The sequence below is a fragment of the Mesorhizobium sp. P2_E6 genome, assembly GCF_056403835.1.
The window spans coordinates 1-115,343 of sequence record NZ_JBFUEQ010000005.1 but is presented as its reverse complement, the minus strand read 5'-3'; the positions used below and the strand labels follow the sequence as shown (position 1 = coordinate 115,343).

At 63.0% G+C, this 115,343-nt stretch carries 93 protein-coding genes and 1 tRNA gene (1 of these 94 running past the window's edge); 37 read left to right on the top strand and 57 right to left on the bottom strand.

All coding sequences use genetic code 11. The features are described 5' to 3' along the window. Positions 1-477, bottom strand: the 5' end (the start) of a protein-coding gene (locus tag AC1D08_RS13930; protein ID WP_457153453.1) for a DUF4153 domain-containing protein. It extends 1,062 nt beyond the left edge of the window; 477 of the gene's 1,539 nt are visible here — the first part of the coding sequence; its start codon is at positions 475-477; its stop codon lies beyond the left edge, outside the window. A gap of 294 nt (positions 478-771) precedes the next feature. On the opposite strand from AC1D08_RS13930, the gene AC1D08_RS13925 reads away from it, so the two are divergent. Together AC1D08_RS13925 and AC1D08_RS13920 are read left to right on the top strand one after the other, a co-directional pair. Beyond that, positions 772-1,662: an HpcH/HpaI aldolase/citrate lyase family protein gene (locus AC1D08_RS13925; protein WP_457153452.1), complete on the top strand. Its 891-nt coding sequence runs from the start codon at positions 772-774 to the stop codon at positions 1,660-1,662. A gap of 49 nt (positions 1,663-1,711) precedes the next feature. Continuing rightward, positions 1,712-1,918, top strand: a complete 207-nt coding sequence (locus AC1D08_RS13920; protein ID WP_457153451.1) for a DUF1737 domain-containing protein — start codon at positions 1,712-1,714, stop codon at positions 1,916-1,918. 244 nt (positions 1,919-2,162) lie between these two features. On the opposite strand, the gene AC1D08_RS13915 is transcribed toward AC1D08_RS13920, so the two are convergent. Continuing rightward, positions 2,163-2,585, bottom strand: a complete 423-nt coding sequence (locus AC1D08_RS13915) for a metallopeptidase family protein (RefSeq protein WP_095084388.1) — start codon at positions 2,583-2,585, stop codon at positions 2,163-2,165. 184 nt (positions 2,586-2,769) lie between these two features. Here AC1D08_RS13915 and AC1D08_RS13910 point away from each other — a divergent pair, with 184 nt between their 5' ends. The 3 genes from AC1D08_RS13910 to AC1D08_RS13900 are packed head-to-tail and all read left to right on the top strand — an operon-like array spanning position 2,770 to position 8,565. Further along, positions 2,770-3,804 (top strand): ImuA family protein, encoded by a 1,035-nt coding sequence (locus tag AC1D08_RS13910; protein WP_477423410.1) that lies wholly within the window; start codon positions 2,770-2,772, stop codon positions 3,802-3,804. Continuing rightward, the gene (locus AC1D08_RS13905; protein WP_477423408.1) at positions 3,746-5,221 is read left to right on the top strand and encodes a DUF6504 family protein; all 1,476 of its coding nucleotides are present in this window, start codon (positions 3,746-3,748) and stop codon (positions 5,219-5,221) included. The genes AC1D08_RS13910 and AC1D08_RS13905 overlap by 59 nt, the downstream gene beginning before the upstream one ends. Then, the gene (locus tag AC1D08_RS13900) at positions 5,218-8,565 is read left to right on the top strand and encodes an error-prone DNA polymerase (RefSeq protein ID WP_457151985.1); all 3,348 of its coding nucleotides are present in this window, start codon (positions 5,218-5,220) and stop codon (positions 8,563-8,565) included. Before AC1D08_RS13905 ends, AC1D08_RS13900 begins: the two co-directional genes overlap by 4 nt. A gap of 46 nt (positions 8,566-8,611) precedes the next feature. On the opposite strand, the gene AC1D08_RS13895 is transcribed toward AC1D08_RS13900, so the two are convergent. The 4 genes from AC1D08_RS13895 to AC1D08_RS13880 form a co-directional block, all read right to left on the bottom strand. After that, positions 8,612-8,854 (bottom strand): Trm112 family protein, encoded by a 243-nt coding sequence (locus AC1D08_RS13895; protein WP_095083950.1) that lies wholly within the window; start codon positions 8,852-8,854, stop codon positions 8,612-8,614. A gap of 103 nt (positions 8,855-8,957) precedes the next feature. Then, positions 8,958-9,629 carry an LON peptidase substrate-binding domain-containing protein gene (locus AC1D08_RS13890; RefSeq protein ID WP_457151986.1) on the bottom strand — a complete coding sequence of 224 codons (672 nt, stop codon included), beginning with the start codon at positions 9,627-9,629 and terminating at the stop codon, positions 8,958-8,960. Between the two features lie 162 nt (positions 9,630-9,791). Beyond that, on the bottom strand, positions 9,792-10,793 hold the full coding sequence (trxA, locus tag AC1D08_RS13885) for a thioredoxin (RefSeq protein WP_457151987.1): 1,002 nt from the start codon (positions 10,791-10,793) through the stop codon (positions 9,792-9,794). A 77-nt stretch (positions 10,794-10,870) separates the two neighbouring features. After that, positions 10,871-11,368: a prolyl-tRNA synthetase associated domain-containing protein gene (locus AC1D08_RS13880; protein WP_457151988.1), complete on the bottom strand. Its 498-nt coding sequence runs from the start codon at positions 11,366-11,368 to the stop codon at positions 10,871-10,873. 184 nt (positions 11,369-11,552) lie between these two features. On the opposite strand from AC1D08_RS13880, the gene AC1D08_RS13875 reads away from it, so the two are divergent. Then, positions 11,553-11,627 (top strand) — tRNA-Gly (locus AC1D08_RS13875). Between the two features lie 91 nt (positions 11,628-11,718). Here the strand turns inward: AC1D08_RS13875 and AC1D08_RS13870 are convergent. Continuing rightward, entirely contained in the window at positions 11,719-12,399 is a 681-nt protein-coding gene (locus AC1D08_RS13870; RefSeq protein WP_457151989.1) for a redoxin domain-containing protein, read from the bottom strand. Positions 12,400-12,416: 17 nt separating this feature from the next. Further along, on the bottom strand, positions 12,417-15,716 hold the full coding sequence (locus AC1D08_RS13865; RefSeq protein ID WP_477423405.1) for an adenylate/guanylate cyclase domain-containing protein: 3,300 nt from the start codon (positions 15,714-15,716) through the stop codon (positions 12,417-12,419). Between the two features lie 240 nt (positions 15,717-15,956). Between AC1D08_RS13865 and AC1D08_RS13860 the strand changes: the two genes are divergently transcribed. Further along, a complete protein-coding gene (locus AC1D08_RS13860) occupies positions 15,957-17,726 on the top strand; it encodes an adenylate/guanylate cyclase domain-containing protein (protein WP_477224753.1) in 1,770 nt (589 codons plus the stop codon). Between the two features lie 14 nt (positions 17,727-17,740). Here AC1D08_RS13860 and AC1D08_RS13855 read toward each other — a convergent pair whose 3' ends face one another. The 3 genes from AC1D08_RS13855 to AC1D08_RS13845 all read right to left on the bottom strand — a co-directional run bounded on the left by AC1D08_RS13855 (position 17,741) and on the right by AC1D08_RS13845 (position 20,663). Beyond that, entirely contained in the window at positions 17,741-19,126 is a 1,386-nt protein-coding gene (locus AC1D08_RS13855; protein ID WP_477423403.1) for a hypothetical protein, read from the bottom strand. Between the two features lie 119 nt (positions 19,127-19,245). After that, positions 19,246-19,764: a GNAT family N-acetyltransferase gene (locus tag AC1D08_RS13850; RefSeq protein WP_457154896.1), complete on the bottom strand. Its 519-nt coding sequence runs from the start codon at positions 19,762-19,764 to the stop codon at positions 19,246-19,248. 74 nt (positions 19,765-19,838) lie between these two features. Beyond that, positions 19,839-20,663 (bottom strand): hypothetical protein, encoded by an 825-nt coding sequence (locus AC1D08_RS13845; RefSeq protein ID WP_477423401.1) that lies wholly within the window; start codon positions 20,661-20,663, stop codon positions 19,839-19,841. A gap of 204 nt (positions 20,664-20,867) precedes the next feature. On the opposite strand from AC1D08_RS13845, the gene AC1D08_RS13840 reads away from it, so the two are divergent. Further along, entirely contained in the window at positions 20,868-22,283 is a 1,416-nt protein-coding gene (locus tag AC1D08_RS13840) for a DUF5939 domain-containing protein (RefSeq protein WP_477411696.1), read from the top strand. A 251-nt stretch (positions 22,284-22,534) separates the two neighbouring features. On the opposite strand, the gene AC1D08_RS13835 is transcribed toward AC1D08_RS13840, so the two are convergent. The 8 genes from AC1D08_RS13835 to AC1D08_RS13800 all read right to left on the bottom strand — a co-directional run bounded on the left by AC1D08_RS13835 (position 22,535) and on the right by AC1D08_RS13800 (position 33,572). After that, positions 22,535-23,014, bottom strand: a complete 480-nt coding sequence (locus AC1D08_RS13835) for a class I SAM-dependent methyltransferase (protein WP_184872685.1) — start codon at positions 23,012-23,014, stop codon at positions 22,535-22,537. A gap of 211 nt (positions 23,015-23,225) precedes the next feature. Next, the gene (locus AC1D08_RS13830; protein ID WP_477423399.1) at positions 23,226-24,407 is read right to left on the bottom strand and encodes an ABC transporter permease; all 1,182 of its coding nucleotides are present in this window, start codon (positions 24,405-24,407) and stop codon (positions 23,226-23,228) included. Beyond that, positions 24,404-25,402, bottom strand: coding sequence for an ABC transporter permease (locus AC1D08_RS13825; protein WP_457155012.1), 999 nt, complete (start codon positions 25,400-25,402; stop codon positions 24,404-24,406). The genes AC1D08_RS13830 and AC1D08_RS13825 overlap by 4 nt, the downstream gene beginning before the upstream one ends. Before the next feature lie 2 nt (positions 25,403-25,404). Beyond that, entirely contained in the window at positions 25,405-27,249 is a 1,845-nt protein-coding gene (locus tag AC1D08_RS13820) for an ABC transporter substrate-binding protein (RefSeq protein WP_477225550.1), read from the bottom strand. 50 nt (positions 27,250-27,299) lie between these two features. Then, on the bottom strand, positions 27,300-29,195 hold the full coding sequence (locus tag AC1D08_RS13815) for an ABC transporter ATP-binding protein (RefSeq protein ID WP_457154712.1): 1,896 nt from the start codon (positions 29,193-29,195) through the stop codon (positions 27,300-27,302). Between the two features lie 177 nt (positions 29,196-29,372). Further along, positions 29,373-30,701: an adenylate/guanylate cyclase domain-containing protein gene (locus AC1D08_RS13810; RefSeq protein ID WP_477305448.1), complete on the bottom strand. Its 1,329-nt coding sequence runs from the start codon at positions 30,699-30,701 to the stop codon at positions 29,373-29,375. Positions 30,702-30,964: 263 nt separating this feature from the next. Then, complete coding sequence (locus AC1D08_RS13805) at positions 30,965-32,308, bottom strand: nucleotide sugar dehydrogenase (RefSeq protein WP_477423397.1); 1,344 nt, start codon at positions 32,306-32,308, stop codon at positions 30,965-30,967. An 85-nt stretch (positions 32,309-32,393) separates the two neighbouring features. Next, the gene (locus AC1D08_RS13800) at positions 32,394-33,572 is read right to left on the bottom strand and encodes a DUF3095 domain-containing protein (protein WP_477224761.1); all 1,179 of its coding nucleotides are present in this window, start codon (positions 33,570-33,572) and stop codon (positions 32,394-32,396) included. Between the two features lie 74 nt (positions 33,573-33,646). Here AC1D08_RS13800 and AC1D08_RS13795 point away from each other — a divergent pair, with 74 nt between their 5' ends. Together AC1D08_RS13795 and AC1D08_RS13790 are read left to right on the top strand one after the other, a co-directional pair. Continuing rightward, entirely contained in the window at positions 33,647-34,735 is a 1,089-nt protein-coding gene (locus AC1D08_RS13795) for a glycosyltransferase family 4 protein (RefSeq protein ID WP_477423395.1), read from the top strand. Continuing rightward, positions 34,732-35,496 (top strand): polysaccharide deacetylase family protein, encoded by a 765-nt coding sequence (locus AC1D08_RS13790; protein WP_457154173.1) that lies wholly within the window; start codon positions 34,732-34,734, stop codon positions 35,494-35,496. Before AC1D08_RS13795 ends, AC1D08_RS13790 begins: the two co-directional genes overlap by 4 nt. A gap of 1 nt (position 35,497) precedes the next feature. Here the strand turns inward: AC1D08_RS13790 and AC1D08_RS13785 are convergent, their stop codons facing one another. From AC1D08_RS13785 to AC1D08_RS13770, 4 genes are all read right to left on the bottom strand, one after another. Continuing rightward, complete coding sequence (locus tag AC1D08_RS13785; RefSeq protein ID WP_457154172.1) at positions 35,498-36,352, bottom strand: MBL fold metallo-hydrolase; 855 nt, start codon at positions 36,350-36,352, stop codon at positions 35,498-35,500. 129 nt (positions 36,353-36,481) lie between these two features. Next, positions 36,482-36,931, bottom strand: a complete 450-nt coding sequence (locus AC1D08_RS13780) for a cyclic nucleotide-binding domain-containing protein (RefSeq protein ID WP_095083929.1) — start codon at positions 36,929-36,931, stop codon at positions 36,482-36,484. Positions 36,932-37,113: 182 nt separating this feature from the next. After that, positions 37,114-39,828 (bottom strand): ABC transporter transmembrane domain-containing protein, encoded by a 2,715-nt coding sequence (locus AC1D08_RS13775; RefSeq protein WP_477343641.1) that lies wholly within the window; start codon positions 39,826-39,828, stop codon positions 37,114-37,116. A 16-nt stretch (positions 39,829-39,844) separates the two neighbouring features. Next, on the bottom strand, positions 39,845-40,102 hold the full coding sequence (locus tag AC1D08_RS13770; protein WP_095083927.1) for a hypothetical protein: 258 nt from the start codon (positions 40,100-40,102) through the stop codon (positions 39,845-39,847). An 80-nt stretch (positions 40,103-40,182) separates the two neighbouring features. Between AC1D08_RS13770 and AC1D08_RS13765 the strand changes: the two genes are divergently transcribed. Next, entirely contained in the window at positions 40,183-40,857 is a 675-nt protein-coding gene (locus AC1D08_RS13765; RefSeq protein WP_477224765.1) for a class I SAM-dependent methyltransferase, read from the top strand. Between the two features lie 81 nt (positions 40,858-40,938). Here the strand turns inward: AC1D08_RS13765 and AC1D08_RS13760 are convergent, their stop codons facing one another. The 4 genes from AC1D08_RS13760 to AC1D08_RS13745 all read right to left on the bottom strand — a co-directional run bounded on the left by AC1D08_RS13760 (position 40,939) and on the right by AC1D08_RS13745 (position 46,767). Continuing rightward, positions 40,939-42,120, bottom strand: a complete 1,182-nt coding sequence (locus tag AC1D08_RS13760) for a glycosyltransferase family protein (RefSeq protein WP_477224766.1) — start codon at positions 42,118-42,120, stop codon at positions 40,939-40,941. Beyond that, positions 42,117-43,361 (bottom strand): glycosyltransferase family 4 protein, encoded by a 1,245-nt coding sequence (locus tag AC1D08_RS13755; protein ID WP_477423393.1) that lies wholly within the window; start codon positions 43,359-43,361, stop codon positions 42,117-42,119. Before AC1D08_RS13755 ends, AC1D08_RS13760 begins: the two co-directional genes overlap by 4 nt. Position 43,362: 1 nt before the next feature. Beyond that, entirely contained in the window at positions 43,363-44,577 is a 1,215-nt protein-coding gene (locus tag AC1D08_RS13750) for a glycosyltransferase family protein (RefSeq protein ID WP_477224767.1), read from the bottom strand. 567 nt (positions 44,578-45,144) lie between these two features. Continuing rightward, positions 45,145-46,767 carry a DUF1963 domain-containing protein gene (locus tag AC1D08_RS13745; protein ID WP_477423391.1) on the bottom strand — a complete coding sequence of 541 codons (1,623 nt, stop codon included), beginning with the start codon at positions 46,765-46,767 and terminating at the stop codon, positions 45,145-45,147. Between the two features lie 428 nt (positions 46,768-47,195). Here AC1D08_RS13745 and AC1D08_RS13740 point away from each other — a divergent pair, with 428 nt between their 5' ends. The 4 genes from AC1D08_RS13740 (at position 47,196) to AC1D08_RS13725 (ending at position 51,635) form a co-directional block, all read left to right on the top strand. Then, complete coding sequence (locus AC1D08_RS13740) at positions 47,196-49,073, top strand: TPR end-of-group domain-containing protein (protein WP_457154521.1); 1,878 nt, start codon at positions 47,196-47,198, stop codon at positions 49,071-49,073. A 138-nt stretch (positions 49,074-49,211) separates the two neighbouring features. Further along, on the top strand, positions 49,212-50,543 hold the full coding sequence (locus AC1D08_RS13735) for a gluzincin family metallopeptidase (protein WP_477423389.1): 1,332 nt from the start codon (positions 49,212-49,214) through the stop codon (positions 50,541-50,543). Between the two features lie 27 nt (positions 50,544-50,570). Beyond that, complete coding sequence (locus AC1D08_RS13730; RefSeq protein WP_457155366.1) at positions 50,571-51,167, top strand: hypothetical protein; 597 nt, start codon at positions 50,571-50,573, stop codon at positions 51,165-51,167. 126 nt (positions 51,168-51,293) lie between these two features. Then, a complete protein-coding gene (locus AC1D08_RS13725) occupies positions 51,294-51,635 on the top strand; it encodes a hypothetical protein (protein WP_457155367.1) in 342 nt (113 codons plus the stop codon). Between the two features lie 69 nt (positions 51,636-51,704). On the opposite strand, the gene AC1D08_RS13720 is transcribed toward AC1D08_RS13725, so the two are convergent. Both AC1D08_RS13720 and AC1D08_RS13715 read right to left on the bottom strand, forming a co-directional pair. After that, positions 51,705-51,833: a hypothetical protein gene (locus tag AC1D08_RS13720; RefSeq protein ID WP_477392557.1), complete on the bottom strand. Its 129-nt coding sequence runs from the start codon at positions 51,831-51,833 to the stop codon at positions 51,705-51,707. A 28-nt stretch (positions 51,834-51,861) separates the two neighbouring features. Then, on the bottom strand, positions 51,862-52,650 hold the full coding sequence (locus AC1D08_RS13715; RefSeq protein WP_457154620.1) for a SapC family protein: 789 nt from the start codon (positions 52,648-52,650) through the stop codon (positions 51,862-51,864). A gap of 280 nt (positions 52,651-52,930) precedes the next feature. Here AC1D08_RS13715 and AC1D08_RS13710 point away from each other — a divergent pair, with 280 nt between their 5' ends. Together AC1D08_RS13710 and AC1D08_RS13705 are read left to right on the top strand one after the other, a co-directional pair. Next, complete coding sequence (locus AC1D08_RS13710) at positions 52,931-53,206, top strand: DUF6916 family protein (protein ID WP_457154619.1); 276 nt, start codon at positions 52,931-52,933, stop codon at positions 53,204-53,206. A gap of 46 nt (positions 53,207-53,252) precedes the next feature. Further along, positions 53,253-53,831, top strand: a complete 579-nt coding sequence (locus tag AC1D08_RS13705; protein WP_457154618.1) for a 2OG-Fe(II) oxygenase — start codon at positions 53,253-53,255, stop codon at positions 53,829-53,831. 308 nt (positions 53,832-54,139) lie between these two features. On the opposite strand, the gene AC1D08_RS13700 is transcribed toward AC1D08_RS13705, so the two are convergent. From AC1D08_RS13700 to AC1D08_RS13680, 5 genes are all read right to left on the bottom strand, one after another. Then, positions 54,140-54,658: a GNAT family N-acetyltransferase gene (locus AC1D08_RS13700; protein ID WP_457154617.1), complete on the bottom strand. Its 519-nt coding sequence runs from the start codon at positions 54,656-54,658 to the stop codon at positions 54,140-54,142. A gap of 7 nt (positions 54,659-54,665) precedes the next feature. Continuing rightward, entirely contained in the window at positions 54,666-55,184 is a 519-nt protein-coding gene (locus AC1D08_RS13695; RefSeq protein ID WP_457154616.1) for a phage tail protein, read from the bottom strand. 12 nt (positions 55,185-55,196) lie between these two features. Then, the gene (locus AC1D08_RS13690; RefSeq protein WP_477423386.1) at positions 55,197-55,700 is read right to left on the bottom strand and encodes a phage tail protein; all 504 of its coding nucleotides are present in this window, start codon (positions 55,698-55,700) and stop codon (positions 55,197-55,199) included. Positions 55,701-55,712: 12 nt separating this feature from the next. Then, positions 55,713-56,213 (bottom strand): phage tail protein, encoded by a 501-nt coding sequence (locus AC1D08_RS13685; RefSeq protein ID WP_457150723.1) that lies wholly within the window; start codon positions 56,211-56,213, stop codon positions 55,713-55,715. Positions 56,214-56,463: 250 nt separating this feature from the next. Further along, complete coding sequence (locus tag AC1D08_RS13680; protein ID WP_477423384.1) at positions 56,464-71,514, bottom strand: hypothetical protein; 15,051 nt, start codon at positions 71,512-71,514, stop codon at positions 56,464-56,466. A 318-nt stretch (positions 71,515-71,832) separates the two neighbouring features. Here AC1D08_RS13680 and AC1D08_RS13675 point away from each other — a divergent pair, with 318 nt between their 5' ends. From AC1D08_RS13675 to AC1D08_RS13665, 3 genes are all read left to right on the top strand, one after another. Further along, the gene (locus tag AC1D08_RS13675) at positions 71,833-72,366 is read left to right on the top strand and encodes an invasion associated locus B family protein (protein ID WP_457150725.1); all 534 of its coding nucleotides are present in this window, start codon (positions 71,833-71,835) and stop codon (positions 72,364-72,366) included. A gap of 119 nt (positions 72,367-72,485) precedes the next feature. Next, positions 72,486-73,730 (top strand): M24 family metallopeptidase, encoded by a 1,245-nt coding sequence (locus AC1D08_RS13670; RefSeq protein WP_457150726.1) that lies wholly within the window; start codon positions 72,486-72,488, stop codon positions 73,728-73,730. A gap of 122 nt (positions 73,731-73,852) precedes the next feature. Further along, positions 73,853-75,643: an NAD(P)-binding domain-containing protein gene (locus tag AC1D08_RS13665; protein ID WP_457150727.1), complete on the top strand. Its 1,791-nt coding sequence runs from the start codon at positions 73,853-73,855 to the stop codon at positions 75,641-75,643. A gap of 38 nt (positions 75,644-75,681) precedes the next feature. Here AC1D08_RS13665 and AC1D08_RS13660 read toward each other — a convergent pair whose 3' ends face one another. Continuing rightward, the gene (locus tag AC1D08_RS13660; RefSeq protein WP_457150728.1) at positions 75,682-76,917 is read right to left on the bottom strand and encodes an amidohydrolase/deacetylase family metallohydrolase; all 1,236 of its coding nucleotides are present in this window, start codon (positions 76,915-76,917) and stop codon (positions 75,682-75,684) included. Between the two features lie 39 nt (positions 76,918-76,956). Beyond that, on the bottom strand, positions 76,957-77,358 hold the full coding sequence (locus AC1D08_RS13655) for a RidA family protein (protein ID WP_457150729.1): 402 nt from the start codon (positions 77,356-77,358) through the stop codon (positions 76,957-76,959). A gap of 184 nt (positions 77,359-77,542) precedes the next feature. Between AC1D08_RS13655 and AC1D08_RS13650 the strand changes: the two genes are divergently transcribed. Further along, positions 77,543-78,031 carry a hypothetical protein gene (locus AC1D08_RS13650; RefSeq protein ID WP_477423382.1) on the top strand — a complete coding sequence of 163 codons (489 nt, stop codon included), beginning with the start codon at positions 77,543-77,545 and terminating at the stop codon, positions 78,029-78,031. Between the two features lie 28 nt (positions 78,032-78,059). Here the strand turns inward: AC1D08_RS13650 and AC1D08_RS13645 are convergent, their stop codons facing one another. Then, entirely contained in the window at positions 78,060-78,695 is a 636-nt protein-coding gene (locus AC1D08_RS13645; RefSeq protein ID WP_477423380.1) for a methyltransferase family protein, read from the bottom strand. Between the two features lie 269 nt (positions 78,696-78,964). Here AC1D08_RS13645 and AC1D08_RS13640 point away from each other — a divergent pair, with 269 nt between their 5' ends. The 4 genes from AC1D08_RS13640 to AC1D08_RS13625 all read left to right on the top strand — a co-directional run bounded on the left by AC1D08_RS13640 (position 78,965) and on the right by AC1D08_RS13625 (position 82,378). Next, positions 78,965-79,222 (top strand): hypothetical protein, encoded by a 258-nt coding sequence (locus AC1D08_RS13640; RefSeq protein WP_457150732.1) that lies wholly within the window; start codon positions 78,965-78,967, stop codon positions 79,220-79,222. Between the two features lie 32 nt (positions 79,223-79,254). Further along, a complete protein-coding gene (locus tag AC1D08_RS13635; RefSeq protein ID WP_477423378.1) occupies positions 79,255-80,052 on the top strand; it encodes a COG4705 family protein in 798 nt (265 codons plus the stop codon). Positions 80,053-80,333: 281 nt separating this feature from the next. Continuing rightward, positions 80,334-81,011 (top strand): winged helix-turn-helix domain-containing protein, encoded by a 678-nt coding sequence (locus AC1D08_RS13630; RefSeq protein ID WP_477280631.1) that lies wholly within the window; start codon positions 80,334-80,336, stop codon positions 81,009-81,011. Beyond that, positions 81,008-82,378: a sensor histidine kinase gene (locus AC1D08_RS13625; protein ID WP_457153067.1), complete on the top strand. Its 1,371-nt coding sequence runs from the start codon at positions 81,008-81,010 to the stop codon at positions 82,376-82,378. Before AC1D08_RS13630 ends, AC1D08_RS13625 begins: the two co-directional genes overlap by 4 nt. A 48-nt stretch (positions 82,379-82,426) precedes the next feature. Here AC1D08_RS13625 and AC1D08_RS13620 read toward each other — a convergent pair whose 3' ends face one another. Beyond that, positions 82,427-82,855: an Lrp/AsnC family transcriptional regulator gene (locus AC1D08_RS13620; protein ID WP_457153068.1), complete on the bottom strand. Its 429-nt coding sequence runs from the start codon at positions 82,853-82,855 to the stop codon at positions 82,427-82,429. A gap of 181 nt (positions 82,856-83,036) precedes the next feature. Here AC1D08_RS13620 and AC1D08_RS13615 point away from each other — a divergent pair, with 181 nt between their 5' ends. After that, complete coding sequence (locus AC1D08_RS13615; RefSeq protein ID WP_457153069.1) at positions 83,037-84,140, top strand: saccharopine dehydrogenase family protein; 1,104 nt, start codon at positions 83,037-83,039, stop codon at positions 84,138-84,140. Positions 84,141-84,313: 173 nt separating this feature from the next. Here the strand turns inward: AC1D08_RS13615 and lpdA are convergent, their stop codons facing one another. The 4 genes from lpdA to AC1D08_RS13595 all read right to left on the bottom strand — a co-directional run bounded on the left by lpdA (position 84,314) and on the right by AC1D08_RS13595 (position 89,525). Further along, the gene (gene lpdA, locus AC1D08_RS13610) at positions 84,314-85,705 is read right to left on the bottom strand and encodes a dihydrolipoyl dehydrogenase (RefSeq protein WP_457153070.1); all 1,392 of its coding nucleotides are present in this window, start codon (positions 85,703-85,705) and stop codon (positions 84,314-84,316) included. Positions 85,706-85,952: 247 nt separating this feature from the next. Further along, the gene (locus AC1D08_RS13605) at positions 85,953-87,275 is read right to left on the bottom strand and encodes a dihydrolipoamide acetyltransferase family protein (protein WP_457153071.1); all 1,323 of its coding nucleotides are present in this window, start codon (positions 87,273-87,275) and stop codon (positions 85,953-85,955) included. A gap of 1 nt (position 87,276) precedes the next feature. Beyond that, complete coding sequence (locus AC1D08_RS13600; RefSeq protein ID WP_457153072.1) at positions 87,277-88,290, bottom strand: alpha-ketoacid dehydrogenase subunit beta; 1,014 nt, start codon at positions 88,288-88,290, stop codon at positions 87,277-87,279. A gap of 2 nt (positions 88,291-88,292) precedes the next feature. Continuing rightward, positions 88,293-89,525 (bottom strand): thiamine pyrophosphate-dependent enzyme, encoded by a 1,233-nt coding sequence (locus AC1D08_RS13595; RefSeq protein WP_477423375.1) that lies wholly within the window; start codon positions 89,523-89,525, stop codon positions 88,293-88,295. A 514-nt stretch (positions 89,526-90,039) separates the two neighbouring features. Here AC1D08_RS13595 and holA point away from each other — a divergent pair. Then, entirely contained in the window at positions 90,040-91,083 is a 1,044-nt protein-coding gene (gene holA, locus AC1D08_RS13590; RefSeq protein ID WP_477423373.1) for a DNA polymerase III subunit delta, read from the top strand. 292 nt (positions 91,084-91,375) lie between these two features. On the opposite strand, the gene AC1D08_RS13585 is transcribed toward holA, so the two are convergent. The 5 genes from AC1D08_RS13585 to mnmE all read right to left on the bottom strand — a co-directional run bounded on the left by AC1D08_RS13585 (position 91,376) and on the right by mnmE (position 97,443). Next, entirely contained in the window at positions 91,376-92,263 is an 888-nt protein-coding gene (locus tag AC1D08_RS13585; RefSeq protein ID WP_477224796.1) for a ParB/RepB/Spo0J family partition protein, read from the bottom strand. Positions 92,264-92,329: 66 nt separating this feature from the next. After that, the gene (locus AC1D08_RS13580; RefSeq protein ID WP_095084379.1) at positions 92,330-93,130 is read right to left on the bottom strand and encodes a ParA family protein; all 801 of its coding nucleotides are present in this window, start codon (positions 93,128-93,130) and stop codon (positions 92,330-92,332) included. Positions 93,131-93,172: 42 nt separating this feature from the next. Next, positions 93,173-93,805 carry a 16S rRNA (guanine(527)-N(7))-methyltransferase RsmG gene (gene rsmG, locus AC1D08_RS13575; protein ID WP_457152310.1) on the bottom strand — a complete coding sequence of 211 codons (633 nt, stop codon included), beginning with the start codon at positions 93,803-93,805 and terminating at the stop codon, positions 93,173-93,175. Further along, positions 93,802-95,682, bottom strand: a complete 1,881-nt coding sequence (gene mnmG / locus AC1D08_RS13570) for a tRNA uridine-5-carboxymethylaminomethyl(34) synthesis enzyme MnmG (RefSeq protein WP_457152311.1) — start codon at positions 95,680-95,682, stop codon at positions 93,802-93,804. The genes rsmG and mnmG overlap by 4 nt, the downstream gene beginning before the upstream one ends. Positions 95,683-96,111: 429 nt before the next feature. Beyond that, complete coding sequence (mnmE, locus tag AC1D08_RS13565; protein ID WP_477224798.1) at positions 96,112-97,443, bottom strand: tRNA uridine-5-carboxymethylaminomethyl(34) synthesis GTPase MnmE; 1,332 nt, start codon at positions 97,441-97,443, stop codon at positions 96,112-96,114. Between the two features lie 62 nt (positions 97,444-97,505). Between mnmE and AC1D08_RS13560 the strand changes: the two genes are divergently transcribed. Further along, the gene (locus AC1D08_RS13560; protein ID WP_457152313.1) at positions 97,506-99,524 is read left to right on the top strand and encodes a thioredoxin domain-containing protein; all 2,019 of its coding nucleotides are present in this window, start codon (positions 97,506-97,508) and stop codon (positions 99,522-99,524) included. 157 nt (positions 99,525-99,681) lie between these two features. Here the strand turns inward: AC1D08_RS13560 and rho are convergent, their stop codons facing one another. The 3 genes from rho to hemE form a co-directional block, all read right to left on the bottom strand. Beyond that, positions 99,682-100,947 carry a transcription termination factor Rho gene (gene rho, locus AC1D08_RS13555; RefSeq protein WP_095083886.1) on the bottom strand — a complete coding sequence of 422 codons (1,266 nt, stop codon included), beginning with the start codon at positions 100,945-100,947 and terminating at the stop codon, positions 99,682-99,684. A gap of 164 nt (positions 100,948-101,111) precedes the next feature. Beyond that, a complete protein-coding gene (hemJ, locus tag AC1D08_RS13550; protein WP_477224800.1) occupies positions 101,112-101,657 on the bottom strand; it encodes a protoporphyrinogen oxidase HemJ in 546 nt (181 codons plus the stop codon). Continuing rightward, positions 101,657-102,688, bottom strand: coding sequence for a uroporphyrinogen decarboxylase (gene hemE, locus AC1D08_RS13545; protein WP_477224801.1), 1,032 nt, complete (start codon positions 102,686-102,688; stop codon positions 101,657-101,659). The genes hemJ and hemE overlap by 1 nt, the downstream gene beginning before the upstream one ends. Positions 102,689-103,092: 404 nt before the next feature. On the opposite strand from hemE, the gene AC1D08_RS13540 reads away from it, so the two are divergent. The 5 genes from AC1D08_RS13540 (at position 103,093) to dnaQ (ending at position 107,030) form a co-directional block, all read left to right on the top strand. Further along, on the top strand, positions 103,093-103,914 hold the full coding sequence (locus tag AC1D08_RS13540; protein WP_095083883.1) for a pyruvate, water dikinase regulatory protein: 822 nt from the start codon (positions 103,093-103,095) through the stop codon (positions 103,912-103,914). A 299-nt stretch (positions 103,915-104,213) separates the two neighbouring features. Beyond that, the gene (locus AC1D08_RS13535) at positions 104,214-104,813 is read left to right on the top strand and encodes a Maf-like protein (RefSeq protein ID WP_457152998.1); all 600 of its coding nucleotides are present in this window, start codon (positions 104,214-104,216) and stop codon (positions 104,811-104,813) included. Beyond that, positions 104,806-105,648: a shikimate dehydrogenase gene (locus AC1D08_RS13530; RefSeq protein WP_457152997.1), complete on the top strand. Its 843-nt coding sequence runs from the start codon at positions 104,806-104,808 to the stop codon at positions 105,646-105,648. The genes AC1D08_RS13535 and AC1D08_RS13530 overlap by 8 nt, the downstream gene beginning before the upstream one ends. Further along, the gene (coaE, locus tag AC1D08_RS13525) at positions 105,645-106,250 is read left to right on the top strand and encodes a dephospho-CoA kinase (protein ID WP_457152996.1); all 606 of its coding nucleotides are present in this window, start codon (positions 105,645-105,647) and stop codon (positions 106,248-106,250) included. The genes AC1D08_RS13530 and coaE overlap by 4 nt, the downstream gene beginning before the upstream one ends. Positions 106,251-106,325: 75 nt before the next feature. Then, entirely contained in the window at positions 106,326-107,030 is a 705-nt protein-coding gene (gene dnaQ / locus AC1D08_RS13520; RefSeq protein WP_457152995.1) for a DNA polymerase III subunit epsilon, read from the top strand. Between the two features lie 87 nt (positions 107,031-107,117). On the opposite strand, the gene secB is transcribed toward dnaQ, so the two are convergent. Both secB and AC1D08_RS13510 read right to left on the bottom strand, forming a co-directional pair. Next, on the bottom strand, positions 107,118-107,618 hold the full coding sequence (secB, locus tag AC1D08_RS13515) for a protein-export chaperone SecB (RefSeq protein WP_095083878.1): 501 nt from the start codon (positions 107,616-107,618) through the stop codon (positions 107,118-107,120). A 194-nt stretch (positions 107,619-107,812) separates the two neighbouring features. Next, positions 107,813-108,313: an FxsA family protein gene (locus AC1D08_RS13510; protein ID WP_477392601.1), complete on the bottom strand. Its 501-nt coding sequence runs from the start codon at positions 108,311-108,313 to the stop codon at positions 107,813-107,815. 199 nt (positions 108,314-108,512) lie between these two features. Here AC1D08_RS13510 and AC1D08_RS13505 point away from each other — a divergent pair, with 199 nt between their 5' ends. Genes AC1D08_RS13505 through AC1D08_RS13490 form a run of 4 tightly spaced genes read left to right on the top strand, consistent with a single transcriptional unit; the run spans position 108,513 to position 111,273 of the window. Further along, positions 108,513-109,220, top strand: coding sequence for a Tim44/TimA family putative adaptor protein (locus tag AC1D08_RS13505; RefSeq protein ID WP_184872745.1), 708 nt, complete (start codon positions 108,513-108,515; stop codon positions 109,218-109,220). 25 nt (positions 109,221-109,245) lie between these two features. Beyond that, the gene (gene mltA / locus AC1D08_RS13500; RefSeq protein WP_457152992.1) at positions 109,246-110,352 is read left to right on the top strand and encodes a murein transglycosylase A; all 1,107 of its coding nucleotides are present in this window, start codon (positions 109,246-109,248) and stop codon (positions 110,350-110,352) included. After that, positions 110,349-110,894 (top strand): Smr/MutS family protein, encoded by a 546-nt coding sequence (locus tag AC1D08_RS13495; protein ID WP_457152991.1) that lies wholly within the window; start codon positions 110,349-110,351, stop codon positions 110,892-110,894. Before mltA ends, AC1D08_RS13495 begins: the two co-directional genes overlap by 4 nt. A 10-nt stretch (positions 110,895-110,904) precedes the next feature. Continuing rightward, the gene (locus AC1D08_RS13490) at positions 110,905-111,273 is read left to right on the top strand and encodes a helix-turn-helix domain-containing protein (protein ID WP_457152990.1); all 369 of its coding nucleotides are present in this window, start codon (positions 110,905-110,907) and stop codon (positions 111,271-111,273) included. Between the two features lie 79 nt (positions 111,274-111,352). Here the strand turns inward: AC1D08_RS13490 and AC1D08_RS13485 are convergent, their stop codons facing one another. From AC1D08_RS13485 to AC1D08_RS13465, 5 genes are all read right to left on the bottom strand, one after another. Next, positions 111,353-111,589 carry a hypothetical protein gene (locus tag AC1D08_RS13485; RefSeq protein WP_184872749.1) on the bottom strand — a complete coding sequence of 79 codons (237 nt, stop codon included), beginning with the start codon at positions 111,587-111,589 and terminating at the stop codon, positions 111,353-111,355. 335 nt (positions 111,590-111,924) lie between these two features. Then, on the bottom strand, positions 111,925-112,542 hold the full coding sequence (locus AC1D08_RS13480) for a transglutaminase-like cysteine peptidase (protein WP_457151071.1): 618 nt from the start codon (positions 112,540-112,542) through the stop codon (positions 111,925-111,927). Between the two features lie 197 nt (positions 112,543-112,739). Continuing rightward, the gene (locus tag AC1D08_RS13475) at positions 112,740-114,017 is read right to left on the bottom strand and encodes a polyhydroxyalkanoate depolymerase (RefSeq protein WP_457151070.1); all 1,278 of its coding nucleotides are present in this window, start codon (positions 114,015-114,017) and stop codon (positions 112,740-112,742) included. Between the two features lie 314 nt (positions 114,018-114,331). Further along, on the bottom strand, positions 114,332-114,691 hold the full coding sequence (locus AC1D08_RS13470) for a septal ring lytic transglycosylase RlpA family protein (protein WP_457151069.1): 360 nt from the start codon (positions 114,689-114,691) through the stop codon (positions 114,332-114,334). A gap of 170 nt (positions 114,692-114,861) precedes the next feature. Continuing rightward, on the bottom strand, positions 114,862-115,050 hold the full coding sequence (locus tag AC1D08_RS13465) for a hypothetical protein (protein ID WP_477423369.1): 189 nt from the start codon (positions 115,048-115,050) through the stop codon (positions 114,862-114,864). Positions 115,051-115,343 lie beyond the last annotated feature (293 nt).

Below are 115,343 nucleotides of genomic sequence, written 5' to 3'. Positions count from 1 at the left end.
GCCCAGCGTCAGCGGCATGACCCAGACGGCGATCGCTGCCAGCCGGACGCGGCGCCGGCCGAAGCGACGCGCCGTCCTGCGCCAGCGGATGAAGTCGTTGGCGAACCGGAACGGCGCCGCCAGCCCGAACAGTGCGATCTGGCAGGCAATGCGAGCGATGCGATGGCGCAGCCGCCCGCTCAGCGAGAGCGCGAAGACGACCAGGGCCGCAAGCGCGATCGATACCGACAGAGCGCTGACATTTTCGGCGAGCGGCAGCAGCGCGACAAGCAGCGCGGTGGGCTTGATCCACAGCCTGCCGTCGCTGAAGGCGGCGGGATGCACGGCCACCACGGCGGCGGCAATCAGGATGGCGAACAGGAAAACCGTGATGCCGGCTGGCTGGCCGTAGAAGAGAAAATCCGCCAGCGCGACCAGCAGCACGGCAACACCGAGGCGCGCGCAATAACTCGGCGCGGCAGAGACGAACGCTGTCATGACCTGGCCCTCCTGACGGCTTCCAGCCGGATGGTCGGCGGGCACTTGCGGGCGAAAGGGATGAGGATCGCCACCGGATTCGCGCGCGGCGGATCGACCAGCCACCAGCCCTCGCTGCGCAGCCGGTAAGGAAGGGACCAACGGGGTTTTGCTCGGTTTTGCATGCCGCCTGTCTCGCAGGCCGGCAGGGAGACGGCGGGGCGGATCGGAGGAGGTTTTCCGCATGCGTATGCAGTTTTCGTGCAGGGCTGGAGACGACTTGCCTCGACCATCCACAGACGGCATAGATCAGCCATGGAAACCTATCGTCCGCGCCGCTCGGTGCTTTACATCCCCGCCTCCAACGACAGGGCGCTGGCCAAGATCGCGCAGCTTGCCTGCGATGCCGTCATCATCGACCTCGAAGATGGCGTCGCTCCGGCCGACAAGATCGCCGTGCGTGAAAAGCTGGCCGACATCTTCGCCAACCGCCCGGTTGCCAACCACCTTGGCCGCCGCTGCGAGATGGTGGTGCGCGTCAATGCGCTGGCCAGCGAATGGGGCGCCGACGACCTGCTGGCTGTCGCTAGCTGCGAGCCCGACGGCATCCTGTTGCCCAAGGTCGACACGCCGCGCGACCTGCTCGAGGCGGGCGATGTGCTCGACGACAATTTTGCTCCCGACAGCGTGAAACTGTGGGCGATGATCGAGACGCCCAAGGCGCTGCTCAACATCGGCGCCATTGCCGAACTTGGCCGCGATCCGGCTTCGCGCTTGGCTTGTTTCGTTGCCGGAACGAACGACCTGCTCAACGGCACCGGCGTGTCGGCGACTCCTGACCGGCGCTACCTCGTGCCGTGGCTGATGCAGATGGTGCTGGCCGCGCGCGCCGGCCGCCTCGACATTCTCGACGGCGTCTCCAACGATTTTCGCGACCTCGACGCCTTCGCCCATGAATGCACGGAAGCGGCGGCCATGGGGTTCGACGGCAAGAGCCTCATCCATCCGGCCCAGATCGAAGCGGCGAACCTGGCCTTCGCGCCGTCCGCTGAAGCCGTGGCCGAGGCACGCGTGGTGAAGGATGCCTTTGCGCTTCCGGAAAATGCCGGCAAGGGCGTGATTGCGCTGAATGGAAAAATGGTCGAGAGGCTGCACTTGGCGCAAGCTGAAAAACTGCTGGCGAAGGCGGCGGCCATCGGCGCATGATATCGCCTGATGCTCGCGGGCTAAGGGCACTCACGACAGGAATTGACGGATGAAACTCTACCGCTTTCTCACTGGCCCTGACGATGCCAGCTTCTGCCACAAGGTGACTGCGGCGCTGAACAAGGGCTGGCACCTGTTCGGCTCGCCGACCTATGCCTTCGACAAGGAGGCCAAGACGATGCGCTGCGGCCAGGCCGTGGTCAAGGATATCGACGGTCAGGAATATGGGCCGGATACCAAGCTGAGTGATTGGTAGGCTTGGCGATTGGTATAGTCCCACGCTGGCGGGACAGCGCCCCCTTTGTCCTGCCGGACATCTCCCCCTCAAGGGGGGAGATCGGATGTCGTGGACGGCTTTCGCTAATTTTCAGCGTGGAAGAAAAGGAGCGGAGGTTGAAACTGCCAATCTCCCCACTTGAGGGGAGATGGCCGGCAGGCCAGAGGGGGCGCGAAGGAATGAGACGCCAGTTCCTTACCGCTGTGCGCAAGCCTCTGACGTTCTACTCAGCCGCCTCTTCGATCTTCTCCATATCATCGTCCGAGAGGCCGAAATGGTGGCCGATCTCGTGGATCAGCACGTGGGTGACGATGTCGCCCAGCGTTTCCTCGTTTTCGGCCCAGTAGTCGAGGATGGCGCGGCGGTAGAGCGTGATACGATTCGGGCCTTCGCCGGTCTGCGGATTCCAGCGCTCGGCGATGCCGCGTCCCTCGAACAGGCCGAGCAGGTCGAAGGGCGTTTCCAGCGACAGATCGTCCATGATCTCGTCGGTCGGGAACTCGGCGATCTGGATGACGATCTCGCCAGTCAGCTTGCGAAAATCCTCCGGCAGATGGGCGTAAGCCTCCAGCGCCAGGAACTCCATTTCCTCCATCGACGGCGAAAGCTCGTCGTGCCAGCTGCGGGTCTTGTAGATGCGGGCCATGCTGTGTCCTTTGATCCCGGCATATAGGCTTTCGCGCCGCAATCGGCAAATGGCGGGGGCGGCCCACGCCTCCGACAAGCCCCGGGGCAGGAATAAATTCCCCATGACTCCGCTTGACTCTTCCAGCACCCTCTGGAATCTATAGGAACATAACAGGAACAATTGTGAGTGAAAGCTGACCGTCATGGCGATGACCGCCGTGGCGCGGGAGACTGTTTTTGCCCTGCGCCGCCAGATCGCGAAGATCGAGGGAACGCTGCCCGAGCGCCTGCAGGCGCCGGCCGCCGCGGCTCCCGATGTTCGCGTCGACGCCGGCCCCAGCATCGATGTGACGATTGTCCGCCGAGGCGTTGCCACGGCGCTGCCGGATGCGTTCCTGTCCACCGGCGTCGAGCGGCTCGATGCCGCCCTGAGCGGCGGCCTGCCGAAAGCCGCCTTGAGCGAAATCCATGGCATTGAAACCCGCGATGCCGGAGCCGTCGCCGGCTTCGCTCTGTCGCTCGCAAGCCTGATCCTCAAGCAGACGCAAGGGTTGCCGGTGCTCTGGATCGGCACATCGGAGATTTTTCGCGAGGCCGGCTTTCCCTATGCCAGGGGGCTTCATGCCTCGTTCGGCATCGAACCCGAGCAATTGCTGTTTTCCGAGGCGCCAAAACTTGTCGATGCGCTGTGGGTCGCCGAGGAGGCCGCCCGGATGACGGCGCTCGCCGCCGTCATCCTCGAGATCCGCGGCAATCCGCAGCGGCTCGACCTGACCGCGACGCGCCGGCTGCATGCCCGGGCACAGAGTGCCGGCCGGCCGGTGTTCCTGCTGCGGCAGGCTGCCGAGCCCGAACCGACGGCCGCACCCGTTCGTCTCATCGTCGCGTCGGCACCGGCGGTGCCGCGCGACACCATCGTCGGGCCGCTCGCCGGCTCGATCGGCCGCCCGGCCTTCACCCTCACCATCGGCAAGAGCCGCACGGCCCTGCCTGGACAATTCACACTGGAGTGGAACCCCGATGAACGCGCATTCGATGAAAGATGGGGCGACGAAAGAAGGGGCGAGGAAAGAGCAAAGAATCCTGTCGCTGTGGTTTCCCTATCTCGCGGTCGAAAGGATCCTGCGGCAGCGTCTGGGGCGGTCCTGGCGTTCCCGGCCGTCGGATCACCTGCCGCTGGTGATCAGCCACCGCAAGGGCAACGCGCAGCGTATCTCGGCCCTCGACGAGCGGGCTGAGGCGCTGCACCTGAAGCGCGACATGGGCATCGCCGATGCGCGCGCCATGCATCCGTCGATCGACATCGTCGAGGCCGATCCGCAAGCCGATCGCCGCCTGCTCGAAGGCCTTGCCGACTGGTGCGACCGCTACACCCCGCTGGTGGCGCTGGACGCAACGGACGGCCTGTTTCTCGACGTCACCGGCTGCACCCATCTTTTCGGCGGCGAACGCGCCATGCTGGACGACATCCTGTCGCGCTTCTTCCATCAGGGTTTCGATGTCCGCGCCGGGCTTGCCGCGACACCGGGCGCGGCCTGGGCGGCGGCACGCTTTGCCAGTGACCGCATCGTCGCAGGCGGCGAGGAGGAGGCGCTGCTCGCACCCTTGCCGCTGGCAGCCCTGCGCATCGAGCCCGCGACCCGCACCAGCCTGGAAAGCGTCGGCCTGCGCACGGCGGGCGCCGTCATGGCGGCACCGCGCGCGCCGCTTGCCCGCCGCTTCGGCGCCTCGCTGCTTTTGCGCCTCGACCAGGCGCTTGGCCGTCTCGACGAAGCGGTGTCGCCGCGCCTTCCCGTCGCGCCGCTTTCGGTCGAACGTCACCTCAGCGAGCCCGTCACCCTGACCGAGGACATCGAGCGGCTGGTGGGCATGCTGGCGGCGGCATTGAAGACCGACCTCGAGCGCCGTGGCGAGGGCGCCAGGATGCTGGCGCTGCTTTTGTTTCGCGTCGACGGCGCCGTCAGCCGCATCGCCATTGGCACCTCGCGGCCGATGCGCGAACCCCCGCTGATCCAGAAATTGTTCCATGAAAGGCTGGCCGCGCTCGAGCAGGATATCGATGCCGGCTATGGCTTCGATCTCGTCCGGCTCTCGGTGCTGTCGGCCACCGCCTTCGACATGCAGCAGGCCGACCTTGCCGGCGAAGTGACCGATGACGGCGCCGACATCGCGCTGTTCGCCGACCGTATCCGCGCCCGGCTCGGCGAGGGCGCGGTCCTGCAACCGGTCACTGTGGAAAGCCATCTGCCGGAGCGCGCCGTCGCCACGATCCCCTTCACCGAGGCCCCGCGCCGGACCACGCCGCCGAAGAAGCCGGACCGGATGCAGGCGCCGATGACCATCTTCCCGCCGGAACGGCCGATCCGGCTGTTCCGCTCGCCCGAGCCCATCGAGGTGCCGGCCACCGAAATGCCGGAGGGCCCGCCGCTGAACTTCCGCTGGCGGCGTGCGCTCTACAGGGTGACGCGTGCCGAGGGACCGGAACGCATCGCGGCGGAATGGTGGCGCGAGGCCGCGAGCGACGAGGCGGCATCGACACGCGACTATTTTCGCATCGAGGATGCCGACGGCCGCCGCTACTGGCTCTACCGGCAAGGCCTCTATGGCGGCTCCCAGGTGCCGCCACGCTGGTTCCTGCATGGGGTCTTCGCATGAATGCGCTGACCGTCATTCCCTATGCAGAATTCGGCATCCAGTCGAATTTCTCCTTCCTGCGCGGCGCCTCCAAGCCGGAGGAACTGGTGGTCGCCGCCAAGCTTTTCGGCTTTTCCGCGATCGGACTTGCCGACCGCAACACGGTGGCCGGCGTGGTGCGCGCCTGGCAACAGGCCAAGGTCGAGACGCTCTCCTACCATCCCGGCTGCCGGCTGGTTTTCGGTGACGGCACCCCGGACATTCTCGCCTATCCGCAGGACCGCAAGGGCTGGGGGCATCTCTGCCGCATGCTGACGCAAGCCAATCTGCGCGACGAGAACGAGAAGGGCGCCGCTCTTCTCCAGCGCAGCGACTTGCTCGAATGGGGGGACCTGATGTCACTGGCGGTCCTGCCCGATCTGACGGCGGGGGCGGAAGACAGTCTCGCCTTGCTTCGCCAGCTCAAGGATCGTTTCGGAAGAAATCTCCGTCTGGCCGTTTCGCCGGACTATGCGGGCAATGACCGTTTCCGGATCGAGCAGGCAGCGGCGTCTGCCGAGAATGCCGGCATCCCGCTGATGGCGACCAACGACGTTCTCTATCACACGACTGAGCGGCGCCCGCTGCAGGACGTGCTGACCGCGATCCGCCTCAACACACCCGTCGCCGAGGTCGGGCTGCAGCTGGCCGCCAATGCCGAGCGCCATCTGAAGCCGCCGATGGAGATGGCGCGCCTGTTCCGCAGGCATCCGCAGGCGCTGGCCGAGACCTTGCGCTTTGCGCAGGAGCTGACCTTCTCGCTCAGCGACCTCCAGTACAACTACCCCGACGAGCCGACGGAGTCCGGTCTCGGGCCGCAGGCCGAGCTGGAACGGCTGGCGCGGGAGGGGGCAGCCAATCGTTATCCGGCGGGGGTGCCTGCGTCCGTGATCAAGCGCATAGAGGAAGAGCTCGCTCTGATAGAGCGCCTCAACTACGCCCGCTATTTCCTGACGGTCTACGACATCGTCAAGTTCGCACGCGGCCAGGACATCCTCTGCCAGGGGCGCGGTTCGGCCGCCAATTCGATCGTCTGTTTCTGCATCGGCATCACCGAAGTCGGGCCGGACAGGATCGACACGCTGTTCGAGCGCTTCATTTCCGAGGAGAGGAACGAGCCGCCCGACATCGACGTCGACTTCGAGCATGAGAAACGCGAGACCGTCATCCAGTACATCTATACGAAATACAGCGCCAAGCGCACCGCACTCGCCGCCGCCGTCATCAGCTATCGCGGCCGCTCGGCCTTGCGCGAAGTGGCGAAGGCCATGGGCCTCTCGGAGGATATCAGAAGCGCATTGTCGAGCACGATCTGGGGCTGGTCGACCTCCGAACTTGGCGAGAAGGAGGCGCACGCTGGCGGCATCAACCGCGCCGACCCGCTGGCAAGACTGGTGATTGAGCGCTCCAACGAGATCATGGGCTTTCCCCGCCATTTGTCGCAGCATGTCGGCGGCTTCGTCATCACCAGGGACCGGCTCGACGAGATCGTGCCCATCGTCAAGACGGCGATGGACGAGCGCAAGATGGTCGAATGGGACAAGGACGATCTCGACGCGGTGAAGATCCTGAAAGTGGATGTGCTGGCGCTCGGCATGCTGACCTGCCTACAGCGTGCCTTCGCCCTGCTTAGGGATCACTATCCAAACGCGCGAGATAAATATGGCCAACCCTATGTGCTGGCCACCCTGCCGCCGGAGGATAAGCAGGTCTACGACATGATCTGCCGCGCCGACACGCTCGGCGTTTTCCAGATCGAATCCCGCGCCCAGATGTCGATGCTGCCGCGTCTCCAGCCACGGGATTTCTATGACCTTGTCATCGAGGTGGCGATCGTGCGGCCGGGTCCGATCCAGGGCGACATGGTTCACCCTTACCTGCGCCGACGGCAAGGCAAGGAAAAGGCCGAGTATCAAAAGCCGGAGCTGGAGGCGATCCTCAGCAAGACACTTGGTGTGCCCCTGTTTCAGGAACAGGCCATGAAGATCGCCATCGTCGCGGGTGGTTTCAAGCCGGGGGAGGCCGACGAACTGCGCCGCGCCATGGCCACCTTCAAGCGCACCGGCACCATCGGCAATTACCGCCAGCGCATGATCGACGGCATGATTGGTAAGGGCTACACGAAGGACTTCGCCGAGCGCTGTTTCAAGCAGATCGAGGGTTTTGGCGAATACGGCTTTCCCGAAAGCCACGCCGCGTCCTTCGCCCTGCTCGTCTATGCCTCCTGCTGGTTCAAGACCTTCTACCCCGACGTGTTCTGCGCCGCGATCCTGAATTCGCAGCCGATGGGGTTTTACCAGCCGGCCCAGCTCGTCCGCGACGCGCGCGACCATGGCGTCGACATCCGCGACGTCGACGTCAATTTCTCGGTCTGGGACTCCACTCTGGAGAAAGCATCTTTCGATCCGGACCGCATCCTCCCACGCCATGCCGAAATGCGTGGTGTCATCAAGACAAATCATGCGCTGCGGCTCGGCTTCCGCCAGATCAAGGGCCTGTCGGAGGAGCGCATGGACGCTTTCGTCAAGCAGCGCGGTTCAGGCTACGAGTCGGTCAGGGATGTCTGGCTGCGCTCCGGCCTCGATGTCGACGAGATCGAAAAGCTGGCGCAGGCCGACGCCTTCCGTTCGCTTGGCCTTGATCGTCGTGAAGCACTGTGGGCGGTACGCGCGCTCGACGGCAAGAGTGCTGCCGAAAAGCTGCCGCTGTTCGACCAGCCGGCGATCCGCCTGCGCGAGCTGGAGCCGGAGACGAAGCTGCCCAAAATGCCGCTCGGCGAGCATGTCATCCATGACTACCGTTCGCTCGGCCTGTCACTGAAGGCGCATCCGGTCGCCTTCCTGCGCGAGCGGCTCGACCGGGCCGGCGTCACGCCCAATGCCGGATTGCCATCCGTGCGCGATGGCAGGCGTGTCTCGGTCGCCGGCCTCGTGCTGGTGCGGCAGCGCCCCGGCAAGGGCAACGCGATCTTCCTGACGCTGGAGGACGACAAGGCCGTCGCCAACATCATCATCTGGCAGAGAACCTTTGACCGCTACCGGCCCGTCATCATGGGCGCCAGGTTCGTCCGCGTCACCGGCAAATTGCAGTCGGAATCGGATGTCATCCATATCGTCGCCGAGAAGATCGAGGATTTGACCCCCTGGCTGACCGTGCTCCTGGAAAAGGTCAGCCAAGCCAACCTGACAGTCGCCGGCCCTGCGGAACACCCCGTCAGCGGTACGGATCGCGGCCCCGCGCCACGCAACGCGGCGATCCGACCGGACCTCGCAACGCTGTCGGAAGAGGCGGAAAGTGTCATGCCCAAGGGACGCAATTTTCAGTAGCAGAGGGGGGCGCTGTCCCGCCAGCCGCTGCCAATCTCGCCACCCCTCAAGACGGCCCACTCAAGCGTGGCGGCGACAACACATCCTCCACGGAGAGCGTCCGCGCTTCCGAAGGCAGCATGATCGGGATGCCGTCGCGCACCGGATAGGCGAGCTTGGCGACCCGGGAAACCAGTTCGCCGCGCTCCGGATCCCAGGTCAGCGGCCCCTTGGTCAGCGGGCAGGCCAGCAGCTCCAGCAGCTTGGGGTCGACATTGACCTTCTTCCCGTCACGCCCATCCGCCGCCATCGTGTCCTCTTCTCAGTGTCGGACCCAAGATGTGTCGAGATTCAGGTCAGGCCGCCAACGCAGGAAATTCGTCGTTTGCAGGCCGGCAAAACATCGACACATCTCATTGCAAGCTCGAACCAAAATCCTCATTCTCGCGCGCCAGCGCCATTTCGGTGATGGCGATAAGCGTTTCGGCCCGTGTCCTCAGATCCGCCGCCTCGAGCAGCGCCTGTTTCTCGGCCGGCCCATAGGGCGCCATCATCGACAGCGCGTTGACCAGCATGGCGTTTTCGGCCCGGCTGACGCTCTCCCAGTCGGCTTCGAGGTCATTGGCCTGCAGATAGGCGCGAAACGCCTTGAGCAGCGATGGCCGGTCGATCTCGTTCGCCGCCTGGCCCTCGTCGAGATCGGCCAGGAAGGGCGCCAGCTTGCACTGGCGAAACGGCGTCTTGACCGTCAGCTCGTGGGCGATGCGGAACCGGCAAACGCCCTGCAGCGAAATCAGATAGCGGCCGTCGCCGGTTTCAGAAAAGGCGATGATCCGCCCGGCGCAGCCGACATTGCAGAGCTCCGGCTCGCCGTCGTCGCGCAGCGCGCCATCGAGGCTGGGCTGGATGATGCCGATGAGCCGCGAGCCGGCAATGGCCTCGTCCACCATCTGCAGGTAGCGCGGCTCGAAGACGTTGAGCGGCATGCGGCCTCCCGGCAGCAAAAGCGCACCCTCGAGCGGAAAGATCGGGATCGTCGACGGCAAATTCTTGGCGAGCCGGTAATGCGCGTTTCCCGCTTGCACCTCAATCCTCCGATCGCTTCCATAGGGAAGCGGGTGTTGCTTCTATGCATATCCCTTTCGCAGAGCCGGGGCCACTTTTGCGCGACATGCATGGGTCACTGGTAATGTGGCGCGATGGCCGCCGGCCGCAAGCCTGCGCGACCAAAACAATCGCTAACCGGCTTAGGAAAACAGCAGCGACGACAATTTGCGGCGCGCCGCAAGCGTCGCCTCGTCGGTCATGCCCCAGGCCTCGAACAGTTGCAGCAATTGCGTCTTGGCGCCGTCCTCGTTCCAGGCACGGTCGGCCTTGATGATGGCCAGCAAATTGTCGGCCGCCGCCGTGCGATCGCCATTGGCGTTCTGGATCATGGCCAGATCGAAACGCGCCTGATGATCGCCCGGGTTCTCGGCCAAGCGCCGCTCGAACTCGGCCGGGTTGCCAAGCGCTGCCGCTTGCGCCGCCAGCGCCATCTTGGCGCGCAGGGCGGCCAGCGGTGGCGCATCCTTCTTGGCCTCGGGTGCCGTTGCCAGCAAGGACTCGGCGCCCTCGATGTCACCAGCCTCGAACAACAGGTCGCCCAGCCCGCCAATCGCCTCGACGGTCTCCGGCGCCTGCGCCAGGATGGCATCGTAGATATCGGCCGCCGTCTGCATATCGCCGGCCTCGCGCGCCTCGTTTGCCGCGGCCAGGGCCTCGGCCACCGGCGGCGCACCATTGCCCTTGCCGCCCACCTTGGTGATGAATTCGGCGATCTGGCTCTCAGGGATCGCGCCCATGAAGCCGTCGACCGGCTGGCCGTCCTTGAAGGCGATGACCGCCGGGATCGACTGGATGCCGAGCTGGCCGGCGATCGAGGGATGGTCGTCGATGTTCATCTTGACCAGCTTGACCCTGCCGCCCGCGGCCTTGACCGCCTTCTCCAGCTGCGGCGTCAGCTGCTTGCACGGCCCGCACCAGGGTGCCCAGAAATCGACCAGCACCGGCTGGCGGCGCGATTCCTGGATGACGTCGGCGGCAAAGGCGGCGGTCGTCGTGTCCTTGATGACATCGGTGGCCCCTGGGGCGCCGGCCGGCAGCGCCTCGCCAAGCGCGGCTTTTGCGCGCGGAGCTTCGGTTCCACCATATTGCACGGTGGTGGAATATTGGCCGCCATGGCTTCCAAACGGATTGTTGTCGCTCATCTCTTTACCCTTCCGTGGCGCGGCCGCCGGCGGCCAGGCGCTTTCAGACAATCTGACTTAGGCCATCCATGTGGCGATCACGCGGAGACTTTCAAGATAGCAGCATCGTGGCCGGTTGCCTCGACGAATCTGATCAGGTCCGCCGCTGCGACCGACGTCGTTGCCTCATTGGTCAGCGGATGCGCGTTGATCACCGCATGGTCCATCAACGCCTTGTCGAGAACGACCTTGACCCGGCCTGCAACGTCGTTGATCAGGCCGAAGACCGTGACCGCCCCCGGCGTCACGCCGAGCAGCTCCATCAGCATCTCCGGCTTGCCGAAGGACACGCGGCTGGCAGCGCCGATCAGCTGGTGGATCTGCTTCAGGTCGACGACCGCGTCCTCGCCGACGCTGACCAGGAAGAAATTGTCCTTCTTGTCCTTCAGGAACAGGTTTTTCGTGTGGCCACCGGCGATTTCGCCGCGCAACGCCTGCGAATCGGCAACCGTGAACAGCGGCGGATGGCGCCGCGTCGAGGCAGCGATCCCGAGTTCGGCAAGAAATTCCATCAGATCAGCTTCGGTCTTCGGCATCGGTTTTGTCTTCGTCCCGTTTCCTGCCAAGCCGTTTACGGCCAATGGGGCAGCCGACACAAGACCGTCATGCGACATCGCGGCGAGCGCGCCCGCCGCATAGCAAAATGCCTGACATTTCCCTGTTGCAATCGCCGCGCTCTTCAGCCATATAGGCCCGGCTTGCGGCCAAGACGCCGTGTGAGCGGGTGTAGCTCAGGGGTAGAGCACAACCTTGCCAAGGTTGGGGTCGAGCGTTCGAATCGCTTCACCCGCTCCAGTTTCCTTCAGGAAATCAAGCGACTAAGAGGCGCCCTTCGGGGCGCCTTTTGCTTACATGGCCTTGCAGCCGGCAATGTGGAGGCGCAAACCTATTGGGCGACTTCGGACACGGCTGACATCAGCTCCTGCGGGCTTGGCGCCCCAAACATGTATCGTCCTCCCTCTGGAACCTCCGTGAAGCTCCAGCGCACGATCCCCTGCCGGTCCAAAAGGAACTGACCGACCAGTTGTCCGTGCCCGGTTGCCAACATCTGCTCGTCGGCTTCGGTCAGTTCGTAATGGTCCCTCTTGTCGAGGATTTCGCCGGCCGCCAAAGGATCCAAAGGACCAGGCAACTCGCCTGGCATCTCAATCCGCATATCCTTTACCGCTGCCATCGAGACCTTGTACGGCCAGTTCGTCTCGTTTTGGGTGAATTCGAGATTGGGCAATCCAAAAGCACGATGTGAAGCGCGTTCAGGGTCGGAGGCCGCGAGCAGATTCGGCATCGGGTGGTAGCGGAAGTAGAGGCGCGCCCGTTCGATCGGCGTGTTGACCACCGTCAGGCTCTCCACGCCCTTCTCGCGAAGCTCCGGATCAAGCCGCGCCTGGGCGGCGATATGGCGCCGGCAAAACGCACAATGCAGACCTCGAAACAAGCCGACCAGCACCGGTTTTTGTCCACGGAAGTCGTCTAGCGCGATCTTGCCTTCCTGGGTAATGGCGTCGAGTACCACGTTCGGCGCGCGGTCGCCCGGTTGAAGCGGTACCAAGTCACGAGGCGCGGACATTTCAACCTCCCACCCGGCTAGTCGAGAAAAGGCAGCACCACAAGCGCTTCCGGGTCGAGCCCGTGCTGGGCGCATATACCCTGCGCCAGGGAAAAGTAGCGTTCGGCCTCGGCCAGATTGTCGATGTCGAGATTAAGCGTTGCAAGACCATCATAGCACGGAAACAGCAGTTGGGGTTCGCCCGTTTCGCGGGCTACGTCCAGGGCTTCGTGGAACAAGCCGACCGCCAGTTCCGGACGGCCGTTGCACTGGTGGATCTGCCCAAGCACGATCAACGGCACCGGCAGGTGCTCGCGCTGGTCGAGCGCCCGGTCGATCTCGATGGCCTTCTCGGCAGCGGGGACGCCCTCCGTTGGACAGCGATCCGTGAAAGTACAGCAGGCGACCGCGAGATTGGCGAGGAGGCGTGCCTGGAAACCCAGATCGCCAATATGGCGCGCCACTTCGAGACCGCGCCGACAGACCGCCATCGCCTGTGTCGGATCGATGGTCGTGTAAAGCACGCCGAGATTGGTGTAGCCGCGGCAGGCCGCCCCCAGCAGACCGGCGACTTCGGCCAATTCGATGCTACGCTCGACCTGACCCACGGCTTCCCGGTTTCGCCCAAGGCGAGCCAGCGCGACTGCCTTGGTATTGAGGGCCTCGGCGGTCACAAGAGTGGCATCACGCCCGGCCTCGGAGACATGCTCCGTTGTCAGTGTGCGCACGCAATCCAGCGCCGCGTCCGCCCATTTTGCCGCGAGCGCGTGATCCCCGCTACGGAACGCCTGCCGGCCACGCTCTTGCCACAGATGCGCCTGCTCGATCGGGGCATCCGCTCCATCGAGGAGCGCTGCCGCTTCAGCATAGCGCGATTCTGCGTTGTCGCGCTTGCCGACGTCCCAGAGCAGCCGACCGATCTTGCGCAAAACGCGCGCCGAAGCGACACGATCGGCCGACTCGCGGTATGCCTGCAACACCGCCTCGTAGTGGTGGTGCGCGATCTCGCGGCGGCCTGCCGGGCCGCTCAAATCGGCAATGCGCTCTGCAATCGCCAGTTTGAGCGGTGTTTGCCCGGTCGCGCCCAACGCAGTCAGTGCCCGCTCGTAGAAACGAAGGGCGTCGTCGTTGGCGTAGATCATGCGAGCGCGATCGCCCGCCGCCTGCAGATAGTGCGCGCCCTTCTCCCGCTCGGCGCTCTGTGCGAAATGATGACCGAGCACGGTCAAATCCTCGAGCCGTTCCGGTCTGTCGCCGCACAGTTGCTCCAAGGCAGCACCGACCCGCCCGTGGATGTCGGTCCGGCGCTGCAGAAGCAGATTCTGGTAAATCACGTCCTGCAGCAAAGTTTGCGTAAAACGGTAGCTTTGCGACGAGACCGAGCCTGATCCGGCAACTTCCTCGATGATTTCCGCATCGCAAAGCAGTTCGCAGCCGGCTTCCAGCCGGCCGGGGTCGGCTGTCACGGCTTTCAGAAGTATGGCATCGAAGCGCGGGCCGATCACCGCGGCTTCCTGGGCCAAACGGCGCACCTCCTGGGGCAGCCGGTCGACACGGGCAAGCAACATTGCCTGGATCGTGGCGGGAATGCCGGTTGCGGCTTCGCCTGCCACAGTGCGCCATTGCTGGCCCTCGCGCACCAGGACACCGCGATCGATAAGGCCGCGAACGATCTCCTCTATAAAAAGGGGGTTGCCGCCCGCGCGCTCGAGGATCTGGTCAAGAAGCGTTCCTGCGGAGTTTACCCAGCTCTCGCCGAAAAGCGCCGCCAGCAAGCTGCGTCCGTCATCGCGGCTGAGCGGCGAAAGCCTGAGCGCTGTGTGACTCACCCTACTTGAGTCGAGCTGGCCGTGGTCCGGCTCCGGACGATGCGTGACCAGCAACATCAGCCGTGTGCGTTCCAACCTGTCCATCACGAAACGCAGTGCCTCGAGCGACACGGCGTCGGCCCAGTGCAGGTCTTCGACGACGATCAACAGCGGCGACAACGCAAGCCGCCGTTCGATGATCGTGCGGACTGCGTAGAGAATTTGCCGCCGCAACTGCTCGGGCTCGACATGCTGCAAGGTGGCATCGGGGTCGCCAAGGCCAAGCACATGGTAGAGCAAGGGCATCAGCCGCTTCGCCTCCTCGCCCTGCAGGCCGAGATCGGTAAGCAAGCCTGCGAGCTTCCCCCGCATTTCGTCCCCGGTGTCGTTCTGCATCATCCCGGCAGCGCTGCGCACCACTGCGCCCAAGGCGCCAAATGATCGTTCGCCCAAAGGTGAGCACGTGGCCTGCCGCACGGCGAGGTTGCGAAAACGATCCTCGTCGCCGACGCGGGCGACGAACTCCTTCACCAGTCGCGATTTCCCGATACCGGCTTCTCCAACGAGGCGGACGAGTTGGGCCGAGCCGCCGCACGCCTGGTCAAGGCTCGCCAGCATTCTATGCAGCTCCGCATCACGGCCTATCATCGGTGCGCTGAGGCCGAGCGCCTCGAGCCCACGTGCCGCACGCGGCGCCGCGAGCGGTGCATCCAGACGATGGACGAGCACACTGCCAGCCTTGCCGCGAAGCACGACATCACCCAGCGGCTCGTATGAGAAGGCATGCCGGGTCAGCCTGTGAGTGAGCTCGCCCACCAGCACCTCACCCGGTGCGGCCAGTGATTGCAGGCGTTGCGCCGTATTCACGGTGTCGCCGGTCACCGAATAGGATTTGGCGGTGCCGATGCCCAATCCGCCAGTGACGACCGGGCCGGTGTTTATGCCGATGTGGAGCAACAGGGGCGAGCCGGAGTGGGGGGCGCTTTCGCCCAGCCGCGCCGTCCGGGCGATCATGTCGAGAGCGGCGCGAAGCGCACGTTCCGGATCGTCCTCATGCGCGACCGGCGCACCGAACAGAGCGAGCAGTGCATCGCCGATGAATTTGTCGACGAAACCACCGAAGTTTCGCACGGCCGCCGTCAATTCCTTGAACAGTTCGTTCTGCAGTGCTTGCATCACCTCGGGGTCGAGCTGCTCGCTGAGTGTCGTGAAGCCGCAAAGGTCGGCGAAGAGGACCGTCACCGTCCGGCGATCGGCGTCGGAGACGGGATGCAGCCCATCGTCGCTCTCGATGTTCGCAAGCAGCGACGGCGTTCGAGAAGGCGGCACGATGGTCCGGCTCTGTGTCGGAGCAGGCCGTTCGACAGCTTTTGCGGCCGCACCGACGCTTGCCCCGCATTTCGGACAGAACTCGAAATCAGGTGCGCAGGGGTAACCGCAACTGGCGCATGGCACGGGCTGGCGCTTGCCACACCTCGGACAGAAAGCGAATCCGCTCTCAACCTCGAAACCGCAGCCCGAGCAGTCCATCGACAAGACCTCACTAGCGGCCGCGGCGGCGTGATTTCCCTACGCACGTCACGACCAGGGTATTCACAAGGATGAACCGTTAGGCGTCGACCAGCAAGCGGCAGCGCAAATCGGCATCGAGCGATCCGTGTGGATCCCGGGCGGAGCGCTGGCGATTCGGGCGGCTGCATAGCCGTCGTTTGCGAAAGTTCCCTCGGACCCTCCGTCTTCCTGCTATTGTGGGGACGAGGAGACGGACCGATGAGCGAGAATCGCAAGCTGGCCGCAATCCTGGCCGCGGATGTCGTCGGATACAGCCGGCTCGCGAGCGCGGACGAAGATCGTACTTTGGCGAGGTTGCGGGCCCTGCGCAGCGACCTGATCGACCCAATCATCGCCGTGCACAACGGGCGGGTGATCAAGCGCACCGGGGATGGGGCGCTGGTTGAGTTCCGCAGCGTGGTGGATGCCGTGCGCTGCGCCGTTGAGGTTCAAAATGGCATGGTCGAGCGCAATGCCGGCGTGCCGCAGGACCGCCGCATCGAGTTCAGGATCGGCATCCATCTGGGGGATGTGGTCGAGGAAAGCGACGGCGACCTGATGGGCGACGGCGTCAACATCGCCTCGCGTTTGGAGGGCGTCGCGGCGCCGGGCGCCATCTGCCTGTCCGAGGATGCCTATCGCCAGGTCAAGGCGAGGCTCGACCTCTCGGTCAGCGATCTCGGCAGCACGCAGCTCAAGAACATCGCCGAGCCGATCCGGGTTTATTCGCTGCAGGTCGGCAGCGCCGGGACCAGGGCGGCCGCGACCTCGGAAACCGCGAGCCGACCGGCGACGGCAGCGCCGCCGAAGCTGTCGATCGCCGTCCTGCCGTTCGCCAACATGAGCGGTGACGCCGAACAGGACTACTTCGCCGACGGCATCTCCGAGGACATCATCACGGCGCTGTCCAAACTGTCGCAGCTCTTCGTCATCGCGCGCAATTCGTCGTTCACCTTCAAGGGCCAGAACGTCCAGGTGCAGGAGGTGGGCACGAAGCTCGGCGTGCGGCATGTGCTTGAGGGCAGCGTACGCAAGTCGGGGAACAGGGTGCGCATCACCGCGCAGCTCATCGATGCAACCTCGGGCGGCCATCTTTGGGCGGAGCGGTTCGATCGTGAGCTGACCGACATATTCGCCGTGCAGGACGACGTGACACAGCAGATCGTCGGTGCGCTGGCGCTCAATCTGACTGCGGGTGACCGTCAGCGGCTGGCGCCTGAGCACCCGCGCAACGCGGAGGCGTATGACTGTTTCCTGCGGGGCCGGGAGCTGTGGCACCGGCTGACGAAGGAGACCAACGTCGCAGCCCGTGACGTCTTGCAACGTGCCATCGACCTGGACCCGAACTTTGCCTCTGCCCACGCTTTCCTCGCCCTCACGCACGGACTCGATTACCTGAACAGGTGGAGTGCCTCGCCGCCGGAATCGATGGCGCAAGCGGAAGAGGTCGCAACGCGAGCGGTAACGCTGGATGACAGTGATCCCTGGGCGCACTGGGCGTTGGCTATAGCCAAGCTGTACACACGACGGCACGATGGGGCCATCGACGAGGCCGAGCACGCGATCGCCCTCAATCCGAACTTCGCCGAAGGGCACGTCATCCTCGGCGAGGCACTGTATTATTCGGGCAGGCCCGAGGAGGCGCTTAAGAGTTTCGCCCGAGGGAAGACCTTGAACCCGTACTTTCCCGATGTGCTTCTGCACTTCCAGGCTTTGGCCGCGTTTCATCTGGGAAGGTACGAAGAGGCCGTCGACCTCTTGCAGCAACGGCTGGCTCGCAACGCTATCACCGACGTCTCGCGTGCGCTCCTGGCCGCCTGCTACGGCCATCTCAGCCGTTTCGCCGAGGCCCGCGCGGCATGGCAGGAGGTGCTTCGCCTCAATCCCGACTATTCGCTGGAATACCGTCGCAAGGTCTTGCCCTACAAGAATCCTGCCGATTTCGAACTCGTGGTGGATGGGCTCCGCAAGGCCGGGGTCGTGCAATGACAGCTGCGGCAATGTCAGGTCGCCCTGATGCCTGCCTGGCCGATCTTGCGCCATCGGGCGTTTTCGCGAACCAGTTTCAGGTCGTCGGTCGTCTCGGCAAAGGTCCGCAATCGGTATTGCCGGAGCAAATCCGGGAAAAGCGCCCCTTCCGGCAGGCCGGCAAGCTGCTCGCGGACCGAGATCTTTTCATCGATGACCCGCATGCCCCAGGCATTTTCCCGAACCTGCAGCTCCGCAGCCAGATCGCGCTCTTCCGGCGCGTTTTCGTCTAGCGCAGCCAGCAGGATCGAGTGGAAAAGCGCTACATAGCCAATCTGTCTCAGGCCGCCCACAACCCGCACGCGCGGCAAGATGGCAAGGACGAGGAACATCAGGAACAGGTTCGGCAGCAGCACGCCGTCCAGCAGCGCCTGCCTGAGATGCGGCCGCTCGAACGGGATGGAGAGACCATGCGGCCTGTCAGGCTCGATCAACAGCCCGTTCTCGAGCACCAGCTTGCGCACGCGTTCCTCGCGGATGCCCCAGAAATAGGCCGTGCTATTGGGCAGGAATCTGCCAAATGGGCCCGATGCCGCCTCTTGCAAGGCATGGTCGAGACGCTGGCGCCTTGCCGGCTCGATGAGCAGCCTGGAAAGAAGGCTGCCGTCGTTTTCCAGATGCCGCGCCATGGCGGCTGCGGCGAGCCGATCATCGATGAAGACCGGCCGGGCCATGCCGGAACGATCCCAATCGGCGACCAGATCCTCGTTGAGGGCGGTCAGCGCATCGGCGGCGGTCCCAAATGCCTTGTCCTGGCTGGCAAGCAGCGTGCCCAGCCAACGGCTGGCATCCGTTTCATCGCCCACCACTTCGAGCGCGCGCTTGTTGAGGGAGACGGGACCGGCCACGCAGGCGCTCTTGCGGCACAGTTTGTGGCGCCCCATGCCAAACAAATTGACCTTGTCGTCGCCGACATCGAGCCATCCCGGCCCCTCCCGGCCATTCGTCTCCATGGTCATCGTCGTTCCCATGAAGCCGACGAAGGCCGACAGCCCGTTTTCGACCGCGCCGAGCCAGGCAAGCAGGAGGGCATCGAAGGTGATCCGGTCCATCAGCAGCAGGCAGTGCAGGCCGGACTGGATCACCGGTCTGCACTCGAACTCTTCGAGGGCCTTGCCGATCTCTTCAGGCTGCATGATCGCACCAAGGCGCTGATGCAGGACGACGCGCAGGATCGAGCGGGCAGCGATCGCCGGGCCCGACGCAGGCCTCGCCACCGGCCGCCACAGATGGCGGGCGTAATCGGAAACCGGCGCATTCCAGCTCTGCTCGATATCACGCACGACTTCCGGGCAGAGCAGCGACAGCACAGCTAGAATTTCCGCCGGAGGCGCAGCAGTTGGGTCAGAGACGGCGGTCATTGGTCCCGTCTAGCCGCTCGCGGTGCAAACGCCAAGGGAGACCAGACTTGCTGGACCCGGCCGGCCCACACATAGATCGTCAACTCGATCAAAACAGGCAAGTCTCCAAACAACGGATCTCAAAACCGCAGTCGGGCCATGCTGAGCAGATCGTGGTACTGCCCGTCGGTAAAACCCGCCTTCACATGCCGACCTTCGACCTCGAAGCCATGGCTTGTGTAGAGACGGACGGCCGGTTCGTTGTCGGCATAGACGGTCAATTCGACCCGCTTCAGCGCGCGCCAGTTATCGGCCACGTCAAGCAGCGCGCCAAGGATGGCAGAGCCGATGCCTTTGCCGACAAAGCCATCGTCAAGGCCGATATTGATCTCGCCGATATGCGACCGGCGTGGCGACCCCTGCACGACCAGGCTGCCATGGCCGACGACCTTGCCGTCCAGCTCCGCGACGATCCAGGTGGTTTCCTGGCCGGCCTTGGCGATCCGCCGCTCGACCTGCTCCACCATCTCGAAGGGCATCCTGAGCGTGCCCCAGCGGAAGCCCGGCATGTTGAAGATGGCGCAAAGCGCTTCCGCATCGCTTGGCCGGATGGCGCGGAGCTGCAGTTGGATCTTCTCGGAGGATGACGTGCTGGTCATGGCGTTCCCGGCGAAGGCAATAGGCCCGGCACGATGCACCGGACGTCACCTGAAAATCCAGCTATCTCTGCAAGCTATGCTGCCGATTGCGCGCTGAAATAGCGGGAGGCGGCGGAGAGTTTGAAGACGCCGCTGATGCCGATCCAGCCGAAAAGGGCAAGCCAGCACAATGTCTTGGGCGCCGTCCAGTCGATCCGATGCACCGCAGCGTCGGTGATGACGAGACCAAGGATGGAAAGCAGGCCAACCAGAAACTGCGCCAGGCCAAGCACCAGCAGTTCCTCGCGCGGCGCGCTTTTCCAGACCAGATATGCGCCGCCAGCGCCAGCGAGGAAGATGGCGCTGTAGACCTGGGCGTGGAAAGGATCGACCGGCCATGGCCAAGTGCTGCTGACCATCACGGGAAACAGCAACATGCCGACGCCATAGAGCCCAAGGATCGCCGTTTCCGCCAACATGTAGCCGCGCCATGCGGGGTTTAAGGTCACGCCTCTTGCTGAAGGACGGGCCCTGGCCCGCCACAGGAACAGCCCGGATACCGCGGCCGAGGCAAGATAGACCAAGAACCAGAGCCAGGCCGCTTTGCGCTCGAAATTGAAATAGCCGAGATTGATCAACGAAACCGCCGTCACGATGACGGTGAAGATGAAGGCCATGACGAGCACCAGCCTGCCGGGCGACCAGCGATTCCAGAACAAGAGTGCCGCCATCACCGCCATTTCGGCGGTGTAGAAGCCGCCGAGGAAGCGGGCACTGAATGGCGTGACGGGCCAGGGCCAGCGCGGCTTGACCAGTGCCGGTGCGAAAAACAGGCCGGCGCCTACGATCAGGACGATGATAACCCCTGCGGAGAAAAGGCGCAGAGCCGCGGGAAATGGCGGATTGTCGGATGTCGGCACGGGAGAAGCCCCAAAAATGAATGCCCAATGTACCATCATAGTGCCGCTTGCGGCCGGTGAAAATCTGCTGAATGGAAATTGGACTGTCACCAGTCTTGTCTATTCGAATGGCCGTACGGTCAGTTTCGCAGTAAAATGGCGACTCGGACCAGAGAGCGGTCCGGATCAACACGCCTCGGGGGCGCATTTTCCGGAGCCTGCACGATGAACGAAGCTCAGGATCTGTTCTCGCTTCTGCGGCAATCGACCGATGTCGATCCGCAGGCAATCGACGCGATCAAGCAAACCATCGCGGAGGGCCAGGACCGCGAACTTTGCCGCATCAATGCGCCAGCCTTCGCCGGCAAGCTTGGCCTCGACGAGGAACGCACCATAGGCGCCTTTCTCCACGCAGCACGGGTGGGCATCTTCGACATTTCCTGGAATGTTCTGTGCCCCGGCTGTGGCGGCGTGCTCGACACCAATGCCACGCTGAAAACCCTGCAGAAGGACGAATACACATGCGCGTTGTGCGCCGAGGGCTATCCGCCGACCCTCGACGAGATGGTCGAGGTGACATTCACCGTCAGTCCCCGCGTGCGCAGGATTGCTGCCCACAATCCACACGAACTGCCGTTGCTGGAATATTTCCGCCAAATCTACTGGGCGTCCGGCGTCGATCTGCCGGAAGAAGATTTCGCCAAAAAGATGGAAGCGTTCTTGCTGGAAGGTATCGAGCTTGCGCCCGGTGAAAAGGCGGTTCTGCCCATACGGCTTCCGCCCGAGTTCATTATCGTCTTCGAGCCAGTCACCCATTCGGCGCAGTTCATCGACGCGAAGGGCGAACCAACAAAGGAGCGCCGAAGCCTCTCCTTGGTCTTCGACCGCGACCATGTCCAGAGCCAGACGCTGGAGATGCAACCCGGCCCGATGCGCATTTCGCTGGAAAACAGGACCGACACCCGCGTGCTGCCGACGGTGTTCATTGCCGGACCGGCATTGCATGATTTGCTGAGCAAACGCCGGCCCTTCCTGACGGCCAAGCGCCTGCTCACCAACCAGACGTTCCGCAATCTCTATCGCGCGGACACGCTCGACATCGACCAGCGCCTGAAGATCACCAGCCTGACCTTCCTGTTCACCGACCTGCGCGGATCGACCGCGCTCTACGAGCGGGTGGGCGACCTTTCAGCCTTCGATCTCGTGCGCGAGCATTTCCAGGTTCTGCACGAGATCGTCGCGGCGGAGGCAGGCGCGGTGGTGAAGACGATCGGTGATGCGGTGATGGCGACCTTCGCGACGCCCGATCGTGCGATTGCCGCGGCCCTCAGGATGCGCGATGCCATGCGTGCGCTCAACGACAAGAGCGGGCGCGAAGATCTGCTGCTCAAGATCGGGGTCCATGCGGGCCCCTGCATCGCCGTGTCCATGAACGAGCGCCAGGACTATTTCGGCCAGACGGTCAACATTGCTTCGCGGGTCCAGAACCTTGCCACCGCACAGGCGATCTTCGCCACTCGTGCGGTGGTCGACGACAATCTGACAGCCGATCTGTTGCACAGGAAAGCGCTGACGCCCGTGCCCCACGAGGTCTCGCTGCGCGGCATTGAGCGCGAGATAGCAGTCTATACGATCCCCTGAATACTTGCAGCAATTCCAGGAAAAGTGTGAAACGGTTTTCCCGGGAGAGGCGCGTGGCGCTTTCCCTGGAGAATTGCGTTAAAACAAAGAGATAGAGCGGGTTCGGCGTTTCCGTGAAACGGTGAACCGCTGCACTGCATGTCGCCCAAAAGTGGCCCCGGTTTTGGGGCAACGACATGCATACAAACAAAGACTTAAAGCGCGTCGTCTGAATCCGTTCAACGCGACGCGCTTTGGGTCGTCTCGGCCCCTCACACACGCCTATAGACAAATAGACGATCGGTGGGCACCGAAGGCGGCGGCGGAAGGCGTTGCAACTGCGGGTGATGGAGCGGTATGCCGCTGACCGCGAAGCCACCGACGCGAAGCAGGCGCGCGATCAGATCGGGAAGCCAGCTAAGGGTCACCACATCGCGATCTTCATGGCCGGTTCCGAGGTCGGCATTGACAAGAGCGGCGTCGATGCCAATGAACCTGGGCGCCGTCTCGCTTATCTCGCCGAGCACGAGGTTTTCAGCGTCGGGAATTGAGCTGTCGTGTGCGGCAAGTGCGCGGTCGAACGCCACGATCCGGCGTCCGGGCAGGCGCTCGCGCAGGTGGTGGAACGTCCGGCCATTGCCGAGGCCGAGTTCGAGCACGGGGCCCTCGATCTTCGCCACCTCGACACAGACTTGATCGAGAATGTCGCGCTGTGCGGTCATCCTGCGGATGAAACTCTCGAGGCGACTCATATGAAATTGTACGTCCTGAACCAGCCCAAGAAATCGGCGACGCCCGCGATCAGGGCGGTTTGCGGCTGAAACCCGAGGGCACCTGCCAAACCCCGATCGAATTTCGCCGCGTATAGAGGCGAACGGCAAACATTGCAACAACCGGACAGGCCGCCGGCAAGGGTCATACCGGGGTGGAGCAGGCGGCACGGCGCACGGCGGAATGGCGATCTCACTTGTAGGGGTCCGCTGCGTCCCGCAAGCCATCGCCGAGGAAGTTGAACGCCATGATGACGAGAACGACGGGGAGCATCGGCAAAAGCAGCCATGGATAGAACGCGATCACGTTGACGCTGCGCGCCTCGGTGAGCAGGATGCCCCAGCTGGTTATCGGCGCCCTCAGGCCAAGCCCAAGGAAGCTCAGTGCCGTCTCGCCCAGGATCATGCTGGGTATGGAGAGCGTCGCCGTCGCGATCAGATGCGACATGAAGCCGGGAATGAGGTGCCGCCCGATGATGCGGCTGCTGTTGGCGCCCATCAATTGCGCGGCCAGAACGTAATCCTCCTCGCGCAAGGCCAGAAGTTTTGAACGCACTGCTCGCGCCAGTCCGGTCCAGTCGAGCAGCCCGAGGATGACGGTGATGCCGAAATAGATCACCGCCGGACTCCAAGTTATCGGCATGATCGCCGCCAGAGCCAGCCATAGCGGAATGCTGGGGATCGATTGCAGAACTTCGATGATGCGTTGAACGATCAGGTCGAAGATACCGCCGTGATAGCCGGCCAGTCCGCCGATGACGATGCCGAGCAGGAAGCTGAAACTGATGCCGACGAGGCCGATCGTCAGCGAAATGCGTGCGCCATAGATGATGCGCGAGAGCACATCGCGCCCCAGCCTGTCGGTGCCGGCCAGGAAGAGCTGGCCGTTTTCGGCAGGGCAGACCAAATGCCTGTCACCTTCGATCAGGCCCCAGAATAGGTAACTGTCGCCCCTGCAGAAGAAACGGAGCCGCTGAACATCGCCGTGGTTCTCAATGTAGTTCCGCTTGAGCGTGTCCATATCCAGCGTCATCTCGCGGCCATAGACGAACGGCCCGACGAACTCGCCGTTGTGGAACAGGCGCACCCGCTGCGGCGGCGCATAGATGAAGTCCATGTTGCGCGTGTGCAGATTGTAGGGCGCCAGGAACTCGCAGATCAGTATCCCGGAATAAAGCACTGCCAGGAATATGCCGGATACAAGGGCAAGCCGGTGTTTTCGGAATTTCCACCACATCAACCGCAACTGCGACGCCTGGAAGACCTTCGACTGCTCCGGCGTCATCGCCTCGACCGACTGCAGGTCAAGGGGCGCGGTGGAAACGTAGTGTTGCAGTGGAGCACCCGGAGCGGGCAGCGGCGAATGCGTGTTCATTTGGTGCTACCGCCCTGCAAACGAATTCGTGGATCAAGCAGCGCCAGCGCCAGGTCGGAAATCAGGACGCCGATGACCGTCAGGAAAGCCAGGAACATCAGGAACGACCCTGCCAGATACATGTCCTGGCTTTGCAGCGCCTTGATCAGCATCGGCCCGGTCGTTTCCAAAGACAGCACGATCGCCGTGATTTCGGCGCCGGAGATGATGGCCGGCAGGATAGAGCCGATGTCGGAAATGAAGAAATTGAGCGCCATGCGCAGCGGATATTTGACCAGCGCCTTGAAGGGATGAAGGCCTTTGGCGCGCGCGGTGACGACATATTGCTTGTGTAGCTCATCGAGCAGATTGGCGCGCAGCCGCCGGATCATGCTTGCCGTGCCCCCGGTGCCGATGATCAGGACCGGGATCCAGAGATGGGCGAGGATCGACTTCGCCTTGGCCCAGCTCATCGGCTCGCCGAGATATTGCTGGTCCATGAGATGGCCAATGGATGTGCCGAACCAGATGTTGGCGAAATACATCAGGATCAGCGCCAGCATGAAATTCGGAATGGCAAGGCCGAGAAGGCCGAAGAAAGTCAGGCCGTAGTCGCCCCAGCTGTATTGATGCGTGGCGGAGTACATGCCGATCGGAAAGGCGATGAGCCAGGTGAAGATGATCGTGACGAAGGAAACCAGCACGGTCAGCCACATTCGGTCCCCGACGACGTCGCGAACCGGCAGCTCATATTCGAAGGAATAGCCGAAATCGCCCTGCAGCATCCCGCCGACCCAGTAGAAGTAGCGAACGACCACCGGTTTGTCGAAACCATATTCCTTGCGCATCATCTCGATGCGGTCGGAATCTACCGCTTCGCCCTGAGCCCGAAGCTCGGCAACATAGCTGTCGAAATAGTCGCCTGGGGGAAGTTCGATGATCGTGAACACCAGCGCCGATATGATCAGCAGCGTTGGAACCATCACAGCGATACGCCAGACAAGATATCGAAACACGCTCAGGACTCTCCAAGCCAGAATGTATCCGGCATATAGACACCGAAATAGGAAGTCGGGTCGTAGCCGTAGAGCGCCTTGTCAGGCAGATTGCGCAGCCGCGAGGATGCCAGAACCGGCTGATGCGTTCCGTTCACCGTGCCGATCGAAAACACCTGATCGGTATAGATCGACAGCATTGAAGTCCAGATTTCGGCGCGCTCCGTGCTTTCGGTCGATGCGTTCCAGCGCGCGAGTAAAGCCATCAACTCGACCACAGGCGGAAGATCGGGCGCCTCACCCATCTTGCCATGAGACAAATAGTGAGCACCCCAGAGCGGCCATTGCAGCTGGTCATCCATGGTGGGGGCCAGCTGGTACGGGTTCATATCGGGGGTCGGCACGCCGTTGTCGATGCCCGACCACATCGACATCATGATCTGGCCGCCAACCGCGCGGCTACGGAAGATGTCGCGCTGCGAAGTCCGGATGAACAGGGCGATGCCGATCTTGCGCCAGTGATCGGTGATGAGTTCGAGCGCGTCGGTTTCCAGCGTGCTTTCGCCGGCCGTTTCCACGATGATTTGCGCCGGGCGTCCATCGGGAAGTATCCGCACCCCGTCATCGCCACGCTGCTGAAGCCCGGCCTCGTCGAGCAGGGCATTGGCCTGGTCGGGATCATGGGCGACCCAGGCTTTCGCGAATTCCGGCCGGAAGAGCGGGCTCTCCGGCAGCACCGTATCGGCACTTTCCTGCGCCAACCCGTAGAACACGGCCAAATTGATCTCGCGCCTGTCCACAGCCAGCGAAAGTGCGCGGCGCACGCGCACGTCACGGAAAAGGCCACGCCACACCAGGTCGGCACAATTCAGATTGGGCAGCAGCGCCAGCCGCGAACCCTGTGTGCGTTTCCACAGATGCATCTTCACCGGGTAGCGCTTCTCCGCATCCTTCAGGAAGGAGTAATCGGTGAAGTCAATTCCCAGGCTTTGCAGGTCGCTCTCGCCCGCACCGGTCTTGGCGGAAATGATCGTCGACGAGCTGACATTCATGACAATCCGGTCGACATAGGGCAGTTGCCGGCCATTCTCGTCTATTCGATGAAAGAACGGGTTGCGCTCGAAGACGAACTGCTCAGCCGGCGGCTTGGTCCGGTTCTGCCAGGGATCGAGCGTCGGCAGGTCCGGGTTCTCCGGGCGATACTGCCGCGACATGCGGATATGCAGGAGCGTCCATTTCCGGGCCCGGTTCTCCTTCATGAGGCCGGCGAGCCGGAACGGATCCTGGTATTTCTTGTGGAACTGCTTGAGGTAGGCGGCCGGCAGGACAAGCGATAGCGGCGCAGCAGCGGCGAGCTTGGGCAGGAAGTCGGGGTTGGGCGCATCCCAACTATAGCGGACCGTCAACGGATCGACGATCTCGAAGCGTGGCGGCTTGCCGTCCGCCAGCAGGGCCGGGGCGAGCCCGCCTTGCGAAAGCTCATCGTTGAGCCAGACATCTTCCCAGCAATAACGAAAATCCTCCGGCGTCAGCAGGCTACCGTCAGACCATTTGTGCCCTTCCCGTATCTTGAAAGTGAAGACGCGATCATCCGCCACGTCGAAACTCTCGAGGATGTCGGCTTGCATGTTGAGCTTTTCGTCATAGCCGACCAGGCGGGCATACCCGTAGATCGTCATCATCCGGATATCTTTCTGGCTGCCGATGATCGTACGCAGCGTGCCGCCATACTGGCCCGGCTGCCGGCCCATCGCAGCGAGATTCACCGCGCGTGGGCTCTTGGGCAGGCGTTCGGCGAGTGCCGGCAGCGCCCTGGCCTTCAGCTCCGGCTGAAGAAATTCCGGCTCCAGATCGCCGGCGCGCGACATGCCCGGCAGAAATGCCGAAGCCACGAGGCCAAGGATGGTGCGCCGGCTGATCAATGGCGTAGCTCGCTGACATCGGCCGAACGTCTGGCCAGCACCAAGTGGCCGCCGCCAAGATCGAGCGGCGACAGCACATCCTCTTCGCCCTCGTCGCGGAACTGCGGTCCCCATGCGCTGGTGTCGGAAGCGCCGCTGAGCTTCAGCGTCTTGAAATCCATCGGCCTGTCGAGATCGGGGAAAGGCACTGCGGCGACCAGTGAGCGCGTGTAGGGGTGGACTGGTTTCCGAAGCAGAATTTCGCGCGGCGCAAGCTCGACGATACGCCCGCCGCACATCACCGCGATGCGGTCCGCCATGTAGTCCACCACTGCCAGATTGTGGGATATGAACAGGTAGGTCAGGCCCAGCTCCTTCTGCAGGTCCTTCAGAAGGTTCAGGATCTGTGCCTGGACAGAGACATCGAGCGCCGAAACCGGCTCGTCGCAGATAAGGAGTTCAGGCCCCAGCGCCAACGCCCGCGCGATGCCGATACGCTGGCGCTGCCCGCCGGAGAAACTGTGCGGATAACGCTTGATGAAGCGCGGATCGAGCCCGATTGCCTGCATCAGGCTCTTGACCATGGCGAGCCGCGACGCGGCATTGCCACGTTGATGGATTTCGAGCGGCTCGCTCAAGATGTTCTCCACCGTCATGCGCGGTGAAAGCGACGAAACCGGATCCTGGAAGACCATTTGGATTTTCGCGCGCAGCATGCGCAGGGCGTTTCCCTCGGCTTCCAGGACCTCGATCGGTCCATCGCGGCCGTTGAAGATCACCGAGCCGCCGCTGGGGGTGACAGCCCGCATGAGGATCTTGCTGACGGTGGTTTTGCCGGAGCCGCTTTCGCCGACCAGACCCAGGCACTCACCCCGCCTGATATCGAAGCTCACGCCGTCCACGGCGCGAACGGAGGTTTGATGACCCCCGCTGAACCATCCGGACTTGCGGGTGGTGAAAGTCTTCGTGAGATCCCTGACCGACAGCAGGATGTCGTCCGGCCCCTTCGACGTCGGCGCCGTCTGCTTGCCAAGCAGGTTCTCGACATTCACCGGCACCTCGCGGAGCGCCTTTAGCCTTTCGCCAGGCTTCAGGTCGAAATGCGGAACGGCCGCCATCAGGCCCTTCAGGTAAGGGTGACCTGGCCGGCGGAATATCGCCTCGACAGGTCCCGCTTCCATGATCTCGCCATGGTAGATGACCACCACCTCGTCGGCGACATTGGCGACCACGCCGAGGTCGTGCGTGATCAGCAGCATCGCCATGTTCAGCTTGGTCTGAAGCTCGCGCAGCAACTGCAGGATTTGCGCCTGGATGGTGACGTCCAACGCTGTCGTCGGCTCGTCGGCGATCAGCAAGGCGGGCCGGCAGATAAGCGCCATGGCGATCATGGCGCGCTGACGCAATCCTCCCGAAAGTTCAAACGGATACATGTCATAGGCGCGCTTGGGATTGGGAAAACCGACAAGGCCGAGCATTTCCTCGGTCCGCGCCTTGCGCTCCGCCCGGGCCATGGGCGTATGAATCTGTAAGGATTCGCTGACCTGGTTGCCGATCGTGTGCAGTGGCGACAGCGACGTCATCGGCTCCTGGAAGATCTTGCCGATGCGGCTGCCTCTCAATGCCCGGATTTCAGGTCCGTCACGCGGCATCTGCAGGATATCCTGCGTCGTGCCGGGCCTTTCAGGATCCGAAAACAGGATACGTCCGCGAACATGGGCCGTCTTCGGCAAGATGCCCATCACGGCCTGGCTGAGAACCGATTTTCCCGAACCGGACTCGCCCACAAGCGCTGTAACCTTGCCGGGTAGGACGCGGAGATTCGCACGCCTGACGGCATGCAACGGTCCCCCGACAATGGCAAAAGAGATGCCAACATCTTCGATCCGCAGCAGGTCAAAACCCGAATTCATACCCGAATTCATTCTCACACCAGCCCCACTCTGGCGGCCTGCCTGGCGACAGGCCCAGAAAAGCGAGACTAGCGCATTGCCAGCCTAGAGCAACTTGGATTCTAAATAGTCGCCAGTTCCCTGACGGAACCGGCGACCGGACTGCAGACCAAAAGCGTTCGGATCAGATCGTGGCGGTTACTGGAGCTTCCGCCGGTCGCCCGCCGACAGCCGGGCGGCATCGCGATGAAGCAGCATGACCTGCTCGGCGTCCGATATCCGATCGTGAATCGGCTCCATCGCACCGTCTTCATCAAGCGCGAGAGCGCCCGACAGATCGGGTGAAAGCACCGTCAGCTTCTTGATGCCCGCCAGTTCCTCGTTGCCGAGCGTCAGCCAGCTGTTGGTGCCGCAATAGCTGGCGAAGTCTTTGCTGGCGAGAACGCTGTGCGGATATTTCTTGGTCAGCGTCTGGAGGCGCTGGACCTCGTTTACAGCAGAGCCGAAGACAGAGAATGTCAGCCGGTCGGTAAGGCCGACATTGCCGAACATCACATTGCCGACATGCAGGCCGATACCAAAGCCGATGTCGCTCAACCCTTGCTGCTTCCTGCGCAGATTGAGATCCATCATGCGCGCGCTGGCCTTGTGCGCCGCCGCAAGAGCAGCCTGGCAGGCGATCTCGGACTGCGAGCGGTGCCTTTCGCAAGGGTAGACGGCAATGAAGCCATCTCCAATGAAACTCATGATCTGCCCGCCTTTGCGATTGAAAGGTGCGGCAACGGCGTCAAAAAACTGGTTCAGGGTATCGATATAGATTTCGCGGCCGGAGGTTTCGGCAAGCCTTGACGACCCGCGCATATCGGCCATGACCAGTGCGGCCCGGATTGTATCACCCTCACCACGCTTGATCTGGCCGTCCAGCACGCGCCTGCCGGCGTCGCCGCCGAGATAAGTGGTCATCATGTTGTCGGCGAGCTTGGTGAGGACCGCCATCTTGGTTGCGATAGCGAGATGGTTCTGGATGCGCAGCAGCGCCGAAATCATGCTGTCGCTGAAGCCTGCGGCACTGTCGGTCGACCAAGACCCCATCATGCCCTGCGTGGTGTTGCCGCTGAAGGGATGGACGAAAGCCATGTAATCGGTGACGCCCATAAGCCTGAGTTCATCGAAAACAGGAAACTCCGACGGCACCGACGGGTCGAACCGGCGCCGCAGATGGTCGAGCTTGTTGCTGAGCAGGTGGTAATATGGGCTGGTCACGAACCTGTCGGACGGCACGCCGCCCTCGTTGCGGAAGCCTTCCACTTCGAGGCCCTGGCCGCGAAACCAGGTGAAGCCAAGCGCGTCATAAAGCGGATGAAGCATCGAAAAGCTCAGATGCACCCGCTTCAGTGGCAGGCCGGCGGCAGCCAGCCGCTCACAAAAGCCTTTTACCAATGTTTCCAGGTCGTTGCCCTCGAGCGCCGATTGGGTCAGCCAATCGGCAACCTTATCCACAAGAATGGTGGAAATTTCTGTGCTCATGCTATCTCCAAACCCGTCCAAGATGGGCCACTCCTTTGATCCGCCACAACACAGTCCGCCAACGATCCAAGGATAAGGCCCTCGAAGTCAATGAAGCCGGCTTCGGCGGAAAAAGCCGGCGAAGAATTTCCCGAATGACTGTCGTTGCAGGCAAGGAGCGGGCGTAACTGCGTTTGTCTGTTGCGCCATCATGTGGCGAGGCTGCCGGCGGAGTGCAACCACGATCCTGACATCGGTCGAAAAAATTCGCCGGCAAGACGCCGTCAGGCCTTCACCACCGTTTCCCGGGCTAGTCCGAGACGGCCAAAAACATTGCGCGTGTCGACGATCAGATGAGCGTGGTCGGCGATCGCCTGATAGTCGATCGCGTCGTGGTCGGTAGCAACGACCACAGCATCGAAATCCTTCAAGGCCGCCTCGGTCAATTCGACCGAGCGACGCCCCTTGATCGCCATATGCTCCCGTGTGCTGGGAATCTCAGCCACATGCGGATCGTGGAATTCCGCCTTGCCGCCCCATTCCTCGATGAGTTCAATGAGCCGCAATGACGGGCTTTCTCGGATGTCGGGCACATTCTTCTTATAAGCGAGCCCGATGATGAGAATGCGCGAGCGGCTGAGCGCCTTGCCGCAGCGCCGGTCCAGCGCCTTCGCCAGTTCATCGACCACATGACGGGGCATGGCCGTGTTGATCTCCGCCGCCAGTTCGATGAAGCGGGTCGGCAGTTCGTATTCGCGCGCCTTCCATGTCAGGTAGAAGGGATCGATCGGAACGCAGTGCCCGCCAAGTCCGGGGCCAGGATAGAAAGGCATGTAGCCGAAGGGCTTGCTCTTTGCCGCCTCGATCACCTCCCAGATGTCGATGCCCATCGCACCGAACACGACCTTCAACTCGTTGACCAGGGCTATGTTGACCGAGCGGAAGATGTTTTCCGTCAGCTTGACTGCCTCCGCGGTCGCCGTGGTGGAAACCGGAACGACGGTCTTGACCACACCCTGGTAGAAAGCCTGCACGAGCGTCGCCGCTTCAATGCCGTCGCCTGCCACGACCTTGGGGATCGTCGCGACTTCAAAGCTGCGGTTGCCGGGATCCTCTCGTTCGGGCGAGAAGCCGAGGAAGAAGTCTGTCTTCGACAGCAACCCGGTTTCTTCCAATATGGGCTTGATCACGTCGTCGGTGGTGCCGGGATAGGTGGTCGATTCCAGCACGATCAGCTGGCCGAGACGCAGATGCTTGGCGATGGTGGCTGCCGTGTCCCTGACGAAGGAGAGGTCCGGCTCGCGGTGTTTCGTCAGCGGTGTCGGGACGCAGATGATGATGACATCGCAGACCTCAAGTTCGGCAAAATCCGCAGTGGCCCGGAACCGTCCGCTCGCCACCTGGCCGGCAAGGGCCGTCGACGTCACCGCCTCGATGTAGGATTGGCCGGCGTTCAGGCTCTCGACCTTCCGGGCTTCGATGTCGAAGCCGGAAACCGGGAAGCCGGCGCGTGCGATCGCAACCGCCAGCGGCAAACCGACATAGCCCAGTCCGATCACGCCGACTTGCGCGGTGCGCGTCGAGATACGGCTCAGAAGACGGTCATATGTCGATTGTGAGGCGTCCAAGAATCTGCTTTCCCGTCAATTCGGACAGGCTGTCCGCTCCCATGGCCGAGGCATATTGCGGAAAAACGATTTCCGCAAGCCGTCGTCAGACCGGCACCTTCGCCTTCAGGCTTGCGGCAGCCATCGCATAGCCGCCGGCGGCGCCATCGATGAAATGAAGATGATCGCGCTGCAGCGGCGAGGCGACGAGGCATGTCATCAAGGCCGATTTCTGGCGGTGCAGGCCATAGTTGCAGATGCCCGCCTCTTCCGCCTGTTTCAGCCGGTTCTCGATCCGTTGCAACACATCCGCGTCAACGTCGATGGTCATCTTCAAGCCGTCGTCGAACTTCCGGAAATCCGAATTGCTGGCCACTTCGCGTTTGTAGACCTTCGGATCGAAACGGCCGATCGTCCAGCCAAATCGATCGGTGACAGCCGTAAGCGTCATCAGGAACACTATCCACAGCTTCGACGCCCACCGCCATCCTGCCGGCGCGGTGGCCCGCGCCTCGATATCGAGGCCGGCGGGCAGCAAACTGTAGCCCGGTCCGTTCACCGGCACCGGGTGGCCATCGCGTTCCTCCCTGCCGGCAAGGGCGATGATGTCGGAAGCCAGGAACTGAAAACCGCGCAAGTCGCGCGACGCCCCCGGTATGGCTATGATCGAGACGATTTCGCCATGGCGGGCTTCGATTGGGTTCCAGCGGCAGGAGAGGCCGGTCAGATCCGGCCGCGCGCCGGCCGGCGCAGGATCGATGCGGTAGCGCCCCGCTTTCATCTCGGCTTCCGCCCAACTGCCGCCACCTCCGGCGAACATGGCATAGAAGACCGCTTCGGAGGCCTGGAACCGCGCCACGCGAACGTCGAAGCCGTGCGCTCTTACATCCTTTATCGGCACGATCGCGGCACGCAAGGTCAGGTCCAGTTCGTCCGCCACCCATCTCTGGACAGCCGCCAGCGCGTTGCGGGTGATCTCCAGCGCCGAGCCGGGAAACGCCACGAGCGCGCCGTCGCCGCCGAAGACAAAGGGAAGATCTTGCCGGCCCAGCGCATTGAGCAGTGCCGAGATGACGCTGGCGCCGGCCATATTGACGGTCTTATAGCGCCCAGCCTCGATCGCCTTGGTCGAGCCGACGATGTCGGCGGTGGCCAGCGCCCAGCCATCGGGCAAAGGCCGATAATTGTCGATATCGGCAACGCTTTCGAACTTTGCGAAGACCGGCAAGGACGCGACAAACGGGTCGGGCGCGGCAGCTGTTTCCATAACCATCAGATAGCACATTCCACTGCTTGAAGGTGAAGTCGATCATGCTACGAAATTGACTTGCGCAGGCTTTCCGATGATAGGGTCGCGCGATGCGAATTGCCTTCTACGCGCCGCTGAAGTCGCCCAATCATCCGGTTGCCTCCGGCGACCGCCAGATGGCACGGATGCTGGTCAAGGCGCTGGAGAATGGAGGGCATAGCGTCGAACTGGCATCCGAACTGCGCTTCTATTTACGCGAGCCGGAGCCGAAAAGTTTCGATGCGCTCAAGATCGAAGCCCGAGAGGAAGCCGCACGGCTGACAAAGCTTTGGGATCGTCACGGCAAGCCCGATCTCTGGTTCTCCTATCATCCCTACTACAAGGCGCCCGACCTGATCGGGCCCGAGTTGGCATCGGCCTTTGCCGTCCCCTATGTGACCGCGGAAGCCTCCTATTCGAGGCGGCGCAACGCCGGCTTGTGGGCCGACACGCAAGCGTTGGTGGCGGCAGCCGTCGAACAGGCGGCGCTGAACATCTGCTTCACGCAAAGGGATCGCCAAGGACTGGCAAATGCGATTCCCGACGCCGCTCTCGGTATGCTTTGGCCCTTCATCGACACATCGGTATTCCGGGAAATGCCGGCACGGGGTTGTCCGACGCGCCTCGTTACCGTCGCCATGATGCGCCAGGGCGACAAGGTCGAAAGCTATCGCATGCTGGCTCAGGCGCTCGGTCCGATCCGCCATCTGCCCTGGACCATTTCGGTCGTCGGGGACGGGCCCGCCCGTGACGAGGTCAAAGCGCAATTCGCCGGCTTGCCGGCCGACCGTATCGAATGGCTTGGCGCAATCGAGCCGGCCGCCGTGCCTGATGTGCTCTACAGGGGGGGAATTTACGTCTGGCCGGGCTACGGCGAGGCCTATGGCGTTGCCTATCTTGAAGCACAGGCCGCCGGCCTTCCGGTGGTGGCTCAGGACATTGCCGGCGTGCCGGAGGTCGTGCGGGATGGCCAGACCGGGTTTCTCACCCCGCCGGGCGATGTGGCGGCGTTCGCTTCCGCCATCGAAAGGCTTCTGGCCCGTAACGACGAAAGAACCATCATGGCCGAAAAAGCCAGACGTTTCATCCTCGAAGAACGCTCCCTTGGTGCTGCTGCCGCGCGTCTGGCCGAACTTCTTTCGAGGATCCCCGTTTCATGACACCCGATCGGATCTGGCAGCCCTTGGTGGCAGAACTGGCGCGCTGGCAACGGGCGGGCCGCAAGGCAGAGTTCTGGCTGCGCGACGATGACGCCGTGGAGCCAACGCCGGCGCTTGATCGGCTGCTCGCCCTCACCGGCGAATTCGCGGTTCCCGTCACTCTGGCCGTCATTCCGGCCCTGACGGATGAGAAGCTTGCCGCCCGGCTTGACGAGGCGCAGCACGCCACGGTCGCCATCCATGGCTGGGCGCATCGAAATCATGCGCCCGGGGACCAGAAAAAGCAGGAGCTCGGCACGCATCGGCCACGCGCGGCGGTGCTGGATGATCTGGCTCGCGGGCTGTCGCACCTGACCGGCCTGCACGGCGCACGTGCCGTTCCGATGCTGGTGCCACCCTGGAACAGGATCGACGCCGGCCTGGTATCCTACCTTGGATCGATAGGATTTGCGGCATTGTCGGTCTATGGGCCGCCAAGGCCGGCTTCACTGGCGGTCATCAACAGCAATGTCGACATCATGGATTGGCATGGCAGGCGCGGCTGCCGCGATCATGGCCTGTTGGTTCAGGCGATCGTCGCGCAATTGCAGCATGCATGCGACGGCGGCGAACCGGTCGGCCTGCTCACCCACCATCTCGTCCATGATGAATCGGCCTGGCTTTTCCTCGAACGGCTGTTCACGGTCAGCGCACGGACTGAAGCCTGCGCGTGGCTTCCGATCAGGACATTGATCGAGCGCAGCGCCGGTAGGCGAAAATAGCTCAGCGCTTCTTGTGCAATGAGACTGGGAATTTGAGCGTCTGGCCATCGCGCGCGGCAAAAGCGCCGGCAAACCTTTTTCTGGCCAGTTTCTCGATCTCGTCCAGTTGCTCGTCGGTGCGTGTCGGATCGTGGTGAAACAGGGCGAGCCCCCGCGCACCGGCCGCCTCACAGAGTTTGACGCCCTGTTGCCATGTCGAGTGCCCATGACCGCGGCGGCGTTCCATTTCCTCCTCGGTGTAGGTGCAATCGTAAACGACGAGGTCGGCATCTTCGATCAGGCTGAGCACCGCCTGATCGAGTTTGTCCGGCTCATGCTCGGTGTCGGTGATCACCGCCACGACGCGGCCGCCCCATTCGACCCGGTAGCCTATGCAGCCGCCCGGATGGACAAGGCTGCCGGTTCGGACCACCACCCCTTTGCGCGGCCGAAGCACGTCTCCGGATACGAAATCGTGGTAGTCGAGGCTTGCCTTGCAGATATCCAGTGTCACCGGAAACCACGGCGGCCGTATGAACTCATCGACCATCTGCCTGGTCGTCATGCGTCCTGCAAGATGCCCGGACCAAAGCGCAATCTTGATACTCCGGTCATAGATCGGCGCAAACACCGGTAGCCCGATGATATGATCGTAATGGCAATGGGTGAAAAACAGGTCGAAATCGGTCACGCCCGACGCCCGAAGCGCCGCGCCGGCGGGCCGTAGGCCAGAGCCCGCGTCGAACAGAAGCGTATGCCTGCCGCATCGCATCTCGATGCAGATGGTGTTGCCGCCATAGCGGGAGAATTCTGGCCCCGATACCGAAATGCTGCCGCGCACCCCCCAAAACCTGACCAGGAAAACATCGTCGTCCATGCTAGCCCTTCGTACTCCCCGTCACCCATCGTAGCCAAACAACGGCTACTAGGCGAGACAGGTTTTCTCCGGGTGGCCCTCTCAGAGGCCGTGCCATCGCGACGGCGAGGATTGAAGCCGCGCCATTCGTTATTTAGCGCTTCGTGCGTCGATCAGATCCGCGGTCGTATGGCTTAGGCGGTCGGCAAGAACCCGCAATATCTCGATGGTCATTTCCGGGTACTCCCGCATAAGCCTCAGGAAATGATCCTTGCGGATTCTCAGGGCTTCCACCGGACTGGCCGCTCTGACGGTGGCTGTGCGCGAGCTGTTGCACAGTATGGCAATCTCGCCAACAATCGAATTTGGCACCATTTCGGCAATTTTTATCGGTCCGCTGTCGGAATCGACCAGAATATCCGCGCTGCCTGAAAGGATGACATAGGCGGCGTCTCCCTCGTCGCCCTGCCGGAAAAGGATCTGGCCGGCGCTGTAGCTTACCCGGTCGGATGTGAACGCAAGCAGCTTGAGCTTTGTCGACTCGATGCCGGAAAACAGGGGAATGCGTTGCAGCATTCCAACTTCATCCTTGAGCAGCATTGTCGCAAACCTCCCAAAATTCGCGTTTGCCAGACTAGAGCAACGAACGCCCGGATGGAATCAATTCTGTTTCCGGGATGGCGAAGCGAACCACGCGATGGCGAGCCCGATGTTGTTTGGTCGAGCGATGCCGCCTGACAAATTCCCACCGGCAGAATGATCCCATCTGAATGTCCATCCCTCTATGACAGCAGTTCCTTGAAGATACCGTTGCCTGCCAAAAGTGTCTCGTGTGTTCCGTCTTCCACCAATTGACCCGAGTCGAAGACGACAACGCGATCGAACATCGCCGCCATTGCCGGACTCGTCACGACCCACACTATTGCCGGCGAATGGCCGTCGCACCTGGCTGCCTCGAGCACATTTCGCAGCACCTTCTCCTGCATGCGATGGTCGAGCGCCGACAGCGGCCGGTTTAGAATGAGAAAATCGGGACGCTTGAGCAGGGCCCGGGCAACATCGAGCTTCTGTCGCTGTCCACCGGTCAGCCGCCTGCCGCCGGAGCCGACGTTGAAGTCGAGGCCGACATCCAGCAGTTCGGCATAGAGCCCAAGTTCGTCAAGAATGTCATAGACGATGGAGCGTATGCGGTCCGGCGCGTCGGGATGGCTGTTGCCCACACGCCCGAACAGGACATTGTCCATGACGGTGGCTGCGGCAATGTATTTGGCGGGATCATACCGTTCGATCGCATCTTGCAGCTCGGGCGGCAGGTTTTCATAGAAATGGTTGCGCGCGGCGACGATCTTGCTCATCAGCTCGTCGCTCAGCAGGCCGAAGCGGTGCCGGGGCTCGATATAGGCAAAGCTCAAGGTGACGATCATGGCGCGGTCGTTCTCGGAAACCGCCTCGTGGGGACGGTTCTTGAGCCGTTGCAGCAAGGTTTCGTAGGCGGGTATCTCCTCGGCGCTCATGAAGGCGAGCTGCTGGAAGAACTGGTGGTCGGCCGGCAGGTCGGCAAACAGCTCGATCGCCTGTCCGGCGATCTCCATGCCCATTTCGTAGAGCGTGCGGTCGAGGCCGGCTTCTTTCAGCACGGAAGCAAAATAGGGATTGGCAGCCAGAGCCCTGTCGGCCAGCTTGGGGCCGGCGGCAGCGCCGAAGAGCAGGTTTTCGCCGATCGTCGCTTCCTTGTTGTAGGCGCCCGGTTCGAAAGGAACCACCAGTCCGCTCAGCCCTTCCTGCTCCAGCCGGGTTCGCAGCGCCGCACGCAGTTCGACGATCCGCCTGGCAAGCTCCGTGTGACGCGTGAGGTCGGCCGAAGAGCGCAAGCCAAGATCCAGAATGTCGCGCGACAGGACAACCGCGTCGAGCACCCTGCGCACGGCTTCAAAGAGGTCGTGCGGGCCGGTAGCCCCGGCGGAAGCATAGTTGATCCAGTCGCTGTGGATATCGAGATCCGGATTACCCGACCGGCGCGCTTCGTGCATGTTCCAGCGGTGCTGGTCTGCCGCAGCGCCGTCATACGTCACCGATGTCAGCGGCGCATGCTTCAACCCGTAGAGCAGGTTATCGCGAAGGCTGGCCTGGAACAGGAAAACATCCGACGAGGCATAGGACATGCGCCGGCCGGTCACTGCTTCGGGGAGTTCAAGCAGGTCATCGGCGCCCGACATGACCCTTCCGCTGTCCGGCCAGTTCAGCCGGGCGAAAGCTTCTGCAAGCGCCTCAGCTCCACCTGTTGCGGTACTGACCAACGCCACCGTCTCACCCGGCTTGACCTGGAGGGAGATGCGGTCGAGGAGCATGGCACCGCCATCGTCCGCTATGGACAGACCGATCGCCGACAGAGGGTTGGTCATCGGACCGGGATCGTCGATCGTCAATGCCCCGATTTTCGGCTCAATGAGACCGTCGACGGTGAACTGTTCAACGACCTGCTGATATTTGACCTGGACATCCTGCCGCGCCTGATCCCAGTCGATCAGCTCCTTCATCGGTCCGGGCAGGTCCTTGTAGGCGCTGATCACGGCCACGAGCTGGCCGACGTCCAGCCGTCCCTGGATGACCAGATACCCGCCGATCATGTAGAACAGAAAGGGCGTGAGCTGCGCGAGAAAATTGTTGAGGAACTTTACCATGAATTTCCATTGGTAAAGGTCGAAGCGGATCTTGAAGATGAGCCCGAGCCGGGCAGCTATGTCGGCGCGCTCGTAGTTTGATGTATCGTGGACGTGGACCGCGCCGATGCCGTCGACAATTTCGCCAACCCGGCCCGAAAGCGCCCGCGCCGTCAACTGCCGCTCGCGCCCGAGCACGATCAGCCGCCGCCGCATTCGCGGGATGAGCACGATCTGGATCACCACGATCACGACCGCTATCATTCCGAGCCAGACGTTCTGGACCATGATGAACAGCATGGCCGTCAGCGCCTGGCCTCCGAGCAGTACCGGCTGCAGGAAGGCATCGCCGATGAAGCCGCCCAGCGGCTCCACCTCGTCCTTCACCATGGTCGCCACTTCGGCGGATTTCACCCGCTTGAAGTAAACCGGCGGAAACCGCAGCACACGATCGACCAGATCGAAGCGGATACGCCGCAGCATGCGTTCGCCGAGGCGGCCCTTGTAGGTGTTGATGTAGAGTTTGAACAGGCCGTTGATGACGACCAGCAAGAGGAACACAAGGCTCAGGGCAAACAGCGTCTCCTTGCGGTCGAGCTGAAAACCGGAGAAGAACTGGACCTCTCCAATGAACGGCAGGTTGTAGTGTAGCTTCATGAATGGCCGGGTCGCGCCGGGTTGCTCGAAGCCGCTTCCTTGGATCGGGCCGTTGACGATCAGCTTCGGCAGGTCGAAGGACATGAAATACGGGATCATCGAAAGCAAGACGATGATCAATATCCAGACCTGCTGCTTCTTGGTGTGCGTCCAGATATAGCGGGCTAGGCTGGGTTCCATATGCGACTGTGGACCTTCAGTTGGAAGGATGCAGGATGCAAGAGCACCTGCTGGCGAATGGCGGATCGGCGATTTCTTCGTCGCCAGCGACAAGCTCGAAGCTGCAGTGGACGGCGATTGTCCTGCGCTCGACTCCGTAAGGAACCTGTGAGGCGGCGCGTTCCAGCACGAGGCCCCAGTTGCGCGGCAGGCGCTGGCGGATCGGCGCCGATGGTCCGGACAGACGCAACAGGCTCTCTCCGGCACCGGGCAATGGCGAAGCGGCTTGCAGCATAATCACGTCCGCGAATCAAACGGCCTTGCGGGAGGCAAGATTGCGTTGTGTCGCCCGAAATCCCAACATACAAGACGAATATGATGGATGTTACGCAACCGCGCAATGCCGGCATGGACTGGCACGAGCAAGCCCTGGACCTCACGCGGGGAATTGCTGCCTATGTCAACAGCCCTCTCGTGGCAGGGCTGGCGCGCGTCGTCGCCAAGCATCCGGAGGCCGATATCGCCAATGCCTTCAACCACAAGCAGGTCGCCTGCAAGATGTGGGCGCGCGACAGGCTGTTCGAAAGCTTCGGCGGCCGGTTCGGCCGCATATGGGTTCTGGGTGGATGGTACGGCGTCTTGCCGGCGATGCTTCTCAACGACGCCCGCTTCGACATCGCGGCGGTCGATAGCATCGACATCGATCCCGAAGTCGCGCCGGTCGCCCGGACCCTCAACCGGGAAGCCGGCGACCGTTTCCGGGCGGTCACAGCGGATATGTACGCACTCGACTATGCGGCCGCGCGGCCCGATCTGACGGTCAATACGAGCTGCGAGCACATAGCCGATCTGGGCGCCTGGCTTGCCCTGCTTCCGCGGGGCACAAATGTACTGCTGCAATCGAACGATTATTTCAGCGAGCCGACGCACATCAACTGCGTAGCTTCACTTGCAGCCTTCGAAGCAATGGCGGCGCTGCGGGAGGTGCGGTTCTCCGGCGAACTGCCGACAAAAAATTATACGCGCTTCATGCTGATTGGAACTGTTTGATGGCATAGCGCGTAGCGCCTTCCCCTGGGGGAATTGCGTCAAAACAAAGAGATAGGGCGGTCCGTGAAACGATGAACCGCCCTAGGATCCGTGAACTTTTCCGAAACCAGGCCCCGCTTTCAGGGACCAGATTCGATACCGCTCGCGCAGGATTTGCGCCGCGTGGCGCGCACCTTCCAGGTCGAGACGATGCGCGGATGGCGTCGGTCCCACAAGCGCCTGTTCGATCGCTTGCGCCAGACCTTCAGGCGTTAGGTCCTTTTCCGTCAGCACTGTTGCAAGACCGAGGTCTTCGAGCATCAGGGCGCGAACCGTCTGTTCGGTTTCGCCGCCGGCTGCAAATGGAACGAGCAGGGAGCGACAACCCGCGCGCAGCACATCGCAGACCGTGTTGTAACCCGCCTGCGAGACTGACAGGCGGGCGCCGGTCAGCAGGCTGGCGAAATCCTCGCGGAACCGGAAGATGGACAGGCCCGGCGTGGCATCGCGTGCGATCGCGTCAAACTCGTCTTTCGGCAGGTTTGGGCCGGTGATCAAACACCATTTCCAGCCTTTGTTGGCATTGCGCGCCGCTGCTATGGTGGACCTGACAAGGCTCTTTCCGGCAGCCCCGCCGCCAACCGACACCAGAACGTCGAAGCGCTCGGAGGCCGCGGCCGATGGCGGCGCGGCAACGAGCCCTGTGTAGGTGACCTCGGCCCTGATCGCTTCAGCCAGTGGAAATGTCTTGTCGATGGTTGCGAAAGCCGGATCGCCGTGGACCATGACAAGGTCGAAATGCCTGTTGATGAGATCGACCGTTTCTTCGTTTCGGCCCGCCTTGACACGCTCCTGAAGGATATCACGCACGGACGTCGCCAGCAGCGGTCTGGGCGACGTCGCGTCGATGGCCTCGACTAGCGGCAAGAGTTCGAAACGCATCTGCCGGCGTCCAAATGGAAACGCCTCGACAATGACGATATCAGGCCTGCACTCCCGGAATGCCTGCAGCAGCATCTCCGAACGCCGTTTCTTGAAATCATCGTCGATGGGTTTGCCCTGCAGGTCGACAAGTCCGGAAAATCCTTCATCGCCGGAGGTGACAGGTGGCAGGGTGACAGATTTTACACCCGGTCCCGGAAACCCGGCAATCGGCGCTCCGCCCGTTACGACGGTGACGTCAAACACGTCATCGGCCAGAGCCGCCGCAATGCGGCTGGCGCGCGCGAGATGGCCAATGCCGAGCAGGTGTTGGACGTAGAAGAAAGCGCGCAGCCGCTTCATTCGGCGGCCCGCCACTCCCGCTCGAACAGTTCCTTGAGCTGTCCAATGCTTGCCGTATGATCGAAATCGCCGCGCACGCGCCGCTCCGCGGCATCGCCGAGGCGGGCGCGCAGCACGGGATCACGGATCAGGCGCTCCAGCGCCTGTGCCAGGGCGATTGGGTTTTCCGTCGGAACCAGCAGCCCGGTATCTTCAGGCGATAGCAGCTCCGGCACGCCGGAAATATCGGTCGACACGCAGGCAAGCCGCTGGCTGGCCGCCTCCGCCAGGACATTCGGCAGACCGTCCCGGTCGCCATTTGCGGTGATCCTGCAGGCCAGGGCGAAGATGTCGGCGCAGCGGTAGTGCTCAAGCACCTCCTCCTGCGCAAGCGCGCCTTTCCAGGAGACGCGACCATCCAGTCCGAGCTTTTGCGCCAGCGCCTTGAGCCGTCCCAGTTCCTCGCCGCCGCCGATATGCTCGAAACGCCACGCCAGATCACCAGGCAAGAGGGCAAGGGCCTCCAGCAAGGTATCGTAACCTTTCTTTTCGACGGCGCGCCCGACACTCAAGACGACAACCGGTTCGTCCGGCACCGAGCCGTCATGCTGTTTTCGCGCCTCGCCGAAACTGCCGAAGCGATCAAGGTCGAGCCCATGATAGCTCAGATGCACGGACGAATTGCCGTTGGCGAGTTTTGTCAGACGGTCAAAGCCGGTTTTCGTGCAAGTGACCGTCCAGCGCGCCGAGGAAAGCTTGCCGGCCAGATCCCAGTCCGCCGAAGTCCAGATGTCCTTGGCATGGGCCGAGCAACTCCAGGGCAGGCCGCGAAGCAGGCTGGCATAGCGCGTCACCGATGCCGGCGTGTGCGCGAAATGTGCGTGCAGCCAGCCCGCGTCTTCCGGCCATTCAGCCGCCAGCACGAGCGCTTGCCCGAAACGGCGCGCGCGATTGCGCGTAAAGTCGCGGGGGATATCGGTCGCCAGCGATCCGAGCGCGCGCCAGAAGCCCGGCCGCAGCAGATGAGCAAACAGCGAGCGAACCACGCGCAGCGGCTCTTCATGCAGATATTCCGGCAGATAGTGGACCGGCGCTTTGATCTCGTCATGCACGGGGTGGCGTTTTGCATCGGTCGGCCGCCTGAGCGCGAACAGTATCAGGTCGAACCCCGCACGCTCCAGACCGAGCAGTTCCTGCGCGATGAAGGTTTCCGACAGCCGCGGATAGCCTTTCAGAACCACGACGATCTTGCGATGTTGCAACTCAGTTCATGCCTTCAATGACCGAAAGGTGATGGCCGGCACGCCGCTCGAGCAGTTCCGCGACGATTTCGGAAATATGAGGCAGCCCTTCCAGCGTCAGATGCGGATTGCTCTGCGATGGGCGGGGCCGGTCCGGCAGCACCTTCAGTGCATCGGCAAACCGCTGGGAATCCTTGGCTTCTTCCGGCAAGAGCATCTCGATGAGGCCGAGTTCAGCTGCGCGCCGTGCGCGGATCAGCTGTTCCTCGCGGGGCTTGACGCGCGGCACGATCAGCGCCGGCTTGTCGAAAGACAGGATCTCGCAATAGGTGTTGTAGCCGCCCATCGCCACGACCGCCTTGGCGCCGGCAATCAGGTCTTCCATGCGGTTGTCGAACTCTATGATCTTGATATAGGGGATCTTGGACCCCTTCCTGACCAGCTTGTTGCGCTTGCGCGCCGGCATGTAAGGCCCAAGCACGATCAGCGCCCTATGCTGCAATTGCGGATCCTGCTGATAGGCATCGAAGACGTCGTGGATCAGTTCGGCGCCGTCACCGCCGCCACCGGTGGTGACGAGGATATAGTCGCCCTCGGGCCGGTGGCCGGGCATCTCGTTCCGCTGCAGGCTCCGTTGCAGGAAACCGACGAACTTCATCTTTGCCCCGACAGCTGGCGGCACATCCAGGCCCGTCAACGGATCGTAGAAATCCGGCGGACCATAGACCCAGACCTTGTCGTAGAACAGGCCTATCTTGCGCATTACATCCCTGCGTGCCCACTCTGCTTCGAGCAGATTCGGCGCGTCCATCACCTCTCGCAAGCCAAGCACGAGCGTGGTGCCCCGCGTCTTGAGGTAGGACAGCGTGTCCTCGATCTCACCGCGCAGGCCGAGCGGTTCCTTGTCGACGATGAAGATATCCGGCCGGTAGGTCTCGGCTGTGTGGCGGATGATCGACTGGCGCATCCTTAGCGTCTCATGCAGATCGATATGCTTTTCCAGCGAGGTGTATTCGCCGTTGCGCAACTTGATGACGCTGGGGATCTTCACGAAGTCGACACGGGCGCGGTAGTCGAAGGCGCCAGCGATGGTCGCGCCCGAAATGATAAGCACCTGAAGTCCGCGGAAATCCTCGACCAGCGAATGCGCGATCGTCCGGCAGCGCTGCAAGTGGCCGAGCCCGAACGTGTCGTGGCTGTACATGAGAATTCGAGCGTTTTGTACGTGCTGGGTCATTGCTGAACGTCTTTTAGGATTCTCGCCCTGAGGACCGTGGCGACCCCGCAGGCTTCGAAACTCGCGGGTCTACCGACCTGTTTTGAAACATGACAGCGCAATTTTCAATTCGTATTACCCGAGAGGGTCCATATGCTGAAGCCAGGAAGCCGCGTCTGCTCAGCTGCCCGCTTGCCACATGTCCAGGCGCAATGGAAGCAGAGGCGACAGCAAACGGGGTGCCAATCGCGTATCAGGGCGAAGCCAGGATTGGTCGATAGATAGCAAATTCAACGGTTTATCGCATCCGTGGCGGAGATTCCGATGGGGCAGCGTTGGCACAGATTCATATCGCCAGGTTGGGGTCGAGCGTTCGAATCGCTTCAACCGCCTCCAAATCTTCGTTATGTCTGAAAACAACAAAGGGGCGGGTAACCGGACCTCTTTTGCTGCCTGGCACTGGGGACGAGCGGGATAGTTCCCCAATCTCGACTTGCAATTGCGACCCGCAGGCCGTGATCCGATCCCGCCATTGCGATAGCCGGCGAGGATGCCAAAGCGCTCAGACGCTCCCTGACCAAACACCGGTCAGTAGGCTTCGACTGTCAGAAGTGCGTTCTCGAACCGCTTGGCCGCAAGGTCCTCGGGCGTGATCCAATATTGAAGCGGCCCCATCTCGCCAACGGTCCAATCGACCGCCATATCCGGCCCGATCTGGAGCAACAGCAGGTAGCGGTCCTTCATCTCGTCGGCTGCGACCTGGATGACTTCACCCTTGCCAAGCATCTGATGGCCACGGGGTGAGTGGCGGTGAGACAGGGCGGCTACGACTTCCCGGCCTATCAACGCCGCACCGTCCGGATCTGTCAGTCCACCCTCGGCGCCCCGGATCGCCGCGATTGAAAGCCAATGGTTCATCACCTGCGGAAGTTGGCGATGATGCGGCCGCCGCGCCGGAGAAGATGACGGCATGCCGTTGGCGCGCAAGTCTTCCAGGAAGGCAACGATCTGCTGCTTCACCTCGGCTGGAGGTGCGTCATATTCCTTCAGTCCGGCATTGACCGTCGGAAAGAAAGCGTTGAACATCTTCGAACCGAATGCCGACAGTTCGCGCTGCACCAGCCGTAGTCGCTTGGCCTCCGGATCGTCTTCGACAACATCACCAAGCGCCTTCAGCTGTGCCGTGACGTCGGCCGTCTCTTCGCGGTGACATGCTTCCACGAGCTTTCGAACGATCCGCGCAGTATGCCAATTGGCCGGAAAACCCGGATATGGCGTCCAAAGCGTGTCCTTCGGCGCCTGATGAGCGGAAAGCAGCGGATCGGGGGTAACAGGCGAACCGTAGAAGGCCTCAACCCTTTCGGCGCGAATCTTGTCCGCGACCTCGAAGGCATGACCTTCGTCCGCACGCGCCGCGACTTCGGCGTCGGTCGGCTCCTCGATCCAGGCAAATTCGACCTCGACCCGATCATAGTGGGTTCGCTTGCCCCGCAGGATTTCGTCCGTCGGATCCGATCCCAGAATCTTGGCGGTGGAGGGCATGTCGAGCGGCTGCCACTTCTGCGTCACCCGGCGCGGTTCATACCGGGTCACGAAGTGTAGCGCGTCCGACCCAAACGTGTCGGACATCGGCGCGAAGAAATAGAGGTAGCCCTTGTCGGGCAGCAGGTCGCGGCCAGGTCCCGGTGGCAGGTCCGAACAGTCGATTTGCGCCATGAAATTGAGGCGCTCGAGCAATCCCTGCCGATTGTGAACCGTCGGCCAGTCGAATTCATCCGGGACGATCGGCAGCCCGCCAAAATAGCTCATGCTGCGTTGGGGAAGACGCGGCGGAAAGACGTGCCTGATCGCGATGCGCGCCGCTTGCCCCCGTTCGATCGCTTCGCGGCCATCGACGGAAATCGGCGGGATCTTGCGCTCGACATGCGCTTTGGACTTCGCCTTGCGCTGGTCGTCGCTGTCCTTGGCTTGCTGCTGCAAGTCGGCGATCAACTTTTCCGCCGCAGTGTTGGGCCGAGGCGATGCGGCGTGGGCCGCTTCAGACGATGCCAGCGTGCGTTGACGAGCCTTGCCGACCGGCAAGGCGGGACTGTCCTGTGGTTTGCCTTTTGAAGCCGAACCGGAAAACAGCCCGGCAATGCCGCGATAGATCAGGCTGCCAACGATCAGGAGCATCGCCCCGGCCACAAGCAACGGCATCAGATTCGCCATGACGCTACCCCCATCGTCGGCTGCGTCGCCTCCTCCCGAAGCCGAATTATTGCCGTTATATGAGGCCTTGCGCAAGCAAGGGGCCGATCAGGCAGTGCAGCGGCTGAAATCAGCCAGGCTGGCCGCCCGCCTTGCGCAGCGACGCCTGGTGGACCAGCGACGTCCAGCTGTTGGTCGACGCGAGATGGCAGTAGAGCAGGCCAAGCGCCTCGGAAGCCCTGAAGCGTCCTATTCCATCGCTCCTGCCAAGCCTTCGGCCGAAAGGCCCAGCCGGCTGTAGCCTTCGACGAATTCGGGATCGTCATAGATGTCCTGGGTCACTTCCGTTCGTTCCTACTCCCGCGAACGACGTCGACGTTGGCGCCGAGGAGGTAAATCAGATAGAACTAAATCAGGCAGAACGATTGTCTGCGATTTCAGGAGACGACATGTCCGAGGAGCATGTTGAACGTCGGCTGGCGGCGATCCTGGCCGCAGATGTGGTCGGCTATAGCCGTCTTATGGAGGTTGACGAAGAGCACACTCTCAATCTCCTTCGGCAGCATCGACGGGAGTTCTTCGATCCGACCGTCACCAAGCATGGTGGGCGCATCTTTAAGGTGATGGGTGACGGCTTCCTGGTGGAGTTCGGCAGCGTGATCAATGCGGCGCGCTGCGCGGTCGAGATCCAACGCGGCATGTCCGAGCGGAATGCCGGCATCCCCGAGGACCGGCATTTCAAGTTTCGCATGGGCATCAACCTTGGCGATATCATCGTCGACGGTGATGATTTCCACGGCGACGGCGTCAATCTTGCGGTGCGGCTGCAGGGCCTCGCGATACCCGGCGGCATCGCCTGCTCGGAAGCGGTGCGCCATGCGGTCGGCAACAAGCTGGGCGTCGACTTCGCCGATCAGGGCGCCAGGACCGTCAAGAACATTGCTCAGCCGCTGCACGTCTATTTCGCCAACTGGGACCAGGGCGCCGCGCATGTCGAGACGCATGTTGCGGCCGGGAGCGTCCAGACGCTGGTGCGGTCCGACAAGCCGTCGGTGGCGATCCTACCCTTCGCCAATCTGAGCAATGATCCCGACCAGCAGTATTTCAGTGACGGCATCACTGAAGATATCATAACCGACCTCTCGAACGTCTCCGGCCTGTTCGTGCTCAGCCGCAATACGGTCTTCGCCTTCAAGGGCAGGACCGACAAGATGGAACGCATCGCCAGGGAGCTTGGCGTCGGCTACATTGTCGAGGGCAGCGTCCGCAAGGCGGGAAACCGGGTCAGGATCAATGCCGAGCTGATCGAGGGCGCCACAGACGGACACGTCTGGGCTGCCCGCTACGACCGCGACCTCACCGACATCTTCGCCGTGCAGGACGAAATCGCCAAGGCGGTCGTGGCGCAACTCAGGGTCAGGCTCCTGCCCGAGGAGAAGAAGGCTATTGAGAAGGCGCCGACGGACAATGTGGACGCCTATACGCATTATCTTCGAGGCCGCGATTACAGCCACATCGCGACCAGGGCGAACCACCTGATGGCCAGACAAAGTTATATCAGGGCCATCGAGCTTGATCCGGGATATGCCCGCGCATATGCAGGCTTGGCGGTCAGCGACGTACGCCTTCAGTCGATGTACGGCTCACCGATCCAACTGGACGACATTTTCGCGACCGCCGATAAAGCCCTGGCTCTGGACCCGAATTTGGCCGAGGCGCATTCAGCCAGAGGCTTTGCCCTGTCCCTCGCCGGCCGCCGTGCCGAGGCCGCCGCGGCGTTCGAACAGGCTCTCGCGCTCGACCCCAATTGCCACGAGGCCAACCGCTACTATGCCGAGTTCTGCGTAACCGGCGGCCAGTTCGAACTCGCCGCGACGTACTTCATGCGTGCGATGGAGATCAAACCGACCGACTACGGCGCACCGGTCATGCTGGTGAACGTCTTCCGCACTCTCGGCCAGCAGAACGACGCGGAGCTTTATGCGCGGATTGCAATGGAGAGAGCTGAAGAGGAACTCCGTCTGCATCCGGAGAACGCCAATTGTGCCTGCCTGGGCGCGATCGTGCTGGCCTTCCTTGGTGAAGGCGATAGGGCAGCGAAGTGGCTTGAGCGGGCTCTGGCGATCGACCCTAGCGATATGAACACCCAATACAACGCCGCTTGTACCTATGCGTTGCTGGGGGAGTTCGAACGCTCGATCGACCTTTTGGAGGCGTGGCTGCCGCAGGCTGGCGCCGAGATGAGACTCTGGTTCAAGAACGATTCCGATTTCGCCTCTGTTCGCAGTCATCCTCGCTACCAGAAGTTGTTCCAGCTCCTGCAGTAGCGATACGCATTGTTCTTGAGGCAATTTTATTGCCGACAATTAAGAACCGGCCTTCAGGAAGATTTACCTGACAAACCAACGCCCTCGCCATTCCACGGATATTATGTTATGTTACTAATATAACCGAGAGGTGGGGGAATGGGTACCCGGTTCAGGCTGTTCGTTCAGCCTCCGTTTGAAGACCCAACGTCAAGCCCTGAGATCATTACGGTTTCTTCGCCGCGAGGCAGCGTCGGACCTGGCCCGTCCGATGATCTTATGTATGTCGTCGAGCCGGTCGACAAGACGCGGCCCTATGGCGTCAACCACGGCCCGCTGGGCACGCCCGTCATCTCCCTGCCGCCCTGGACGCGAGCGATCCTCGATCCCGCCGTTCCCGACGAGGAAGGCAATTTCGATCACTATCAACCCTCGACGCCCGGCTTCGAAGCAGCGCACGCGTTCGGTTGCGTCCGCTTCACGCTCGACGTTTGGGAGCGTTACATCGGCCAGCCGCTCACCTGGCATTTCCGCGATCACTACGACCGTCTGGAAATCTCCATCCTGCCGGGTTGGGATAACGCCCAATACGGCTATGGCTTCCTCGAGCTCGGCAGCCAATTCGTGCAAGACGGACGTGCGCTCCCCTTCAGCCTCGACTTCGATATCATCGCGCACGAGGTTGGCCATGCATTCGTCTACAGCATCCTCGGCATACCTGACCCGGGAGCTGAGTTCCCCGAATATCTGGGCTTTCAGGAGGCCTTCTCCGACTGCGTTTCGTTGATTGCGGCCATGCATTTTCCCTCCGTGATCGAAAATGTTCTGACGGAGACACGCGGGAATCTCTACATCGCCAACCAACTCTCTCGCTTCTCGGAATTCTCGCCGCACCGCCAGATACGCGAGGCCAACAACAAACTGACGATGGCCGATTTCGCGGACGGCTGGACCGACGAGCATGCACTGTCGCAACCTCTCACGGGCGCCGTCTTCGACATTCTGGTCGATGTCTTTCACGAGAGCTTGGTGGCTCGAGGACTGATCTCGCCGGAGGCCGAAAATCTTGCCGACCTCGCCGAGATCGATCCAGCTGCCGAGCTGCCGATGCAGGAAGTCTTTGACCGCGATTTCGCTCGCAATCCGGAAGGTTTCGTCGAAGCGCTGCTAGACGCGCGGGATGTCGTGGGTACCTACCTCGCCGAGACGCTGTGGGCTCTCGCGCCGGATTTCCTGGACTACCGCGACGTGGCGAGAACGATGCTTGCGGTCGACGACAGTGTGACCGGAGGAGAACTATCGAGGATCATCTTCCGAGATTTCGACCGGAGAGGGATTTTTCGCTACCGTGCCGGGCCTCGCCTGAAGAAGCCAAACCGAAAGAGCCATTTTCACGAGGGCCGAATCGCTCTTCCACTGGACCAGGCGCGTCTGCCGGACATGAGCTATTTCGAGAAATATTGGATGTCCAGAAGTGGCGCCGAGCTTTGATCGGCATGCAGAAGATGAGGGTGATCCATGGTAACTGAAACCATCCTAAGTACATCGGCCATACATTTGTTCGGTCGAGTTCTTGAAGATTTGAAGCTTACGAAGAGGACCGATGGGGGACGGCCTCCAAGGCTTGGTGACAACAGATTCCTGCAGAACCAGATTGACGCCTCCGGTAGCCTGCTCGCAAGGATTTATGCGTTCACCTTCGAAGCACAGTTCTATGAGCTGGCCCGACCGACCATACTTCTTGTCCACGGGCCTGGCTCTATCGTTGATTATCCAGCCCCCACAGAAACCGATCTCAAGGTCATGAGCCGCGGTCCAAGCGACCCTGCCTATACCGGACTGGCATCGCAGATAGGCTCGTTCGCGCGCGGAATGCAGGTCTGGGTCTACGACAAGAGTGACCTGACAATGCGGCTGGAACTCGACACCGGAACGCTCGAGGATGTCCTGTTAAGTGCAGAGCTGGACCCGCGTTCGTTTGGGCGATCGGGTGGAGCAATGGGCAGATCCGGCGGTGCGATGGGGCGATCAGGCGGCGCGATGGGCAAGTCTGGTGGTGCGATGGGACGCTCCGGTGGTGCCATGAACCGCAACGGGCGCGGCGATTTCGACTAATGCATGTCGCTCAAAAGTGGCCTCGGTTTTTGAGACAACGACATGCATAGAAACAAAGGCTTAAAGCGCGTCGCATGAATCCGTTTCGACGCGACGTTAATTGAGGATGCCGAAGGGAGATGGGCCATGGCAAGAGTAGATATAGTACGTGTCGATACACCTGAAGGGGCTGCTGTAAGAGGCGGAGATCCGGTTACGGTCAGCGTGACAGTACACCCAGATCGTGATTGGTTTAAAGACACGGAATACTTAGTAATTGAATTTATTTATGCGGAATATTTAGACATCGCGACTGATATATCGGTATACCTAAACGATATAACAATCGAAGATTCGACAGCGATCAATTTCAAGGTTAACGCAGAAGTTGGCGCTTCAATCGGAGACTACTACGTCCAAATCAAGAATACATACTTGAAGGAAATCGTCATAAGTGGCCCTGAGGATGGAACTATCGCTGTGTCCTAAAGCTAGTCACTTCCAAAAAAGTACGTTGTGACTACCTGCAATGTCACATCGGCATCAGCGGCTCTGCCGTCACGCCGGCAAAATCTTGCCGGGGTTCATGATGCGGACGACAACCTCGGGCTTGGTGTCGGATCTCCGTATGCGCGACATGAGCGCGCTCCGTCCTTCCTGCGAGCACATATGCTTACGCTTTGTCATGGCCAGCCTCATGAGGGCTAGCGAGAAATTAGCCCGCCGGCAGCCCCGCCTTGCGCAGCGACGCCTGGTGGATCAGCGACGTCCAGCTGTTGGTCGAGGCGAGGTGGCAGTAGAGCAGGCCAAGCGCGCCTGATTTGCGCAGGTCGAGAAATGCCTCGTCGCTCAGTTTGTTGAAAGCCGGCTCATCAATCACCTGGAAGTCGGTGAGATTGAGCACCTCGCCGCCCTCGAGCGTCACCTTGCTCTGGCGCGGCGCGAACAGGCCGTGCGCGTCGATCCTTTCGATCATCACGCGGGTGGCGTTGAAATCGAGCTGGAACTGGTTGCAGAAGGCGAGCGCCTGCCTGGTCGCTTCGGTCGGCTCGGTGCCCTTGAAGAACGGCAGGATCTTTTCGTCGCGGAACGGCGCCAACAACTGGTCGACGACGCGGTCGCTTGCCCGGTCGATGCACAGCGTCAGCCGGCCGGGCGACTTGGGATCCTCGGCCAGGATGAAGGGATAGCGGCGGACATAGGCCGGGATGTAGTGCGGCCCGGTCCACTTGCCGTCGGCATCGACGAAAAGGTTCTCGTCCTTGCGCACGCCGGTGATGATCACCGGCGCCTTGGCCGGGCCGATGAAGACGATCGGGTAGGAGCGCATCGCTGCCGGCATCTCCGAGGCCACCACCGGAATGGCGTGCGCCGAGCGGGCAAAGCCGAAGTCGCTGCGCGCCGTCAGGCCAAGCGAGCCATGCCGCACCGGGTTGAGCGCCTCCGGCATCTGATAGAACAACGGCATCGTATCGCTTGCCACTTCCGTCTTCGCATCTGCCATCGTCGGTCCCTTCTCCCGCAGGCCGATCAGGCCGCGACCATCAGACCCCGAAAGCCGGGATCTGTTCTTGTTGCGCTGACCTTGGTGTGGAAACAATCCCGCGCAGGAACAAAGTACTACAGCGTCTCCTGCGCGCATAAAAGGACAGTCGGTGCTGTATTTTGGGGTTTGTGCCGACGAAATGACTTGGCGCGAGGCCGGTGCCGGCCGGAACCCTCTGGACAGCTTGCAGCGAAGCGGCGACAGTGCCGCCGGCAGCAGGCAGAGTGAGGCGAATTGCATGGCGTCGGCATCGGATTTCGAACAGGCGGTTGGGTCGGTTTTCACTGCCGAGATTGGCGGCAGGATGGTTTCCCTCGAGCTGACCGCGGTCCACCAGATTGCCGCCAGCCCGCGTCCCGGCGGCGGTTTCACGCTTTTGTTCAAAGGACCGCGCGACATCGGGCTGCCGCAGGCCATCTACCACCTTACCAGCGATGCCATCACCGACGACATCTTCATCGTCCCGGTTTCGGGCGACGCGCCCGGCTATGTCTATGAGGCTGTCTTCAACTGATTTTTGATTTTCGGCGATCCGGCCGAAGGTGGGGACAGCTGGACAGATGATCGACCATATCGAGATCGCGGGCGTGCTTGACGAAGCCGGATGCGGCGCGCTGTGCGCCGAGATCCTGACGGCCGGCGGCCGTCCGGCCGGCCTGTTGGGGCGTGACGACCAGAAGCCGGCATGGCCTGAGGTTCGCAGGACCAGGCGCGCCGAGGTCTCGCCGGCAACCGAGGCGCTGGTGAATGCCCTGTTGGCACGGCAGAAGGCGGCCCTGGAACGGCATTTCGGCCTCGCGCTTGGCAATGCTGAAAAACCCCAGTTTCTTCACTATCGGGAAGGCGATTTCTTCGTGCCGCACCAGGACGGCAACACGCCGCTGATCCACGACGAGTCGCGGTTCAGAAGGATCTCGGCGGTGATCTTTCTCAACCACCAGTCGGACGATCCTTCGCCGGCAAACTATGCTGGCGGCTCACTGGTCCTGCATGGTCCCTACAGCGGTCCGCACCTGCGCGTCGCCATGCCGGCATTGCCAGGCTCCCTCGTCGCGTTTCGTTCGGAAACAACGCACGAAGTCACCCCGGTCACCCGCAACGAGCGTTTCACCATCGTGTCGTGGTATCGCGGGGCGTGACGGTCGGCGTCGGCGTCACGGCCGCTTGAATGCAGTCGCGTTGAACCGAACTCAGGACACGCTTCAGGCGTAGGCGCTGCCCCTCGCCTGCCTGCCGGCATCCTCTCTCCGTATAGTGACGGGGAGAGGGGCGCTGTTATCGACGGTTTCGCCAACTGCCGGCGTTGCAGAAAAAGCGACAGCGTTGTGGCCAGCCTCTTTCTCCCCGTACCTATACGGGGAGAAATGTCCGGCAGGACAATGAGGGGCGGCGCGGACCAACGATCCCTTATTCAACGCGTTTACACGGGATTTTCAAGCGACGCGCTTTAGGATGGCGGACACTCCATCAGGTCGTAGACGCCCTTGTCCTCGGTGACGACGAATCCCAGCCGCGCATAAAGCCGCCTGGCCGGATTGTTCTTCTCGACATGGATCGACACCGCCTTGCCGGCGGCACTTGCTTCGTCGATGAGGTCGCTGAGCAGCGCCGCGCCGAATCCCTTGCGGCGAAACGCCGGCAGCAAGGAGATGTCGATGATGCAATACTGGTTCTGCCAACGCTCGACATAGAGGCGGCCGATGTCTGCCGCGCCAGACATCACCACCAGCCAGTCGGCTTGCGAATAATGCTTGATGTAATGTGTGTGCTGCGCCCGAAACTGCATGTCGAGAAAGGCGGTCTTCTGCGCCTCGGTCCAGGATGTTACGGCCAGTTCCTCGGCACGGGTCGAGCCATAGACCCGTGCCAGGAACGGCACATCGGCATCAGTCACTGGACGAAACGTCAGCCCGGCCCCAGCCGCCCGCGCCCAACCGGCCGAAGCCGCCACGTGAAAGTCGTTCATCGCAAAATCAGGGGCGCGACGGGTACACGCCCTGCAGCGCGATGCAGAAATAGCAGGTGAGATAGGGTTGCAAATTGTTGTGCGGCTGTCCGCCACCGGCAGGCGCGAGCGCTTCCGGCGCCAGTTGGACATTAACGGCTGGATTTGAGCCCAGGTACATCTGGTTGCCCGCCGCCACGAAGTTGCCTTGGGGCGTCTTGAAGGAGCCATCGTCTTCAGCGCCCAGCATGGTGTGCGCATGAGACGGCATCTCGCTCTCAAGCAGCGTCACGGTCTCGGAACCGCCAGTTTCACCAAGGTCATGCAACGACAGGCCGGGGCCTTGCCCCGGATGCATCGGCGCGTTGCCCTGGAGGTCCGGCAAGGCAAAATTGCTCTTGCCGTTGCCGCCATAGGTGGTGCCGAGCAGTGAGAACAAAGCGGTGTTCTGCGACAGCGGCAGCAATTGCCCGTCGCACCACGCCCAGCCATTGGGCGCGAAATTGAACGGAAAGATGCGGATTTCGGCGACGAACGGGTTGGCCATGGACGGACCTCTTTAAGTCTGCGAGGGGAATATCCCGAACAGCGAGATGATGAAATTGACACAAAGGTAGGGTTGGAAATTGTCATGCGGCTGGCTGCCGCCCGTGCTCGAGATGGCATTGGCCGCCATGGGTGACGCGTTGTCAGCCAGATTGTAGTAGGTCTGAGCCTGCGTGTTGGCCAACACCGAACTGGTCGGCAGCTGCGACGTTGCCGTCGCCGTGGACCCCAACGGCGGATGCGAATGCGCCGGAATCTGGGCGACTGTCAGCGTGACCGTTTCGACGCCGCCGGTCTCGGCCAGGATGAAGCCGTTGCCCTGATGGATCGGAAGGCGACCTTGCAGATCCGGCAGTGCGAACGTGCTCTGACCGTCGCCGCCATAGCTCGTGCCGATCAGTTGGAACAGCGTCTCGTACTCCGAGATCGGCAGAAGTTGCCCGCTGCAGAACATCCAGCCGGCCGGCGCGAAATTACCGGCAAATATACGAATTTCGCCTACATAGGGTTGTCCCATGGTTGCGCTCCCTCAATTCGGCGACGGAAAGATGCCCTGCAGGGCAATGCAGAAACTCAGCGTCAGAAACGGCTGCATGTTGATATGCGCCTGGCTGCCACCGGTATTCGAGACCGAAGCCGGCGCCATGGCCACCAGCTGAGTGGCTGTGCCGTAGGTGTTGGCAGGAGCTTTTGTGAGAATCGCGCCATTCGGATTGGCGACCCCTCCGGGATTGCTATTGGCATTGATCATGTGCGTGTGCGTGGGCAATTCCGAGATCGATAGCGTATGGGCCGGCTCGCCGCCGCGCTCGCCGAGCGTGTGACCGCTGCCGACGTGGATCGGCGTACGTCCCTGATAGTTGGGCAGCGCGAAATTCACGCGGCCGTCACCGCCGAACGTCGTTCCCAGCAGCGAAAACAGCGCCTGGTTCTGGTTGATGGGCAGCAACTGCCCATTGCAAAGCGCCCAGCCCTTGGGCGCGAACACAAAAGACATGATTCTGATTTCGGAAAGAAATGGTTCCGACATCGCCGCTCCCTCACATTTGGTCCATACTAAACAGATACTGCTAATTTACGCAACGTCATGCAAGAGGCAAATAAAAGAATTTGTTTAACTTGCCTTTTATTAAATTTCGCCGGCAAACAACCATGGGCGCCGCGCAGCACAAAACAACAGCGCTGCCAGTGACCTAATGGCCAACGCTCCTATCATGACAGGGCGCTGGCCGTCCCGATTCGGTTCCTCGGGACAGCCGACGCATGGAGGCGAACTATCCTCAGAAACCACCGGTCGGCAAACTCGGCAGCGTGACGGAACCGACGGTTCCGAACGAACCGGTCTGCGAGACCGTATCGCCATTGTTGTTGCCGCTGACGGCGCCGACGCCACCCTGGATGTTGAACGTGCCGTTCAGCTGCCGCAGTCGGATTTCGCCGAGTGTCGATGCACCCAAGGTCGTGTTGTTGCCGGAAATGTTAAGGTTGAGCGTTTCGCCGTCGCCGGCGCTGCTGTTCAGGACATCCAGAACGTGGCCGCCGGTTGTGCTGTTGTTGGTAAACACATTGTTGAGGATCGTGGCGTTCAGGACCGCTGTCGTCCCCGACGCCACCGTGCCGCCTATGTTGGTGATATCCAGTGTTGCGCCGGTGGCGTTATTGGCGTTGTTGACGGCGATGTTGCCCTGGATCAACAGATTGTTGACCATGTCTGCACCGCTCGTAAACGTATCGAAATTCGTTTCGAACTCGATGGCCGAACCGCTGTCGACGTTGCCCTCGGTTCCGACTGGCGAGGTGTCGCCGATGTGGTTGTTCTGGATGGTCCAGTTGGCATCGTTCACGCTGCCGCCGCCGACCGAGACAACCGAGATGTGAACGCCTTGCTTGGAGACGTTGTTGATCGTGTTGTCGGAAATCGCGACGGCAAGCTTTCCGAGATCGTGTGAGTCCGCCTCGACCTGGACGTCGATGGCGCGGCGGCCGTTCACGAAGCCGGCGTCGTTGCTGATGGTGTTGTTGCGGATGGAGCCGTTGATCTGCCCGCCATCGGGTGTCGCGGCGCTGCCACCGGCCGCGTCCACCTGAACCACGCCGGCCAGGGTCGTCAACCTCGCCAGATTGTGGAAGATGTTGCCGTCGGCCGCGGTCGGTCCGCCAATGGTGAAGTTGAGAATGCCGTTGGCGGAATTGGACAGATAAAGCGTGTTGTTGCCGTCGCCGCTTGTATTGTCCGCGTCGTGGAAATTGTTCTTCTGCACGATGGCGTTGACGGTGCCCGAACCCTGGTTGCTGATCTGCACGCCGTCCTGATCGATCAGGGTGAATTCGCTGCTGGTCACGTTCACCGTGCCGGAAGTCGTCCCGAACAGGTTGGCGAGGAAGCCGTCCGCGCCGGTCGCAGAAGTCGTGAACAGCGCATGGTCGACCGTGAACGAGGTGAAGTTCGTGTTGGTGTTGAAGAGAAGGACGCCGTTCGACTGCGACGACTGCCAGCCGGAAACCTTCGAGTTGTTGTCGAAGGCGTTGACGCCGGTGATGTTCTGGGCAAACCAGCCATTGCCGCCGCCAAAGCCTGCCGGATTGCCGCTCGATCCATCGGACGCCGGGTTGGACGCGCCGGGATTGGTGATGTTGACGGCCGACAGTTTGATGTTGCCGCCGCCGATGCTCTGCACACCGTCCAGGCCGGCATTGGTGATGTTCATCTGGCGCAGATTGACGTTTGACGCGTTGGTCAGCACCACGCTGTCTCCGGTGGTGTTCTGGATCGTGCCGCCGGTGCCATTGAGCACGAGGAAGCCGCCTGATGTGGCACCATCGCCGGTAACGGTCAGCCCGTTGGCGCCGGTGTTGTTGAGCACGATGCCGTTGACGGCGCCGTTGGCCGAGATACTCCGGAATGTGAGGCCGCTCGCGCCGATCGTGGTGTTGGCAACGTTAAGCGCCGTGCCCGTGGTCGAGGTTATCGTGTTGACGCTGCCCTGCACCGTCACCGTGCCGCCGCCGGTGGCGTTGAAACCGATGCCGCTGGTGGTGTTGATGGCCAGGCCGCCGCCGGTAAAGTCGACCGTCGCGCCGGTGTTGTTGGTCAGGCTGACGCCGGCAGCCGTCCCCGAGCTGATCGACTTCGACGCGCCGGAGAAGGTGATGGTGCCGGCGGCATTGCCGTCGAGGAAGATGCCGGTCTGGCCCCCCACACTGTGGCTGATGTTGCCCGACAGGGTGATGTTTTGCGCGGTCAGCGCCCGGTCCTGGATGTCGAGGCCCCGCCCGGTGCCGCTGGTGATGGTGCCGGCATAGGTGAGACCCGCGGTGCCGCCGGTGTTGGCGCCGCCGGCGCCGTCGCCGATACGGATCACGGCAGCATTGCCGCCGACCAGCGAGCCGCCGCCGAGACTGACCGTCCCGGTGCCGGTGACCGTATCCATGATGACGGCGCTGCCGCCGCCGGCGCCCTTGGTGGTCGTGGCGAAATTCACGCCCGCAGCGGCGACGATGACCGTGTCGAGATTGACGGCGATGCCGCTCGTCGTCGTGATCGAATTGCCGGCGCCGGTCACCGAGACCGTGCCACCGCCCGTGGCATTGAACCCTGTTCCGGAGGTGGTGTTGATCGCCAGCCCGCCATTGCTGAAGTTGATCGTCGCGCCAGCGTTCGTCGCCAGGTCGACCGCCGTATTGACGCCGGTGGTCAGCGTCTTGGTGCCGCCGCTGAAATTGAAGGTGCCGCCGGTGTTGCCATGGACAAAGATGCCGTTGTCGAAGCCGCCCGTGGCGGTGAGATTGCCGGCCAGCGTGATGGTGCCGCTGGTGACGCCGGAGATATCGACGATCTTGCCTGCCGCGGCGGTTTTGCTGATCGTACCATTGTAGGTGACGGTTGATGTACCACCGGCGACAAGGAAACCGACACCGCTCGGATTGGTGATCGAAGTGCCGCTGGAGAAGCTGAACGTGCCGCCCGAGCCGTTGAGGATGTCGACGCCGGCATCGCCGCCATTGAGCGTCGTGGTACCGTTGAAATTGTAGGTGCCGTCGGCATTGTCGAATTGCAGGCCTGTGCCGTTGGTCGCCGACAATATGCCGGTCTGGAAGGTAATCGCGCCGGTGGCGTGGCCGCCCGAAATGCTGACCATGGCGGCGTTGTTCGCCTGGGTGATGTTGCCGCCGTAGGTGACGGCTGCGGTGCCGCCGACGACGTTGAACGCGGTTCCGGTCGGGCTGGTGATCGAGGTGCCGCTGCCAAAGCCGAAACTACCGCCCGATCCGGTGAGGATGTCCACGCCGGCGTCGCCGCCATTCAGCGTCGTCGTGCCGTTGAACAGATAGGTGCCGTCGGCATTGTTGAACTGCAGGCCGGTGCCGTTGGTCGCCGACAGCGTGCCGGTCTGGAAGGTGATCGTTCCGGTGGTGTGGCCCGTGACCGAGACCAGCGCGGCGTTGTTGGCCTGGGTGATGTTGCCGTTGTAGGTGACGCTCGCCGAGCTTGTGTCGACATTGAACGCGGTTCCGGTCGGGCTGGTGATCGAAGTGCCGGCGCCGAAGCTGAAGGTGCCGCTCGACCCGGTGAGGATGTCGACGCCGGCATCGCCGCCATTGAGCGTGGTTGTGCCGTTGAAATTGTAGGTGCCATCCGCATTGGCGAACTGCAGGCCGGTGCCGTTGGTCGCCGAAAGCGTGCCGGTGTTGAAGGTCAGCGCGCCGGTGTGTCCGGCCGAAACGCTGACCAGGGCGGCATTGTTCGCCTGGGTGATGTTGCCGCCATAAGTGACAGCGACCGTGCCGCCGACAACATTGAACGAAGCGCCCGAAGCACCGCTCAGCGCGCCGGAGCCGAGGCCGATGGTGCCGCCGACACTGGTCAGGCTCACATTGTTGACGCCGCCGGCCGACGAGGTCGAGTCCAGCGCGATGGTGGCGACGACACCGGAGAGGTTGATCGCCTGGCCACCGGTGGCATTCACGGTCTCGGCGGCCGCGGAAGCGGTGATGCCCATCGTGCCGCCCGTGCCGGCGATACCGGTACCGGTGGTGGTGTCGATGGTCAGGCCACCGGTGAAGCTGGTCGTGCCGCCGCCCTGCGAGAGACCGATGCCGCTGGTCGTGTCGATGTTGGCGAGGCCGGTGACATTGAGCGTGCCGGATGCAACGTGGATGCCGCCGCCGGTTGTCGAGGTGTTGTTCACCGTCACTGTGTTGAAATTGAAGGTGCCGGTGTTGGTGTTGATGGCATCGATGCCGAAGCCCGTCGTGTTGGAAACGCTTGTCGCGCCGGTGACGGTGAAGGTGCCGGCAACGCCGTCGAAGGTGATGCCGCTAGCGACGCCGTTGACGACGGCGCTGACGCTGGACAACGTCATGTTGACGGTCAGCGGATCGAGATCGAAGGCCGCGCCGTTGATGGTGGTGACCACGCCGGCGCTGCTGTTCAGCGTGAAGGCAGTGGTCTTGGTGTTGGCGATGACACCGGTGCCCCCAGTGTTGGCGAGGCTGAGCGTGCCCAGATCAAAGGTGCCGCTGGTGTTGGTGAAGCTGAGGCCATTGCCCTGGATGCGCGTGCCGGGAGTGCCCATGCCGAGCGTGCCGGCACTGACGGTGCCGCCGGCGCCGTTGGAATCGAAGCGGACATTGTTGAACACGATGCCGCCGCTGCCGGCGCCGCCGGTCACTTTGTTGCCGGCAAACGACCTGATCGCGATCGAATTGTCCGTCGCATTGATGTTCTGGCCGACGAAGGACGCCGCCAGTCCGGACGCGGTCGACCTGAGCGTGTTGCCGTCGATCGAGAGGATAAGCTTGTCGGCTGTCGCCGCGCCGCTCGTCGAGAAGTCGAGTGCGTTGCCGCCGGCGGTGATGGTGTTGTTCTTGAGCACGAAATTGGAAGCAAGCGTAGCATTGACGAAAATGCCGGCGCCGCTGCCGCTGTTGATGGCCGTGACGTTCTGGACCCCGGCGGTGATGACGCCTGTGCCGCTGAATGGCAGGTTGATCGTCGCGGCCGCGCCGCTGCTGGCCAGGATCGGGTGTGAATTGTCGAGGCCGCCGGGGTTCGTGACTACCGTCGAAGCCTGGATGGTGGTGAAGTGGAAGGAGGACGGCGCGCCAAGGCCGCCGCCAACGCCGAGCGGCCCCACGTCGATGTCCGCATCGCCGGACATGAACGAGATCACCGCTTGCCCGTCCTTGAGGTCGAGCGAACTGTTGCCGATGTTGATGGTCGCCTGGTTCGTGTCGACGGTCTTGTCGATCAGCACGAAGACATTGGCGCTGGAAGCCTCCGCCTGGGCGACGCTGCCCGGATTGAGGAAGCTGCCGTCACCGGTGCCCGAAATCTCGCCGGCGGCGTCGATGTAGTAGACGCTGATCGCCGACAGGTTCGAGATGTCGCCGACGAACGTGACGTCGTCGAAATCGTAATTGCCGCTGAGCGGCAAGGTGTCGGTGGCGTGGATGACCTGGCCGCCGGTGGTCGAGATCAGCGATTCGGCCGGTCCCGCGCCGTCACCGAACACCAGCGTTGCATTGGTCGTGCTGGAGAACTGGATGCCCTGCGCGACATTGGTGATGGTCGACGTCTGGGTGCCGCCGGGGTTGACGGTGTCGCCGAGCTGGATGGTGGCCGCGCCCGTGGTCCCGGCCATGTCGATGCCGAGCGTGCCGGCAAAGCCGCCGCCGGCGACATCGAAATCGCCGGCGTTGATGCCGGTGCTGATGATCGCGCCGTTGAGATCGAGGCCGATGGCGTTTGCGCCACCGAGCCCGATGTTGAGGCTGGTGATGCTCAGCGCCGAGCCGAGCGTGCCTGCGACATCGAAGCCACGCGAGGTGATGCCTTGCAGGTTGACCGTGCCGAGGATGATGCCGCCGCCGCCGACATTGTTGAGCGAGACGCCGGTGGCGGCGCCATTGGTGGAGATGGAGCTGAAGTTGACGCTGCCCGCGCCGACCGTCGCGTTGTCGAGCTTGAGGGCGGTGCCGGTCGTCGTGGTGATGGTGTTGTTGCTGCCGTTGACGGTGACCGTGCCGGCGCCGAAGGTGCTGGCGGTGAAGCCGGTGCCGCTGGTGGTGGTGATGCCGAGGCCGCCGCCGGTGAAGGCGAGCGTTGCCGTGCCCTGTCCCGGGCCGATGCTGGGCTGCTTGACGACAGCGTCGTTGGCGCCGGTGTTGAAGGTCTTCGTCGCCCCGGAGAAGGTGATCGTGCCTTCCGACGAACCATCGACCAGGACACCGGTGCCGCCTGTGTGATTTATGGTGCTCGAAATGTTGTAAACGCCGTCGGCGTTGCCGCTGAAGACGAAGGCCGTCGACGCCGTGGTCGAAAGCACCGAACCGCTGAGGTTGAGGGTGGCGAGGTCGCCACCGCCGGCGCTCACCACGCTGCCCGCATTGACCTTGACCGAGCCGTTGTAGTTCAGCGTGCCACCGGTATTGCCGCCGACAGCGATGGCAAAGCCGCTGGTGCTTGTCGTCGCGCCGATGCTGGCGGTACCGCCATTGCCGCCGATGTTGACGGTGCCGCCCATCACGCCGTTGAAATCAATGCCGCGCGTGCCGCCGTCGATGGTCAGGCTGGACCCGGCGACATTGGCGATGTTGACCGTTGCAACCTGGCCACTGAACTGGAAGCCGGAAGTGTCGACGTCGATGTTGGTCGTTCCGGTGAAGTTGACGGACTTCCCGGAGCCGGTCGTCACGCCGGACACGGTGACGCCGATGACACCCGTATTGGTCAGGCCGCCGATGTTCACATTGCCGGCGAGGTCGACGGTGTTCAGCAACACGCCGCCACCGGCAGCGGTGGCGACCGACGAAATACTGTCGAAGGCGATGCCGCCACTGCCGACATTGGCAAAGCCCACCACCAGCCCGTCACCGCCGGAAGCGATGGTGTTGTTGGTGCCAGTTACGCTGACGCTGCTGCCGAACGCGACGAAGCCCGCCCCGCCTGTCGTCGTTATGTCGAGACCGCCATTGGTGAAATTGATCGTGCCGTTGGTGTTGGGGGCCGGAGTACCCGCCGGGAACGCGCCGAGGATGCCGAGGCTGACGGCATCGGTCGTGCCAGAGCTGATCTGCTTGCTGGCGCCGGAGAAGGTGACGGTTGCCGCCGTGCCGTTGTCGATGTTGGCCACGACGATGTTGCCGCCGGCCGTGGCGTTGCCGTCGGTCAGGTTGCCCGACAGCGTCACCGAGCCGCCGGTGAGTTCCCGGATCGAAACCGCCGCACCGGACCCGTTGCTGGCGATGGTGCCGCCATAGGAGATGACCGCATTGCCGCCGCTCGCATTGGTGGCCGAGCCGACGTTGAAGGCCGCGCCCGCACCGGTGTTGGTCAGCGTGCCGGTGCCGAGATTGAGCGAGCCGGTCAGGTTCTGCAAATTGATGCCGTTGCCGGCGGCGAAGCTGGCGCTGACCGAGGTGAAACCGCCGCTGACGGTCGCGTTGCTGATGCTGACGCCGGTGCCGTTGGTGGTGGAAACCGTGTTTGTGCCGGACAGCGCCACCGCGCCATGGTCGGCAGAGAAGCCGACGCCGCCGCTGTTCTGGATGGCGAGGCCGCCCGAGAAGGTCAGCGTGTCGGTGCTGCCGGCCAGGCGCTGCCACTCGACGCCGCCGCCGGTGGCGTTGGTGATGGAGACCGCGCCGGCGAAGGTCACCGACGCCGCGGCGAGGGTGGTATTCTGGATCTGGATGGCGTTGGACGTCGTGCCGCCGATCGTCACCGGGCCGTTGAACAGAAGCGTCGGCGACGCGGCGAGGTCGGACAGCAATATACCGTTCTGGCCGCCGCCGCTCGAATTGATGGCGCCGAACTGCGCCGAGCCGCCGGAACCGTTTTCGACCCTTGTGCCGTTGCTGAACGAGATCGCCGGCAGGCCGGTGGTCGTCACCGTGTTGCCGGCCGCGCCGAAGAACAGCGTGCCGCCGAGATCGGACACCAGGCCGGCCGCCTCGACGGTGTTGACAGTGACCACGCCCGAGAAGCCAACACGGTTGCCCGGGATGATGCTCGCCCACAAGGCACTGTTGAGCCCGGCGCTGGCGCCGGTACCGTCGATATTGAAAGTGGCCGTGCCGAGGTCGATGTTGTTACCGCCTCCCACCGCACCGCTCGCGACGACACCGATGGCGCTCGCACCGGGGAACGTTGTGCTGGTCGCCGTCTTGACCGCGACATTGGTCGTGTCGAATTTGATGTCGCCAGCCACACCGACCAGCAACAGGCCATAGCCGCCGACGCGGTTCGCCGTGGTGCCGGCGACAAAGGCGCCGCCATCGACCTGGTCGATGGCGGGGGTGGCCGCATTGGCGTCGAAAATGGCGGTCGTCAACAGGAAGCCGCCGACTTCGCCCTTGTTGCCGAGAAGCGTGATGTCGGAGAAGGCGCTGACCTTCATGGTGCCGGCGCCAGCCGTGCCGTCGACCGAAGCGATGTTGCCGCCCGTGGCCGAGAGGGTGAGGTTCGACAGCGCAACCTCGCTGTTGGCGGCCCCGTCGACGATCGACAGTGCGCCACCGTCGCCACCGGCGATCGTCGCCCGGTTGAGCACAAACTCGGTGATGGCGGTGCCATGCACGCCAATGCCGGTGCCGGTGTTGCTGATGATGACGTTGTCGATGCTGGCGCGGCCGGTGAAATCGACCGTGTTGCCACTCGCCGTCGTCAGCGTCGGCAGCACGGTGTCGACGCCGGCAGGCGCATCGATGATGCTCGACGAATTGATGTTGCTGAACTTGAAGTTGCCGCCGAGCGTGCCGCCGACACCGCCATAGGGCGCGGTGTCGATGGAGTCGCCGGCCTTGAGGCCGATCAGGATCTGGCCGTCGGCGAGATTCAGTGTGTTGTTGCCGCCGCCATTCTGCTGCGCCAGCATCATGTTGATCAAATTGCTGGTGCCGTTCTGCGACCTGTCGATCAGCGCAATGATCTTGGCGCCTGACGCTTCGGCGCCGGCGATCGAGCCTGGATTGTCGGCGGTGCCATCGCCGGTGCCGTTCGGGTCGACATAATAGATGGTGGAGCCCTGCGCTTCGGAGATATCGCCGATGAAGCCGCCGGTGGCGCCGTTGACATCCTTGAAATTGTAGGTGCCGCCGGCCGGGAAGCCGCCGGTTGAATTCAGGATGTCGACCGCCTTGACCGTCGACAGCTTGTCGGCGGCACCCTCGCCGTCGCCATAGATGAAGTTGACCGCGGTCGTGTTGCTGAACTGGAAGCCGATGCCGGGGCCAGCGCCGGGGCCGCCGATGGCGGAAGCGGTGGTGTTGGCCGGCGCGCCGGGATCGCCGAGCTGGATCGTGCCGGTGCCGGTGGTGTTGGTGAGGTTGACCGCCGTCGTGCCGGTCGAACTCGCGCTGGTCAGGTCGAAATCGCGCGCGGTGATGGTGCCGTTGACCACGGCATTGGCGAAGGTGATGCCGGTCGCGCCATTGCCGGTCATGGCGATGCCGAGGCTGGCGAAGGACAGCGTGCCCGAATTGGTGCCGGCAACGCTGACGCCGCTCTGGTTCAGGCCAACATTGGTGACGTTGGTGGCGCCGAAGGTGACGGTACCCGAATTGCCCGACAGGCTGATGCCCGTCGCGCTGCCACTGGCCGTGACCGCGCCGAACATCGCCGTACCGGCGACATTCGAAACGGCAAGCCCGGTTCCGGTTGAATTGGTGACGGAGAGCGGAGTTGTAGCGCTGAAGCTCGCGCCGGCGCCAAGCCCGCCAATCACGGCCCCGCCGCCGCCGGTCGCCGTCAGCGCCGAACCGGTGAAGCTGATCGCGCTGTTGGTCGGCGCCGTCGTGGTGCCGATGGCAAACAGATTGCCCGTGCCGGTCGACGTGACGCTGCCGCTGAAGGTCACCGAGCCGCCGGTGGTGCCGTCGATCTTGACCGCCGTGCCTGGTGCGCTTGCCGAACTGGATATGCCGGCCGAAACCGTGATCGCTGCGCTGCCGCCGGAAACGACGACGCCATCGCCGCTGCCGGAATTGGTGATGGTGCCGCCGATGCCGATCGTGCCGGTGTTGTTGGTCAGGCTGACGTCGGCGCCCGAAACCAGCGTCGTCACCAGGTTGCCGACATTGACGGTCGCGCCGCTGCCCTGCACCACGAAGCCGGGGCCGTTGCCGACAACTGTCGCGATGCTCGTCGTGCCGTTGAACGTGTAGATGCCGCTGGCGACATTGGTCAAACGGATGGCATCGCCATTGACGCGGCTGATGTCGACGGCGCCGAAGGTGACATTGCCGCCGCTGGTGTTTGCTATGACGATACCGCTGGAAACGATACCGCCCGAGCCATCCACGGTGACGCTTGCGAAGTTCACACCAGCCGCGCCGATGGTCATTCCGGTACCGCCGATGAGAATCCCCTTCTCATCCGGCCCGGCGCCGGTCGCCACGGTATTGCTGGCGCCGGTCACCGTCAGCGTACCGCCATTGATGGCGCTGAAGCCGTAACCGCCGTCGGTGGTCAGGTCGAGCCCGCCGGTGAAGTTTATCTTCCCGCCGGTGTTGCCGCTCAGGTCGATCGCGTTGGCGGCGCCGGTGCTGGCGGTGATCTTGCCGGTGAAGCTGGCGCTACCGCCGGTCATCGCGTTGATCTTCACCGCGCTTGCCGCGCCGGTCTGGTTGATCGTGCCGTTGTAGGTCAGGTTCGGCGCGGACGCATCGATGTTGACGGCGGTGCCTGAAGTGGTGCTGATCGAGCTCGCCGCGCCGAAGGTAAAGGTTCCGCTCGAACCATTGAGGACCGCGACACCCGAGCCGCTGCCGCCGGTGATGTCGAGATCGTTGAAGCTTGCTGTGCCGTCGAAATTGTTGGCCAGCACGGCGTTGACGCTGCTGCCGGTAATTGTCGTGTTGCCGGTGAAGTTGACGCTTGCGGCCGAATTGGCGAGCACGATGCCGGTCTGGCCTGGGGCCTGGATGTGCAGATTGTTGATTGTAACGGTGCCCGACGCGCCGTCGAGGACGAGACCGGTGGCGGCACCCGCGATCGTCACGCCACCGACGTTCAGGCCGTTGACCCCAGTTCCATCGATGGCAACGCCTATGCCGTTGCTGACGCTGAGGTTCTTGACGAGGTTGCCGTTGGCGAGGTCGATGGTGCTGTTGGCGGCGTTGTTGAGCGTCGCCCCGCCGAAGCCGAATGGATCGGCCTGCGTCGCGCCGGTAACGACATGGGTGCCGGTGACATTGGCGGGTGGGCCACCCAGGGTGACGGTACCGCCATTGGCGAAGGAAACGATCGACTGGCCGTTGGCCAGCGTGAAGCCATCGGCGTCGGTGTCGGTGGTCTGGACAGCCGCCGTCTTGACCAGCACGAAGATCGTGCTGGCGCTGGTGGTCAGATCATCGGCGGCGGCGGCATTGATCAAATTGCTGGCGCTGGAGCCATCGCCGAGGGGGCCGGTGCTGGTGGCGCCGACATAGATGACATTGGCGGCGTCGAACAGCTGCGGCCCGTTCAGCACCGTGTCATGGAAGGCATAAGTGCCGCTGCCCGGGTTCAGGCCGCGCATGTCGAGCGAAGCCGTCGTGCCGGTGATCGATCCGCCGCCGAACGAGAAGGTCGTGTCGGCGGTGGCTCCAGCCGCGCCATGCGTGCCCATTTGCACGCCGGTGCCGGCTGAAATGGTGCCGGTGCCGATCGTCACCGAGCCGCCGGTGGTGCCGGAAAGATCGATGCCGGTCGAACTGCCGGCGCCGGCGATGTCGAGCGAGGTGGCGGTGAAGGTCGACTGGCTGCCCGACAGGTCGAGCCCGGTCCGGCCGGTGGGCAGGCCGGTGATGTCGATGTTGCCGAAGCCGATCGTGCCGTTGGTGCCCGAAACGTCGATGCCGTTCTGGGTCGGCTGGCTGATGCTCACATCGCCGAACGTTACAGCGCCGGAATTGCCGCTGAGCAGGATGCCGTTCACACCAGCCTGGTTGATCGTCACCTGGCCGAACGTGACGGCGCCGGTATCATTTTTGAGCGAGATGCCGTCGCGGGATGGATTGGTGATGGTGACCGCGCCACCGAAACCAACCGTGGTGGAGCTGTCCCAGATGGTAATGCCGTCGAAAAGGGCGTTGGAGACCGTCGTCGCGCCGGTAACGGAGAAATTGCCGGAGGTGTGGAACAGGCCGACTCCACCCTGTCCGCCGGACTGGCTCAGCGCGTCCAGTGTGACATCGAGCTGGGTGCTGTTGGCAAGCCCGAGACTTTGGACTGTGAAGCCTGCCAGGCCGTTGCCCGAAATCGTGCCGCCAGTGATCGTCAGCTTTGCGGCGCCGATCGAATTGACGAAGACGCCATCGCCGCCATTGTCCTTCGCGTCGAGCGTCTCGAAACCATAGGTTCCTCCGCCGACGACGAACAGGCCGTGGCCGGTGTTGTTCGAGAGTGTCGTCGTGCCGGTGAAATTGTAGGCTCCGGCGCCGTCGATCGGCGGGCCGCTGCCGTCGATCTGCAGGCCGTCGCTCGTATTGCCGGTCGAGCTCAAATTGTTGGCGGTGACGCTGTTGACGCCATCGAACAGCAGACCATCGAGAGCGGCGCCCGAAACATTCAGGCCCGAAATCGTGACATTGCTGACGTTGCTGCCGTGGACACCGTTGGCGCTGCCGCCGGCGATGTTGAAATCGCGCAGCGAGCTGTTGTTGGCCAGGGTGACGACATCGCCGCTGCCGGAATCGGTCAGCGTCGCAGCACCCCCTGCATCCGAGACGACGCCTGTGTGTGTGATGTTGTCGCCGGTAATGTTGACCGGGATACCGCCGAGCGAGAAGGTCCGCCCGTTGCCGAACGAAGCCAGCGTCTGCCCGGCGCTGAGCGAGAAGCCGTTGACATCGTCGATGGCCGTGCCGCGATTGACCAGCACGAAGATCGCATCCGCGTCGGTGTTGGCATCGGCCGTCGCGATCGTGGCCAGGTCCAGCAGCGAGGAGCCGTTGCCCGAGCCGGTCGCGGAAGCGCCGACAAAGATCAGATTCTGGACGTCGAACAGTTGCGGGCCGCTGAACGTGGTCGAGCCGAACGCATAGTGGCCGAGCGTCTGGTTGAGGCCACGCGCGTCGAGCGAAGCGGTGATGCCGGCAATGGAACCGCCGCCGAAGCTGAACTCGGCATTGGCCGAATTAGCCGGCGAGCCGGCAATGCCGAAGCGCACGCCGGTGTCGACCCCGGCGATCGTACCGCCATTGGTGATGGCGATCGTTGCGCCGCCCGAGGTCGGCGACGAGAGATCGATGCCGATCGACCCAGCAGCACCGGTGCCGGTGACGTTGAGCGACAGTGCGGTGAAATTCGTACGGCTGCCGGAGAAGTCGAGGCCGGTGCCGACGCCGAGGCCGGAAATGACGATGTTGCCGGCGACCACCGCTGCATTGACGCCGGCAAACGAAATGCCGTCGCCGCCGGGGGCCGAGATGGCAACGTCGCCGAAGCGGATCGCCGCCGGCGAATTCGAAATGGCGATCGCCGGTCCGGTTGTGTTCGAGATCGTCGTCGCGCCGTTGACGGTGAAGCTGCCCGAGACCTGATCGAGCACCACGCCCGACGTGCCGCCGGACTGAGTGATCGAATCCAGCACCACATGCGCGGTGATCGGGTCGATGAAGACGGCGGTGCCGCCATTGCCCGACACGGTGCCGCCGGTGGTGGTGAAGCTGCCTGATGTCGCGGTGCCCTGCACGGTAATGCCGCGGTCGGCATTGTCCTTCGCATTGAGCGTCGCGAATGTATAGGTGCCCTTGCCGGTCGCATCGAGACCGTCGTCGCCATTGCCTTGCAGCAGCGTCGTGCCGGTGAAATTGTAGGTGCCGTCGCCCTCGATGTGCAGGCCGTCGAGGCCGTTGTTCTCAGCGGTGAAGTCCGAGCCCTTGATGCCGGTCGAGGTGCCCGTGAAGTCGGCGCCATTGCTACCGGCCCCGGTCACCGTGACATTGGTCAGCGTGGCGCCGGAGATGTTGTTGCCGAAGATGCCGTTGGCGCCGCCGGTGATGGTGATGCCGTTCAGCGTGTTGCCATTGCCCAGCGTAATGACGTTGTTGGCCGGATTGGTGCCCTGGATCGTGCCGTTGCTGCCGCCCAGGTTGAAGCTGCTGGTGCCGCCGCCGAAAAGCAGGGCGGTGACGCTGCTGCCACCGCCGATGACGGTCTGGCCATTGGTCAGCGTCACGCCGCCGGTGGTGATATTGCCGCTGCCGCCAAGCGCCACGACGAAGCCGTTGCCGGCCTTGGTCACCGCATCGTCCAGCGTCGTTGGATCGCCAATGGTGCCGAGGCCGAGCGAGTTACCGCCGTCGGCGAAGAAGAACTTGCCGAAAGCAGCGCCCGTGGCGGCATTGATGGCGAGGCGCGTCGTCGTGCCGCCGTTCACGTCCTGCGACTGGATCCTGACGCCGATATCGCCGCGCACGCGCTCGTTGACGCGTTTGCGCAGGCCTTCGCTGACCGGATAGACCGGCTCCGGCCCGCTGTCGGCCCCATTGTCGGCATTGTCAGAGCCGTGGCCGGGATTGAACGGGATGTTCAGCCGGACGCTGCCGGCGAACTGGGTGTCGTCGCGATTGTCGTTGCGGACCTCGCCGGCCAACACCAGCGAGGTGTTGCTGCCGAAGACATCGCCGATCGTATACTCGAACCCGGCCTTGGCGCCGGTGACGCTGTGGTCGTCGCCGTGCGGATCCTCGAAGTGATAGCCGCCGATATCCAGCCGCAGCGAATGCTTGTCGGGCAGGTTGATCGGCACCTGTGCGCCGACCTCGCCCTCGATGCCCCAGGCCGCGTATTGGCGATGATCAATCACCGATATCTGCTCGAGCAGCTGGTTTCCGACCATCGACAGGGTCGAGTCGGTGGAGCGGTCTTTGTAGTCGCCCTTGATCGGCAGATAGACGTTCACATGCGCGTCGAAATGCGGCGTGATCGCCTCGGCGCCGAGCGTCGCGGCGGTGAACTGGTTGCTGTTGAAGTTCTCGACGTTGAGATAGGCGTAGCCGCCGATCATCAGGTCCGGATTGACGATGCGGCGGACGCCGAGGCCGACATCCTGGCCGAAACCGTCCTTAAAATCGTGCTTGGCCCGGACATCCAGGAACAGCACCGATTCGGCCGTCTGCTTCAGCGGAATGAAGCCTTCGAGCGCGGCGTTGCCGCCATTGTTGTCAGCGCCGACGATGGCGCGCACCTGCGGCTGCCACAACCCGTTCGGGTCGGCATAGGCCGACATGCCTGAAAGGCCAAGCGCCAGCGTCGTAAGCGCCGTCGTCTTCCACAGATGCCTGGCAATTTGCGAACGGCGATAGCCGGCGCGCACGCGGAAGTCCTCCCCACGCGCCGCCATCTCACCAACTTGCCGAGATTTCTCGGTAGTTCCCATCCCAGGCGAGTCCTTCTGGGACTGCACGTCCCGCGTGTTCAAGTCTTACGCAGATTGTATTGTATAGCGAGTCTCGGCTCCTTCGATTTCTAGAGGTTTCCTCCAATTTTCTTTCGTGTGTCCGAAAGGTCACAGTACTTTTGCCGGCTTTCTTGGCGCCGGCCTAGCTTCCGAAACAGTCCCGAGTGTTGTATCAAACCCCACCGATGAAAATACCTGACGAGGAAAGAAAGAATGCGGGGCCTAAAGAAAATGTCATCAAGTTTAGCTCTTGCTAATCTAATGATCACAAGTTCAGCCGCCCTGTGGCTGGTCCTGTCGGCGGCAGGACCGGCCCTTGCCGAAGACGCCAAGCCGGCCCAGCCCAAACCGACTGATTCCAATGCAAAACCTGCCGATGCCAATCCGTGGGCGGTAAACTGCTCTAGTGGCTCGGCAACCGCCGAGCTTCAGTGCCAGGTGTCGCAGAACCTGACCGAAGCCAAGTCCGGACAGCGCGTGCTGACCGTGACCGTGCGCCGCGACAACGGCAATGGCGGCCTGGCCATGCTGCTCGCGCTGCCACATGGGCTGTTCCTGCCGTCCGGCGCCTCGTTCCAGATCGACCAGGGCCAGAAGACAGTGCTCGCCATCCAGACCAGCGACCAGAACGGCGCCTATGCCGCCACGCCGCTGTCAGCGGATATCATCAAGACCATGAAGTCGGGAACCAACCTGAACATCGGCATGGAATCGGTCACCCGCAAGCCGGTCACCATCCCGGTATCGCTCGCTGGCTTCACGGCTGCCGTCGCCAAGCTGGAATCCATCAAGTAGCGGGGGTGCTGTCGCGCCAACATCACGCAAGTCCGCACACCTCTGCCCCCATGAAACCGGGCTTGATTGTCTCTACCCGGAATGCTCCGTTGCCGCTTCGGACATCCGGAGAAGAATTCATGACGGGGTTTGTCGACCGCCTGCGCGCGACGCAACTGATGGAACGCGCCGGCCTGCAGGCGCTGGTGCTCTGCGCGCCCGAGGCATTCCACTATGCGACCGGTGCCTGGATCGGCCCGGCGGGACTGTTCCGGCGAGCCGGCGCCGGCTTCGTCGTCATCCCGGCCCGGCAAGACCTGCCGATCGGCGTCGTGGTGGCCGACTTCAACGCGACGCAGTTGCAGGCGGCATTGCCGGACGCCGTGGTCCGCAGCCACCCGATCTGGATCGAAACCGCCACGCTCGACGTCTCGACCATCGGCCATGCACTGGCGCAACGCATCGAGACCGGCCTCGCATCCTCTGGCCGGTCGCCCGACTTTTCCCGGCCAGCGACATTCGACCTGGCCAGTTCCGCCCGCGAGCTGAAGCAGATCCTGACAGGCTTCGGGCTTGACCGCGCGACCATCGGCGTCGATCTCGATTTCATTGCCGTCACCGATTTTTCGGTCCTGCAGGCGATGCTGCCGGGTTGTTCGATGGTCGACGGTTCGGCGGTTCTCGATCGGTTGCGGGCAGTAAAGTCGCAACGCGAGATCGAGCTGCTTCAGCAAGGCATCATCCTGTCGGAAGCCGGGCTGGACCGGTTGCAGGTGGACGCCATGGCCGGCATGCGCCAGGCCGATCTCGTCGCGCTCTACCGAGACGGCGTTGCCTCGGCCGCGGCCCGCCTATCGCATCCGGTTGCTACCGCCGAATACGTTACGCTGGGCGCCCGGGCCAAAGGCGCCGATGCCAAGGCAATGGCCGGCGATCCGCTGAAGTGCGACATGGTCTGCACCGTCGGCGGCTACGCCTCAGACATGTCGCGCAACTTCATTTTCGGGTCGCCATTCGCCGAACAGGCCGAGCTCCATGCCATCGCCGAGCGGGCCTTCGAGGATGGGCTGGCGGCCCTTGTTCCGGGAGCCTCGCTCGGCCATGTGCACCGCGTCGCCAGCGACAGCCTGGCGCGGCAAGGGCTACGCTCCTACCGCCGCGGCCATTTCGGCCATGGCGTCGGCCAGTCGGTCTTTTCCGAACAATGGCCGTTCATTGCCGCCGACAGCGATGTCGTCATCGAAGCCGGCATGGTGCTGGCCTTCGAAGTCCCGCTCTACATCGACGGCCTCGCCAGCTTCAATCTCGAGGATCAGTTCCTGATCACGCCGGACGGGCCGGTTGCCATGAACCGCTTGCCAAGACGGCTGGAGACGATTGGTTAGCGAGGGCGGGTTTGGTCCTGGTCGTTGCTCACTGCGGGAGTAGCGCTCCACAGCGCGATGCGCCAAGGTCGATAATTGAGTTTTCGCGCCGTGTTCGGCGCCTTTGCGGCAAGAGGGAAGAAATGCTCGACATGGCACCATCGAAACAGGCGGCCGCATGGCTCGGCTCCTTTGCCAAGGCGCTCGAAGCGGGCGATGTGGCGGCGGCAAGCAGCCTGTTCGTCGACGACTGCTACTGGCGCGATCTCCTGACCTTCACCTGGAACATCACGACCATGGAAGGACGCGGGGCGATCGCCGATATGCTCGCGTCGACGCTGGCGGCGACGAAGCCGACGGCTTGGCGGCTGACCGGCGAGGCGACCTCGGACGAGGGCACTGTCGAGGCCTGGTTCAGCTTCGAGACCGCATCGGCGCGTGGCCAGGGCGTCATGCGCCTGCGCGATGGCCGCTGCCGCACGCTGTTCACCGCAATGACCGACCTGAAAGGGTTCGAGGAGCGCAAGGGACCCGCGCGGCCGCTGGGCGTGCGCCACAAGGCCGACCCCGGCCGCGAGACCTGGACGGAGGCGCGGGCGCGCGAGACGCGCGACCTCGGCGCCGGCGAACAGCCCTATTGCCTTGTCATAGGCGGCGGTCAGGGCGGCATCATGCTGGGCGCGCGGCTCAGGCAGCTCGGCGTGCCCACCATCGTCATCGAGAAGAATGCGCGCCCCGGCGATTCCTGGCGCAACCGCTACCGCACGCTCGTGCTGCACGATCCGGTCTGGTACGATCATCTGCCCTACATTCCGTTCCCGGAAAACTGGCCGGTGTTCACGCCCAAGGACAAGATGGGCGACTGGCTGGAAATGTACACGCGCGTCATGGAGCTCAACTACTGGGTCGCCACGAAGTGCGTCAGTGCCTCCTATGACGAGGCCGAAAAGGTCTGGACCGTCGTCGTCGACCGCGTCGGCCGCCACATCACGCTGAAGCCGAAGCACATCGTGTTTGCCACCGGCGCATATGGCCCCCCGCGGCAGATCGATCTGCCGGGCGCCGATCAATTCAAGGGCGAGTTGCTGCACTCCAGCCAGTACTCCAGCGGCGAGAAATTCCGCGGCAGGAAGGTCGCCGTCATCGGCGCGGCAAGCTCGGGGCATGATGTCAGCGTCGACCTCTGGGAGAGCGGTGCGGAGGTCACCATGATCCAGCGCTCGCCGACCACAGTGGTCAAGTCGGACACGCTGATGGAAGTTGGCTTCGAGATCTTTTCGGAGAACGCGCTGGCGCGCGGCATCACCACCGAGAAGGCCGACATGATCGTCGCCTCGACGCCCTTCGCGTTGGTGCCGAAGGGCCAGCAGGCGCTCTACGAGGTGATCAAGGCGCGCGACGCGGCCTTCTACGACCGCCTGCGCGCCGCCGGCTTCGCCATCGATTTCGGCGATGACGAGACCGGTCTGCTGATGAAAGCATACCGCACCGGCTCCGGCTACTACATCGATGTCGGCGCTTCCGACCTGATCATCGACGGCGAGATCGGCGTGCGCAGCGGCGTCGCCATCAAATCGCTGACGCCGAGCGGCATCCTTTTCGAGGACGGCAGCGAGCTTGCCGCCGACGCGATCGTCGCCTGCACCGGTTTTCAGTCAATGAACGAGACGGTGGCCGCGATCGTCTCGCGCGAGGTCGCCGACAAGGTCGGCCCGTGCTGGGGGCTTGGCTCCGGCGTGAAGGGCGATCCCGGACCCTGGCAAGGCGAGTTGCGCAACATGTGGAAGCCGACTGCTCAGCAAGCGCTGTGGTTCCACGGCGGCAATCTGGCGCTGTCTCGCTTCTATTCGAAATATGTGGCGCTGCAGATCAAGGCGCGCATGGAAGGGATTGAGACGACCGTCTATGGGGCGTTCAGCAACGCCGGTCGGTGACGCCCGATCTTCCCCCACGTGGGGGAGATTGGCTCTCATCACTCGTGCCGATGCCCAAAGTGCTGCGCCGCCACCTCGACATGCGTATGCGCGGTGTGCGCCTCGAAACGCTCGGTCTCGCTGGCATCGTTGATCGCCTCGTTCGGCCACCAGGTGCCGCCGATGGCGATGCCTTCGCAGACCAGCCGCTGGTCGGCGACCAGCGACGCGCCGACCGCGTCGACAAAGGTAAAGCGACCTGGGCGCTGCCGCAGCACGGCGACGTCGCCGACGGTGCCGACCGCCAGCGTGCCGAGGTCGGGCCTGGCAATCACCTGCGCCGGGGCTTGTGTCGCCGCGCGTAGAACCTCGACCAGCGGCATGCCGAGCGCCAAAAGCTTCGACATGCAGACCAGGATGTCGAAGGCTGGCCCGTCGACGCAGTAGAGATGGACGTCGCTGCTGATCACGTCGGGCGCCAGCCCTTCCTCGAGCATGGCCCGGGCGACCGCGAAATCGAACGAGCCCATGCCATGGCCGAGGTCGAAGATGACGCCGCGCTCGCGCGCCAGCCGCATGTCCGGCCGCACCGCGCCCGAGGCGAACACCGGCGCGTTAGGGAACGGCCGGAAGCAGTGGGTGAGGATGTCGCCCTTGCGCAGGCGCGGCAGCACTTCCGAGCGGCCGGGCGGCGGCTCGTCGATATGCGCCATCAGCGGCAGGCCGGCCTGGTCGGCGGCCTCCAGCGCCAAGTCGACCGGGGCGATGCCGCTGGTGCCGCCGGCATGGCGGCCGGACCGAACTTTGACGCCGACCACGACATCGCGGTGTTCGCGCGCCGCGGCCACGACCTCGCGCGGTTCGCACAGCCTGAGATCGCTGCACTCGCCGACCGACACCGTCTGCGAGAAGCCGAAGATGCCGGCAAAGGAAATGTTGACATAGGCCAGGATGCGAACCTTCGAGCGCTCCATGACATGGCGGCGGAAGCCGAGGAAATTGCCCGCGCCCGCACTGCCCGCATCGATGAAGGTGGTGGTGCCGCTTTTGGCGGCCAGTCGGTCGGCATCGACGCCGAGCGACGTGCCGCCCCAATAGACGTGGCTGTGCAGGTCGACGAGGCCGGGAGTGACGATGCAGCCGGCGGCATCGACGATCTGCGCGGCGCGGTCGGCCGGGATATCGACATCGACCGCGGCAATGCGGCCATTGGCGATGGCGACATCGCGCGGCGCATCGAGCCTGGATGCCGGGTCGATCAGCCGTCCGCCCTTCAGCAGGAGGTCGAATTGCATTGAGGTAACCTCCGTTTCGTTGTTTTGCCGCCTCAAGACTTAGACCGGCCGGTAGGCCACCGCCTCGACTTCGATCTTGATGTCGATCATCAGCCGCGACTCGACCGTGGTGCGGGCCGGCGGGTTCTTCGGGAAATGCCTGGCATAGACCGCGTTGAAGGCGCAGAAATCGCGCGCGTCCTCAAGCCAGACCGTGGTCTTGACGACATCGTCCAGGGTGCAGCCGGCCAGCGCCAGCGCGGCCTTCACATTGGCGAGCACCTGTTCGGTCTGTTCCGTTATGCCGCCCTTGACCACGATGCCGTCGCTGCCTACGGGAACCTGGCCCGAGACATAAACGAAATCGCCGGCGCGCACGGCCGGCGACAGCGGCACATGCGACGTTCCAAAACACTGCTTCGGCAAGGGATCACCTCCTCTGATGACGTGACGGGATGCCATGGCGGCTCCCGCTTCGATCGACATCTACAGCGATCGGGGCGATCCTCATAGGGGTTCTGTTGGAAAGCAACATTTTCACAGAATCCATGTTGCTTTATTACAGAAGCGCTTGCATCGTGCGCGCCGTCACGCTGCTTTGAAGCCGCGACGATAGACGCACTTGCGAGACCGGAGACAGTGAAAAATGACCTACGACAAGAACCCGTTTCCGGCCGGCGATTCCGATCGCCATGCGCTCTGGGAAATGTTGGTGCGGCGCGACATCGACGCCTTCATCGGCCAGGACTGGTCGATGGTCGAGGATGATTTCGTGGCCTCGAGCTTCTTCGGCATGCATGCGCATTTCCTTAGCAATGCCGACGCCTGGCGGCTGCAGTTCCCGAGGCTGGAGGTCTATCGCGACGAGTGGCTGCGCCAGGCCAAGGAGACCGCGGCGACGAAATTCGCCGAACCGCTGCGCGAGGCGCTGTTTCGCGTCACCAACATGCGTGACATCGATGTCGACGGCGACCGCGCCGTGCTGCACAAGAAATTCGACGGTTCGGTCGCCAAGGCCGACGGCAGCGTCGACAGGCTGAAATGGCAGACGCTGTATTTCTGCACCAAGGTCGGCGGCAGCTGGAAGATTGCGGGCTTCGTCGGCTACATGCCGCATCCGCTTGGCAGCTCGTAGCGCTGGTTGAGCGGCGCTGCGCCGCTGATCAGTAGATCGTGACGAAGGCCGGGAACAGCAGGCCGGTCGCCCGGAAATGCTCGACCAGTTCGATGGCCGGGAAGATGGCGAGGAAATAGAGCCCGTCATAGAACGTGCGCTTCAGCGCCTGCGTCGAGAACTGCATCTGGTCATGGTCATGATACAGAAGCGGATTTGGCCAGAACCGGGGCGTGTTCTTGACATAGGCAAGGTAGGTCGGGCCGAACTTGCCAAGCAGGAATCCGGCTTCCTTGCGCGCCGTGATGTGGAAGATGAAGAAGCTGGCAAGACCAAGCGCGACGGCCGCCAGCAACGAGCCGTAGAGCAATCCGACCCCAACCGCGCCGACCGTCGAGAAAAAGTAGAGCGGGTTCTGGGTAATCGAAAATGGTCCGGTCGAGACCAGTTCCTCGTTCTTCTTGCCGCCGACATAGAGGATGCTCCACAGCCGTCCTACGACACAGACCAGTACCAGGCAGAAGCCGAACAGTTCGAGCGTCTCGTGCCCGTTCGAGCCTTCGCTGAGCGCCGGTTTTGTGAGAAACAGAAGCAGCACAGCCAGCACAGCCGCCGCCCGCACGAAGATCAGCCGCTTGCGCTGGTTGAAGGCCCGAGAAACCGGCTTTAGGGTAGCGTAGGTCATCGTGTTTCCTGAAGCCTGGCAACCGGGCGTCCGGCAACCTGGGGGCACTGGGCCACCCCATTGATGGCGGATGCAAGGCGTACGGCATTCTATCAGCGCACCGCGAGGCGTTCGTAAAGGCCTTTCGCGCGGCCCCAGCCCATTCTTACGAATTTGTAAGCCGCCGGACAGGCGAGCGTGAACTCGCTTCCCTACTGTGCTGGTGTCGGATCGGCCACCACCGGGCCGGATTCAATTGCCGCAACCGGCATCAAACAGGGAAACATCTCATGAGACGATTTGCGCTGGCCATCGCAATGGGCACCCTCGCCTTGTCCAGTCCGGTTTCCTCCGTGTTTGCCGCCACCGCGCCTTGCGAGGATACGCTGAAGACCCTTCGTGCGGCGGAGGCGGCAGCCACGCTCAGCGCCGCGGACAAGGCGAAGGTCTCGGAACTGGAAGCCAAGGGCATCGAACGCTGCAACGCCGACGACGACAAGCGCGCCGACGAGTTCTTCGCCCAGGCCATGAAGGTCATGGGCAAATAGTGCCGCGAACCACCAGCCGCAGGACGTCCGCCATGCTTTCTCCCACTACGCCAAATCTCGCAGTTCCCAGCCACAACAGGGTCCCGGAGGTCACGGTCGATTTCTGGCTGATCAAGCTGATGGCGGTGACCATGGGTGAAACGGCGGCCGACTATCTCGCCGTCAACCTCGGCCTCGGGCTGACCGTCACCTCACTGGTCATGACCGGCATCCTGATCGTCGCCCTCGTCCTGCAGTTCGCGCAGAAGCGTTACGTGCCCTGGGCCTACTGGCTGGCGGTGGTGCTGATCAGCATCGTCGGCACGCTGATTACAGACAATCTCGTCGACAATTTCGGCGTACGCCTGCAGACGACGACCATCGCCTTCTCGGTGGCGCTCGCCGCGACATTCGCCGTGTGGTACGCCAGCGAGCGAACGCTGTCGATCCACACCATCGTCACCACCAGGCGCGAGATCTTTTACTGGCTGGCGATCCTGTTCACCTTCTCGCTCGGCACCGCCGCCGGCGACCTCGTCGCCGAGAGCTTCGACATGGGCTACCTGACATCTGGCCTGTTGTTCGGTGGCGTCATCGCGCTCATCGCGCTTGCCTGGTACCTGCTTCATCTCGACGGCATCCTGGCCTTCTGGCTCGCCTATATCCTGACACGGCCGCTTGGCGCCTCCTTCGGCGATCTCTTGTCGCAGCCAGTCGAATATGGCGGCCTGGGTTTCGGCACCATTTTCACCAGCCTGATCTTCCTTGGCAGCATCATTGGTCTCGTTCTCTACATGACGCTCAAGAAAACCGCCGACGAGGCCGACGAAATCCTGCTGGAATCGGACTAGGCGAAGTCTTGTCGGGTCGCTTGCATTGACGGTCCACATACCTGGGCGATCAGCCGGAACGCCCATCGCTTCGTCATCCACGGGCGGAGCAAGGAGCGCAGCGACGCAGCGCAGACCCGAGGATCCATGCCGCGAGATTGGCCGAAGGATGCAGCGGAGCAGAATTCCGTACCGCTGCATCGATTTGGCGGCGCCGTATGGAAGCAGCCTCGCGACATCCTAGGAACGGGCCCATGCCGGTGCTAGCCTCTCACCGAAATCGGCCACAAACCGGAACAGCCATGCGACTTCTGCTTGTCGAGGACGACCACAGGACGGCCGATTACATCGTCCGAGGATTAACCGAGGCCGGCCATGTCTGTGACCTGCTGCGCAACGGCCACGATGCGCTTTTCGCGGCGACTAGCGGCAGCTATGACGTGATCATAGCCGATCGCATGATCCCTGATCTCGACGGCCTGTCGATGATCAAGGCGGTACGCGCAGCAGGCGTGCGCACACCGGCGATCTTCCTCACCTCGGTCGGCGGCGTCGACGACCGCGTCGAGGGGCTCGAGGCCGGCGGCGACGACTATCTCGTCAAGCCCTTCGCCTTTTCCGAGCTTCTCGCCCGCATCAACGCGCTTGGCCGCCGGCCGGCCGCGCAGGAGCAGAAGACCGTTTTGCGGGTTGCCGACCTCGAAATGGACCTGATCATGCGCCGCGTCACGCGTCAGGGCCAGCCGATCGACCTGCAGCCAAGGGAGTTCAGCCTGCTGGAGGTGCTGATGCGCGGCGAAGGACGCGTGATCACCCGCACCATGCTTCTGGAGCGCGTCTGGGATTTTCACTTCGACCCCAAGACCAGCGTCGTCGAAACCCATATCAGCCGGCTGCGGGCCAAGATCGACAAGCCTTTCGAAACCCAGCTTATCCACACCGTCCGCAACACCGGCTACAGTCTGCACGCAGCGCCATGACCGGAGCATGGCCCCGCCTGCTGCGCAGCACGCCATTCCGGCTCGCCCTGACGTTCGCCTTCCTTTTCATGCTCGCCTTCGTGCTGTCGGGCGCCATCGTCTACCAGATGATGAGCGCCGATCTTGCCGAGCAACTCGACGACACCATCAAGGAAACCTACGCGGTCATCGCGGCGACCTATGCCGACAAGGATCTCAAGGAGCTTGTCGAGACCATCGAAAGCCACTCCATGCGCAGCCCGAAGAAGGAACAGCTGTTTTCGCTGACCGACGCAGCCGGGATTTGCTTGGCCGGCAATTTCACGGCAGCTGGACTTCCCGACGGCTTCTCGATGTTCAACGCCGAAATGCCCGGCGTGCCGCCCGGCGCTGAATACCGTGCCTATTCCGGCTCGATTGGCGGCAACAATCTGACGGTCGCCTTCAGCCTGTCCGAGACCGAGGAACTGGAAACGATCATGCTGATGAGCTTCGGCTGGGCGACGCTGATCATCACCGGGCTGGCGGTCGCCGGCGGCGCGCTGCTCGCCTCGCGCGTCCAGCGCCGGCTCGACGGCATCGCCGCCACCATGGTGGACGTCTCGCATGGACGGCTGGATACCCGCATCCCGCTGACCGGCAAGGACGACGACATCGACATCGTCTCCCGCCAGGTCAATGCGGCGCTCGACCGGCTGTCGGCTTTGGTCGAAGGCATGAAACAGGTCAGCGCCGACATCGCCCACGACCTGAAGACGCCGCTCAACCGCCTGCAGATGATCCTGGAAGGCGCCGCCGCCGGGGCCGCGCAGGGCCGGGAGGTCTCCGACGATCTGGCCGAGGCGCGCGCCGAGGGTCACCAGATCAACGAGACCTTCGATGCGCTGCTGCGCATCGCCCAGATCGAGGCCGGCGCCCGCAGGGCGCGCTTTACCGATGTCGCACTCGGCGAAATCCTGCAAACCATCGCCGAGATCTACACCGACGTGGCCGAGGACGACGGCAAGGTGCTGTCGTCGACCAAACTGAACGAAACCGCGAACCGGATCCATGGCGATCGCGAATTGCTGACGCAGATGTTCGCCAATCTGGTGGAGAATGCGCTCCGCCATTGCCCGCCCGGCACAACCATCAAGCTGTCGGTGACGCGCCAGGGCGATCGCGTTGTCGCCAGCGTCGCCGACAATGGACCCGGCATTCCTCCGGACGAGCGCGAGAAAGTGTTCCAGCGGCTCTACCGGCTTGACCACAGCCGGTCCACGCCGGGCAGCGGCCTCGGCCTTAGCCTTGTCAGGGCCATCGCAGACCTGCATGGCGCATCGATCGCCCTTGAGGATTGCCGGCCGGGCCTCGCCGTGGTGGTGAGCGTTCCGCTGGCATTTGGTTAGCCGGCGATCCGGCTTGGGTCCTGAAAGTCCCGGCTCCACCGAGTCAGATCAGCGGTCGATGCGGGTCGACAGGATGATCGACGACAAGGTTCGCTCGACCCCGTCCATGGCGCCGATCTGGTCGAGCAGCATATCGAGGTCCCGGATCGATGGCGCGTCGACGGTGACGATCATGTCGAAATTGCCGCTGACCGAATGCAGTGTCCTCACCGGCGCCAGCGCCTGCAGGCCGCGCACCACCTTGTCGGCGAGCTTCGGCGTCACGGTGAGCAGCACATGCGCCCGCACCAGCCCCTGCTCGTAGTCCGGCGCCAGCCGGACGCCGTAGCCGGTGATGATGCCGCGCTGCTCCAGCCGTTCGATCCGGCTCTGCACCGTCGTGCGCGAGACACCGAGCTTGCGCGCAAGTTCGGCGGTCGAGGCACGCGCATTGTCGCGCAGCAGGGAGAGCAGGGCCTGTTCGGCTTCACTGAGCATTTCGACGATTCCCTCCGGCATAATGCACAATCAGAGTTTCGTTTCGAACAATTCCACGCTTCCTTTCGACGAGCAAGCTGCGATTCTGATGCATATCTCCCAGAAGTGCACAGCGCTTTTGGGACAAACGACATGCATAAAACAATGTGCTCAGGTTCAGCTTTTGGGTGAGGGACGTTTCATGAAGAAAATTGTTGTTGTCGGCGCCGGCAAGATCGGTTCGACCATTGCCGAAATGCTCGCCGCCACCGGTGACTACCACGTCACCCTCGTCGACCGCTCGGCGGCACAGCTCGCTTCGGCCGAACTGCCGGGCACGGTTGCCACGCTGGAACTCGACATCGAGGCATCGGGCGCGCTCGAGGCGGCCTTGGCCGGCAAGTTCGCGGTGCTCAGCGCCGCCCCCTTCCACCTGACCACGCGCATCGCCGAGGCAGCGGCAAACGCCGGCGTGCACTATCTCGACCTCACCGAGGACGTCGTCAGCACCAGGCGGGTCAAGCAGCTGGCGCTTTCGGGCAAGAGCGCCTTCATCCCGCAATGCGGACTGGCGCCGGGCTTCATCTCGATCGTCGCCAACGATCTCGCCAGCCGCTTCGATTCGCTGGAAAGCGTGCGCATGCGCGTCGGCGCGCTGCCGCAGTATCCGTCGAATGCCCTGAACTACAATCTGACCTGGAGCACCGACGGCGTCATCAACGAATATTGCGAGCCTTGCGAGGCGATCGTCGAGGGCGAGCTGATCGAAGTGCCGCCGCTGGAGGAGCGCGAGGAGTTCTCGCTCGACGGCGTCACCTACGAGGCGTTCAACACCTCGGGCGGGCTGGGCACGCTGGCCGAGACGCTGAAAGGCAAGGTGCGCACGCTGAACTACCGCACCATCCGCTACCCCGGCCATGCCGCGATCATGAAGGCGCTGCTCAACGACCTTGGCCTGCGCCACCGCCGCGACGTGCTGAAGGACATTTTTGAAAGCTCCCTGCCGGCGACGCTGCAGGACGTGGTCATCGTGTTCGTCACCGTCTCGGGCCGCAAGAACGGCCGCCTGCTCCAGGAAACCTACGCCAACAAGATCTATTCCAAGCGCGTCGGCGACGTGGTGCGCAGCGCCATCCAGATCACCACCGCCTCCGGCATCTGCGCCGTGCTCGACATGCTGGCCGACGGGACCTTGCCCGCGACCGGTTTCGTCAAGCAGGAAGACATCGCGCTCGACGCCTTCCTCGCCAACCGTTTTGGCCGCGCCTATGCGCAGCACGAAATGGTGAGCCGGCTCGCAAGCTGAGATTTCGGGCCGTTCTTGCCTTCTCCCCTTTCGGGAGAAGGTGGATCGGCGCGCAGCGCCGAGACGGTTGAGGGGTGTTGGACGGAGAGCTGTCGGTGCCACGCCGGAGCACCCCCTCATCCGTCGCCTTCGGCGACACCTTCTCCCACAAGGGGAGAAGGGAAAGCCACCATTCAAATATGCAGCGCGTGCCCCAGCGCCTTGAGCGCCGCTTCCTGGAACCCTTCGCCTTGCGTCGGATGGGCATGGATGGTGCCGGCGATATCCTCCAGCCTTGCGCCCATTTCAAGCGCCAGCCCAAAGGCTGCCGCCAGTTCCGACGCGCCCTGGCCGACTGCCTGGATGCCGAGCACCAGATGATTGTCGGCGCGGGCAACGACACGGACGAAACCGTCTTCGCCGAGTTTCGTCATCGCCCGGCCGTTGGCGGCAAACGGGAACATGCCGATCTTGATCTCGCCGCCCGCCGCCTTGGCCTCCTCCGGCGACAGGCCGGCCGTCACCAGCTCGGGATCGGTGAAGCAGACGGCGGGAATTGAGCGCTTGTCCCAGCTGCGCTTGTGGCCGGCAAGGATCTCGGCGACCATCTCGCCTTGCGCCATCGCCCGGTGTGCCAGCATCGGCTCGCCGGTGACGTCGCCGATGGCGAAGATGCCACGCATCGAGGTGCGGCACTGGTCGTCGATGCGGATGAACTTTCCCGCCATGTCGAGGTCGATCTGGTCGAGCCCCCAACCTTCGGTCACGGGCTTTCGGCCGACGGTGACCAGGATTTTGTCGGCGGCAATCTTGGCGCTCTTGCCGTCCGATGTCTCGACCAGCAGCGCGCCGCCCTTGTTCCCCTTGGCCTTCGCGCCTGTCATCACCTCGATGCCGAGCGCGGCGAGCCGCTTGACCACCGGCCGCGTCAACTCGGCATCGTACTGCGCCAGCACGCGCGGCAAGGCCTCGACCACGGTCACCTCAGCGCCCATCTTGGCGAAGGCGATGCCGAGTTCGAGCCCGATATAGCCACCACCGACGACGGCGAGCTTCTTCGGGACTTCGCTTAGGGCCAGCGCCTCGGTGGACGAAATCACCGTGTCGCCGAACGGCAGGAACGGCAGCTCGACCGGCGCCGAACCAGTGGCGATGACGATCGTCTCGGCGCGGATCACCTGCACTCCGGTCTCGGTCTCGACGGCGACGGTCTTGCCGTCGCGGAACGTCGCCCAGCCCTGCACGGTCTTCACCCCAGCCTTCTTGAGCAGACCGGCGACACCACTGTTGAGCCGGCTGACGATGCCGTCCTTCCAGGCGACGGTCCTGGCAAGATCGAGCACGGGAGCGGTGACCGAGATGCCGAGCGGGCTGTTGCCGCCCGCCATGTGCGACACCTTCTCGAACTCCTCCGCCGCATGGATAAGTGCCTTGGAGGGGATGCAGCCGACATTGAGGCAAGTGCCGCCCGGCTTGCCGGCCTCGACGATCACCGTATCGACGCCGAGCTGGCCGGCACGGATGGCGCAGACATAGCCACCAGGACCGGCGCCGATGACGAGCAGCTTGCAGGAGATTTCTTTCATCGTGGCATCCTAACTCGTTGTCGCGCTGGATCGGAAAGAACACTCCGTCGAGATCCTTCGCGCCCCCCTCTGTCCTGCCGGACATCTCCCCCACGAGGGGAGGAGATTGGCTGCATCGGCGCTCCGCTCACTCCTCAAGCGGCGAAAATTGGCGAAAGCCGGTGTGACGTCCGATCTCCCCCCTCGTGGGGGAGATGCCTGGCAAGGCAGAGGGGGGCGCTGTCCCGCCGGCATCTCGATCGTTCCTTCAATCCACAAAAATCAGCGCCGGCGTTTCCAGCAACGACTTGATGCGCTGGATGAAGACGGCGGCGTCCCAGCCGTCAATGACGCGGTGGTCGAAGCTGGAGGACAGGTTCATCATCTTGCGCGGCATGAACTGGGTGCCGTCCCAGACCGGCCGCACCATCATCTTGTTGACGCCGATGATCGCCACTTCCGGATGGTTGATGACAGGCGTCGTCGCCACGCCGCCCATGGCACCGAGCGAGGTGATGGTGATGGTCGAGCCGGACAGCTCGTCGCGTGTCGCGGTGCCGGACTTGGCCGCCTCGGCAAGCCTGATCACCTCGGCGCCGCACTCCCAGATGTCGCGCGCCTCGGCATGCTTGACCACCGGAACGACCAGCCCCGACGGCGTCTGCGCGGCGATGCCGATATGGATGCCACCATGCTGGTGGATGATGCCGGCCTCGTCGTCGAACAGCGAATTGAGATTGGGCTGGTCTGCTATCGCCTTGACCATCGCCCGCATCAGGAACGGCAGCAACGTCAGCTTCGGTCGCTCCCCCTTGGCCACGCGCTTTTCCTTGTTCAGCGCTGCGCGCAATTCTTCCAGCGCGGTGACGTCGATCTCCTCGACATAGGTGATGTGCGGGATGCGCGATTTGGACAGCGTCATCTTCTCGGCGATCTTGCGCCGCAGCCCCACCACCTTGATGTCCTCGACGGTATCGTTGCGGGCGAGGCCTGATGTTTTCACAACTTGGGGTCCGCGCGCCAAAAAAGCTTCGATGTCCTCATGACCGATGCGGCCGGCCGGGCCGCTTCCCGAAACCTGCCGCAGATCGATCCCCGCCTCCTTTGCCCGCAGGCGGACCGCGGGCGACGCCAGCGGCTTTTCGCCCTCCTGACGCGGTGCGCCGGAGACGGAAGGCTGCCGCGGGCTTTTCGAGACGGCGGGCGCAGGTTTCACGTCTGTCCCGCTCGCCTTTGGCGGCGCCTTCGCGGCTGGCGCGGCGGTCTCGGGCTTCGGGGTCGGCAGCTTCGCCGGCGGCTCAGCGGCCACCACTTCAACCTCACCGCCCTGCGGCTTCACATTGCCCTCGCCTGCCACCTTCAACCGCACGATCGGCGAGCCGATCGCCACCGTGTCGCCGATCTCGGCGCCCAGCCAAAGGATTTCGCCATCGACCGGCGACGGAATCTCGACCGTCGCCTTGTCGGTCATCACCGCGGCAAGCACGGTGTCCTCGCGCACGATATCGCCGATCTTGACGTGCCATTCGACGAGCTCTGCCTCGGCGACGCCTTCGCCGACATCGGGCAACTTGATGATGTGTTCGCCCATCCTAAGCTCCCATGGTTTCCAGCAGCGCCCGGCCGACGCGCGCCGGACCGGGGAAATAGTCCCACTCCTGGGCATGCGGGTAGGGCGTGTCCCAGCCGGCGACCCGCGCCACCGGCGCCTCCAGATGGTAGAAGCAGTTTTCCTGCACCAGCGCCGACAGCTCGGCACCGAAACCGGAGGTCAGCGTCGCCTCATGCACGATGACGCAGCGCCCGGTCTTCTTGACCGAAGCGACGATGGCGTCGAGGTCGAGCGGCAAGAGGGTCCGAAGATCGATGATCTCGGCATCGATGCCGGTTTCCTCGACGGCGGCCTGCGCGACATAGACCATGGTGCCGTAGGCCAGCACCGTGACCGCCGAGCCCGGCCGGCGGATCGCCGCCTTGCCGAGCGGCACCGTGTAGTGGCCGTCGGCGACCTCGCCGAGCGCATGCTTCGACCACGGCGTCACCGGCCGGTCGTGGTGGCCGTCGAACGGCCCGTTGTAGAGCCGCTTCGGCTCGAGGAAGATCACCGGATCGGGATCCTCGATTGCCGCGATGAGCAAGCCCTTGGCATCATGCGGGTTGGACGGCACCACGGTCTTCAGCCCCGACACATGGGTGAACAGCGCTTCGGGGCTCTGGCTGTGCGTCTGGCCGCCAAAGATGCCGCCGCCGGTTGGCATGCGCACCACGATCGGGCAGGTGAAATCGCCGTTCGAGCGGTAGCGTAGCCGCGCCGCTTCCTGGGTCAACTGGTCGTAGGCCGGATACATGTAGTCGGCAAACTGAATTTCCACGCATGGCTTCAGCCCGTAGGCGGCCATGCCGATGGCCGAGCCGACAATGCCGGATTCGTTGATCGGCGCATCGAAGCAGCGGCTGTTGCCGTACTTGGCCTGCAGGCCTTGCGTGCAGCGGAAGACACCGCCGAAGAAGCCGACATCCTCGCCGAACACGACGACTTTGTCGTCGCGCCCCATCGACACATCCATGGCGTCGCGGATCGCCTCGATCATGGTCCGTCTTGGCATGGTCAGACCCCCGCCTGCTGGCGCTGGCGCCGCAGATGCGGCGGCATCTCGGCATAGAGCCCCTCGAACATGTCGCGCGTCGACGGCTTGCCGCCGGCATGCAGCGTGCCGTGGCTCTCGGCTTCTTTCTGCGCCGCGATCACCGTGTCGAGGATTTCCGCCTCGGCCTGCGCATGCCGCTCGTCCGACCAGACGCCGAGCTGGATGAGGTGGTTCTTCAGCCGCACGATGGGGTCGCCAAGCGGCCAGGCGTCGGATTCGGTCTTTGGCCGGTAGGCCGAGGGATCGTCCGAGCTGGAATGCGCGCCGGCGCGGTAGGTGACATATTCGACCAGCGTCGGCCCGAGATTGCTGCGCGCCCGCTCGGCCGCCCATTTGGCCACCGCATGGACGGCGAGATAATCATTGCCGTCGACGCGCAGCGACGGAATGCCGAAGCCGAGGCCGCGGGCAGCGAAGGTGCCTGAGCCGCCACGCGCAATGCCCTGGAAGGTCGAGATCGCCCATTGGTTGTTGACAACATTGAGCACCACGGGCGCCTTGTAGGTGGAGGCGAACACCAGCGCCGAATGGAAGTCGGATTCTGCCGTCGAGCCGTCGCCGATCCAGGCGGCGGCGATCTTCGAATCGTTCGAGATCGCCGAGGCCATCGCCCAGCCGACCGCCTGGATATACTGGGTCGCCAGATTTCCGGAGATCGAGAAGAAACCGTGCTCCTTCGACGAATACATGATCGGCAATTGGCGGCCCTTCAGCGGGTCGGCCTCGTTGGAGTAGATCTGGTTCATCATCGTGACCATCGGATAGCCGTCGGCGATGAGCAGCCCTGCCTGCCGATAGGTCGGAAAATTCATGTCGCCGGGGGCAAGTGCCTTGCGGAAGGCGCAGGCCACCGCCTCCTCGCCCAGATGCTGCATGTAGAACGACGTCTTGCCCTGGCGTTGCGCCATCTGCATGCGCGCGTCGAAGGTTCGCAGCGTCATCATGTCGCGTAGGCCGGCCAGAAGCTCGTCGCTGGAAAGCAGGCCGGCCCAGGGGCCGACTGCTTCGCCATTGCGGTTCAGCACCCGGATGATCGAGAAGGCGTAATCGCGGATGGTGCGCGGATCGACATCGATGTCGGGGCGCGGCACTGTGCCGGCCTTGGGGATGGGCACGTTGGAAAAGTCGGGGGTTCCGCCCGGCCGCACTTCCGGTTCCGGAACGTGAAAACGCAACATCCCAGCATCGGCCATGACCTTTGTCCTCCAACGTTGCCTGGCCCCAAATTTCCCTGGCCCAAACTTCCCCGGCCAAGGATATTTGCATATCTGCGCCACCAGACCAGTGCGAATTCGACGGGGCAGGCCTTTCGGGCCTCGATCCAAGATCCAGCCTCCCCGGCACAACATGAAGATATCTCCGCGAAATTTCTTGTCGATATTGGGCGGCGGCGCGCAATTTGGGGCAAGGTTGCCGGAGGTTTGCCGGAAGATAAGGTGATTGGGCGGATCAAGCGACTGGTGCTGCGGCAGGAGCCGCCAATCTCCCCCCTCGTGGGGGAGATGCCCGGCAGGTCAGAGCGGGGCGTGAAGGATCACCACTTTGGTGTGTTAGAAACAGGCGAAAACAGGCCTTGGGGCAAATCGCAGCCGACAGAGAGGTCGGCGGGACAGCGCCCCCCTCTGTCCTATCGGACATCTCCCCACAAGGGAGGAGATCGCGCTCTCCACCGTTCACTCCGCCCCGGCATCATGCTAACCACCCCCCATGGCACAGAAGAAAGCTTTCGAGGTCGATTCCTGGCTGGCCCGTCCGGACCAGCGCATCTCGATCGTCCTGCTTTACGGCCCCGATCGCGGGCTCGTCGCCGAGCGCGCCAAGGCCTTTGCCGAGAAGACCGGCCTGCCGCTCGACGATCCGTTCTCCGTGGTCAGGCTCGACGGCTCCGAGGTTGACCGCGACGAGGGCCGGCTGCTCGACGAGGCGCGCACCGTGCCGATGTTTTCCGACCGGCGCCTCTTGTGGGTGCGCAACGCCAGCGGCCAGAAGGCGCTGGCCGACGACGTCAAGGCTTTGACTGCCGAGCCGCCACGCGACGCCATCATCTTGATCGAGGCCGGCGATCTCAAGAAGGGCGTCGGGCTGCGTGCTTTGGTCGAGGCGGCGGACAATGCCATGGCGCTGCCCTGCTATGCCGACGAGGCCCGCGACATCGATGCCGTCATCGACGACGAATTGCGCAAGGCCGGCATGTCGATGACGCTGGAGGCAAGACAGGCGCTGCGCCGAAATCTCGGCGGCGACCGGCTGGCCTCGCGCGGCGAGATCGAAAAGCTGATTCTCTACGCCCATGGCCAGAAGGAGATCGGGCTGGAAGAGGTCAGGGCGATGTCGGGCGACGTCTCAGGCGCCTCTTTCGATGACGCCGTCGACGCACTGCTCGAAGGTAAGGTCGGCGACTTCGACACCGCCTTCACCCGCCATTGCCAATCCGGCGGCCAGCCATTCCTGGTGCTGTCATCGGCGATGCGGCAGTTGCAGGCGATCCAGGCCATGCGCGGCCAGATGGAGTCTGCCGGCCGCAACGCCGCCTCGGTCGTTGCCGCCGCCCGCCCGCCGGTTTTTTTCTCGCGGCGCAAGCTGGTGGAGAAGGCGCTGGAGCGCTGGAGCAGCGAAGCCCTCGGTCGCGCGCTGACCCGGCTGCAGACCGCTGTGCTGCAGACGCGGCGGCGCCCGGATCTCTCCGTCGCTCTGGCGCGGCAGGCACTGCTTGGCATTGCGGTGGAAAGCAGCCGGCTGGCGCAGCGGTAGTTTTGGGACTGACGGCTCAGCCGTCGAGGTCAGCGCCACCCCTCATTGCCCTGCCGGGCATTTTTTCTCGTAGAACGGGGAGAAAGGGGCTGGCTGCAACGCTGGCGCTTTCCTGCGACGTTGGCGATTGTCGAAACCGCTGATGACAGCGTCCCTCCCCCCGTTTACGGGGAGAGGATGCCGGCAGGCAGGTGAGGGGCGGTGCTGGCGTGCCAAGCACTTGGAATGACAAGCGGATTCGAGTTAAGTAGGCTCTCGGGAATCAGCCGCCACCAGGATATTCGCCGGCTAACTACCGCTCCTGCTTCAGCCTGCGGCACAGCTCGTCGAGCTGCTCCAGCGACCGATACGCGACACGAAGCGTGCCGCCTTTGCTCTTGTGGTCGATCGACACAATCATCCCGGTCGTATCGGTCAACAGCTTTTCCAGCGCCAGCGTGTCGGCGTCCTTCTGTTCAGGACTTGCCGCCGGCTTGGCTTCCTTTGCCTTGCTGCCGGCCGGCATCTGCGCCAGCGCCTCGGCCTGGCGCACCGAAAGCCCTTCTTCGACGATGCGCTTGGCAAGCCCGGCCGGATCCTCCGCCGTCACCAGCGTGCGGGCGTGGCCCGCCGACAGCGCGCCGTCGACCAGCATGTCGCGGATCACATCCGGCAGTTTCAAGAGCCTGAGCGTGTTGGCGACATGGCTGCGGCTCTTGCCGATCACCTGGCCGAGATCGGCCTGGGTGTAGCCATGATCGTCGATCAGCTGCTGGTACCCAAGCGCTTCCTCGACCGCGTTGAGGTCGGTGCGCTGGACGTTCTCGATGATCGCCAGTTCCAGCGCGGTGCGGTCGTTGACCTCGCGGATGATGACCGGGATCTCGTTCAGCCCGGCGCGTTGCGCCGCACGCCAGCGCCGCTCGCCGGCAATAATCTCGTAGCGGCCGGCCTGTGTCGGCGACGGCCGCGCCACCACCGGCTGTACGACGCCATGCTCGCGGATCGAGTGGGCGAGGTCGGTGAGTTCGGCCTCGCCGAAATGCCGTCGCGGATTCTTCGGATTTGGGGTCAGGAACTCGATCGGCACCTTGCCGTCGGCGCTCATCCCAGGCTTTTCGGGTGCCGCAGGACGATCGATCTCGCCGATCAACGCTGCCAGTCCCCGCCCCAGTCTTTTTCTCGAAAGGTCTTCGCTCATAACACTTCCAGTTACATTCCAGATCGTTTCGGTATCGAATCGGCTCTTAATTAAGCATTTGGCTAATCAAGCGGCGCGCAATTTGCGCTCACGGCGGATCACTTCCGACGCAAGCTGCAGATAGGCCTGGCTGCCTGAGCATTTCAGATCGTACAGGATCGCCGGCTTGCCGTAGGACGGCGCCTCGGACACCCGCACATTGCGCGGAATGATGGTCTCGTAGACCTTGTCGCCCATATGCGCCCGCACATCCTGCACCACCTGGTTGGCGAGATTGTTGCGGCCATCGTACATGGTCAGCACAATGCCCTGGATGGTGAGATCCGGATTGATCGAACGACGCACCTGCTCGACGGTTTCCAGCAACTGGCTCAAGCCTTCGAGCGCGAAGAATTCGCACTGCAGCGGCACCAGCACAGAATCGGCCGCGGCCATCGAGTTCAGCGTCAAAAGATTGAGCGAAGGCGGGCAGTCGATCAGCACATAGCCGAAACCGGCCGAACGGTCGGCCGAGGCACGCAAGGCGTTGCGCAGCCGTAGCACCCGGTCTGGCGCCGAGGCGATTTCCATCTCGATGCCGAGCAGGTCGAGGGTCGACGGCACGATCGACAGGCCGGGCACCGCCGTCGGGATCGCCGCGGCTTCCAGATCCAGTTCGCCTGTCAGCACGTCATAGGACGAGACCGTCCGATCCTTGCGGTCGATGCCGAGGCCGGTGCTGGCATTGCCTTGCGGATCGAGGTCGACGATCAGCACCTTTTCACCGATCGCCGCGAGCGCAGTAGCCAGATTAATGGCGGTGGTCGTCTTGCCGACGCCGCCCTTCTGGTTGGCTACGGTGATGATTCGGGGGCCATTCTTCATCATGGATCTATGCCAGAAATTCATTTTTGGGTCGCCTGGAGCAAATCAGACAGGTCGAAGATTCGACAGTTCGAGGATGACGCCATGTGGGTCGGTAACGCTTGGATGTTCTACCAGATCGAAGGCCCATCGGTGAACGCTTTCTTGCACTTCGGCGCGGTAATCCCGGCCTTTGTGGAACAGGCCACGCGCGCCTGAGGTCAGCCAAGGCGCCGACAGGTCCAGCAAGGTGGAAAGTGAGGCCAAGGCACGCGCCGTGACGATCTGCGGCGCCGGGACCAGCGCATGACTGTCTTCAATGCGGCGCGCCACCACCCGCGCCGGCAGACCGAACTGGCCGATGACTGTCTGCAGGAACGACGCCTTTTTGCGATTGCTTTCAACCAGATCGATGCTCGCCCCATCGCGCTCGGCAAGCAGGAAGGCCATGACAAGACCCGGGAATCCGCCACCCGAACCAATATCGACCCAGCGATTCGCGGTCGGCTCGATACGCCTGAGCTGCGCGCTGTCCAGGATGTGACGCTGCCAGACATCGCCTGTCGTCGACTGCGCAACCAGGTTGATGCTGCGGTTCCATTTCTGAAACATCTGTTCGAACGTCACCAGGCGGTCGAATGTTTCACGTGAAACCGGACCGGCCGCGTCCTGCAGGCTCTTCCAGGAGAAAGAGTTCACGCAACGTCCCTCTCAGGCCTCTGCGCATTCTCCTCATGGCGCACATGCGCGACGATGATCGCCAGCGCGGCCGGCGTCATGCCTTCCATGCGCTGGGCATCGGCGATGGAGCGCGGCCGCCGCGCCTGCATCTTCTGCTTCAGCTCGTTGGACAGCCCGGGCACTCCGGCGAAATCGACCGTCTCCGGGATCAGCCGGCTCTCTTCATGCCTGATCTGCGCCACATCCGTCTTCTGCCGGTCCAGATAGACCGAATATTTCGCTTCCGTTTCGAGGCGCTCGGCCGTTTTGGCATCAACCGTCGCGAACTTCGGCTCGACGCCGGCCAGCCAACCGATGTCGACACCGGGATAGGCAAGCAGTTCATAGCCGGAGCGGCGCACGCCATCCCGGTTGATCTCGAGCCCATGCCGCGCCGCCTCGTTCGGGGTCATGGTCAGCGACAACGCCAGCTGACGCGCTTCGTCGAGCTGCTGCATCATATCGCCGTAGCGCTGCATCCGCTGCGCCGAGGCGATCCCCAGCTTCGCAGCGAGGGGCGTCAGCCGCTCATCGGCATTGTCGGCGCGCAGCGACAGCCGGAACTCGGCCCGCGAGGTGAACATCCGGTACGGCTCGCTGATGCCGCGGCTGGTCAGATCGTCGACCATCACGCCGATATAGGCCTCGGTCCGGCTGAGCACGATCTGCTCGCTGCCGGCAGCACAACGCGCCGCATTGAGGCCGGCGAGCAGGCCTTGCCCCGCTGCTTCCTCATATCCGGTGGTGCCGTTGATCTGCCCGGCGAGAAAGAGACCACTGACGCGCCTGGCCTCTAGGCCCGTAGTCAGCTCGCGCGGATCGACATGATCATACTCGATGGCATAGCCAGGCTGCAGCATGACGGCTCGCTCCAGCCCTGGGATGGTTTTCAGGATGTCCAGTTGCACATCCTGCGGCAACGACGTCGAGATACCATTGGGATAGACAGTGTCGTCGTCGAGCCCTTCCGGCTCGAGAAAAATCTGGTGCCCGTCCCGGTCGCCGAACTTGACGATCTTGTCCTCGATCGACGGGCAGTAGCGCGGCCCGACACCTTCGATCGACCCGGAATACATTGCCGAGCGGCCAAGATTGGCGCGGATCAAATCATGCGTCGCCGCAGTCGTGCGGGTGATGCCGCACTCGATCTGCGGTGTTTCGATGCGATCGGTCATCAGCGAGAACGGCACCGGATCCTCATCCGCCGCCTGGCGATCCAGCGACGCCCAATCGATGGTCTTCCCGTTCAGCCGTGGAGGCGTGCCGGTCTTCAGCCGGCCGAGCTGGAAGCCGACGCGGCTCATGGTCGCCGACAGGCCGATGCTCGCCTGCTCGTTCATGCGGCCGGCGACGATCTTCTTGTCGCCGATGTGGATGAGGCCACGCAGGAAGGTCCCGGTCGTCAAAACGACGGCGCCACAGGCGAGCCGCAGGCCGTTGGCCAGCAGAACAGCCGCAATCCGCCCATCGACGATCTCGAAGTCGAGAACCTCACCCTCGATCACGTCGAGATCGTTCTGGAGCCGAATCGCTTCTTGCATGGCAAGGCGATAGAGTTTGCGATCCGCTTGAGTGCGTGGCCCGCGCACCGCTGGCCCCTTGCGACGGTTGAGCAGACGGAACTGAATGCCGGCGGCATCAGCCACCCGACCCATCAACCCGTCCATGGCATCGATCTCGCGAACCAGATGGCCCTTGCCAAGCCCACCGATGGCTGGGTTGCACGACATCACGCCGATCGTGTCGAAGCGCAGTGTCACCAGCGCGGTGCTGGCGCCGGCGCGCGCCGCTGCGCTCGCCGCCTCGCAACCCGCATGGCCGCCGCCCACCACAACCACATCATAGTGATCGGTCATTTCCAAACGTCCTAGAATAGAAAAAGATTGAGCGACACATGTCCCCGCAAGGCGATGCTGTCAAGGAAACTCCGCGGCTCGTTTCACGTGAAACAACCCTGTGGCGAGTCTTCGCCATGTTTCACGTGAATCCGCGCTCCGATCAGAAGGGGCAATCACAGCTTGGCTCTGCCCCTCACCTGCCTGCCGGCGTCCTCTCCCCTTATAATGACGGGGAGAGGGCGCGGTCATCAGCGGCCAGCCTCTTTCTCCCCGTCACTATACGGGAGTTGAGGAGTTGTCCGCGTAGCGGACGAAAAGCCAACTGCTTGGCTTTTCGAACAACGAGCGCCCCGTAGGGCAATGAGGGGCAGGGCTAGCGTCCGCACCTGTGTTTCACGTGAATCAAGGAGGTCGCCACAGCGATGCGCTGCCAATGTTTCACGTGAGTCATTTCCCAATGCAGAACTGCGCGAAAATCACGTCCAGCATGTCCTCAACGTCGATGGCGCCGACGATTCGGCCGAGCCGATCCGCGGCGAGCCGCAACTCCTCGGCCCTCAACTCCTGCCCGATGACCCGGCCGTCAACTGCCCGGTGTAGGTGGCGGTTTGCTTCGCCCAGCAAATCGACATGCCGCAAGCGCGACGGCAGAATATCGCCGGCGCTGCCAGCAGCACGCGCTGCGCGCCGACCGATTTCCGCCAACAACGCGTCAACGCCGGCCCCATCGACGACCGAGATCACGAAATCGTAGTGCCTGTCCGCACTGGCAGCCGCTTTGCTATCCAAAAGGTCTCGCTTGGTGCCGACCTGCAAGGCCGGAACCGCCGACGGGATCGAAGCCACCGCCTGCGGCTCCGCAACGTCCTGCAACAGAAGCAACAGATCGGCTCGATCGGCCTTGGCCCTTGCCTTCTCGATGCCGATCGCCTCGACCTTTCCTGCCGCCTCGCGCAGCCCGGCGGTGTCGGTCAACCTGACGCGCAGCCCCTCCAGATCTAGCACCACCTCAAGCAGGTCGCGGGTCGTGCCAGGCTCATCCGTTACAATAGCTGCATCGCGCCGCGCCAAGGCGTTGAACAGACTCGACTTGCCGGCATTGGGCGCACCGAGAATCACGACCTCGAACCCATCGCGGATGATTTCGGCGGCGCGAAATCCCGCAACGTGCCGGTCGATCTCGTCGACCATCCCCCGGACATCGGACCAGACCGTATCCGAAACGGAACCAGGCACATCATCCTCTTCGGCAAAGTCGATCTCGGCCTCGATCATGGCGCGGGCGTGGATCAGCCGGCGGCGCCAATTCAAATAGAGCTCGCTTTGCGCGCCCTCCGCGTTCTTGACCGCAAACCGTCGCTGCGCCTCGGTCTCGGCGTTGACGAGATCGGCCAGCGCCTCGGTTTTGACTAGGTCGACCTTGCCATTGAGGAAGGCGCGACGGGTGAATTCGCCGGGATCAGCATGCCTGACACCGTCGAAGCCGGTGATCGTCTCCAGCATCCTGGCCACCACCGCGCGCCCACCATGAACGTGGAACTCCGCCACATCCTCGCCTGTAAAGCTTGCCGGGCCGGGAAAAAAGACAATCAGGCCGCTGTCGAGCACGGCACCATCAGGCGCTCGGAACTTGCGCAAAACCGCCGCCCGGTCCTTAGCTATGCTGCCCGCGATCGTTTCGACTACGAATCGAGTCTGCGGGCCGGAAATGCGGATGACGGCGACGCCGGCAGGAAGCCGGCCGCTCGACAGCGCGACAATCGAATCCCTTGAAATCATTTGCCCGCTCTACCGCACTGCCCTAGCTTTGCCCGTTCAATCGCATCGCCGAGTGCCTCATCGTGACATTGCCCCCGCAAAACCTGCTTGCCGAAGAAGCCAGCCCCTATCTGCAGCAGCACAGCGGCAACCCCGTCCATTGGCGGGCCTGGTCGCCGGCTTCGCTTGAAGAGGCGAGGGCGCTGGACAGGCCGATCCTGCTCTCGGTCGGCTATGCCGCATGCCACTGGTGCCACGTCATGGCGCATGAAAGCTTCGAGAATGACGACGTCGCCGCCGTCATGAACCGTCTGTTCGTCAATATCAAGGTCGACCGTGAGGAACGGCCGGACATCGACCAGATCTACATGGCCGCCCTGTCCTCAATGGGCGAACAGGGCGGCTGGCCTCTGACCATGTTCCTGACGCCGGACGGCAAGCCGTTCTGGGGCGGTACCTATTTTCCGCGCGAGCCGCGTTACGGCCGCCCGGGCTTCATCCAGGTGATGCAATCGGTGGACAAGGCCTGGCGGGAGAAAAGGGCGAGTCTGAACCAGAGCGCCGACGGCCTGACGATGCATGTCGAGGCCCGGCTCGCCGGTTCGCATGCCAAAACAGTGCTTGATCGCGACACGCTCGAAGGCCTCGCCAGGGGCATCGACGGCATGATCGACCGCGATCTCGGCGGCTTGCGCGGCGCGCCGAAATTCCCCAATGCGCCATTCATGCTCACGCTTTGGCTGTCCTGGCTGCGCGATGGCAATTCCACGCATCGTGATGATGTCCTGCTCAGCCTCGACCGGATGCTGAGCGGCGGCATCTACGACCATGTCGGCGGCGGGCTGAGCCGCTATTCGACCGATGCCGAATGGCTTGTGCCGCATTTCGAAAAGATGCTCTACGACAATGCCCAGCTCGTCCACTTCTGCAACTGGGCCTATGCGGCAAGCGGCAATGATTTGTTCCGGATACGAATCGAAGACACGGTCGGCTGGCTGTTGCGTGAAATGCGCGTCGCCGGCGGCGCCTTCGCAGCCAGCCTCGACGCCGACAGCGATGGCGAGGAGGGACTGTTCTACACCTGGAGCAAGGTAGAGATCGAAGCTGCACTTGGCGACGATTCCACTTTGTTTTTCAAATACTTCACGCTCGCCAGCCCGCATGGCTGGGAAGGCAAGCCGGTCGTCCATCAAACCAGCTCCCAGCAAGCCCAAAGTGTGGTCGATCGCGATCAACTCGTGCCGCTCAAGGCGAAACTTCTCGCCACAAGGGAAGGGCGGGTCCGGCCGGGCCTCGACGCAAAGACCCTCACCGACTGGAACGGCCTGATGATTGCAGCCCTGGCCGAGGCTGGCCGGTCGCTGGCGCGGCGCGACTGGATCGACGCGGCGGCAAAGGCCTTTGCCCATATCAACACCGCCAGCCGCGACAACCGCTTGCCGCACTCGATGCTGGGCGCGAGGAAATTGTTTCCCGCGCTGTCCAGCGACTATGCCGCCATGGCCAATGCGGCGATCGCGCTGTTCGAAGCCACCGGCGACTGGAGTTATGTCGAGCAGGCCAGCCGGTTCATCGAGCAGCTGGATCTCTGGCACGCCGATGCCGACAGCACCGGCTACTATCTCACCGCTTCCGACAGCACCGACGTGCCGATCCGCATCCGGGGCGACGTCGACGAGGCCATTCCTTCCGCGACCGGACAGATCATCGAAGCGCTGGTTCGGCTCGCCTCCGTCACCGGCGATCTCGACCTGCAGGAAAAAGCCTGGAAGGTCGCCGAGCATGCCGCCGGCCGCGCTGCGCAGCAGGCCTATGGCCAGGCAGGCGTCGTCAACGCCTGTGCGCTGGCGATCGAGCCGCTTAAGCTGGTGCTAATTGATGATCCGTCCAATCCCAAACTTGTTCCGGTTGCGAATCGAAACCCCGATCCGCGTCGGGTCGACGTTATCATTTTTATCGGTTCGGAAGCGAATCGACCCGCGCTGCCCGGTGGATTCCTGCCGCCGACCGACAGGCCGGGTGCCTGGCTCTGCACCGGTCAAGTCTGCCTTCCCGTTGTGACGAATCCCAAAGAGCTCGAACACCTCTTGCGACGCCAATAGGATCAGGAAACCTCGCCTTCCACCGACGGGGGAGTCCGCTACCACATGCGGCCGCGCCGTATCGGGAATGCGACCTGATCTCGGACAATGAAAAACCCCATCCCGGTTTTGCCGGAATGGGGTTTGATAAATAGGCCGGATGTTTCGGCCAAACCCGTTACGTGTTCATCGAATCGAAGAAATCCGCGTTGGTCTTGGTCTGCTTGAGCTTGTCGATCAGGAACTCAATCGCGTCCGTGGTGCCCATCGGCGCCAGGATGCGGCGCAGCACGAAGATCTTCTGCAGGTCCTGCTTGGAGACCAGAAGGTCCTCCTTGCGGGTACCGGACTTCAAGATGTCCATGGCCGGATAGATGCGCTTGTCGGCAACCTTGCGGTCGAGCTGGATTTCGCAGTTGCCGGTGCCCTTGAACTCTTCGAAGATGACTTCGTCCATGCGGCTGCCGGTGTCGATGAGCGCAGTCGCGATGATGGTCAGCGAGCCGCCTTCCTCGATGTTGCGGGCGGCACCGAAGAAGCGCTTCGGCCGCTGCAAGGCATTGGCGTCGACACCGCCGGTCAGCACCTTGCCGGATGACGGCACAACCGTGTTGTAGGCGCGGCCGAGGCGGGTAATCGAATCGAGCAGGATGACGACGTCGCGGCCATGCTCGACCAGGCGCTTGGCTTTCTCGATTACCATTTCGGCGACCTGGACGTGACGCACCGCCGGCTCGTCGAAGGTCGAGGAGATAACCTCGCCCTTCACCGAGCGCTGCATGTCGGTGACTTCCTCCGGCCGCTCGTCGATCAGCAGGACGATCAGATAGCATTCCGGATGGTTGGCAGTAATCGAGTGGGCGATATTCTGCATCAGAACCGTCTTGCCGGTACGCGGCTGCGCGTTGATCAACGCGCGCTGTCCCTTGCCGATGGGCGCCACCAGGTCGATCACGCGCGGCGAGATGTCCTTGCTGGTCGAATTGTCGATCTCCATCTTCAGCCGCTTGGTCGGATAGAGCGGCGTCAGATTGTCGAAGTGGATCTTGTGACGGATCTTTTCGGGATCGTCGAAATTGATGGTGTTGACCTTGAGCAGGGCGAAATAGCGTTCGCCCTCTTTCGGGCTGCGGATCGGCCCTTCGACCGTATCGCCAGTCTTCAGCGAAAAGCGGCGGATCTGCGAGGGCGAGATGTAGATGTCGTCGGGACCGGGCAGATAATTGGCATTGGCGGAGCGCAGGAAACCGAAACCGTCCTGCAGCACCTCGACAACACCGTCACCGATGATCTCGATCTCCTGGGCGGCCAGTTTCTTCAGGATAGCGAACATCAGCTCCTGCTTGCGCATGACGCTGGCGTTCTCGACCTCGAGCGATTCGGCATAAGCGATCAGCTCTGGTGGCTTCTTGTTCTTGAACTCTGCGAGTTTCATTTCTTGCATAGACGGACTCTGAATCTGCTTTGGGGAAAATATATCGGCGGGATGCGACAAATGCCGGGCGCGGCCGAAAGCAATAAAGGGCGGCGCATGACGGGAAGGAAGACCCGTCTTTTATCGTCGCTTGGGTGAAAGAGCAAGCTGCGTTTTATGGGCCCTGGTAAGAGCTAAAACGGCTTGACTACAACCAGGATCACGATTGCGATCATCAGTAATGTGGGGATCTCGTTGATCATCCGCCAGTGCCGGGCCGGCTTTTCGTTGCGATCCTCGGCAAATTTGCGCACCGCGCCCGCCAGATAGCCATGAACGGCGGACAGCAGAAGCACCGCACCGATCTTGGCGTGCAGCCAGCCACCGTGGAAACCAAAGACTTTCCACGCGAGCCACAGACCAAAAACCCAGGTGACGATCATTGCCGGATTGATGATGCCGCGCAGCAGGCGGCGCTCCATCACTTTGAAGGTCTCCGACTGCACCGAGCCCTTCTCGGCATCCACGTGATAGACCAGCAGCCGAGGCAGATAGAGCATGCCCGCCATCCAAGAAATGACGGCAAGGATGTGGATCGCTTTCGCCCAGGGATAGAAGCTGTCGGGCGCGACGAAAAACAAAACTGCCGTGAGAACGACCAGCACCGCAATGCCGATCACCATCCGCATCATTGCCTGGCCAGTGCTGTTGGTGCTGCCAGTGCTGTTTGATTGTGTCATCAGCGGGTCGCGCTCCTCACCAGTTTCACCATTGTCTCGACATGCGCTATCGGCGTCTCCGGCGTGATACCGTGACCGAGATTGAAAATCAGCGGCCCGTCTCCCAGCGTTTTAAGGATGGCCTCGACACCATCGGATAGGGCTTTGCCGCCAGCAACGAGCCGCAAGGGATCGAGATTGCCTTGGACCGCACCCAAGCGCTGCAAATCCTTCGCCGCCACCAGGGGCACCGTCCAATCGATCCCCAGGGCCGTTACTCCGGTCTTCTGACGATAGGTCCGGTACCGCGCACCAGCCCCCTTGGGAAAACCAATGATTGGAACATCGGGATGAACCGCCCGGACCCGGCCAACGATCTCGGTCACCGGCTGAACGCAGAACAGGTCGAACGATGCATCATCGAGAACGCCCGACCAGGAATCGAAGATCTGCACCACATCCGCACCGGCCTCGATCTGGCGGATAAGATAGGCGGCCGAATGATCGGCAAGCACTTTCAGCAAATGTTGAAAGGCTTCCGGCTCGCGATAGGCAAACAGCCGCGCCGGCCCCTGGTCGGGCGTGCCATGGCCGGCAATCATATAGGTTGCCACCGTCCAAGGCGCGCCGCAGAAGCCGATCAGCGTTGTCTCATCGGGCAGTTTTGCCCGCAGCCGGCGGACCGTCTCGTAGACCGGTTCGAGATTCACGTGAAACGTTTTGCTTTCCAGAGCCGCAATCTCTGGCGCCGTGATCGGCGTCAGCAGCGGGCCGCGCCCCTCTTCGAAGCGTACGTCCCGGCCAAGCGCGTGCGGAACGACGAGGATATCCGAGAACAGGATCGAGGCATCGAAGCCGAAGCGCTCGATCGGCTGCAAGGTCACTTCGACGGCAAGGTCGGGATCGTAGCAAAGGTCGAGGAACGAACCGGCCCGCCGGCGTGTCTCGCGATATTCCGGCAGATAACGCCCGGCCTGACGCATCATCCAGAGGGGAGGCGGAAACACCGTCTTGCCCTTCAGGACGTCCAGCATGATCCGGTTCTGGGGCATCGAGCGCTCGCTTCTCCAAGCCTCTCTATAATCAAAGATTCTTATATCTAAGATTCTTCTGATTCTAAGAGTCTGTTGGTTGTGGTGGTTGTCACCTGTCCCGCTTTGCCCGCAAAAACACCAGCTAGCATATTGTCGCGCGCTCGCCTCTCCAGACTGTAGGGTTCTGGGGAAAGTCCGGAATCCATGACTGGAGTCAAGGCGTTAGGAACCGCAGGGGAAAGCCGTCCCTGTGGACAGGCGAGAGACAAAAGACGCCGTCCCCAAACTTGTCCCCAGCCGTCCGGCGAAGCTGACAGTGCGACGAATTGTGGACAAACTGCCATCTGATACAGTCACCCGTGACCGGCCCGTCTTTCCATCCCGCTTTATCCACAGCCGCCCACAGCCTGGAGTGACCCCTTGTGAACAAACCCCAGAGCTTCTTCCACCTGCATCTAATTTCCGACGCGACCGGCGAAACGCTGCTCGCCGCCGGTCGGGCGGCTTCGGCGCAATACAAGGACGCGCGGGCCATCGAGCATATCTACCCGCTCATCCGCACCGAAAAGCAGGTGGCCAAAGTGTTCGAGGACATCGAGGAGGAACCGGGCATCATCCTCTATACGGTCGTCGACCAGAAGCTGGCGCGCGGCATTGACGAGCGCTGCGCGACCATGGGGCTGCCCTGCGTGTCGGTGCTGGAGCCGGTGCTGACCGTGTTCCAGTCCTATCTCGGCACGCCGGCCGGCCGCCGCGTCGGCGCCCAGCATGTTCTCGACGCTGAATATTTCCGCCGCATCGACGCGCTCAATTTCACCATGGAGCATGATGACGGCCAGCTGCCGGCCAATATGGACGATGCCGACATCGTGCTGATCGGCATCTCGCGCACGTCGAAGACGCCGACGAGCATCTATCTCGCCAACCGCGGCATCAAGACCGCCAATATCCCGATCGTGCTCGGCGTGCCGGTGCCGGAGAGCCTGGTCAACGCCAAGACCCCGCTGATCGTCGGGCTGATCGCCACCGCCGAGCGCATCTCGCATGTCCGGCAAAACCGCATCCTCGGCAACAGCAGCACTTACGAAGCGAGCGACTATGTCGACCGCGCCGCCATCACCGAGGAGCTCGCCTACGCCCGCCAGATCTGCACGCGCCATGGCTGGCCGATGATCGATGTCAGCCGTCGCTCGATCGAAGAAACGGCAGCGGCGATCGTTGCCCTGCGCGGCAAGTCGAGATAAATGAGCGAAAAGTGAGTTTTCCGAGTCTTCTCCAGGCGAAATCTAGCCGAAAGTCGGTGCTGCCCCTCACCTGCCTGCCGGCATCCCCTCCCCGTATAGTGACGAGGAGAGGGGCGCTGCCATCGATAATTTCGCCAATCGCCAGCGGTGCTGGAAACAGCGCCGGCGCTGAAGGTGCCCCTTTCTCCCCGTCACTATACGGGGAGAAATGTCCGGCAGGACAATGAGGGGCAGCGCCCACTTTACCGACTAGAGCTGCTCATACTCCAACCGCGCCTGTGCCTGCGCCCGAGTGCAAAATGACCGAAAAAATCATCCTCGCCTCTAGCAGTCCGTTCCGCAAGGCGATGCTCGTCAATGCCGGCGTCGATGTCGAGGCGGTTGCGGCCGATGTCGACGAGCGGGCGCTCGAGGCGCCCTTGCAGGACAGCGGTGTCTCGCCCGAGGATGTCGCCCTGGTGCTGGCCGAGGCCAAGGCGACCGAGGTCAGCGGGCGCCGGCGTGGTGCACTGGTGCTCGGCTGCGACCAGACGCTGTCGCTCGGCGACGACGTGTTCCACAAGCCGGCCGACATGGAGGGCGCGCGCCGTCACCTGCTGGCGCTGTCGGGCAAGACCCATCAGCTCAACAGCGCCGCCGTGCTGGTCCGCGATGGTCAGGTGCTGTGGCGGCATGTCGGCATCGCCAGCATGACCATGCGCAAGCTCGACCCTGCCTTCATCGGCCGCCATCTGGCTCGTGTCGGCGCCAAGGCACTGGCCAGCGTCGGCGCCTACCAGGTCGAGGGCGAAGGCATCGAGCTCTTCGAGAAGATCGAGGGCGACCATTTCACCATTGTCGGCCTGCCGCTGCTCCCGTTGCTGGCCGAACTTCGTGCCCTTGGAGCGATCGATGGCTGAGGCGACCAAAAAAGCTTTCGTCACCGGCCATCCGATCAAGCACTCGCGCTCGCCGAAGATCCACGGCCACTGGCTCGCCCAACATGGCATCGTCGGCAGCTACCAAGCCATCGACGTGGCGCCGGAGGACTTTGCTCAATTCCTGGCGACGCTGCAGGCGAACGGTTATCGCGGCGGCAATGTCACCATTCCGCACAAGGAGGCGGCCTTCGCGCTGGTCGACCGGCGAGACGAGGCGGCCGAAGAGATCGGCGCTGTCAACACGCTGTGGTTCGAGGACGGCATCCTGTGGGGCGGCAACACCGACGGTCACGGCTTTGCCGCCAATCTCGACGATAATGCGCCGGGCTGGGCAAGCAACGGCCCGGCTGTCGTGCTTGGCGCCGGCGGCGCGTCGCGCGCCATCATCCATGCGCTGAAGCAACGCGGTGTCGCCGACATCCGCATCGTCAACCGCACGCTGGCCCGGGCGCAGGAATTCCGCGATCGCTTCGGCGCCGGCGTTACCGCGCACGGCATGGCGGCGACCGGCGAACTGCTTGCCGATGCCGGTCTGCTGGTCAACACCACGGCGCTCGGCATGCACGGCAATGAGACCCTTGCCGCCGATCCCGCCTTGCTGCCGGGCCACGCCATCGTCAACGACATCGTCTATGTGCCGCTGGAGACGCCGCTGCTTGCCGCGGCCCGCGCAAGGAGGCTGAAGGCCGTCGACGGTCTCGGCATGCTGCTCAACCAGGCCGTGCCCGGCTTCGAGCGCTGGTTCGGCGTCAGGCCGCAGGTTACGGCCGAATTGCGCGCGCTCATCGTCGCCGACCTGGTGCCGAAACCATGATCGTGCTCGGTCTCACCGGCTCGATCGGCATGGGCAAGTCGACAACGGCCAGGATGTTTGCCGAGGCCGGCGTCCCGGTTCATGATTCCGACGAGGCGGTGCATCGCCTCTATGCCGGCAAGGCCGCGCCCTTGGTCGAAGCGGCCTTTCCCGGCACGACGGACGCCGGCGTGGTCGATCGCACAAAGCTGGGCGAACGCGTGCTTGGCGACGCCAGCGCGCTGAGGCGGCTGGAGTCCATCATCCACCCGCTGGTGCGCGCCGATGCCGATGCCTTCCTGGCGCGCAACCGGGCCGACGGTGCGCCGCTTGCGGTGCTCGACATTCCGCTGCTGTTCGAAACCGGCGGCCGCAACCGCGTCGACAAGGTCGTCGTCGTCACCGCCGCGGCCGAAGTGCAGCGCCAGCGCGTGCTGGCGCGACCGGGCATGACCGAGGAAAAACTGGCATCGATCCTGGCCAAGCAGGTGCCGGATGCGGATAAGCGTCGTCAGGCCGATTTCATCATCGACACCGGACAAGGGATGGACGCCGCTCGCGCGGCGGTCAAAGCCATCGTTGCGGATCTGACCGGGGATAAGTCAAGGAATGCCATCTCCTGACGCCAGGCCGTCAGCATTGCCCATTGCCATTTTGTTCCCGTCTTATGATTCTGCTCGCCTGGAGTGACTGATTCGATGCGTGAGATCATCTTCGACACGGAAACCACCGGCCTCGATTCGCGTGACGACCGCGTTATCGAGCTGGGCGGCATCGAGCTGGTCAACCGCTTCCCGACCGGCAAGACCTTCCACCACTACATCAACCCTCAAGGGCGGCCGATCCACGCCGAAGCGCAGGCGGTCCACGGCATCAGCGCCGCGGACCTCGCGGGCAAGCCAACCTTTGCCGAGATTGCCGAGGAGTGGCTGGCCTTCATCGACGGCGCCAAGCTGGTCGCCCACAACGCCACGTTCGACGTCGGTTTCCTCAATGTTGAATTCGGCCGGCTGGGCCACCCGGTCATCGACAATGGCCGTGTCGTCGACACGCTGGCGCTGGCGCGCCGCAAGCACCCGATGGGCCCCAATTCGCTCGACGCGCTCTGCCGGCGCTACGGCATCGACAACACAAGGCGCACCAAGCACGGCGCCTTGCTCGATTCCGAACTGCTGGCCGAAGTCTATATCGAGCTGATCGGCGGCAAGCAGGCTGCCCTCATCCTCGACAGCGCCACCGCGCCGGCTGGGGGTAACGAGAATGTCCGCCAGATTGAAATCACCATCAGCCAGCGCCCGGCCCCCTTGGCGCCGCGCCTGACCGAAGCCGAGCGCGCCGCGCACGCAGGCATGGTCGTCACACTCGGCGAAAAGGCGCTGTGGTTGAAGGTTCTTGGGAACTAAGGTCGTTCCGTAAGCGATCCGCCGGCATCTCCAAACAAAAAACCCGGCGCAAGGCCGGGCTTTCAAACGCTACCGCAACAGCAAGCCTCAGCTCACCTTGACGTTGGACGCGGCCTGGTCTTCCGCCAGTTTCTGCTGGAACATCTGCGCGAAATCGATCGGGTCGAGCATCAGCGGAGGGAAACCGCCATTGCGCGTCGCTTCGGCGATGATCTGCCGGGCGAAGGGGAACAGCAGGCGCGGGCATTCGATGAACAGGATCGGCAGCATGTGTTCCTGCGGGAAGCCGCTGATCGCGAACACACCGCCATAGATCAGCTCGACATTGAACAGCACTTCCTGGTCGAAGGAGGCCTTGGCGTTCAGCGTCAAATTGACGTCGAACTGCTTGTCGGAGAGCGGGTTGGCGTTGACGTTGACGTTGATGGCGATGCCGGGCGCCTTGTCGCGGCCGCGCAGCGAGTTCGGCGCGCCGGGGCTTTCGAACGACAGATCCTTCACATACTGCGCCAGGACGTTGAGCGACGGCTGTGCCGCATTGCCGTTTCCGTTGGCTGCGCCGGGCGCCGCGTCATCTTTGCTTGCCATAAGCCTTTGTCCTCTTGCCTGGGCAGCATCGCTGACCGAATTGAAATCGGGCGTTCGCTACCATGGTCGGCATGACAAGACAAGGTTTGCCACCTTATGCATGTCGCCCAAAAGTGCGCAGCGGTTTTGGGACGACGACATGCATCAAAGCAAAATTTCAGGTGCGCTTCAAACGCACGTCGCCTTGCTCAGGCCTATTCGTCCTTGAGGCGGCGCCAGGGAGAGTTGTGGTCCGGTCCGCGCGCATAGTCGTCGCTGCGCGAATAATCGCCATCGTCGAGGTCGATGGTCTTGTCGCGCTGCCGGCCGCGGAACCCGCCGGTGCTGAAATTGGTGGCCAGCACGACGCGGCCCTTCAACGCCCGCCAGGCGAGATCCCGCACCGGCGGCAGGAACAGCAGCAGGCCGATGATGTCGGTGATGAAGCCGGGTATGATCAAGAGGATCGCCGCTAGCACGATCATCGCGCCATGCGCGAGCTGGCGGCTCGGATCGCGGCCGGCGTCCATTTCGGCCCGGATCCGCGTCATGACGCTGAAACCCTGGTGCCGGAGCAGCAGCGCACCGGCGATGCTCGATGCCAGCACCAGGCCGACCGTCGCCAGGGCGCCCACCTGGCGTCCGACAACCACGAAGCCGGCGATTTCCAGCAGCGGCAGCGCCAGGACAAAAAGGGGAAAGAACGAAATGCGCAAGTCTTGCCAACCCTTTTCGATCGTTTTGGCCGTTGGCGATCAATCGCCGCTGGCACTGGGCCTGTTAGATAGGTATGCCTGCCTTTGATTTGAATGATTGCGCCTTGCGTTCTATATGCTTTGAATGTTGAACGCTATGAGACCGTACCCCTCGGGGCCGGCGGTCCGGCTACAAGGCAGGGATTGATTGGCGGAAGATATGGGATTCTTCGACTTCGGCACGATTTTCTTCCTGATTGCGGCAGTGGTCATCTTTTTCCAGCTGCGCAATGTGCTGGGCCGACGCACCGGCAGCGAACGGCCGCCGTTCGACCCCTACACGGCCGCCCGCAGCGGCGACAAGGATGCCGCGCAGAAACCTGAAAACGTCGTCTCGTTGCCGCGCAAGCGCTTGCCGGGCGAGCCTGCGGCCGAGACTTATGCGGCGATCGACGCCTTCGCCAAGCCCGACACCGACCTCAACAAGGGATTGCGCACAATCAAGGACAACGATCCGTCCTTCGAGCCGAAGAGCTTCGTCGACGGCGCCAAGATGGCTTACGAGATGATCGTCATGGCCTATGCCGACGGTGACCGCAAAACGCTGAAGAACCTGTTGTCGCGCGAGGTTTATGATGGCTTTGTCGCCGCCATCGGCGAGCGCGAGGCCAAATCGGAAAAGATCCAGTCCTCCTTCGTCGGCATCGACAAAGCCGACATCGTCTCGGCCGAGATGAAGGGTGGCGAGGCGCATGTCACGCTGCGTATCATCAGCGAGCTGATTTCGGCGACCCGCGACAAGGCCGGCGCCGTCATCGACGGCGACCCGGAAACCGTCGCCGAGGTCAAGGACGTCTGGACCTTCGCCCGCGACACGCGCTCACGCGATCCGAACTGGAAGCTCGTCGCCACCGAGGAAGAAGACTGAATCCGGTAGAAGTGGCGAGGCTCCGGTGTCGCTATCGCCTCTTTTTGTCGGGAAATCCTTCGGCGCCTTGCCCGGCTGGGATGAGGACGACCATCTCTCTGCCTTCGCGGCCTTTCGCCGTTCCGCTTTCCATGTCCTGATCAAGCCCTATCGCAGCGGTTCGCTTGGTGTCGACTTCAACGCCTTTGCCGAACCCTACGCCGAGGCCCGCATCGTTTCGCCGGCGAATCGGTCGCAGGCCCGCGACTTTTTCGAGCGTCATTTCATCCCGATGAATATCCGCGCCGAGAATGGCGGCTCCGGTCTCGTCACCGGCTTCTACGAACCGCAAGTCGAGGCATCGCCGGTGCGAACGGACCGGTTTTGCGTGCCGCTGCTGTCGCGCCCGGCCGATCTCGTCGATATCGACGAGGCCAATCGGCCGCCCAGCATGGACCCCTACCTCGCCTTTGCCCGCCACACGCCGCATGGACCGGTCGAATATCCCGACCGCGGCGCCATCGAGCGTGGCGCGCTTGACGGCAAGAGGCTGGAAATCGCCTGGCTGGCCGACAAGGTCGATGCCTTCTTCATCCATGTGCAGGGCGCGGCCAGACTGAACATGACCGACGGCAGGCTCCGCCGCGTCACCTACGCCGCCAAATCCGGCCAACGCTTCACCGGGCCCGGTAAAATCCTCAGCGAAATTGGCGAGATCCCGCTGGAAAAGGTGACGATGCAGTCGATCCGCGCCTGGTTCAAGGCGCACCCGGACCGCGTCGACGAGATCCTTTGGCAAAACCGCTCCTACATCTTCTTCCGAGAGGCCGATGTCGAGGACGCCGCCCTTGGCCCGATCGCCGCCGCCAAGGTGCCGCTGACGCCGGGCCGCTCCATCGCCGTCGACCGCCTACTGCACACATTCGGCACGCCGTTCCACATCGATGCGCCGTCGCTGACAGCTTTCGACGCAAAACCGTTCCGGCGCCTGATGATCGCGCAGGACACCGGCTCCGCCATCACCGGGCCGGCGCGCGGCGACCTGTTCGCCGGCTCGGGCGATGCGGCAGGCGAGATCGCTGGCGTGGTGCGCAACGCGGCCGATTTTCATGCGCTGATCCCGCGTGCTCTCGTTCCGGGTGCGAATCGATGACCCGGCGGCGAGCCAGACCGAGCGAAGCCGAGCTCAGCGAGGACGACCGGGTGCTGTGGAACCTGGTGGCGCGCACGGCCAAACCGCTCAAGGGCAGGATGGCCATCGACATCCCCGATATCCCGGCCGAGGCCAAGCCGATGCAGACGCAAGCGGCCCAGCCCGTTGCCAACCAGGCAGGCGCGGCAAAGCCGAAGACGCAGCATGTCGCGCACGCACTCGACGAACCGACGCTGGACAAGCTGTCGAAGGGACGGCTGCCGATCGAAGGCCGCGTCGATCTGCACGGCCTGACCCAGGACGAGGCCTATTCGCTGCTGTTCTCGTTCCTGCACCGGGCGCATGCCGGCGGCATTCGCTACGTGCTGGTCATCACAGGCAAGGGTTCGTCCTCCGGCGGCGACGGGGTGCTGCGGCGCGCCGTGCCCGCCTGGCTGTCGACGCCCGCCTTCCGGCCGCTGGTCTCCAGCCACGACCATGCCGCCCGCAATCATGGCGGCTCCGGCGCGCTCTATATCCGGCTGCGGCGGCACCGCGCATGAAGACGCGGGCATGACGCCGTTCGGCGAGAAGCTGCGGGCGCTCCGAAGCGAGCGCGGTGTCAGCCAGAAAGATATGGCGGCCGCGATCGGCGTCAGCGCCGCCTATCTGTCGGCGCTGGAGCATGGCAGGCGCGGCGCGCCGACCTGGACGCTGATCCAGAAGATCATCGGCTATTTCAACGTCATCTGGGACGATGCCGAGGAACTGGCCCGGCTGGCCGAAGCCTCGCATCCGCGCGTGAAGCTCGACACGTCAGGCCTCAGTCCCGCCGCCACCGAGCTTGCCAATCTCTTGGCCGAGAACATCGAGAAACTCGACGAAGCGGAACTGCGCCGCATTACCGCCTCGATCCGCGCGGCACTGGGCCGGCAACCGTAGCGAGGCCGGAGCCGCGAGTTTTACACGCGCGTCCGCTTCTGCCTGAAGAGCTGCCCGCCGGCGGTCCGCTGCGTCGAGATCATTTCTTGCCGGCCGCGCCGCCCTTATCTCCCCGGCCGCCATTGTCATTGTGGCCTCGACCACCGTTTCCACCGCCCAGACAGTTCGAGTCGCCATTGCTGCAACAGCGCCCGCCCCACAGGTCATTGGTCGATGTCTTGGCGCAGCCTGGAATGGTCTGATCTGCCAAAGCGGATCCGGCCAGCGCCGATACCGCGACGGCGGCGAGAAGGGTATTTCGCAAAAGTGCAGTCATCGGAAGTCTCCATGGTTGGTTTCTATCCACGGCCATGTGTCGTTGGCCGGGAGGGAATGGTTCATGGAGAATGCGGAATTGTTGGAAGCGTGAAGTGCAGGGCCTGCAACGCCGCGCTGCCCCTCATCCGCCTGCCGGCACCTTCTCGCCGTATAGCGACGGGGAGAAGGGTGATCGCTGCGACGTTGGCGCCCGTCTCGCGACGACGACAATTGGCGAAAATATTGATTACATGGCCTTTCTCCCCGTCACTACACGGGGAGAAATGTCCGGCAGGACAATGAGGGGCGGCGCCGAGTTCCGGTATCTGCCGAAGGGAGCTGAAGACGCGTGTTCTACTGAACCGAGCCGACCAACACCTGCTGGCCGCCGCGGATCGAGACCCAGCGGCCGGTGTTGTCGATCGCCTGCCGCTTGAGGAAGCGGTAGCCGGTCAGGTCCCACGACTTGACCTTGTCGTTCAGATTGTCGAGCACATAGTCGCCCTTGTCGGTGCGCACCGTCAGCACCGCATGGCCCTCGCCGTCGGGCTTGCGCACGACGGTGATCAGAAGGTCGGCAAGCGAGATGCCCATGCGCGAAAGCTGGCGCCGCTTCTCCAGCACATAGTCCTCGCAATCGCCGACGCCCTTGTCGGGATAGGCCCAGACCTCGTCCTTGCCGTAGATTTCCATGTCGCTCATCGGCTTGACGGCGGCATTGACCCTGGCGGTGACGTTGGTCAGCTTGCGCATAAGACTGTCGGTCATCGCGGCTGGCGCCAGATTGCTGGGGCGGATCGAGCATTCGCCCGGATGGAGCTTGCAGAAATCATAGTGGCCGATCGGCTGCGAGGTGAGGCCCCCGGTCGCCATTGCTCCAGCCGCCCAAGCCGGTGCCACCCAGCCTCCCGTTGCTGCCAGCCCGGCCGCTACGTACACGCGCAGCCTTCGCGCCATCGATGAGGATATCATTGTCCCCGTCCACCCTTAGTTATTAACGAAAGGTTAAAGGGGATTTACAGTCCGTGTCAATTACGACGACGGTCGGATTGATAGCATGGTTACCCGAGGGGCAGGACAGCGGCACTTGTGCAACAGAATCGGCTGCACAGCACTGGCCGTCTGGCCAACTCTGCTGGCGAATTGGCCCGGATTTTCCCTGCGGGAACCTATCTTTTGGCGACGCGGACCAGCTTCGGCTTCACCGCAACGCGGTTCTGGCGACCATAGCTGGTGATGAAGTCGACGATGCGCGGCACGATTTCGGAGCGGAAGCGCGAGCCATTGAACACGCCGTAATGGCCGACCGCCGGCTGCATGTAGTGCGCCTTCTTGTCGGCGGGGATGTTGGGGCACAGGTCGTGCGCCGCCTTGGTCTGGCCAAGGCCGGAAATGTCGTCGTTCTGGCCTTCGACCGTGAACAGCGCGACATTGCGGATATCGGACGGATCGATCCGGGTGCCGCGATGCGTCATCTCGCCCTTGGGCAAGGCGTGGCGCACGAAGACGGTGTCCACGGTCTGCAGGTAGAACTCCGCCGTCAGGTCCATCACAGCCAGATATTCGTCGTAGAAATCGCGGTGCTTCTCGGCATTGTCGCCGTCATGCTTGACCAGGTGCATGAAGAAGTCCTTGTGGGCAATGATGTGGCGGTCGAGATTCATGCTCATGAAGCCGGACAGCTGCAGGAAGCCGGGATAGACCTCGCGGCCGAAGCCCGGCACCGGCCACGGCGCCCGCATCACGACATTCTCGCGGAACCAGTCGATGCCCTTTTCCTCGGCCAGGAGATTGACCGCGGTCGGGTTGCAACGGGTGTCGATCGGCCCGCCCATCAAGGTCATGGTTGAGGGCACGAAGGGGTCGCCGCGCGTCTCCATCAGCGCCACGGCCGCAAGCACCGGCACGGAAGGCTGGCACACCGCCATCACATGGGTGTCGGGGCCGAGCGCGTGCAGCATGTCGATGATGTAGTCGATGTAGTCGTCGAGATCGAAACTGCCGTCGGCGAGCGGCACCATACGGGCATCGACCCAGTCGGTGATGTGCACGTCGGCATAAGGCAGCATCGCTTCGACCGTGCCGCGCAGCAGCGTCGCGTAGTGGCCGGACATCGGCGCCACGATCAACAGCTTCGGATCCGCCCGGCGCCCGGCGGGCACGGCGCGTTCGAAGCGGAGGAGATTGCAGAACGGCCGCGACCACACGGTCCTCTCGGTGACCTCGACGCTCTTCCAGTCGACCACCGTCTTGTCGAGGCCGAATGTCGGCTTGCCGTAGCGGCGCGTGGTGCGCTCGAACAGTTCGGCGGTCGCGGCGACCGAGCGGCCCCACGATGTGTGCGAAAACGGATTGAGCGGATTGGTGTAGAACATGCGCACCGCGTCGGCATAGAGACGCGCGGGCTGCATGGCGGCGTGGTTCATTTCATAGAGCTGGTAGAACATCGAGAACCCCGCTGCTGCCTGCGACTGAAGGGACGACGAGCAGCGTCATGCCTTGAATGTCTCGCGGGGAAGTTAACAACTAATTGCTGCGATGCAATACGTCATGTGGCGTGACTAACGCTTCTTTCGTCCAAAGCCTTGAAAATTCGGCCTGAACGGCGCAGCCGGCTCACTGTGCGGCGCGAAGTGTGTAAGAAATGTGTCTGGCATTGGTGCCGGACACCCGACCATGATTCCCGAAAAGTGGATTGCGGTTTTCTCGGACAAACGGAAAACCGTTTTGTCCAGAGATCATGGTCCGGGCAATGGCAATATCAGACGCGCGCCATGCAGACGGCGGTATGGCCGGAACCGATGAAGCCGAGCTGGCCGGCGGCACCCTTCGACAGGTCGAGCACGCGACCCCTGATGAACGGGCCGCGATCGTTGATGCGCACGATGACGCTGCGGCCGTTGTTCTGGTTGGTCACCCGGACCTTGGTGCCGAAAGGCAAGGTACGATGGGCTGCGGTCATCGCCGACGGGTTCATGCGCTCGCCCGACGCGGTTTTGGAGTGCAGGGCGTACCAGGAGGCACGACCGCACTGGCCGGCGGCGGCTGCCGAAGATGCGCCGGCCATCAGGCCAGCAACCAGCGTTACCGCGACAAGCGCGGTCTGTTTTGTCGTATTCATATCTGGGGGATGGCTCCGTAGAGGCCGAAGCGTTCGGGCCATTTCCTTTGGCTCTTTCATCGCGCTCACCACGCCGCAACCGATCGACTTCGAAAGGGAGATCCGTCAATGAGACTGACCAAAAATCTGCTGGCGTTGAGGGCAAACCGTTCTACAGGGTGAGTTGCCCTTCACTGCGACCAGTATTGCCAGGCCCAGTAAAAACTTTCGTCACGCGGCGGCATGCGGTCGCGCCCGGCGTCCCAGCGCACCGGCGCCGGCGATCGCGGGCCATCCTCTTTTGTCCGTTTGTCATTGGACGCCAGGCCCAGCAGCCAGGCGCCGAAACGGCTGAACAGCGCGGCGGTGGAATGGGTCATCGTCATTCTCCCTTTTCCGATCATTCCTTCCCGCCTTGAGGTCGAGAGGCCGAAGCGTTCGGGCCATTTCCTTTGGCTCTTTCATCGCGCTCACCACGCCGCAACCGATCGACTTCGAAAGGGAGATCCGTCAATGAGACTGACCAAAAATCTGCTGGCGTTGATCGTGCTTGCCATCGGAGCGCTGTGGTCGCTGCAGGGCATCGGCGTGGTCGGCGGCAGCTTCATGACCGGCCAGTCGCAATGGCTCTATACCGGCATCGTCACCATGCTGGTCGGCATGGCCGGACTGG

What these genes read in the sequence shown, in the direction of transcription:
- AC1D08_RS13925 (WP_457153452.1), top strand. Translation starts at nt 772, where the DNA reads ATGGAAACCTATCGTCCGCGCCGCTCGGTGCTTTACATCCCCGCCTCC.
- AC1D08_RS13920 (WP_457153451.1), top strand. Translation starts at nt 1,712, where the DNA reads ATGAAACTCTACCGCTTTCTCACTGGCCCTGACGATGCCAGCTTCTGC.
- AC1D08_RS13915 (WP_095084388.1), bottom strand. Translation starts at nt 2,585, where the DNA reads ATGGCCCGCATCTACAAGACCCGCAGCTGGCACGACGAGCTTTCGCCG.
- AC1D08_RS13910 (WP_477423410.1), top strand. Translation starts at nt 2,770, where the DNA reads ATGGCGATGACCGCCGTGGCGCGGGAGACTGTTTTTGCCCTGCGCCGC.
- AC1D08_RS13900 (WP_457151985.1), top strand. Translation starts at nt 5,218, where the DNA reads ATGAATGCGCTGACCGTCATTCCCTATGCAGAATTCGGCATCCAGTCG.
- AC1D08_RS13895 (WP_095083950.1), bottom strand. Translation starts at nt 8,854, where the DNA reads ATGGCGGCGGATGGGCGTGACGGGAAGAAGGTCAATGTCGACCCCAAG.
- trxA (WP_457151987.1), bottom strand. Translation starts at nt 10,793, where the DNA reads ATGAGCGACAACAATCCGTTTGGAAGCCATGGCGGCCAATATTCCACC.
- AC1D08_RS13880 (WP_457151988.1), bottom strand. Translation starts at nt 11,368, where the DNA reads ATGCCGAAGACCGAAGCTGATCTGATGGAATTTCTTGCCGAACTCGGG.
- AC1D08_RS13870 (WP_457151989.1), bottom strand. Translation starts at nt 12,399, where the DNA reads ATGTCCGCGCCTCGTGACTTGGTACCGCTTCAACCGGGCGACCGCGCG.
- AC1D08_RS13865 (WP_477423405.1), bottom strand. Translation starts at nt 15,716, where the DNA reads ATGGACTGCTCGGGCTGCGGTTTCGAGGTTGAGAGCGGATTCGCTTTC.
- AC1D08_RS13860 (WP_477224753.1), top strand. Translation starts at nt 15,957, where the DNA reads ATGAGCGAGAATCGCAAGCTGGCCGCAATCCTGGCCGCGGATGTCGTC.
- AC1D08_RS13855 (WP_477423403.1), bottom strand. Translation starts at nt 19,126, where the DNA reads ATGACCGCCGTCTCTGACCCAACTGCTGCGCCTCCGGCGGAAATTCTA.
- AC1D08_RS13850 (WP_457154896.1), bottom strand. Translation starts at nt 19,764, where the DNA reads ATGACCAGCACGTCATCCTCCGAGAAGATCCAACTGCAGCTCCGCGCC.
- AC1D08_RS13840 (WP_477411696.1), top strand. Translation starts at nt 20,868, where the DNA reads ATGAACGAAGCTCAGGATCTGTTCTCGCTTCTGCGGCAATCGACCGAT.
- AC1D08_RS13835 (WP_184872685.1), bottom strand. Translation starts at nt 23,014, where the DNA reads ATGAGTCGCCTCGAGAGTTTCATCCGCAGGATGACCGCACAGCGCGAC.
- AC1D08_RS13830 (WP_477423399.1), bottom strand. Translation starts at nt 24,407, where the DNA reads ATGAACACGCATTCGCCGCTGCCCGCTCCGGGTGCTCCACTGCAACAC.
- AC1D08_RS13820 (WP_477225550.1), bottom strand. Translation starts at nt 27,249, where the DNA reads ATGTCGCGCGCCGGCGATCTGGAGCCGGAATTTCTTCAGCCGGAGCTG.
- AC1D08_RS13815 (WP_457154712.1), bottom strand. Translation starts at nt 29,195, where the DNA reads ATGAATTCGGGTTTTGACCTGCTGCGGATCGAAGATGTTGGCATCTCT.
- AC1D08_RS13810 (WP_477305448.1), bottom strand. Translation starts at nt 30,701, where the DNA reads ATGAGCACAGAAATTTCCACCATTCTTGTGGATAAGGTTGCCGATTGG.
- AC1D08_RS13800 (WP_477224761.1), bottom strand. Translation starts at nt 33,572, where the DNA reads ATGTGCTATCTGATGGTTATGGAAACAGCTGCCGCGCCCGACCCGTTT.
- AC1D08_RS13795 (WP_477423395.1), top strand. Translation starts at nt 33,647, where the DNA reads ATGCGAATTGCCTTCTACGCGCCGCTGAAGTCGCCCAATCATCCGGTT.
- AC1D08_RS13790 (WP_457154173.1), top strand. Translation starts at nt 34,732, where the DNA reads ATGACACCCGATCGGATCTGGCAGCCCTTGGTGGCAGAACTGGCGCGC.
- AC1D08_RS13785 (WP_457154172.1), bottom strand. Translation starts at nt 36,352, where the DNA reads ATGGACGACGATGTTTTCCTGGTCAGGTTTTGGGGGGTGCGCGGCAGC.
- AC1D08_RS13780 (WP_095083929.1), bottom strand. Translation starts at nt 36,931, where the DNA reads ATGCTGCTCAAGGATGAAGTTGGAATGCTGCAACGCATTCCCCTGTTT.
- AC1D08_RS13775 (WP_477343641.1), bottom strand. Translation starts at nt 39,828, where the DNA reads ATGGAACCCAGCCTAGCCCGCTATATCTGGACGCACACCAAGAAGCAG.
- AC1D08_RS13770 (WP_095083927.1), bottom strand. Translation starts at nt 40,102, where the DNA reads ATGCTGCAAGCCGCTTCGCCATTGCCCGGTGCCGGAGAGAGCCTGTTG.
- AC1D08_RS13765 (WP_477224765.1), top strand. Translation starts at nt 40,183, where the DNA reads ATGATGGATGTTACGCAACCGCGCAATGCCGGCATGGACTGGCACGAG.
- AC1D08_RS13760 (WP_477224766.1), bottom strand. Translation starts at nt 42,120, where the DNA reads ATGAAGCGGCTGCGCGCTTTCTTCTACGTCCAACACCTGCTCGGCATT.
- AC1D08_RS13750 (WP_477224767.1), bottom strand. Translation starts at nt 44,577, where the DNA reads ATGACCCAGCACGTACAAAACGCTCGAATTCTCATGTACAGCCACGAC.
- AC1D08_RS13745 (WP_477423391.1), bottom strand. Translation starts at nt 46,767, where the DNA reads ATGGCGAATCTGATGCCGTTGCTTGTGGCCGGGGCGATGCTCCTGATC.
- AC1D08_RS13740 (WP_457154521.1), top strand. Translation starts at nt 47,196, where the DNA reads ATGTCCGAGGAGCATGTTGAACGTCGGCTGGCGGCGATCCTGGCCGCA.
- AC1D08_RS13735 (WP_477423389.1), top strand. Translation starts at nt 49,212, where the DNA reads ATGGGTACCCGGTTCAGGCTGTTCGTTCAGCCTCCGTTTGAAGACCCA.
- AC1D08_RS13730 (WP_457155366.1), top strand. Translation starts at nt 50,571, where the DNA reads ATGGTAACTGAAACCATCCTAAGTACATCGGCCATACATTTGTTCGGT.
- AC1D08_RS13725 (WP_457155367.1), top strand. Translation starts at nt 51,294, where the DNA reads ATGGCAAGAGTAGATATAGTACGTGTCGATACACCTGAAGGGGCTGCT.
- AC1D08_RS13720 (WP_477392557.1), bottom strand. Translation starts at nt 51,833, where the DNA reads ATGACAAAGCGTAAGCATATGTGCTCGCAGGAAGGACGGAGCGCGCTC.
- AC1D08_RS13715 (WP_457154620.1), bottom strand. Translation starts at nt 52,650, where the DNA reads ATGGCAGATGCGAAGACGGAAGTGGCAAGCGATACGATGCCGTTGTTC.
- AC1D08_RS13710 (WP_457154619.1), top strand. Translation starts at nt 52,931, where the DNA reads ATGGCGTCGGCATCGGATTTCGAACAGGCGGTTGGGTCGGTTTTCACT.
- AC1D08_RS13705 (WP_457154618.1), top strand. Translation starts at nt 53,253, where the DNA reads ATGATCGACCATATCGAGATCGCGGGCGTGCTTGACGAAGCCGGATGC.
- AC1D08_RS13700 (WP_457154617.1), bottom strand. Translation starts at nt 54,658, where the DNA reads ATGAACGACTTTCACGTGGCGGCTTCGGCCGGTTGGGCGCGGGCGGCT.
- AC1D08_RS13695 (WP_457154616.1), bottom strand. Translation starts at nt 55,184, where the DNA reads ATGGCCAACCCGTTCGTCGCCGAAATCCGCATCTTTCCGTTCAATTTC.
- AC1D08_RS13690 (WP_477423386.1), bottom strand. Translation starts at nt 55,700, where the DNA reads ATGGGACAACCCTATGTAGGCGAAATTCGTATATTTGCCGGTAATTTC.
- AC1D08_RS13685 (WP_457150723.1), bottom strand. Translation starts at nt 56,213, where the DNA reads ATGTCGGAACCATTTCTTTCCGAAATCAGAATCATGTCTTTTGTGTTC.
- AC1D08_RS13680 (WP_477423384.1), bottom strand. Translation starts at nt 71,514, where the DNA reads ATGGCGGCGCGTGGGGAGGACTTCCGCGTGCGCGCCGGCTATCGCCGT.
- AC1D08_RS13675 (WP_457150725.1), top strand. Translation starts at nt 71,833, where the DNA reads ATGATCACAAGTTCAGCCGCCCTGTGGCTGGTCCTGTCGGCGGCAGGA.
- AC1D08_RS13670 (WP_457150726.1), top strand. Translation starts at nt 72,486, where the DNA reads ATGACGGGGTTTGTCGACCGCCTGCGCGCGACGCAACTGATGGAACGC.
- AC1D08_RS13665 (WP_457150727.1), top strand. Translation starts at nt 73,853, where the DNA reads ATGCTCGACATGGCACCATCGAAACAGGCGGCCGCATGGCTCGGCTCC.
- AC1D08_RS13660 (WP_457150728.1), bottom strand. Translation starts at nt 76,917, where the DNA reads ATGCAATTCGACCTCCTGCTGAAGGGCGGACGGCTGATCGACCCGGCA.
- AC1D08_RS13655 (WP_457150729.1), bottom strand. Translation starts at nt 77,358, where the DNA reads ATGGCATCCCGTCACGTCATCAGAGGAGGTGATCCCTTGCCGAAGCAG.
- AC1D08_RS13650 (WP_477423382.1), top strand. Translation starts at nt 77,543, where the DNA reads ATGACCTACGACAAGAACCCGTTTCCGGCCGGCGATTCCGATCGCCAT.
- AC1D08_RS13645 (WP_477423380.1), bottom strand. Translation starts at nt 78,695, where the DNA reads ATGACCTACGCTACCCTAAAGCCGGTTTCTCGGGCCTTCAACCAGCGC.
- AC1D08_RS13640 (WP_457150732.1), top strand. Translation starts at nt 78,965, where the DNA reads ATGAGACGATTTGCGCTGGCCATCGCAATGGGCACCCTCGCCTTGTCC.
- AC1D08_RS13635 (WP_477423378.1), top strand. Translation starts at nt 79,255, where the DNA reads ATGCTTTCTCCCACTACGCCAAATCTCGCAGTTCCCAGCCACAACAGG.
- AC1D08_RS13630 (WP_477280631.1), top strand. Translation starts at nt 80,334, where the DNA reads ATGCGACTTCTGCTTGTCGAGGACGACCACAGGACGGCCGATTACATC.
- AC1D08_RS13625 (WP_457153067.1), top strand. Translation starts at nt 81,008, where the DNA reads ATGACCGGAGCATGGCCCCGCCTGCTGCGCAGCACGCCATTCCGGCTC.
- AC1D08_RS13620 (WP_457153068.1), bottom strand. Translation starts at nt 82,855, where the DNA reads ATGCTCAGTGAAGCCGAACAGGCCCTGCTCTCCCTGCTGCGCGACAAT.
- AC1D08_RS13615 (WP_457153069.1), top strand. Translation starts at nt 83,037, where the DNA reads ATGAAGAAAATTGTTGTTGTCGGCGCCGGCAAGATCGGTTCGACCATT.
- lpdA (WP_457153070.1), bottom strand. Translation starts at nt 85,705, where the DNA reads ATGAAAGAAATCTCCTGCAAGCTGCTCGTCATCGGCGCCGGTCCTGGT.
- AC1D08_RS13605 (WP_457153071.1), bottom strand. Translation starts at nt 87,275, where the DNA reads ATGGGCGAACACATCATCAAGTTGCCCGATGTCGGCGAAGGCGTCGCC.
- AC1D08_RS13600 (WP_457153072.1), bottom strand. Translation starts at nt 88,290, where the DNA reads ATGCCAAGACGGACCATGATCGAGGCGATCCGCGACGCCATGGATGTG.
- AC1D08_RS13595 (WP_477423375.1), bottom strand. Translation starts at nt 89,525, where the DNA reads ATGGCCGATGCTGGGATGTTGCGTTTTCACGTTCCGGAACCGGAAGTG.
- holA (WP_477423373.1), top strand. Translation starts at nt 90,040, where the DNA reads ATGGCACAGAAGAAAGCTTTCGAGGTCGATTCCTGGCTGGCCCGTCCG.
- AC1D08_RS13585 (WP_477224796.1), bottom strand. Translation starts at nt 92,263, where the DNA reads ATGAGCGAAGACCTTTCGAGAAAAAGACTGGGGCGGGGACTGGCAGCG.
- AC1D08_RS13580 (WP_095084379.1), bottom strand. Translation starts at nt 93,130, where the DNA reads ATGATGAAGAATGGCCCCCGAATCATCACCGTAGCCAACCAGAAGGGC.
- mnmG (WP_457152311.1), bottom strand. Translation starts at nt 95,682, where the DNA reads ATGACCGATCACTATGATGTGGTTGTGGTGGGCGGCGGCCATGCGGGT.
- mnmE (WP_477224798.1), bottom strand. Translation starts at nt 97,443, where the DNA reads ATGATTTCAAGGGATTCGATTGTCGCGCTGTCGAGCGGCCGGCTTCCT.
- rho (WP_095083886.1), bottom strand. Translation starts at nt 100,947, where the DNA reads ATGCAAGAAATGAAACTCGCAGAGTTCAAGAACAAGAAGCCACCAGAG.
- hemJ (WP_477224800.1), bottom strand. Translation starts at nt 101,657, where the DNA reads ATGACACAATCAAACAGCACTGGCAGCACCAACAGCACTGGCCAGGCA.
- hemE (WP_477224801.1), bottom strand. Translation starts at nt 102,688, where the DNA reads ATGCCCCAGAACCGGATCATGCTGGACGTCCTGAAGGGCAAGACGGTG.
- AC1D08_RS13535 (WP_457152998.1), top strand. Translation starts at nt 104,214, where the DNA reads ATGACCGAAAAAATCATCCTCGCCTCTAGCAGTCCGTTCCGCAAGGCG.
- AC1D08_RS13530 (WP_457152997.1), top strand. Translation starts at nt 104,806, where the DNA reads ATGGCTGAGGCGACCAAAAAAGCTTTCGTCACCGGCCATCCGATCAAG.
- coaE (WP_457152996.1), top strand. Translation starts at nt 105,645, where the DNA reads ATGATCGTGCTCGGTCTCACCGGCTCGATCGGCATGGGCAAGTCGACA.
- dnaQ (WP_457152995.1), top strand. Translation starts at nt 106,326, where the DNA reads ATGCGTGAGATCATCTTCGACACGGAAACCACCGGCCTCGATTCGCGT.
- secB (WP_095083878.1), bottom strand. Translation starts at nt 107,618, where the DNA reads ATGGCAAGCAAAGATGACGCGGCGCCCGGCGCAGCCAACGGAAACGGC.
- AC1D08_RS13505 (WP_184872745.1), top strand. Translation starts at nt 108,513, where the DNA reads ATGGGATTCTTCGACTTCGGCACGATTTTCTTCCTGATTGCGGCAGTG.
- AC1D08_RS13495 (WP_457152991.1), top strand. Translation starts at nt 110,349, where the DNA reads ATGACCCGGCGGCGAGCCAGACCGAGCGAAGCCGAGCTCAGCGAGGAC.
- AC1D08_RS13490 (WP_457152990.1), top strand. Translation starts at nt 110,905, where the DNA reads ATGACGCCGTTCGGCGAGAAGCTGCGGGCGCTCCGAAGCGAGCGCGGT.
- AC1D08_RS13485 (WP_184872749.1), bottom strand. Translation starts at nt 111,589, where the DNA reads ATGACTGCACTTTTGCGAAATACCCTTCTCGCCGCCGTCGCGGTATCG.
- AC1D08_RS13480 (WP_457151071.1), bottom strand. Translation starts at nt 112,542, where the DNA reads ATGATATCCTCATCGATGGCGCGAAGGCTGCGCGTGTACGTAGCGGCC.
- AC1D08_RS13475 (WP_457151070.1), bottom strand. Translation starts at nt 114,017, where the DNA reads ATGTTCTACCAGCTCTATGAAATGAACCACGCCGCCATGCAGCCCGCG.
- AC1D08_RS13470 (WP_457151069.1), bottom strand. Translation starts at nt 114,691, where the DNA reads ATGAATACGACAAAACAGACCGCGCTTGTCGCGGTAACGCTGGTTGCT.
- AC1D08_RS13465 (WP_477423369.1), bottom strand. Translation starts at nt 115,050, where the DNA reads ATGACCCATTCCACCGCCGCGCTGTTCAGCCGTTTCGGCGCCTGGCTG.